Origin of the sequence: Oxalobacteraceae sp. CFBP 8761 (assembly GCA_014841595.1) — a bacterium.
In the GTDB taxonomy this organism is placed as follows: domain Bacteria; phylum Pseudomonadota; class Gammaproteobacteria; order Burkholderiales; family Burkholderiaceae_D; genus Telluria.
In genome coordinates, this window is the sequence record JACYUE010000001.1 from 1,032,596 (window position 1) to 1,147,938 (window position 115,343).

92 protein-coding genes (2 of these 92 running past the window's edge) are annotated in these 115,343 nt (G+C 64.2%); 54 read left to right on the forward strand and 38 right to left on the reverse strand.

From position 1 onward, the window contains the following. Positions 1-1,675 carry the 5' portion of a beta-lactamase family protein gene (locus IFU00_04580; protein ID MBD8541559.1) on the reverse strand. Its footprint begins 359 nt before the window's first position, so only the first 1,675 of its 2,034 coding nucleotides appear in the window; the start codon lies at positions 1,673-1,675; its stop codon lies off the left edge, out of view. A 152-nt stretch (positions 1,676-1,827) separates the two neighbouring features. On the opposite strand from IFU00_04580, the gene IFU00_04585 reads away from it, so the two are divergent. After that, entirely contained in the window at positions 1,828-2,544 is a 717-nt protein-coding gene (locus IFU00_04585; protein MBD8541560.1) for a helix-turn-helix transcriptional regulator, read from the forward strand. 15 nt (positions 2,545-2,559) lie between these two features. Here IFU00_04585 and IFU00_04590 read toward each other — a convergent pair whose 3' ends face one another. Genes IFU00_04590 through IFU00_04600 form a run of 3 tightly spaced genes read right to left on the reverse strand, consistent with a single transcriptional unit; the run spans position 2,560 to position 5,716 of the window. Next, complete coding sequence (locus tag IFU00_04590) at positions 2,560-3,744, reverse strand: ABC transporter permease (protein ID MBD8541561.1); 1,185 nt, start codon at positions 3,742-3,744, stop codon at positions 2,560-2,562. A gap of 35 nt (positions 3,745-3,779) precedes the next feature. Then, positions 3,780-4,514 carry an ABC transporter ATP-binding protein gene (locus IFU00_04595; GenBank protein MBD8541562.1) on the reverse strand — a complete coding sequence of 245 codons (735 nt, stop codon included), beginning with the start codon at positions 4,512-4,514 and terminating at the stop codon, positions 3,780-3,782. Continuing rightward, positions 4,511-5,716, reverse strand: a complete 1,206-nt coding sequence (locus tag IFU00_04600) for an efflux RND transporter periplasmic adaptor subunit (protein ID MBD8541563.1) — start codon at positions 5,714-5,716, stop codon at positions 4,511-4,513. The genes IFU00_04595 and IFU00_04600 overlap by 4 nt, the downstream gene beginning before the upstream one ends. A 172-nt stretch (positions 5,717-5,888) precedes the next feature. Here IFU00_04600 and rpiA point away from each other — a divergent pair, with 172 nt between their 5' ends. Both rpiA and IFU00_04610 read left to right on the forward strand, forming a co-directional pair. Further along, positions 5,889-6,566 carry a ribose-5-phosphate isomerase RpiA gene (rpiA, locus tag IFU00_04605; GenBank protein MBD8541564.1) on the forward strand — a complete coding sequence of 226 codons (678 nt, stop codon included), beginning with the start codon at positions 5,889-5,891 and terminating at the stop codon, positions 6,564-6,566. 14 nt (positions 6,567-6,580) lie between these two features. Beyond that, positions 6,581-6,907 carry a hypothetical protein gene (locus tag IFU00_04610; protein MBD8541565.1) on the forward strand — a complete coding sequence of 109 codons (327 nt, stop codon included), beginning with the start codon at positions 6,581-6,583 and terminating at the stop codon, positions 6,905-6,907. 76 nt (positions 6,908-6,983) lie between these two features. On the opposite strand, the gene IFU00_04615 is transcribed toward IFU00_04610, so the two are convergent. Together IFU00_04615 and argA are read right to left on the reverse strand one after the other, a co-directional pair. Then, on the reverse strand, positions 6,984-7,256 hold the full coding sequence (locus IFU00_04615) for an oxidative damage protection protein (GenBank protein MBD8541566.1): 273 nt from the start codon (positions 7,254-7,256) through the stop codon (positions 6,984-6,986). 47 nt (positions 7,257-7,303) lie between these two features. Next, positions 7,304-8,617 (reverse strand): amino-acid N-acetyltransferase, encoded by a 1,314-nt coding sequence (gene argA, locus IFU00_04620; GenBank protein MBD8541567.1) that lies wholly within the window; start codon positions 8,615-8,617, stop codon positions 7,304-7,306. 54 nt (positions 8,618-8,671) lie between these two features. On the opposite strand from argA, the gene hrpA reads away from it, so the two are divergent. Beyond that, positions 8,672-12,787 carry an ATP-dependent RNA helicase HrpA gene (hrpA, locus tag IFU00_04625; GenBank protein ID MBD8541568.1) on the forward strand — a complete coding sequence of 1,372 codons (4,116 nt, stop codon included), beginning with the start codon at positions 8,672-8,674 and terminating at the stop codon, positions 12,785-12,787. Between the two features lie 75 nt (positions 12,788-12,862). On the opposite strand, the gene IFU00_04630 is transcribed toward hrpA, so the two are convergent. Continuing rightward, positions 12,863-13,525, reverse strand: coding sequence for a PRC-barrel domain-containing protein (locus IFU00_04630; GenBank protein ID MBD8541569.1), 663 nt, complete (start codon positions 13,523-13,525; stop codon positions 12,863-12,865). Between the two features lie 284 nt (positions 13,526-13,809). Here IFU00_04630 and IFU00_04635 point away from each other — a divergent pair, with 284 nt between their 5' ends. Continuing rightward, on the forward strand, positions 13,810-15,609 hold the full coding sequence (locus tag IFU00_04635) for an NERD domain-containing protein (GenBank protein MBD8541570.1): 1,800 nt from the start codon (positions 13,810-13,812) through the stop codon (positions 15,607-15,609). Between the two features lie 278 nt (positions 15,610-15,887). Here IFU00_04635 and IFU00_04640 read toward each other — a convergent pair whose 3' ends face one another. Further along, positions 15,888-16,928, reverse strand: a complete 1,041-nt coding sequence (locus IFU00_04640; GenBank protein MBD8541571.1) for an SDR family oxidoreductase — start codon at positions 16,926-16,928, stop codon at positions 15,888-15,890. Between the two features lie 227 nt (positions 16,929-17,155). Between IFU00_04640 and IFU00_04645 the strand changes: the two genes are divergently transcribed. Further along, the gene (locus IFU00_04645; protein MBD8541572.1) at positions 17,156-17,629 is read left to right on the forward strand and encodes an IS1 family transposase; all 474 of its coding nucleotides are present in this window, start codon (positions 17,156-17,158) and stop codon (positions 17,627-17,629) included. A gap of 37 nt (positions 17,630-17,666) precedes the next feature. On the opposite strand, the gene IFU00_04650 is transcribed toward IFU00_04645, so the two are convergent. The 3 genes from IFU00_04650 to IFU00_04660 form a co-directional block, all read right to left on the reverse strand. Beyond that, entirely contained in the window at positions 17,667-18,461 is a 795-nt protein-coding gene (locus IFU00_04650) for a hypothetical protein (GenBank protein MBD8541573.1), read from the reverse strand. A gap of 462 nt (positions 18,462-18,923) precedes the next feature. Beyond that, positions 18,924-19,901: a tripartite tricarboxylate transporter substrate binding protein gene (locus IFU00_04655; protein MBD8541574.1), complete on the reverse strand. Its 978-nt coding sequence runs from the start codon at positions 19,899-19,901 to the stop codon at positions 18,924-18,926. Between the two features lie 129 nt (positions 19,902-20,030). Next, the gene (locus tag IFU00_04660) at positions 20,031-20,687 is read right to left on the reverse strand and encodes a DUF4230 domain-containing protein (GenBank protein MBD8541575.1); all 657 of its coding nucleotides are present in this window, start codon (positions 20,685-20,687) and stop codon (positions 20,031-20,033) included. Between the two features lie 123 nt (positions 20,688-20,810). Between IFU00_04660 and IFU00_04665 the strand changes: the two genes are divergently transcribed. Beyond that, a complete protein-coding gene (locus IFU00_04665; protein ID MBD8541576.1) occupies positions 20,811-21,482 on the forward strand; it encodes a methyltransferase domain-containing protein in 672 nt (223 codons plus the stop codon). Positions 21,483-21,500: 18 nt separating this feature from the next. On the opposite strand, the gene IFU00_04670 is transcribed toward IFU00_04665, so the two are convergent. From IFU00_04670 to IFU00_04685, 4 genes are all read right to left on the reverse strand, one after another. Then, positions 21,501-24,338, reverse strand: a complete 2,838-nt coding sequence (locus IFU00_04670; protein ID MBD8541577.1) for a hsp70 family protein — start codon at positions 24,336-24,338, stop codon at positions 21,501-21,503. Beyond that, entirely contained in the window at positions 24,335-26,191 is a 1,857-nt protein-coding gene (locus IFU00_04675; protein ID MBD8541578.1) for an Hsp70 family protein, read from the reverse strand. The genes IFU00_04670 and IFU00_04675 overlap by 4 nt, the downstream gene beginning before the upstream one ends. 32 nt (positions 26,192-26,223) lie before the next feature. Further along, on the reverse strand, positions 26,224-26,814 hold the full coding sequence (locus tag IFU00_04680; GenBank protein ID MBD8541579.1) for a DUF2760 domain-containing protein: 591 nt from the start codon (positions 26,812-26,814) through the stop codon (positions 26,224-26,226). 121 nt (positions 26,815-26,935) lie between these two features. Beyond that, entirely contained in the window at positions 26,936-27,361 is a 426-nt protein-coding gene (locus tag IFU00_04685) for a DUF86 domain-containing protein (GenBank protein ID MBD8541580.1), read from the reverse strand. Positions 27,362-27,529: 168 nt separating this feature from the next. Between IFU00_04685 and imuA the strand changes: the two genes are divergently transcribed. The 3 genes from imuA (at position 27,530) to IFU00_04700 (ending at position 30,180) form a co-directional block, all read left to right on the forward strand. Continuing rightward, positions 27,530-28,237 carry a translesion DNA synthesis-associated protein ImuA gene (imuA, locus tag IFU00_04690; GenBank protein ID MBD8541581.1) on the forward strand — a complete coding sequence of 236 codons (708 nt, stop codon included), beginning with the start codon at positions 27,530-27,532 and terminating at the stop codon, positions 28,235-28,237. Continuing rightward, positions 28,167-29,720, forward strand: coding sequence for a DNA polymerase Y family protein (locus IFU00_04695; GenBank protein ID MBD8541582.1), 1,554 nt, complete (start codon positions 28,167-28,169; stop codon positions 29,718-29,720). Before imuA ends, IFU00_04695 begins: the two co-directional genes overlap by 71 nt. A 97-nt stretch (positions 29,721-29,817) precedes the next feature. After that, a complete protein-coding gene (locus IFU00_04700) occupies positions 29,818-30,180 on the forward strand; it encodes a hypothetical protein (protein ID MBD8541583.1) in 363 nt (120 codons plus the stop codon). Positions 30,181-30,235: 55 nt separating this feature from the next. Here the strand turns inward: IFU00_04700 and IFU00_04705 are convergent, their stop codons facing one another. From IFU00_04705 to IFU00_04715, 3 genes are all read right to left on the reverse strand, one after another. After that, positions 30,236-30,985 (reverse strand): AAA family ATPase, encoded by a 750-nt coding sequence (locus IFU00_04705; protein MBD8541584.1) that lies wholly within the window; start codon positions 30,983-30,985, stop codon positions 30,236-30,238. Between the two features lie 66 nt (positions 30,986-31,051). Continuing rightward, positions 31,052-32,272, reverse strand: a complete 1,221-nt coding sequence (locus tag IFU00_04710) for a tyrosine--tRNA ligase (protein MBD8541585.1) — start codon at positions 32,270-32,272, stop codon at positions 31,052-31,054. Positions 32,273-32,497: 225 nt separating this feature from the next. Next, complete coding sequence (locus IFU00_04715) at positions 32,498-34,420, reverse strand: M61 family metallopeptidase (protein ID MBD8541586.1); 1,923 nt, start codon at positions 34,418-34,420, stop codon at positions 32,498-32,500. 211 nt (positions 34,421-34,631) lie between these two features. Between IFU00_04715 and IFU00_04720 the strand changes: the two genes are divergently transcribed. From IFU00_04720 to IFU00_04735, 4 genes are all read left to right on the forward strand, one after another. Then, positions 34,632-35,102 (forward strand): Hsp20 family protein, encoded by a 471-nt coding sequence (locus tag IFU00_04720; GenBank protein MBD8541587.1) that lies wholly within the window; start codon positions 34,632-34,634, stop codon positions 35,100-35,102. Between the two features lie 227 nt (positions 35,103-35,329). Further along, positions 35,330-36,880, forward strand: a complete 1,551-nt coding sequence (locus IFU00_04725) for a Do family serine endopeptidase (protein MBD8541588.1) — start codon at positions 35,330-35,332, stop codon at positions 36,878-36,880. A 52-nt stretch (positions 36,881-36,932) separates the two neighbouring features. After that, positions 36,933-37,595 (forward strand): response regulator transcription factor, encoded by a 663-nt coding sequence (locus IFU00_04730; GenBank protein MBD8541589.1) that lies wholly within the window; start codon positions 36,933-36,935, stop codon positions 37,593-37,595. Then, on the forward strand, positions 37,592-38,944 hold the full coding sequence (locus IFU00_04735; GenBank protein MBD8541590.1) for a sensor histidine kinase N-terminal domain-containing protein: 1,353 nt from the start codon (positions 37,592-37,594) through the stop codon (positions 38,942-38,944). Before IFU00_04730 ends, IFU00_04735 begins: the two co-directional genes overlap by 4 nt. Here IFU00_04735 and IFU00_04740 read toward each other — a convergent pair. After that, complete coding sequence (locus IFU00_04740; protein MBD8541591.1) at positions 38,941-39,429, reverse strand: hypothetical protein; 489 nt, start codon at positions 39,427-39,429, stop codon at positions 38,941-38,943. The genes IFU00_04735 and IFU00_04740 overlap by 4 nt on opposite strands. Positions 39,430-39,584: 155 nt before the next feature. On the opposite strand from IFU00_04740, the gene IFU00_04745 reads away from it, so the two are divergent. Continuing rightward, positions 39,585-40,715 (forward strand): branched-chain amino acid ABC transporter substrate-binding protein, encoded by a 1,131-nt coding sequence (locus tag IFU00_04745; protein ID MBD8541592.1) that lies wholly within the window; start codon positions 39,585-39,587, stop codon positions 40,713-40,715. Positions 40,716-40,741: 26 nt separating this feature from the next. Here IFU00_04745 and IFU00_04750 read toward each other — a convergent pair whose 3' ends face one another. Then, positions 40,742-41,488 (reverse strand): hypothetical protein, encoded by a 747-nt coding sequence (locus IFU00_04750; protein ID MBD8541593.1) that lies wholly within the window; start codon positions 41,486-41,488, stop codon positions 40,742-40,744. A gap of 390 nt (positions 41,489-41,878) precedes the next feature. Between IFU00_04750 and IFU00_04755 the strand changes: the two genes are divergently transcribed. Together IFU00_04755 and IFU00_04760 are read left to right on the forward strand one after the other, a co-directional pair. After that, on the forward strand, positions 41,879-44,173 hold the full coding sequence (locus IFU00_04755) for a family 43 glycosylhydrolase (protein ID MBD8541594.1): 2,295 nt from the start codon (positions 41,879-41,881) through the stop codon (positions 44,171-44,173). Between the two features lie 31 nt (positions 44,174-44,204). Beyond that, positions 44,205-44,789 carry a PEP-CTERM sorting domain-containing protein gene (locus IFU00_04760; protein MBD8541595.1) on the forward strand — a complete coding sequence of 195 codons (585 nt, stop codon included), beginning with the start codon at positions 44,205-44,207 and terminating at the stop codon, positions 44,787-44,789. A 57-nt stretch (positions 44,790-44,846) separates the two neighbouring features. Here the strand turns inward: IFU00_04760 and IFU00_04765 are convergent, their stop codons facing one another. Further along, entirely contained in the window at positions 44,847-47,252 is a 2,406-nt protein-coding gene (locus IFU00_04765; protein MBD8541596.1) for a TonB-dependent receptor, read from the reverse strand. Between the two features lie 208 nt (positions 47,253-47,460). Here IFU00_04765 and IFU00_04770 point away from each other — a divergent pair, with 208 nt between their 5' ends. Continuing rightward, positions 47,461-50,652 carry an error-prone DNA polymerase gene (locus IFU00_04770; GenBank protein ID MBD8541597.1) on the forward strand — a complete coding sequence of 1,064 codons (3,192 nt, stop codon included), beginning with the start codon at positions 47,461-47,463 and terminating at the stop codon, positions 50,650-50,652. A 355-nt stretch (positions 50,653-51,007) separates the two neighbouring features. Next, positions 51,008-52,036: a LacI family DNA-binding transcriptional regulator gene (locus IFU00_04775; GenBank protein ID MBD8541598.1), complete on the forward strand. Its 1,029-nt coding sequence runs from the start codon at positions 51,008-51,010 to the stop codon at positions 52,034-52,036. 6 nt (positions 52,037-52,042) lie between these two features. Here the strand turns inward: IFU00_04775 and cynS are convergent, their stop codons facing one another. Next, positions 52,043-52,492 (reverse strand): cyanase, encoded by a 450-nt coding sequence (gene cynS, locus IFU00_04780; GenBank protein MBD8541599.1) that lies wholly within the window; start codon positions 52,490-52,492, stop codon positions 52,043-52,045. A gap of 247 nt (positions 52,493-52,739) precedes the next feature. Between cynS and IFU00_04785 the strand changes: the two genes are divergently transcribed. Continuing rightward, the gene (locus tag IFU00_04785; GenBank protein ID MBD8541600.1) at positions 52,740-53,252 is read left to right on the forward strand and encodes a gluconokinase; all 513 of its coding nucleotides are present in this window, start codon (positions 52,740-52,742) and stop codon (positions 53,250-53,252) included. On the opposite strand, the gene IFU00_04790 is transcribed toward IFU00_04785, so the two are convergent. Continuing rightward, the gene (locus tag IFU00_04790; GenBank protein ID MBD8541601.1) at positions 53,249-54,127 is read right to left on the reverse strand and encodes an AraC family transcriptional regulator; all 879 of its coding nucleotides are present in this window, start codon (positions 54,125-54,127) and stop codon (positions 53,249-53,251) included. The two genes, IFU00_04785 and IFU00_04790, sit on opposite strands and share 4 nt — an antisense overlap. 205 nt (positions 54,128-54,332) lie before the next feature. On the opposite strand from IFU00_04790, the gene IFU00_04795 reads away from it, so the two are divergent. Both IFU00_04795 and IFU00_04800 read left to right on the forward strand, forming a co-directional pair. Beyond that, entirely contained in the window at positions 54,333-55,082 is a 750-nt protein-coding gene (locus IFU00_04795) for a glucose 1-dehydrogenase (GenBank protein ID MBD8541602.1), read from the forward strand. A 238-nt stretch (positions 55,083-55,320) separates the two neighbouring features. Continuing rightward, positions 55,321-57,102, forward strand: a complete 1,782-nt coding sequence (locus tag IFU00_04800; GenBank protein MBD8541603.1) for a glycoside hydrolase family 16 protein — start codon at positions 55,321-55,323, stop codon at positions 57,100-57,102. 19 nt (positions 57,103-57,121) lie between these two features. On the opposite strand, the gene IFU00_04805 is transcribed toward IFU00_04800, so the two are convergent. Further along, complete coding sequence (locus IFU00_04805) at positions 57,122-59,467, reverse strand: NdvB protein (GenBank protein ID MBD8541604.1); 2,346 nt, start codon at positions 59,465-59,467, stop codon at positions 57,122-57,124. Between the two features lie 20 nt (positions 59,468-59,487). Next, a complete protein-coding gene (locus tag IFU00_04810) occupies positions 59,488-60,864 on the reverse strand; it encodes an MFS transporter (protein ID MBD8541605.1) in 1,377 nt (458 codons plus the stop codon). 211 nt (positions 60,865-61,075) lie between these two features. Here IFU00_04810 and IFU00_04815 point away from each other — a divergent pair, with 211 nt between their 5' ends. From IFU00_04815 to IFU00_04825, 3 genes are all read left to right on the forward strand, one after another. Then, a complete protein-coding gene (locus IFU00_04815) occupies positions 61,076-62,329 on the forward strand; it encodes a DUF2254 domain-containing protein (protein ID MBD8541606.1) in 1,254 nt (417 codons plus the stop codon). A gap of 62 nt (positions 62,330-62,391) precedes the next feature. Further along, positions 62,392-63,147 (forward strand): hypothetical protein, encoded by a 756-nt coding sequence (locus tag IFU00_04820; GenBank protein ID MBD8541607.1) that lies wholly within the window; start codon positions 62,392-62,394, stop codon positions 63,145-63,147. A 91-nt stretch (positions 63,148-63,238) separates the two neighbouring features. Continuing rightward, the gene (locus tag IFU00_04825) at positions 63,239-63,922 is read left to right on the forward strand and encodes a hypothetical protein (GenBank protein ID MBD8541608.1); all 684 of its coding nucleotides are present in this window, start codon (positions 63,239-63,241) and stop codon (positions 63,920-63,922) included. Positions 63,923-63,927: 5 nt separating this feature from the next. Here IFU00_04825 and IFU00_04830 read toward each other — a convergent pair whose 3' ends face one another. Together IFU00_04830 and IFU00_04835 are read right to left on the reverse strand one after the other, a co-directional pair. Continuing rightward, positions 63,928-65,178 carry an MFS transporter gene (locus IFU00_04830; GenBank protein ID MBD8541609.1) on the reverse strand — a complete coding sequence of 417 codons (1,251 nt, stop codon included), beginning with the start codon at positions 65,176-65,178 and terminating at the stop codon, positions 63,928-63,930. Positions 65,179-65,621: 443 nt separating this feature from the next. Next, positions 65,622-67,385 carry an MCP four helix bundle domain-containing protein gene (locus IFU00_04835; protein MBD8541610.1) on the reverse strand — a complete coding sequence of 588 codons (1,764 nt, stop codon included), beginning with the start codon at positions 67,383-67,385 and terminating at the stop codon, positions 65,622-65,624. A gap of 288 nt (positions 67,386-67,673) precedes the next feature. Here IFU00_04835 and IFU00_04840 point away from each other — a divergent pair, with 288 nt between their 5' ends. The 5 genes from IFU00_04840 to IFU00_04860 all read left to right on the forward strand — a co-directional run bounded on the left by IFU00_04840 (position 67,674) and on the right by IFU00_04860 (position 72,327). Further along, a complete protein-coding gene (locus IFU00_04840; GenBank protein MBD8541611.1) occupies positions 67,674-69,371 on the forward strand; it encodes a CTP synthase in 1,698 nt (565 codons plus the stop codon). After that, positions 69,368-70,222, forward strand: a complete 855-nt coding sequence (gene kdsA / locus IFU00_04845) for a 3-deoxy-8-phosphooctulonate synthase (protein MBD8541612.1) — start codon at positions 69,368-69,370, stop codon at positions 70,220-70,222. The genes IFU00_04840 and kdsA overlap by 4 nt, the downstream gene beginning before the upstream one ends. 98 nt (positions 70,223-70,320) lie before the next feature. Then, complete coding sequence (gene eno / locus IFU00_04850; GenBank protein MBD8541613.1) at positions 70,321-71,607, forward strand: phosphopyruvate hydratase; 1,287 nt, start codon at positions 70,321-70,323, stop codon at positions 71,605-71,607. A 74-nt stretch (positions 71,608-71,681) separates the two neighbouring features. Further along, the gene (gene ftsB / locus IFU00_04855; GenBank protein MBD8541614.1) at positions 71,682-72,041 is read left to right on the forward strand and encodes a cell division protein FtsB; all 360 of its coding nucleotides are present in this window, start codon (positions 71,682-71,684) and stop codon (positions 72,039-72,041) included. A gap of 10 nt (positions 72,042-72,051) precedes the next feature. Continuing rightward, a complete protein-coding gene (locus IFU00_04860; protein ID MBD8541615.1) occupies positions 72,052-72,327 on the forward strand; it encodes a hypothetical protein in 276 nt (91 codons plus the stop codon). A 73-nt stretch (positions 72,328-72,400) separates the two neighbouring features. On the opposite strand, the gene IFU00_04865 is transcribed toward IFU00_04860, so the two are convergent. After that, positions 72,401-72,906, reverse strand: a 506-nt coding sequence (locus IFU00_04865; GenBank protein MBD8541616.1) for a DNA starvation/stationary phase protection protein, incomplete at its 3' end; no start/stop codon positions are given. 189 nt (positions 72,907-73,095) lie between these two features. Between IFU00_04865 and IFU00_04870 the strand changes: the two genes are divergently transcribed. Further along, the gene (locus IFU00_04870) at positions 73,096-73,854 is read left to right on the forward strand and encodes a hypothetical protein (GenBank protein MBD8541617.1); all 759 of its coding nucleotides are present in this window, start codon (positions 73,096-73,098) and stop codon (positions 73,852-73,854) included. 91 nt (positions 73,855-73,945) lie between these two features. Here the strand turns inward: IFU00_04870 and hslO are convergent, their stop codons facing one another. Both hslO and IFU00_04880 read right to left on the reverse strand, forming a co-directional pair. Further along, complete coding sequence (hslO, locus tag IFU00_04875) at positions 73,946-74,926, reverse strand: Hsp33 family molecular chaperone HslO (GenBank protein ID MBD8541618.1); 981 nt, start codon at positions 74,924-74,926, stop codon at positions 73,946-73,948. Positions 74,927-74,929: 3 nt separating this feature from the next. Beyond that, positions 74,930-75,454: a gamma carbonic anhydrase family protein gene (locus tag IFU00_04880; GenBank protein MBD8541619.1), complete on the reverse strand. Its 525-nt coding sequence runs from the start codon at positions 75,452-75,454 to the stop codon at positions 74,930-74,932. Between the two features lie 162 nt (positions 75,455-75,616). On the opposite strand from IFU00_04880, the gene IFU00_04885 reads away from it, so the two are divergent. The 10 genes from IFU00_04885 (at position 75,617) to bamC (ending at position 84,232) form a co-directional block, all read left to right on the forward strand. Then, positions 75,617-76,504, forward strand: a complete 888-nt coding sequence (locus IFU00_04885; protein ID MBD8541620.1) for an alpha/beta hydrolase — start codon at positions 75,617-75,619, stop codon at positions 76,502-76,504. Positions 76,505-76,546: 42 nt separating this feature from the next. Beyond that, positions 76,547-77,380, forward strand: coding sequence for a PHP domain-containing protein (locus IFU00_04890; GenBank protein ID MBD8541621.1), 834 nt, complete (start codon positions 76,547-76,549; stop codon positions 77,378-77,380). Between the two features lie 139 nt (positions 77,381-77,519). Then, complete coding sequence (locus IFU00_04895) at positions 77,520-77,948, forward strand: CopG family transcriptional regulator (protein MBD8541622.1); 429 nt, start codon at positions 77,520-77,522, stop codon at positions 77,946-77,948. Between the two features lie 11 nt (positions 77,949-77,959). Beyond that, positions 77,960-79,123, forward strand: a complete 1,164-nt coding sequence (locus IFU00_04900; protein ID MBD8541623.1) for a PHB depolymerase family esterase — start codon at positions 77,960-77,962, stop codon at positions 79,121-79,123. 88 nt (positions 79,124-79,211) lie between these two features. Next, complete coding sequence (gene htpX / locus IFU00_04905) at positions 79,212-80,093, forward strand: protease HtpX (protein MBD8541624.1); 882 nt, start codon at positions 79,212-79,214, stop codon at positions 80,091-80,093. 14 nt (positions 80,094-80,107) lie between these two features. Next, positions 80,108-80,731, forward strand: coding sequence for a threonylcarbamoyl-AMP synthase (locus IFU00_04910; GenBank protein ID MBD8541625.1), 624 nt, complete (start codon positions 80,108-80,110; stop codon positions 80,729-80,731). Between the two features lie 81 nt (positions 80,732-80,812). After that, positions 80,813-81,466 (forward strand): site-2 protease family protein, encoded by a 654-nt coding sequence (locus tag IFU00_04915; GenBank protein ID MBD8541626.1) that lies wholly within the window; start codon positions 80,813-80,815, stop codon positions 81,464-81,466. Between the two features lie 22 nt (positions 81,467-81,488). Next, entirely contained in the window at positions 81,489-82,058 is a 570-nt protein-coding gene (locus IFU00_04920; GenBank protein ID MBD8541627.1) for a class I SAM-dependent methyltransferase, read from the forward strand. Positions 82,059-82,113: 55 nt separating this feature from the next. Continuing rightward, on the forward strand, positions 82,114-82,998 hold the full coding sequence (locus IFU00_04925) for a 4-hydroxy-tetrahydrodipicolinate synthase (protein ID MBD8541628.1): 885 nt from the start codon (positions 82,114-82,116) through the stop codon (positions 82,996-82,998). A gap of 40 nt (positions 82,999-83,038) precedes the next feature. Continuing rightward, the gene (gene bamC / locus IFU00_04930; protein MBD8541629.1) at positions 83,039-84,232 is read left to right on the forward strand and encodes an outer membrane protein assembly factor BamC; all 1,194 of its coding nucleotides are present in this window, start codon (positions 83,039-83,041) and stop codon (positions 84,230-84,232) included. Positions 84,233-84,391: 159 nt separating this feature from the next. On the opposite strand, the gene IFU00_04935 is transcribed toward bamC, so the two are convergent. The 3 genes from IFU00_04935 to IFU00_04945 form a co-directional block, all read right to left on the reverse strand. After that, the gene (locus IFU00_04935; protein MBD8541630.1) at positions 84,392-84,673 is read right to left on the reverse strand and encodes a hypothetical protein; all 282 of its coding nucleotides are present in this window, start codon (positions 84,671-84,673) and stop codon (positions 84,392-84,394) included. A 294-nt stretch (positions 84,674-84,967) separates the two neighbouring features. Next, entirely contained in the window at positions 84,968-85,444 is a 477-nt protein-coding gene (locus IFU00_04940) for a hypothetical protein (GenBank protein ID MBD8541631.1), read from the reverse strand. Between the two features lie 2 nt (positions 85,445-85,446). Next, positions 85,447-86,568 carry a cupin domain-containing protein gene (locus IFU00_04945; GenBank protein ID MBD8541632.1) on the reverse strand — a complete coding sequence of 374 codons (1,122 nt, stop codon included), beginning with the start codon at positions 86,566-86,568 and terminating at the stop codon, positions 85,447-85,449. Positions 86,569-86,645: 77 nt separating this feature from the next. Here IFU00_04945 and IFU00_04950 point away from each other — a divergent pair, with 77 nt between their 5' ends. Beyond that, on the forward strand, positions 86,646-87,179 hold the full coding sequence (locus tag IFU00_04950; GenBank protein ID MBD8541633.1) for a peptidylprolyl isomerase: 534 nt from the start codon (positions 86,646-86,648) through the stop codon (positions 87,177-87,179). A gap of 55 nt (positions 87,180-87,234) precedes the next feature. Here IFU00_04950 and IFU00_04955 read toward each other — a convergent pair whose 3' ends face one another. The 5 genes from IFU00_04955 to cphA (IFU00_04975) all read right to left on the reverse strand — a co-directional run bounded on the left by IFU00_04955 (position 87,235) and on the right by cphA (IFU00_04975) (position 96,983). Beyond that, positions 87,235-88,200 (reverse strand): hypothetical protein, encoded by a 966-nt coding sequence (locus tag IFU00_04955; GenBank protein ID MBD8541634.1) that lies wholly within the window; start codon positions 88,198-88,200, stop codon positions 87,235-87,237. Beyond that, the gene (gene mutS, locus IFU00_04960) at positions 88,200-90,869 is read right to left on the reverse strand and encodes a DNA mismatch repair protein MutS (GenBank protein MBD8541635.1); all 2,670 of its coding nucleotides are present in this window, start codon (positions 90,867-90,869) and stop codon (positions 88,200-88,202) included. Before mutS ends, IFU00_04955 begins: the two co-directional genes overlap by 1 nt. A gap of 372 nt (positions 90,870-91,241) precedes the next feature. Next, positions 91,242-92,093: a hypothetical protein gene (locus IFU00_04965; GenBank protein MBD8541636.1), complete on the reverse strand. Its 852-nt coding sequence runs from the start codon at positions 92,091-92,093 to the stop codon at positions 91,242-91,244. A gap of 51 nt (positions 92,094-92,144) precedes the next feature. Further along, complete coding sequence (cphA, locus tag IFU00_04970; protein MBD8541637.1) at positions 92,145-94,718, reverse strand: cyanophycin synthetase; 2,574 nt, start codon at positions 94,716-94,718, stop codon at positions 92,145-92,147. An 87-nt stretch (positions 94,719-94,805) separates the two neighbouring features. Continuing rightward, the gene (cphA, locus tag IFU00_04975) at positions 94,806-96,983 is read right to left on the reverse strand and encodes a cyanophycin synthetase (GenBank protein MBD8541638.1); all 2,178 of its coding nucleotides are present in this window, start codon (positions 96,981-96,983) and stop codon (positions 94,806-94,808) included. A 300-nt stretch (positions 96,984-97,283) separates the two neighbouring features. On the opposite strand from cphA (IFU00_04975), the gene IFU00_04980 reads away from it, so the two are divergent. The 12 genes from IFU00_04980 to IFU00_05035 form a co-directional block, all read left to right on the forward strand. Beyond that, complete coding sequence (locus tag IFU00_04980) at positions 97,284-99,563, forward strand: ATP-binding cassette domain-containing protein (protein ID MBD8541639.1); 2,280 nt, start codon at positions 97,284-97,286, stop codon at positions 99,561-99,563. Further along, positions 99,563-100,042 carry a DUF1854 domain-containing protein gene (locus IFU00_04985; protein ID MBD8541640.1) on the forward strand — a complete coding sequence of 160 codons (480 nt, stop codon included), beginning with the start codon at positions 99,563-99,565 and terminating at the stop codon, positions 100,040-100,042. The genes IFU00_04980 and IFU00_04985 overlap by 1 nt, the downstream gene beginning before the upstream one ends. Positions 100,043-100,177: 135 nt before the next feature. Beyond that, on the forward strand, positions 100,178-100,714 hold the full coding sequence (locus IFU00_04990; protein ID MBD8541641.1) for a pyridoxamine 5'-phosphate oxidase family protein: 537 nt from the start codon (positions 100,178-100,180) through the stop codon (positions 100,712-100,714). 18 nt (positions 100,715-100,732) lie between these two features. Further along, positions 100,733-101,974 carry a glycosyltransferase family 1 protein gene (locus IFU00_04995; GenBank protein ID MBD8541642.1) on the forward strand — a complete coding sequence of 414 codons (1,242 nt, stop codon included), beginning with the start codon at positions 100,733-100,735 and terminating at the stop codon, positions 101,972-101,974. Between the two features lie 77 nt (positions 101,975-102,051). After that, complete coding sequence (gene uvrA / locus IFU00_05000; protein ID MBD8541643.1) at positions 102,052-104,595, forward strand: excinuclease ABC subunit UvrA; 2,544 nt, start codon at positions 102,052-102,054, stop codon at positions 104,593-104,595. 154 nt (positions 104,596-104,749) lie between these two features. After that, positions 104,750-108,268: a response regulator gene (locus IFU00_05005; protein MBD8541644.1), complete on the forward strand. Its 3,519-nt coding sequence runs from the start codon at positions 104,750-104,752 to the stop codon at positions 108,266-108,268. A 35-nt stretch (positions 108,269-108,303) separates the two neighbouring features. Further along, positions 108,304-109,095: a protein-glutamate O-methyltransferase CheR gene (locus tag IFU00_05010; protein MBD8541645.1), complete on the forward strand. Its 792-nt coding sequence runs from the start codon at positions 108,304-108,306 to the stop codon at positions 109,093-109,095. Then, positions 109,092-109,697: a chemotaxis protein CheB gene (locus IFU00_05015; protein ID MBD8541646.1), complete on the forward strand. Its 606-nt coding sequence runs from the start codon at positions 109,092-109,094 to the stop codon at positions 109,695-109,697. Before IFU00_05010 ends, IFU00_05015 begins: the two co-directional genes overlap by 4 nt. Beyond that, the gene (locus IFU00_05020) at positions 109,694-110,896 is read left to right on the forward strand and encodes a hybrid sensor histidine kinase/response regulator (GenBank protein ID MBD8541647.1); all 1,203 of its coding nucleotides are present in this window, start codon (positions 109,694-109,696) and stop codon (positions 110,894-110,896) included. Before IFU00_05015 ends, IFU00_05020 begins: the two co-directional genes overlap by 4 nt. A 146-nt stretch (positions 110,897-111,042) precedes the next feature. Continuing rightward, positions 111,043-111,606 (forward strand): peroxiredoxin, encoded by a 564-nt coding sequence (ahpC, locus tag IFU00_05025; protein ID MBD8541648.1) that lies wholly within the window; start codon positions 111,043-111,045, stop codon positions 111,604-111,606. A 100-nt stretch (positions 111,607-111,706) separates the two neighbouring features. Then, entirely contained in the window at positions 111,707-113,281 is a 1,575-nt protein-coding gene (gene ahpF, locus IFU00_05030; GenBank protein ID MBD8541649.1) for an alkyl hydroperoxide reductase subunit F, read from the forward strand. Between the two features lie 461 nt (positions 113,282-113,742). After that, a protein-coding gene (locus tag IFU00_05035; GenBank protein ID MBD8541650.1) for an ATP-dependent DNA helicase RecQ crosses the window boundary here: on the forward strand, positions 113,743-115,343 show its 5' portion. It continues 106 nt past the right edge of the window; only the first 1,601 of its 1,707 coding nucleotides appear in the window; it begins with the start codon at positions 113,743-113,745; the stop codon falls past the right edge of the window.

Here is a 115,343-nt window from a genome sequence, read left to right on the forward strand (position 1 = left end):
GGCGGCGCACGATCCAGCCGGCCGGCATGGCCAGCACCGCGAACACGAACACGGCCAGCGCCACGTACAGTGCAGGCAGCAGCCAGGCGCCGTTCTTCCCGGCCGGAACGGGTTCCATGACCATGAACGGCGACATGAAGTCCATGCTCCAGCGGACCACGCGATCGTTGACCACATGCGCCGCGAGACGGTCTTCGCCATTGCGGTCGCGCCAGACGAACGGCGCGATCTCGACCCATTCGCGGGGCCGGCCGTTGGTCCCCACCATGGCCGGGATGACGAGCGCGCCCTTGTCGTCAACGGTCACCTTGACCTGGCCGAGCAGGTCGAACACGGCGAAGAAGTTGGTCTCGGCGCGGCGGCTGCTTTCCCACGAGCCGGTCATCATCTGTGCGTGCTGCGCGGCGAGCTTGGCGTCGACGCGGCCATCGGGCGGCAGGGTAGAGGGGAAGTAACGGTCCGAGAAGTCCTGGAACACGGCGCTGCGCAGCGGGTTGGAGCCGCCTTCGCGCCCGCCGCTGTTGACCGACAGGTACAGGCCGACGCCATCGTCCATGTACAGGTGCAGTGACGTGTGGAACGCTTCGGTGTCGCCCAGGTGGGCGATCACGCTGCGGCCATTGACGTTGGTTTCGAAAAAGCCCAGTTCCATGCGGTTGAGCGGTGGCAGCAGGGACGCGGGGTTGACCTTGTCCAGCGAACTGCTGTGCATCGCGTTGGCAGTGGCCTCGGACAGGACGCGCGCGCCGTTGAACTGGCCTTTCTGCAGGTGCGCGATCATGAAGTTGGCCATGTCGGTGCCGCTGGCCGACAGTCCCCCGGCCGGCGCCGAGTTGACGACCTCGAAGCCCAGCGGCGGCTGGCCCGGCTTGCTGTAGCCGGTGGCCACCAATGGCGCCAGTGCGGGCGGCAGCGGCTGGCGGAAGCTCGCAGTGCGCATGTTCAGCGGCGCGAAGATGCGCTGCTCCACATAATCGTCGAACGACATGCCGGCGATGCGGCCGACGATGTAGCCGGCCAGCGACGTGGCGTAGTTGGAGTAAGCGGGCGTGGTGCCGGCGTCAAAGATGCGCGCCGGGACGCGTTCCTTGAGCAGTTCGCCGAGCGGGCGGATGTCCGCCTTGTCGTAGACGATCAGGTATTTCACCGACTCTTCGAAGCCGGCTGTGTGGGTCATGATCTGGCGCATCGTGACAGGCTTGCCGGCGCGCGGGGCGATCTTGAAATCGAGGTATCCGTTGATGTCGGCATCCAGATCGAGCTTGCCCTGTTCGACCAGTTGCATGACAGCGGTCCAGGTCACGAGCTTGGAGACCGAGCCGGGACGAAACAGCGTGCGATCCGGATCGACCGGTGTGCGCTTGTCGACATCGGCGTAACCGAAACCGCGCGCGGTGAGAATCTGGCCGTCCTTGACCACGACAACCACCGCGCCGGGGATGTCGCTCTTGTTCAGCGCAAACGGCATGTAGCCGTCGAGCCAGGTGTCGACGTCCGTCTTGTCGAGCGTTTTGCCATTGCCGGCACGCGGCGCCGCAACCAGCGTTGGCGGCGGCCCGGATGGCGGCGTCGCCACCGGCTTGGTGCCAGCAGGCGAGGGCGGCACGGCCGGGGCCTGGGGCGCTTGTTGCGCGGCGGCGCCGGCGCTCCAGCAGACAACGCTCATCAAGACCATCTTCAGAAATCTCATCAAGGCTCCCTATCCATACGGTTGATTGCGGTCGATCGGGCCAGCCTATAAAATAAAGCTTGATCCGAGTATTTTTCTCTGATTAGAGAAATATCTACCCAATCGGAAACCATGTCAACACTTTATGAATGCCGTCCATGACCTCTGAATCCCCGACCCTTGGCGCGTTGATCCGCGGCCTGCGCAGCCGCAAGGGGTGGACGCTGAAAGAAATGAGCACAAACAGCGGCATCCCGGTCTCCACGCTGTCGAAGGTGGAGCACGGCCAGCTGACGCTCAGCTACGACAAGCTGTATCAGCTGAGCCAAAAGCTCGGCATGCGCATGTCAGAGCTGTTTGCCGAAGAAGACAAGGGTGCAGACACACCGGTGACGGCGCGGCGCAGCATCGGCGACCTGGCCAGCGCAGTGCGGGTGGAGACGCCCAACTACGACTACCACTACCTGTGCGCGGAGCTGCGCCGCAAGCGGATGATTCCCGTGATCGCGCGCATCCGCGCCAAGTCGGTCAAGCAGTTCGGGCAGCTGGTGCATCACTCGGGCGAAGAATTCACCTACGTGCTCAAGGGCGCGGTCGTGCTGCACAGCGAGTTCTACGATCCGGTGGTGCTCAGGGAAGGGCAGTCGATCTACTTCGACTCGAGCATGGGGCACGCGTACCTGGCGCCGGAAGGGTGCGACGAGGCCGAGGTGCTGACCGTGATGTCGAGTGAGGATGAGGAGCAGATGCAGGCGATCATGTCGTCGCACGTGCACGAGAACACGCACACCCCGGCGCAGTCGACGACCGACAGCGCGCCAGCGGTGGCGGCAAAGCCGGTCAAGCCCCGCAAGCGCAGCAGGCAGGATGGGTAGCCTGCTGCGCTGCGGTCATTCGTAGCGCAGGCAATCCACCGGCAGCAGGCGCGAGGCGCGCCGGGCCGGATAAAAGCCGAAGAACACGCCCACCGCCGTGGCAAACCCGCACGCCACCATCACCGCGCTGATGGTGAGATAGACCTCAAAATCGGCAAACTTCGTGATCAGCGCCGCGCCGCCGGCCGCGATCGCGATGCCGACCAGGCCACCGGCCAGGCAGATCACCACTGCCTCGGCCAGGAACTGCATCAGCACGTCGTTGGGCCGCGCTCCGATCGCCATGCGGATGCCGATTTCGCGCGTGCGCTCGGTCACCGACACCAGCATGATGTTCATGATGCCGATGCCGCCGACCAGCAGTGAAATCGCGCCGATCAGGCCAAGCAGCAGCGCCACGCCGGCCGTGATCTTGTTGGCCGTTTCGGCGATCGTGTTCAGGTTCTGCACCCGGAAGTCGTCGGGATCGTCGACGCGGATCCGGTGCCGGCTGCGGATGACTTCCTTGATGTCCTCGATCGCGTCCGTCATCGCCACCCCGGGCCGCCCCTGCGCGTTGATGTAATGGACATTCTGCGGAAACGGCGACTTGACCAGGTTGGCGCTGGTCGCCGTGATCGGCACCAGGATCTGTTCGGCCAGGTCGGTGCCGTCGGTCTGGCGACCTTCGCCGGCCAGCACGCCCACCACCTGGAACGCGACGTTCTCGATGCGCAGAAACTGGCCGAGCGGGTCGGCGCGGTAAAAGAACTGGTCCGCGACCTTCTGGCCGATCACCACCAGGCGCGCGCTGGCGCGCACGTCGCTTTCGCCAAACAGCGTGCCCTGGTCGACCTTCCAGTTGCGGATCGTGAACATCGCCGGCGTCACGCCCATGACCATGCTGCTGGCGTTTTCGTTGCCGGCGGCGACCTTGAAGCTGCCCTGCAGCGCCGGCGCGGCGCCGGTCAGGCTGGGCAGCGCGTTGAGTGCCTCGGCATCGTCCAGCGTGAGCACCGCGACCTTGCCTTCACGGGCGCGCTGGGCGGCCGTGCGGTCGCCGCCCGGCATTACGTAGACCATGTTCGTGCCCAGCATCTGCAACTGCTTGCCGATGAAGCGCTGCATGCTGTCGCCCAGTGCCAGCAGCAGCACGACCGACGCGATACCGATCACGATGCCCAGCATCGTCAGGGCAGTGCGCAGCCGGTTGGCTGCCATCGAACGGAACGACTCGATCAGGACCTGGACCAGGTTCATCGCGCTACTCCGGCGTGGCTGCTTGCCAGTTGCAGGCCTTCGGCCGCCGGGCCGTCGTACAGCACGCGGCCATCCTTCAGGCGCACCAGACGCCGGCTGTAGGCAGCGACATCGGGTTCGTGCGTCACCAGCACGATCGTGATGCCGCGCTCGCGGTTCAGGGTGCCGAAGCTGGTCATGATGTCGTCGCTCGTGTGGGTGTCGAGGTTGCCGGTGGGTTCATCGGCCAGCAGCAGCGGCGGATCGGTCACCAGTGCGCGCGCGATGGCCACGCGCTGCTGCTGGCCGCCCGACAGCTGGCTTGGCGTGCGTTTGGCAAATTCGCCCAGGCCCACGCGCTCGAGTTCCTGCACCGCGCGCGCCTGCGCCTTGGCGCGGCCCATGCCACCATAGATCAGGGGCAGGGCGACGTTCTCGGCCACGCTCATGCGCTTGATGAGATTGAAGCTCTGGAACACGAAGCCGATCGTGCGGTTGCGGATGTCGGCCAGTTCGGCACGGCCCAGCGTGCGCGTGTCGACGCCATTGAGCAGGTAGGTGCCGCCGGTGGCCTGGTCGAGGCACCCGAGGATGTTCATGAGCGTCGATTTGCCGGAACCCGACTGGCCCATGACCGAGACGAAGTCGCCGTGCTCCACGCGCAGGTCGACGCCGTGCAGTACCGGGGTTTCGACTGCGCCGCTCAGGTAGGTCTTGACCACGCCGCGGATGTCGATCAGCGGCCCTGTCATGGATTCTCCGGTGTGACCAGCGAGCGGGTGACGACGCGGTCGCCCGCCTTCAGGTCGCCCGACACGACTTCGGTATAGCGGAAGTTCGAAAGGCCGGCGCGGATATCGACGGGCTGCGGGTGGTTCATCGCGTCCAGCTTGTAAATCTTGAACATGCGCGTGGTGTCGCTCGCGCTGCGGAATGCGACGTCGTCGTCCTTGACCGGCGCGGGAGTGGGTGCAACGGCGCCCGGTTTGGCATCCTTGTTGCGTTTTCGCTCGGCCTCCTGCTCTTCTTCCGACAGCCGGAAGCGCAGCGCGGTGGTCGGGATGCGCAGCACGTCCGGGCGGTTCGCTACCACCAGCCGCACCTGCGCCGTCATGCCGGGCTTGAGCAGTTCGTCGACGTTGTCGACGTCGAGCACCACGTTGTACGTGACGACGTTCTGCACGACGTTTGGCGCGAGGCGGAACTGGCGCATGGTGGCGGCGAATTCGCGGTCGGGATAGGCATCGACGACGAAGCGCGCCGGCAGGCCGTCCTTGAGCTGGCCGACGTCGGCTTCGGATACGCTGGTATCGATCTGCATCTTGGTCAGGTCTTGCGCGATCTGGAACAGGTTCGGCGTGTTGAACGACGCCGCCAGGGTCTGGCCCAGGTCGATCGTGCGCTTGATGACGACGCCGTCGATCGGCGAGCGGATCACGCTGTTGTTCAGGTCCGCCCTGGCGCGGTCGTGCTGCGCCTGCGCCAGCGTCAGGTTGGCCTGCGCGACCTGCATCTCGCGCTTGGACTGGTCGAGCGCGAGACCGGACAGGAAATTCTGCGCCACCAGCTGCTCGTTGCGCTCGAACGTGGCCTGGGCCAGGCGCAGGCTGGCGCGCGCCGACGCGATATTCGCTTCGGCCTGGCGCACCTGGGCATTGAAAATGGTCGGCTCGAGCTTGAGCAGCACCTGGCCTTTTTTCACGCGGTCGTTGAAGTCGGCATTCAGCTCAGCCACGGTGCCCGACACCTGCGAGCCGACATTGATCAGCGCGACCGGATTGATGGTGCCGGTGGCGGTGACGGTCTGGTTGATGGCGCCGCGATCGACGACGGTGCTGCGGTATTGGGATGGTGGTACGGCGTCGTCCTTGCGCTTGACCACGGCAACGGCGACGGCGACAGCGGCGAGGACGGCAACGGCGATGACAACGCGCTTCCTGGTGAAGATGTTCATTGTATGTATGCCAGATAAATACCAAGTAAAGGCCGAGTTTGATGCACCGGTGCGCGAATGGCAATGCATGGCGCATTGGCAGGCCTGAATTTGGCGGCGAAGCCCCGCCAATTTTGGAAAAAGGAGGGCGCCGATCCGCTAGAATGGCGTATTCCCTTTTTACCGAAGCATCATGACTCAAGACGAACTGAAACAAGCCGTAGCGCGCGCCGCCATCGATTACGTGGTCGAGGGTGAAATCATCGGTGTGGGCACCGGCTCGACCGCCAACTTCTTCATCGACGAACTGGCGAAGATCAAGGACCGCATCAAGGGCACCGTCGCGTCGTCCGAAGCCACGGCAAGCCGCCTGCGCGGCCACGGCATCCCCGTGTTCGACCTGAATGACGTCGAATCGATGGCGGTCTACATCGACGGCGCCGACGAAATCAACGCGCAGGGCGCGATGATCAAGGGCGGCGGCGCCGCGCTCACGCGCGAAAAAATCGTCGCGTCGGTGGCAAAGAAGTTCGTCTGCATCGCCGACGGCTCCAAGCTGGTCGAGACGCTCGGCGCATTCGCGCTGCCGGTCGAAGTGATCCCGATGGCGCGCGCGTCGGTGATGCGCCAGCTGGCGGCACTGGGTGGCCAGCCGAAGCTGCGCCTCAAGGCCGGTACCGATCAGGCGTTCATCACCGACAACGGCGGCGAACTGATCGATGTGGCGGGTCTGAAGATTACCGATCCGGTGGCGCTCGAAGAGAACATCAACCAGATCGTCGGCGTGATCGCCGTTGGCCTGTTCGCCAAAGCCGGCGCCGATGTCTGCCTGCTCGGCACGGCAGACGGCGTCAAGACCCTGTCGCTGTAACCGGAAACCCGACCATGAATCGTGCGCTGCTGCTGTCCGCTCCTTCGCTCGCTGCCTTGCTGGCGGGTTGCTCTGTCTTTGGCAGTTCGATCGATTTGTCCGAGCCTGCCGTTGTGGCGCCGGCGGCGTCGACCGACGTGACAGCGATCCAGCGTACGCCGTTCAAGGTCGGAGAATCGTCGCACACGGTCGAGAAGCTGGCCAAGGCGCAGGCCTGCACCAGCACGCAGGGCGCGGGGCTGGTGACCGAGCCCGGGCCGATCGAGGTCTACCGGATGCAGTGCCAGAATGGCCAGGTGTTCATGGCGCGCTGCGAGCTGCGCCAGTGCAAAAAGATGTAAGACACCAGGCGTAAAAAATCCCGCTCGCGGCCAATGCCCCGAGCGGGATTTTTTTCACGTACAGCGCGCGGCGTGCTTACACCGGTGGCGGCACGTAGCCCATCGCCTGGTCGGCGCCTTCGCCGAAGAAGTGCTTCTCCAGCTGCGTCGCCAGGTATTTGCGCGCGCGGTCGTCGGCCAGGTTCAGGCGGTTTTCATTGATCAGCATGGTCTGGTGCTTGAGCCATGCCTGCCAGGCTTCTTTCGAGACCTGCAGGTACAGCTTCTTGCCCATCTCGCCGGGGACCGGTGGGTAATCCAGGCCTTCGGCTTCCTTGTTCAGTTTGATGCAGTGGACGGTGCGGGCCATCGAGTACTCCTGTTATTCGTTCGGTGATTCGGTCGTTAAGACGCGTATTATAAAGTCTTGATCAAGACCTGTGAGCGGCGCTGCCAGTTGTACATGTGCTGCCGGTCTTTCGGCAGGTCGTCCACGGTGGCCGGCACGAAGCCGCGCTTCTTGAACCAGTGCGACGTGCGCGTGGTCAGCACGAACAGCTTGGTCAGGCCGGCCGCGCGGGCGCGGTTTTCCATGTGCTTGAGGATGCGCTCACCGTCGCCCTGCGTCTGCGCGTCCTGGCTCACGGTCAGGCAGGCCATCTCGCCCATCTTCGATTCGGGGAACGGATACAGCGCGGCGCAGCCGAAGATCACGCCATCGTGGTCGATGACCGAGAACTGGTCGATCTCGCGTTCGATCAGCTCGCGGCCGCGATAGACCAGCGTGCCGTCGGCTTCAAGTGGCTCGATAAGCTTGATAATTCCGCCAACGTCCTCAATTGTGGCCTGACGCAGGCTTTCGAGGTTCTCGTGGCTGATCATGGTCCCCACGCCATCGTGGGTGAACACCTCGAGCAGCGCCGAGCCGTCCATCTCGAACGGAATGATGTGGGCGCGATCGACGCCGGCATTGCAGGCCTTGATCGCATGCTCCATGTAGAACGCGGCCGAGTCGGACAGGAAGCCCGCCTGCAGCACGGCTTCGGCCATGTGCGACGACAGCTCGCGGATCTCGGTGCCGGCCGCATCGACGATCATCGGTGTTTCGGTAATGAAGATCAGCTTGTCGGCATGCAGCGCGATCGCTGCCGACGCGGCGACGTCTTCCAGCGTCAGGTTGAAGATTTCGCCGGTGGGCGAGAAACCCAGCGGCGAGAGCAGCACCAGGTTGTCTTCGGTCTGCAGGATCGGGTGGATTTTTTCAGCGGCGATCTTGCGCGTGACGCCCGTGAGTTCGAAGTCGACGCCGTCGATCACGCCAAGCGGGCGGGCCACGACGAAGTTGCCCGAGACGATGCTGATCTGGGCGTTGGACATCGGCGTGTTGGGCAGGCCCTGGCTGAAGGCGGCTTCGATATCGAGACGCAGTTCGCCGGCGGCTTCTTTCGCGCATTCGAGGGCGGCGGTGTCGGTGACGCGCACGCCGTTGTGAAAGCGCCCCTCGACGTTACGCAGTTCGAGCTGTTCGGCCACCTGCGGACGCGAGCCGTGCACCAGCACGATCCGGATGCCCAGGCCGACCAGCAGTGACAAGTCCTGCGCCAGTACTGGTAGTGCGCCGGCAGCAACGAGCTCGCCGGGGAAGGCGACCACGAAGGTCTTGCCGCCGAATGCGTGAATGTACGGCGCGACCGAGCGCAGCCACTGGACGAATTGGGTAGGAGTTTCCATTTGCCGCATTATAATTCGCTGCGCGATGTGCGCACCAAAACCTTGTAAAAATCAATGTCTGAACAGAGTAACAAGCCTTCGCAACGACCGGCGCGCGCCGTAGACGCCACTTCCAATGCCACCGCGGCCCCTGCACCTGCCCAGCCACGTCCACGCCGCGCGCGTGGCGACGGGCAGCCACGCCAGCAGCTGCCGCACCGCGAGGATGTGCCACGCGAGCGCAATCCGCTGCCGCCGATTACCTTTCCCGAAGACTTGCCGGTCTCGGGCCGGCGCGCTGAAATCGCCAGGGCGATCCAGGAAAACCAGGTCGTCATCGTCTCGGGCGAAACCGGGTCGGGCAAGACGACCCAGCTGCCGAAGATCTGCCTGGAACTGGGCCGCGGCAGCAAGGGCCTGATCGGCCACACGCAGCCACGCCGGATCGCCGCGTCGTCCACCGCCAAGCGCATCGCGCAGGAACTGGGGACGCCACTGGGCGAGCACGTGGGCTTCAAGGTGCGCTTCAACGACACGCTGCAAAAGGGCGCGTCGGTCAAGCTGATGACCGACGGTATCCTGCTGGCCGAAACGCAGACCGATCCGCTGCTGCGCAACTACGACACGATCATCATCGACGAGGCGCACGAGCGCAGTCTGAACATCGACTTCTTGCTCGGCTACCTGAAGCAGCTGATGCCGCGCCGGCCGGACCTGAAGATCATCATCACGTCGGCGACGATCGACGCCGAGCGCTTCGCGCGCCACTTCGGCAAGGGCGATGGCGCCGACTTGAAACCGGCGCCGGTGATCGAAGTATCTGGTCGCCTGTATGCTGTGGAGGTACGTTATCGCGCGGTCGATCGTGATCCGGTCGTGGGTGTTAATACGCCCAAGCCCGGCGAGACGCCGAATCTCGCGCCAAAGGCACAAGCCGCGCGCGACAAACGCGACCTGATGGATGCGGTGGTCGATGGCGTCGATGAAGTGTGCCGCCTGGGGCAGGGCGACGTGCTCGTGTTCTTGCCGGGCGAGCGCGAGATCCGCGATTGCGCCGAGGCGCTGCGCAAGCACCATCCGCCGCATGTCGAGATCCTGCCGCTGTTCGCGCGCCTGTCGGTCGAAGAGCAGGATCGCGTGTTCCGCACGACGAATGCGCGCCGCATCGTGTTGTCGACCAACGTGGCCGAGACGTCGCTGACCGTGCCGGGCATTCGCTATGTGGTCGACACGGGTCTGGCGCGTGTAAAGCGCTACAGCTTCAGGAACAAGGTCGAGCAGTTGCAGGTCGAGCCGATCGCGCAGTCGGCCGCCAACCAGCGCGCCGGCCGCTGCGGCCGTGTGGCCGATGGCGTCTGTATCCGCCTGTTCGAAGAAGACGATTTCCTCAAGCGTCCCAAATTTACCGAACCCGAAATCCTGCGCTCGTCGCTGGCCGCCGTCATCCTGCGCATGAAGGCGCTGCGCCTGACGGACGTGGAGACCTTCCCGTTCATCGAGGCGCCGCAGGGCCGCGCGATCGCTGACGGCTACCAGCTGCTGCAAGAGGTTGGTGCGGTCGACGACACCAATGAACTGACGCCACTGGGCCGCAAGCTGGCCAAGCTGCCGCTCGACCCGCGTGTGGGCCGCATGATTCTCGCCGCGCTCGACAACGGGTGCCTGACCGAGATGCTGATCGTGGCCTCGGCTTTGTCAACGCAGGACCCGCGCGACCGTCCCATCGAGTACCAGCAGCAGGCCGACGAGAAGCACAAGAAGTTCGCCGACGAGCGCTCGGAGTTTCTCAGCTACCTGAAGATCTGGGCCTGGTTCGAAGACGCGATCGAGCACAAGAAAACCAATCGCCAGCTGCAGGAAAACTGCCGCGCCAACTTCCTGTCGCAGGTGCGCCTGCGCGAGTGGCGCGATGTGCATTCACAGCTGCTGACCATCGTGCGCGAGCAGGGCTGGCGCCTGAACGAGTCACCGGCAACCTACGAGCAGCTGCACATCTCGCTGCTCACCGGCCTGCTGGGCAATATCGGTTTCAAGGCCGAGGACGAGCAGGCCGGCATCTATCTGGGCGCACGCGGCATCAAGTTCCACATCTGGCCCGGCTCGACGCTGGGCAAGAAGGCAGGGCGCTGGATCATGGCGGCCGAACTGGTCGAGACGACGCGCCTGTATGCGCGCACGATCGCGCAGATCCAGCCGGAGTGGGTCGAGAAGGTCGGCGCGCACCTCTTGAAAAAATCCTGGGGTGAGCCGCGCTGGGAGAAAAAGCAGGCGCAGGTCACGGCGCTCGAACGCGCGACGCTGCACGGCATCGTCATCTACGGCGCGCGCCGCATCAACTACGGCCAGCGCAATCCAACCGAAGCGCGCGAGATCTTCATCCGCGACGCGCTGGTCGCGGGCGACTACGAAACGCGCCTGCCGTTCTACATCCACAACCACAAGCTGGTGAAGGACATCGAGAACCTCGAGCACAAGTCGCGCCGCCAGGACGTGCTGGTGGACGACCAGCTGATCGTGGCCTTCTACGACAGCGAGATCCCGCGCGACATCGTCAATGGCGCCGGTTTCGAGAAGTGGTACAAGGACGTCGCGCGCGAGAACCCGAAGCTGCTGTACCTGAACCGCGAAGAACTGATGCGGCACGAAGCGGCCGGCATCACCACCGAGCTGTTCCCGAAGACGATGACCGTCACCGGCATCGAGATGGGGCTGTCGTACCACTTCGAGCCGGGCAGCGTGCGCGATGGCGTCACGCTCGCCGTGCCGCTGTTCGCGCTGAACCAGATTCCGCAGGAGCGCGCGGCGTGGCTGGTGCCGGGCATGATCAAGGAAAAGGTGCATCTGCTGCTCAAGTCACTGCCGCAAAAGCTGCGCCGTCACTGCGTGCCGCTGCCGGACTATGCGGCCAAGTTCGTCGAGCGCATCCACGCGGCCGGCACGTTCGGACGGGGCGACCTGATCGACGTGCTGATCGCCGACGTGCGCGCGCAGACCGGCACGCTGGTGCTGACGGCCGACTTCAAGATCGAGACGCTGCCAGCGCACATGTTCATGAACTTCAAGGTGATCGACGAGCATAGTCGCCAGCTGGACATGGGCCGCAACCTGGCCACGCTGCAGGCCGAACTGGGCGGGCAGGCGCGCGAGAGTTTCCAGAAGATGGCCGAGTCGGCGCCGGCATCGAGCAGTTCGCTCGCGCGGTTGGCGCGGCCTGGCGCAATTGGTTCCGGCGCAGCGGCTACTGCTTCTGCTGCACCCGCCGCGGCGCCAACGGCCAAGGGCAAGGGCGCCCAGCCGGCCGCGCCGGCGGTGGCCTCGGCCAAAGGTGCATCGACGAGCAGCCAGCACACGGGCCTGACCGCCTGGACGTTTGGCGACTTGCCCGAGCTCCTGGAGATCAACCAGGGCAAGCTGACGCTGATCGGCTTCCCGGCGCTGGTCGACAAGATCACGCACTGCGATCTGGAAGTCTTCGACGACCCGAACGTGGCGGCGCGTACGCACCGCGTGGGCCTGCGCCGTCTGTTCGCGCTGCAGTTCAAGGAGCAGCTCAAGTTCGCCGAGAAGAACATCCCCGGCCTGCAGGGCATGGGCATGCAGTTCATGAGCCTGGGTTCGCAGGAAGACTTGCGCGACCAGATCGTGGCCAAGGCGATCGACATCGCCTGCCTGCAGGATCCGCTGCCGCTCAATGCGGCGCAGTTCAACGCGCGCCGTGACCAGGGCAAGGGCCGCATTGGACTCTTGATCAACGAGGTGGCGCGCCTGGCGGGTCAGGTGCTGGCTGAATTCCACGGCATGCCCAAGCGCGTGCAGACCCTGCCGCAGGCGGTGTCGGCGGACATCATGGGGCAGTTGCAGGCGCTCGTGCACAAGCGCTTCATCGCGGACAACGAGTACAGCCAGCTGGCGCACTTCCCGCGCTACCTGAAGGGGATCAACGTGCGGCTGGAGAAGCTGCGCGGTAATCCGACGCGCGATGCGCAGCTGATGGCGGAGTGGCAGTCGGCAGCAGCGCAGTTCCAGCGCACACTGAAAAACATGGGGTCGAAGAACAACGATCCGCGCATGATCGAGTTCCGCTGGATGCTGGAAGAGTTGCGGGTGTCGCTGTTCGCGCAGGAGCTGAGAACGCCGATGCCGGTGTCGGCCAAGCGCTTGCAGAAGGTGTGGGAGTCGATGCAGCGGTAATGACGGTGCATGGTTGACAGCTTGGTTGACAGCTTGGTTGTCAGCCTGGCGCAGCCATGCAGCGTCGTCGTTCAGTTACCCGATATTGCTGCCCCGGATCCGGCTCAGATCATCGTCGTCGCCCAGGTTGCCGGCGCGTGGATCCAGACTCGCGCCCGAGCCCTGATTGAGCGACGAGTCGCTCATGCTGCTGCCCGATCCGGCAACACTCGCCGAACCGGCCGATCCTGCGCCCATGCTCGAGCCCATTGCGCCGCCGGCGTAGGTGCTGCTGCCGGTGGCCGCGCCGCCCATGCCAGCCGTTGGCACACCCGGGCCCATGGTCGGTGCGCCCGAACGCTGCGGGTCGGTGCCATAGAAATCGTGGACGTCGCCGGCCCAGATCGAGTCAGCCATGTCGGGCCACGCGTCCTTGTCGAAACCGGGCGCGGATTTCAGGCGGTCTTTTTCGATGCCCAGCACGAAACGTTTGTTGACCGTGTCGAGGTGCAGCGCCTGCCATGGCACGGCGAACAGTTTTTCGCCCATGCCCAAAAAGCCGCCGAAGGCCAGCACGGCGTAGGCGACCTGACCGGTCTGCATGTCGAGCATGATTTCCTTGATCTCGCCAAGGTCTTCTTCGTTGGCATTGACAACATTTTCGCCAATCAAGGTATCAGCCCCCATCAGCGATGGTCCCGGACCTGCGATGGAGCTGTCCTTGTACATGCCATATTTGTCGCGATCTGCGTAGCCCATATGTTCCTCCATGTGACGTTGTGAACAGTGCCCGCGGCCAACCCGATCTGGACTAACCGTCGCCCTGTCACGCCATGGTAGGACGCTATTGGATTGGGGCGCGCGCGCCAGCGCTTTGGACCGGGTGCGTTCTCTGGCGATGGCAAAATGCAACAAACAATACTAATGCGTTGCGGAAATACAATTTTACCGGTTTGCCTTGGAACGATCGGCTACATTGATGGATCGACAGGAATACGTTAATGGCAATTCTCATCCCATCACTCAGCGCCTGCACGGCGCGCATGACCTCTGGTGAACGGCGCTTCGCTGTGCGCCTCGAAGACAAACTCGAAGATGACTATCTGTGCTGGTATGACGTGAGCATCGGCGCGCGTAACCAGCATCCCGACTTCATCGTGTTTCATCCTGCACGCGGCTTGCTGGTGCTGGAAGTAAAGGACTGGCGCCTCGGCACCCTGGTCAGTATCGACAAGCAGCACGCCGTGATCGTTACCGATGCGGGTACCAAGCAAGTCTTGAATCCGCTGGAGCAGGCGCGCCAGTATCTGTACGCCGTCACCAACAAGCTGGAAGGCGATCCGATGCTGATCTGGCCATCGGGTAGCTTGAAAGGGAAATTCTTCTTTCCCTACGGTTGTGGGGTCGTGCTGAGCAATATCACGCGCAAGCAATTTGACGATGGCGCGTTGGGCGAGGTTCTTCCGGCGCACCTCGTTATTTGCCAGGACGAGATGACGGAGAGTGTGGACGACGAAGCGTTCCAGGCGCGGTTATGGGGGATGTTCCCGATCAAGTTCAAGATGAAGCTGTCGTTGCCGCAAATTGACCGTGTGCGCTGGCATATGTTTCCTGAAGTGCGTATTGGCGTTCAGGCCGATCCGTGCGAAGAACACGGCCAGATCAGTACGGAAATCCCGGACCTCATCCGTGTCATGGACCTGCAGCAAGAGCAGCTGGCGCGCAGCCTGGGTGAAGGGCATCGCGTGATTCACGGCGTGGCGGGTTCGGGCAAAACGCTGATCCTGGGTTATCGCGCCGAGCACCTCGCAAAGCTGAGCCAGCGGCCGATTGCGATCCTTTGCTACAACAAGACCCTGGCAGCCAAGCTGGCCGCCATGATCGAGCAAAAAGGGTTGGGCGATAAAATCGTGGCCATCAATTTCCACGCGTGGTGCATGCGCCAGCTTGACACCTATCACGTCGACAAGCCCGCTAAATCAGCCGATCTGGATGCTTATTTCGAGGCGTGCATCGATAGCGTGATCCGGGGCGTGGACAGCGATCTGATTCCCCGGGGGCAGTACGACGCCGTACTGATCGACGAGGGGCATGACTTCAAACCGGCCTGGTTCAAGCTGATCGTTCAAATGGTCAATCCTGAAACCAAATCGCTGCTGGTCTTGTACGACGATGCACAGTCGATTTATCACACGGCAAAGAAGCTGAAATTCTCGTTCTCGAGTGTTGGCGTGCACGCAGCAGGGCGCACCACCATCCTGAAACTCAATTATCGGAACACGGCTGAAATCCTGGCGGTGGCGCGCGCCTTTGCCGCCGAGCTGCTCACCGCGCACAATACCGAGGATGATGAAGCGCCGACGGTCCAGCCGATGAGCACAGGCCGGCATGGTCCGAAGCCGATTCTGGTGCAACTGCCAAGTCTGCAGAAAGAAGCTGAATTCCTGGCCGATAAACTCGTTGCGGCCAGCAAGACCGGCACGCCATGGGGCGAGATGGCGCTGATCTATCGGCGTTATGGCGTCGGTAAAGTGCTGGCCGAGGTATTGCAGCGGCGCGACATTCCGTTTCAATGGCAGCAGGCAAAAGGCATGGCCTATTCGCCGGTACACGACAGCGTCAAGCTGATCACCATGCACAGCAGCAAGGGGCTGGAGTTTTCACTGGTGGGCATTCCCGGCCTTGGCGCCGAGTTGAAGGAAGAGGACATCGTCGAGGACGAGGCGCGCCTGCTGTATGTGGCGATGACCCGTGCCACACATGAGCTGGTAATGACGTGCGATGGCATCACACCCCACACAGACAAGCTCAAGCGCGCAATGACGGTGCTGGAAACAATGTAAGTGTTGCGTAATCGCACGCCATGGAGCAGCCTGATGCCAGCAGGTAAGACTATGCGAACCAGCGTACAGAAGAGCTAAACGGCAATGGTTAATCTGCAAAGCAATACTTTGGAGAACAATCATGACCGTCACCTCACGCTGCAACAACGCGGGGCCGCTGGGCCGCCGGATCCCGACCCGCCCGTTCGCGGCGTTGCTGGTGCGTCTGCTGCGCCGTCGCTGAGCACGCAGGTTGTCTAGTCCACCCGGCAAGACCGGGCGGACATGCTAGTGGGCGCTTACGGCTGCCCGCCGCCACCTGCCACGCCATACACATGGCCGGTGGTGTAGCTCGATTCATCCGACGCCAGCGTGACATAGGTCGCCGCCAGTTCGGCTGGCTGGCCTGGACGCTTCATCGGCGTGTCTTCCCCGAACTTTGCGCGGCCCTCCGGTGAATTGCCGCCCGCCAGTTGCAGCGGTGTCCATACCGGGCCCGGTGCTACCGCATTGACCCGAATCCCTTTTGAGGCCATCTGCTTGGCCAGCGACTTGGTGAATGCTACCTCGAACGCCTTGGTCGACGCATAGTCGAGCAGTTTTTCCGGCGGATCGTAGGCCGTCTGCGACGACGTGTTGATGATCACGCTGCCTGGCTTCATGTGCGGAATCGCTGCCTTGGTGATCCAGAACACCGCATACACATTGGTCTTGATCGTCCAGTCGAACTGTTCGCTGGTGATGTCGAGGATCGAGTCGTGGTTCTGCTGGCGCGCGGCATTGTTGACCAGGATGTCCAGGCCGCCGAGTTCGCGCACGGCGGTTTCCACCATCTTCTTGCAGAACGCTTCATCGCGGATATCGCCCGGTACAGCCACTGCCTTGCGGCCGGCGTCGCGGATCAGTTGCATCACTTCGCGTGCATCCGGCTCTTCGGCCGGCAGGTAGCCGATCGCCACGTCCGCGCCTTCGCGCGCGTACGCGATCGCGGCAGCGCGGCCGATGCCCGAGTCGCCACCCGTGATCAGTGCCTTGCGGCCAGCAAGGCGGCCACTGCCGCGATAGGTGGTTTCGCCATGGTCAGGGCGCGGTGTCATCTTGCTGGCCAGGGCAGGCCATGGCTGATCCTGATTCGGAAACGGTGGACGCGGATAGCGCTTGGCCGCTTCGCGCGCGGCGCCGGCGGCCGGCTGGTTGCCGCCCGCGGCTTGCTGGGCCAGGGCCGGTACGGCAGCGGCCGAGGCGGCGACGCCGGCGGCCACGGTGCCGACGAACCGGCGGCGCGATGGCGCCATGTCTTGCGTGGTCTGGTTCTCGACCTTCTTGTCTTCCGAATGCATGCTTGCTCCTTGAATGTGGTGGCAGGGTGCCGGTAGCGGTCACAATGTTGATAAAGATGTTAGTCGTTATCGAAAAGTCATGGTGTTCGGTAGCGGTGGAGCAATGTCTTGTGAGGGAAGTCAAAGACGCTTGAACGACAACAGGATGCGAGCTTCATCGCGGTGATGAAAACTGAACTGGCGGGCCAGGCAGGTGTCGAACTCCGACTGTAACAAGGGAGCCCACCGTGACATCGTTCAGATTCGTGAAATCAGGCCCGCGTCGCGCATTGCTCGACCATCCCCGGCCGGCAAGGGCGATGGCGGTCCCGCACCAGCAGGGCAGCCTTGAGCGGCTCGCGGCCCTCATCGCAGACAGCAGGTCGACGCAACGCTGCTGCCCGCATTGCGCTAGCCGGCAACTGAACCGGCATGGCCAGGCCAATAACCGCCAGCGCTTTCGCTGCCGCCAGTGCCGCCGGACATTCAACGACCTGACCGGCACCCCGCTGGCGCGGCTGAGATTGCGCGACAAGTGGCTCGATTACATTGTCATGCTGCGCGAAGCCAGATCAGTGCGCGCAGCGGCGGCCCAGGTTGGTGTGCACAGCAATACCGCGCTGCGCTGGCGTCACCGCTTTCTGGACGAGACTGATAAAGAACGGTTGTGGCCCACTGACAAAGTTCGCCGCACACTGAAAAAGGCCACCACGAAGCAATGACGTTCGCCGCGACAGCCAGGGAATCCCGGTGCGTGCGTCATGAGGACGTGGTTCGGGCAGCGGCGCCAGTGCACTGCGCCGGAGTCGCTTGCCGCACCGTTGCCGTGGTATCGGCATGCAGATTGACCTCGAGTCTGTCGCAGCTCGCAGCGATATGGCTGGTCATGGCATAAATCAGGGTTGCCATGCCGGTCATTTCGAGTCCTTCCTCGGTCATGACAAGCACGTTGTAGAGCAGACCGTCGCCCTGGCTTTCCATGACACTGCCATTGATCAGTTCCATGCCGAGACAGCCGCCGAGGAACAGGCTTGCTGCCAGGATCATCCGGCGGCGGGTGGCAACGGGCAACCGCAACATGAATTTGAGGAAGAACAGCGAAACCGTGAACGCGCCAATCAAGCCCGGCGCGACCCAACTGAAATACATCAGGCCAAGGTTTGTGCCATTTGCCGGATCGGAGCCCCCCAGCATGGCGCGCATCGGCACAGTCATTCTTTCATGCACCTGGAAGCATTCATCGTAAGACAGAAACAGGAAGCCAGCCGCCAGGACAGTCCAGTAGATAGCGTCCCGGTCACCACGACTTTTTGCGTCCAGCGCAATCACGGCAAACAGGGCAGCGCTGCACAGTCCGAGGCACACCGAGAAAAACGTCGGAATATTGCCTTCGACATTGACGTCGAACAGAGGAACCAGGCCATAGACTGTGTCGTGCCCCAACCCCAGACGCATGACAAGACCTGCTGCGTGCGCGCACAGAAGACAGACGATGATCGTGCCCAGAAAGTAGGCAACCGAGCGGGGGCTGCTGGACAGGCGATAGGCGGACATATTGTTTTCTCCAAGATGATCGCCAAGAAATTTCTGTTCGAATAACAGGAACTGTACAGTTCTGTGACAAGACGATGACAACCGTAAGGCGGAGATTACCTTATTAATAAGACATCGTAAATGGTCGATTTCTGGTATGTAAAGACATCGCGCGGGCAGATTCTGGCACGGGATGCCAGGCACGTAATGGCTGCGGCAAGCAATAATACGGACGTAAAAAGGCGCAGTCAGTGTTATCTGTTGATGACGCTGATAGCAATGCGGAGCAATTGTTCTGGAAAAATAATTCGCTCTCCATCCAACGCCCAGCGCCAGCCCAGGTAATTGGGCAGGTAGCGCGACGCCACGCCGCGAAACCCCTGTAGCCAGGTTTTGAATTTAACGCTGACTGCGCCCAAAAAAAACGGGTGACCCGGCAAAGCCGCGTCACCCGTTTTCAGGGCACTACCGAGTCGCTGACAATCAGTCGACGGTCGCGCCGCTGTCTTTCACGACTTTCGACCACTTGGTGGTTTCAGCCTGGACGAACTTGGCGAAGTTCTCAGGCGTGTCGCCCACGTACTCGGTGCCGGTGTCGGCCAGCACGCGCTGGAAGTCAGGCGACTTCATGACCTTCTGCGTTTCGGCGTTGATCTTGTCGACCACGGCCTTCGGCGTCTTGGCTGGCACGAACATGCCATACCACGCATACGATTCGATTGGCAGGCCGGCTTCGGCGAAGGTTGGTACATCCGGCAGCAGCGGCGAACGCTTGTTGCCCGAAATGGCGATTGGCTTGACCTTGCCGCTCTTGATGTGCGGCATGATCGCGATGGTGCTGTCGAACATGATCGGAATGTGGCCGCCCAGCAGGTCGGAAATCGCCGGCGCCGAACCCTTGTATGGGACGTGAACCATGTCGAGCTTGGTCACGCCGCGGAAGATTTCACCGGTCAGGTGTTGCGGGGTACCGTTACCGGCTGACGCATACGAGAACTGGCCGTTCTTCGACTTGATCAGGGCCAGCAGTTCCTTGACGTTCTTGGCCGGGACCGATGGGTGGGCAACCAGCACCAGCGGCGCGCGCAGCAGGTTGGTGACCGGGATCAGGTCGGTCGCCGGGTTGAACGCCATTTTCTTGTACAGGCTCGGGTTGATCACGATTGGTGCGCTCGAGGTGATCAGCATGGTCTGGCCATCGGCCTTGGCGCGGGTGACCGCTGCCGAACCGATATTGCCGCCGCCGCCGCCACGGTTATCGATGACGAACGACTTGCCCAGCGCGGTCGTCAAGCCTTTGGCCAGCGGGCGCGCCGCGATGTCCGACGGGCCACCTGCCGGCCATGGCACGACGACGGTCACGGTGTCGCTTGGCCAGGTTTGGGCGAAGACGCTGGTAGAAAGAACGGTTGCCGCGAGAGCAAAGACAAGGGTTTTTCCGCTGGATGGGAAGACGCGCATGGTGTTGTCACCTCTATATAGTTGATTTGTTCCGATAACCTGCTGAGGCGATTCTACACGAAGGGTCACGCCGGTTGCGTCATCGCAGGTGTAATCTTTTGTTTCTATGTGGGAATTTCTTACAACAGATTATGGCGTGGTGCCAGCCTTGGGCAGCCCGGTGCTGGCTTCCCACACGACGGTCGGCGTCCACCCGGTGGCCAGCAGCGTGGCCTGCATCACGGTGGCGGCGTTGTCCCTCGCGGTATTCAATATTGTTGGCTGGCTGCACGCGGCCTGCACCGCTTTCTGCGCCGTGGCCAGTACGTTGTTCATGGCCGTGGTGCGCGTTTGCGCCGATGGAATGAACGCCTGCAAGCCCTGGTCGGTGATCGCATAGAAGTACGAGCCACCCTTGGCGCGCGGTTCGTGGTTGATGCGCGCCTGCAGGGGCGAGGGCGCCGGCAGCACGACCGTCAGCGTGCGCGCCGTGTTGTCGATGTCTTCGTAGCGCGCCTGGCGCAGGTCGGTGGCCAGCGTGCAGTCGCCGCGCGCGACCAGCAGCACGCGGGTGCTGCCAAGCCGGACTTCCCATTGCGACCACGGGATGTCCACGGCATTCGGCTGCGTGAATTCGATCACGTCCGAATAGTTCATCTTGAGCGACACCAGATGCCCCATCTTCTCGAGCGACACCAGCGGCGGCGGTGCGGGCGCTTCGTCGGCCGGGCGCTTGATGAGCGCGAAGGTAATGGCGGCAGCGAGGACGGCGACGAGCAGGATGGGCAGGTGTTGCGATGGTTTCATGGGCGGCAGGGGCGGGTGCGTTGGCGGAGTCGGCGGCTAGTCTATCCGATCCTGTGGATGGCTGTCGTTCACCGGTGTGCCGTTGCCGCCTGCGGCATAATCACGTGATTACAGGAGGAACCCATGCCAGGTCTTACCGATGCCGCTGTTCTCGACGCGTGGTCGCGCAACGTCGACCCCTGGACCACCGCCGTGCGGGGAGGTGAGATCGAAACCCGCATGCTGGTCACCAATGCCGCCATCGTCGATGCGGTGCGCAGCCTTGATCCGGCCACCGGCGTCGATCTCGGTTGCGGCGAAGGCTGGCTGGTACGTGCGCTGCCGGGCGTGGCGATGGTCGGTGTCGATGCGATTGCCGCGCTGGTCGAGAAAGCCAATGCCGCTGGCGGCGGCGACTTTTGCGTGCTGTCGTTCGAGCAGATCGCGCAGGGCCAGCTGGCGCTGGCAGTCGATGTCGCAGTCTGCAATTTCTCGTTGATCGGCAACGAGGCGGTCGATGGCCTGCTGCGCGCAGCGCCAACCTATCTGCGCGAGGGTGGCTCGCTGGTCGTGCAGACCGTGCATCCGCTCATGGCGTGCGGCGATGCGCCGTATGCCGACGGCTGGCGCGCTGGCAGCTGGGCAGGCTTTTCCAGCGACTTCGCCGATGCGCCGCCGTGGTACTTCCGCACGATCGCGGGCTGGGTCGCGCTGTTCGCAGCAAACGGGTTGCGCGTCACTGCGATGCGCGAACCGCTGGATCCCCATACCGGCAAGCCGGTCTCACTGATCTTGATCGGGCAGCTGGAAGCGTGATGCGTCGATCGACCGCGCTCAGCGCAGCAGCTTGAGCCCCGGCGGCAGCGCATCGCCCAGCATGCGCGCTTCGCTGGCCTGATCCAGTTCCACGACCTCGCGCACCATCGCTGTCCATGCCGGCGGCGCGCCGCTGGCGGCCAGGCGGCGCAGCACGTCGCCGCGCACCGCATCATCGATGTCGCGCGAGCGGTCGCCCGTCATGCGCGCGATGTGGGCGGCGGCAAAGCCGGCTGGCTCCACCTTGCGCCAGTCGAGCAGCAGGAGCTGGCGCAGCCAGCCCTCGGCCACGTCGGGCGGCGCTACCTCGTGCGCGCTCGACTGGAACGACTGGCGCGCACCCACGCGGCCCAGCGCCCACAGGTAGCGGCCGTAGCGCGCGCTGGCGCGGGCATCGAGCTTGCCGCCGGCAGGGATGTCGGCGATCTGCTTGAACAGCCATTCCCCGATCTCGGCCTTGTAGGCCGATGGGATGCGTTCGAGCGACGCGCCCACGCGCAGCAGGTCTTCTTCGCTGCCGTCGACCAGCGTGACGGGACGCCGGCCACGCTCGGCGGCATCGGCCTGCAGGTTGAAGGCGAAATCGTCCAGCACGCGCAGTTGCGCATCGAGCGACAGGCCGCCGGCCACGCGGCGCCACAGCGTCCACCATTCGGCGCGCACCTGGCTGTCCTTGTGGTGCTGCACGCCCGCCTCGAACAGGGCCCACAGCCCCTCCATGCGCCACTCGTCGAGCGGGTGGCCGAAGCCGGGGCGCAGGCTGTAGCCGGCCAGGTTGAGCCACGCGCGCTCGTGCTCTACCGAGCGGCGCCGGCCTTTCGCTCGCGCCATCAAGGCGTCGAACAGGCGGCGCAGCAGCGGCGTGGTCCAACTTTCGCGCGGGCCGAGCAGATGTTCCAGGCCAGCACGCAGTTGCTTGACTTCTTTCGGCTCGATCTGTTTCGAGCGGGCGCCAAACACGCGCTCGATCTTGTCGATCGCCGCGTCGAGGTTCGCGGGCAGGGCCTCGTCCGGCGCGTCGATATCGCCGTCATCATCGCTATTGCCACGCAACTGGAACGCCAGCTGCCAGCGCCCGCCGCCGTCTTCGGCGACGCAATGCACTTCGAGTGAACCGACCTCGCTCAGCGTCGTCACCAGGTGCACCGGAATTTCGGCCGTGGCGCCGGATCCTGATTTGCGCAGCACTGTCGCGATTGGCGGCAGTCGCACCACGTCGGCCAGGTCGAGATCGACCAGGTCACCGGCCTGTGGCGCCGCGCCGGCATCGGCAATCGTCGAGACCAAGTGAAAGCGCACTGGCCGGCCGACGCGCAGCGCGAAGCTGCGGTTTGCCAGCGTGACTTCCGTGGCGGCCGGCGTGCCGCGTGGCAGCAGGCAGACGGCGCGCAGCAGGCCGGCGCGCGCTTCGCCGTCGAGTAGCAGGTAATAGTTGCGGGCCGCGCCGCTGTCAATGGCCGGCGCCAGACCCTGGCGCGCCAGCGCGTAGGCGACGCCGCCACGGGCGACGGCGATATCGGGATTCTCGTTGTGCAGCACGCGTACTGGGGCACCGCGCCAGCCGCTCAGCGTGTCGATCAGGCGCCTGGCCAGTGCGGCGCCCCTGAACACGCCGCCGTTGAGCAGCACCGTATCCGGAATCGGGATCGCGCCGTCTTCCAGGCCGAGCGCCTCGCGCGACGCCGCCGCATGCTGGCGCAAAAAGCTCGCCAGATGTCGCGTGATGGCGGGGTCGCTCGCGTACGGCAGGCCGAATTCGACGATGCCGGCGCGGGCGCGCGTCGGTTCTTCCTGCGCCGCGTTGAGCGGCAGGAAGCCATCGAGCACGATGCGCTCGATGTCGCTGCGCAGCAGGTCGGCCTTGCGAGCGGAGCCGATCAGGCGGCTGCCAGCGCCAAGCAGCGTGACGGCGACCGACTCGGGTGCATCGTCGGCCAGCAGTTGTTCCTTGGCGGCGCGGCAGCGTTCCGTGAGCTGGGCCAGGCGCGCGGCCGACAGACGTATGCGCGCGGCGTCATTGCCATTGTGGTCGCCGGATTGTTCCGCCATGCGCGCTTCGATCAGGTGGGCCAGCGCCAGGTCCATATTGTCGCCACCCAGGATCAGGTGGTTGCCCACGCCGATGCGTGTCAGGTGCGGCTCGCCATCTTTGGTATCGACCTTGACCAGGCTGAAGTCGGTGGTGCCACCGCCGACGTCGGCCACCAGCACCAGCCGCGCATCGCCCAGATCGTCGGCCAGGCTGGCGCGATGGCGGTACAGCCAGTCGTACAGCGCGGCTTGCGGTTCTTCCAGCAGCGCGACCTGTGGCAGGCCGGCCAGCCTGGCCGCTTCGAGCGTCAGCGCGCGGGCGCCTTCGTCGAACGACGCCGGCACCGTGAGCACGATCTGCTGGCGTTCGAGGGGTTGTTTGGGAAAGCGTGCATTCCATGCGGCGCGCAGGTGCGCAAGATAGCTGGCGCTGGCAGCCACCGGCGAGACCTTGGACACGTCGTTGTCGACACCCCACGGCAGGATCGGCGCCATGCGGTCGACGCCGTCGTGCGACAGCCAGCTCTTGGCGCTCGTGACGAGCCGGCCCGGCGTGGCCGCACCGAGCACGCGCGCCAGGCGCCCCAGCGCAACGCGCTCGACGCCGGCGACGTCCGCCTGCTGCCAGGGCAGTTGCAGGGCGCCGGGCGCCAGTTCGTCCGGCCCCGGGTGGTAGCGCATCGACGGCAGCAGCGGTGCGCCGGCCACTTCGCCGGGCGCCACCAACTGATCGATCTGGAATAACTCGATGCCGCCCGGGCCATTGCGGCCGTAGGCCAGCACCGTGTTCGTGGTGCCCAGATCGATGCCGACGAGCCAGGTCACTGGACCCCGGCCGCCGTACGCACGTCGAACTCGATCTTCCAGCGCTGGCCGTCACGCGCCACCGCCAGCAGTTCGAGCGTGCCGGCATCCGTCGCCAGCGCATGCAGTTTTACCTGCACAACATCACCTGCTGCGCGGCCATCGGCCGGCAGCGTGGCCTGGATCTCGTTCATTTCGTGCAGCTCGTCCGGACCCCAGAATTCGAGCACGTCGCCGATGCGGTCCTGGCGTCGCGTGGTGGAGCCGAAGAAGCGGAACGTGACCGGCTCTCCGATCACCAAGCCGAACTCCTGGCCCGGCAGTTCGAGTTCGCTGCCTTCTTCCATGCCGAACGGCGCCACGCACAGGGCTTCGAGTGGTGGTTCCATGCCCGGGATGGCCGGCATCGACGATTCGACGCCAACGTAGTACGAGCGCGCCGTGCCGCCGCGAATGCGCACGCCACCGCCACGCCGCGCGTAGCTGAAGTAGGCCGCGCCGCGCGCGACAGCCAGATCGAGGTCCGCGCCTTCGAGCATGCGCGCCGGTTCGGCGCCTTCCATGTACAGCCAGTCATTGATGGTGTCCATCACGCGCTGCGCCAGGATGCCGGACTTGAACACGCCGCCGTTGAACAGCACTGCGCTCGGATGCAGGAACGTGTGGTCGGCCGTGACGCGGCCACTGAAGCCTTCGAGTTCGGCGGTGGCGCCGGCCTGGCGCGCGAGGAACGCGGCCAGGTGGCGCGTGATCGCGGCGTCCTGCGCATACGGCAGGCCAAGCTGGGTCAGGCCGGCGCGGGCGCGCACGGTCGGCCGGGCCGAGGCTTCCACGCGCGGGAAGAAGCCGTCGGTGATGAAGGCGGTGACTTCGTCGCGCGTGAGTTCGGTGCGGATCGAGCCGCCGATGAGTTTCGAGCCGCGGCTTGGCACCACGATCGGGTGCGTCGTTGCGTTGGCGTCGGCCAGTAGCGCTTCCTTGGCGCTGCGGCAGCCGTAGGTGAGTGCGCGCATCTGCCAGGCGTCGAGCTGCGTGCCGTTGGCCGAGAGTTTGCGGGCCACGAAGTGAGCCAGCGCCAGGTCCATATTGTCGCCACCGAGCAGGATATGGTCACCCACGGCGACGCGGTGCGGTTCGAGCTTGCCGTCGCGTTCAAGGATCGCGATCAGCGAAAAGTCGCTGGTGCCGCCGCCGACGTCGACTACCAGGATGATGTCGCCGGGTGCGACCTGCTTGCGCCAGCGACCGCTGCTGCCCTGGATCCAGCTGTACAGCGCCGCTTGCGGCTCTTCGAGCAGGGTCGGCGTGAAGCCGGCAAGGCGCGCGGCGTCCAGCGTCAGCTCGCGCGCGCCCGGATCGAACGAGGCAGGGATGGTGACGGTGACCGATTGCTGGTCGAACGGCGCTTCGGGGTGCGCGGCGTTCCAGGCCTGGCGCAGATGGCGCAGGTAGTGGGTCGATGCATCCAGTGGCGAAACACGGGTGACTTCGTCCGGAGCGTCCGTCGGCAGGATCGCGGCGCGGCGATCCACGCCCGGGTGACACAGCCAGCTCTTGGCCGACGAGACCAGGCGGATCGGCGTGGTCGCGCCGCGGTTACGTGCCATCTCGCCGGCAATCGCGGTTTCTTCAGTGTCGCTCCATGGCAGCGCGCGTTCGCCGGCCGGCAGTTCGTCCGGGTGCGGCAGATACAGGAACGATGGCAGCAGCGGCAGCGCCTCGATCGTGCCGGGCGCAGTCAGTTGCGGGATCGGCAGCACGGCGTCGACGGCCTGTTCGCCATCGCTGGCCTGCAGGTCGACATACGACAGCGCGCTGTGGGTCGTGCCCAGGTCGATGCCGATGGCGTAGCGCGGTTCGGCCGCGTTGTTCAACGGGTCGTTGGAGGAGTTGTTCACGATGTCGTTCACAGTTCCACCTCCGCCGGGGCCAGCACGCGTGCATCGTGGCGCTCGGCCAGTTGCGGCAGCGTGACGCTGGCGGCGCGCCAGCCGCGATGGCTCAGGGTGCCGTTGAACGGCGCCGTGCCGACCACGTTGCCGGTCAGGCGCACGCTGGCGGCATCGAAGCCTTCATTCAGCGTGATGCGGGCGCCTTCAGCTTCGCTGCGCACCGGCTCGATCGTGAAGTGCTCACGCAGTACGCGCGCGCAGCCTTCGTGCACGACGCGCGCGGCGGCGCCGATGTCGGCATCCGAATAGCTGGTGAGATTTTCGTGGGCGAAGTCGATCAGGCGCGCTTCGCGCTGGAAGAGGCTCAGCAACTGCAGGGCCGAATCCGGCGTCGGCGCGCGCAGGGGCGTCGGTGCTGGCGCTGGCTTCACGACAGGTGCAGGTGCCGGTGCCGGGGCCGGCACTGGTGCCGGAGCGGCGGTCGGGCCGACGCCGTCATCGCGCACGCGCGCGGCGAATTCGGCGTCGCCGAGCGATTTGAACAGGGCGCCGAAGGCGATCGACAAGCGGCTGAAGAAGCCGGGCAAATTGGTCTGTTGGGTCATGGTTGTTTTGATTGGTCAGTGCGAAAGCGGCGACCCGGCGCATCCGGCGCCAGGGAATGCCGCTCCCAAAAGAGGCGCATGATACCAGCAGGCGCACCGTTGGCGCACTGACAAGACATGGTCAGGGTTGGCCGACAGCGCGCGCGCCGCTCGTCAGCGCTGCTGTGTAATCGGTGAAATCGCCAAGGCCGCGCTTGATGATCGTGACGAGGGCGGGCAGGGGCGCGGCCTGGTAATCCCATTCGGCGCGGCAGAATTCGCCGGTGCGCTTGAGGTTTTCGGCCACGACCGGGACGATCCAGCCATGCTCGGCCAGTAGCGTGATGACCTCGCGTTCGTCCTGCGCTGGCCCCAGGTGCGCGCAGCCGATCACGTAATCGCCCATCTCGATTGCCGCTTCCCAGGCGCGGATCACGTTGAGCGTGGCCGCATCCTGGCGCGTGATGTCGTCGGTGAACGTGGTGGGGTCGCGCTCGTATTCTTCGCGGGCGCGGTTGCAGCAGCGTTCGATGATGCCGGCTTTCTTCAGAAGAAGATCGGTACTCACTGCGTTGCTCATTAACAACTCCATGATCACTGGACACCAAACAGATATATGGCGCCAAAGCGCCGATCTACAAGGTGTCCACACGGTAGACAAAATGAAAAGCGCTTGCCAAGCCCCGTTTCAACGAGTACTGTACGTTTATACAGTACTTGCATTGTTATCACCATCATGAATCCTTCTTCCATCTTTGCTGCGCCAGAGGCATTGCACCCATCGCTGTGGCGTGCTTCGCAGCTGGCGCATGCCGACACGCGCTGCATCGACACGGGGCACGCCACCTTGTCGGGCCAGTTGCCGGGCGGTGGCTGGCCCGGCGGCACCCTGGTCGACCTGTTGCTGCAACAACCCGGCATCGGCGAAATGCGGCTTCTGCGTCCGGCGCTGGCCGCCTGCGCATCGCGCCGCATCGTGCTGCTGCAACCACCCCATCCACCCCAGGCGCTGGCACTGGCCGCGCTGGGCCTCGATCCATCCCAATTGCTGTGGCTTCGCTCGACGCGCAGCGCCGATGCCCTGTGGGCAGCCGAGCAGGTCTTGCGCAGCGGCAGTTGCGGTGCGCTGCTGTTCTGGGCCAACCACGTGCGCAGCGACAGCCTGCGCCGCCTGCACCTGGCGGCGCAGGGTGGCGAAACCCTGTTCTTCATGCTCCGCCCCTTGTCTGCCGCGCAGGATGCATCGCCCGCGCCGCTGCGCCTTGCGCTGCGCCCGGCCGCCGGCGGCATGACGGTCGACTTCATCAAACGCCGGGGACCGCAGCGCGACGCGCCGCTGTTCCTGCCCCTTGGTTCTTCACTACTGCAACGCCATGCGCCTCTGGATCGGCCTGTATTTGCCCCAGCTACCGCTCGAAGTCTTCAGCCCACGCTGGTGCAATAGCAGTAGCAATGGCGGCGGTGCCGATGGCGCCGATGCTGCCGACGCTGTTGTTGTAGCTGCTGCTGCGGGCGATCCCGGCATCGTGGTTCTGGAACAGGAGCGGGTCATGGCCTTGTCGAAAGCGGCGCACATCGAAGGCGTGCTGCCCGGCATGCGGCGTGGCGGCGTGCTGATGCTGATGCCCGACGCGCGCATCGTCCAGCGCAGCCACGAGCGTGAGGCCGAGGCCTTGCAGGCAGTGGCGATGGCGATGCTGCAGTACACGCCGCAAGTGGCGCTGGCCGAAGAATCCACGCTGCTGCTCGACATCGGGGCCAGCCTGCGCCTGTTCGGCGGCATCCGGCAGTTGTGCGAGCAGGTACGCGCCAACCTGCGCACGCTCGGCTTTACGGGTTGCATTGCCTGCGCGCCCACCGCGCGCGGCGCCTGGCTGCTGGCGCGCCGCAATGCGGGGCGCGCGGTCAAGATGGCGTCGCTCGTGCGGCGGCTCAATCGCCTGCCGGTGAGCCTGCTGCCACCGGCGCGGCCGTTCGCGACCTGGTTCGATGGCCTGGGCTGCCGCCGGCTGGACGAATTGCAGCGCCTGCCCCGGCCCGGTCTGCAGCGGCGCTGCGGGCGCGCGCTGCTCGACATGCTCGACGCCGCGTATGGCCACAGTCCCGAACTGTTGCAGTGGATCGAGCCGCCCGAACGTTTTCAGGCCCGGCTCGAACTGTTCGACCGGCTCGAACACGCCGACCTGCTGCTGGCCGGCGCCCACCACCTGGTGCTGCAGATGACGGGCTGGCTGTGTGCGCGCCAACTGGCGGTCGAACGCATCCTGCTGCTGCTCGAGCACGAACGGGGCAGGGTGGCATGTCCGCCCACGGCGGTCGAAGTCGCGCTGGCCGAACCCACGTGGCGCGACGAACACCTGATGCGGCTGCTGCGCGAACGCCTGGCCAAGCTCGAACTCGTCGCACCCGTGATCGGCATCCGGCTCGAAGCCCAGCAGTTGCAGGCGATGGCGCCGCCGACCGACTCGCTGTTTCCCGATCCCGGCGGCAGCGAAGAAGACCGCATGCGCATGATCGAACTCCTGGTCGCGCGCCTGGGTCCCGACAACGTGCTGCAGGCGCTGCCCCATGCCGATTACCGGCCCGAGATCGCCAACGCCTGGGTGCCGGTGCACGAGAAAGTGAGCACGGCGGCGCGCGCCGCCCAGATGCCGCCCGATGTGCAAAGCCTGCCCCGGCCAAGCTGGCTGCTGGCCAAGCCGCTTGCGCTGCTGATGCGCGACCACCGGCCGTTCTATGGCTCGCCGTTGCGGGTAGCGTCCAATCCCGAGCGCATCGAGGCTGGGTGGTGGAGCCAGACGCAGACGCGCGATTATTTCATCGCCGAAGGCAAGGACCACGCGCTGTACTGGATCTACCGCGAGCGCATCAACGGCTCGGGCGAGGATGCGGCGCCGCGCTGGTTCCTGCATGGCTTGTTCGGGTGAGGCGATGCCTGTCAACGTGTCGCCAGCGCGCGCCAGCGAACGGACCGTTTGCGCCGGTCAGGCATACTTCAGCGATCGACAGTCGACAGGAGAACCCATGAAATCATCCATTCATCTCGCCGCCCTGGCCGCTTTTACGTTCGCCGCTTCGGCCCACGCTGCCACGCAGCAGACGCTGGAAACGTCCGGCTTTACCGTCAAGATCGTGCAGCAGTGCGAAGAAGGCAACGTCACCTGCGACGACGTGCGCTACACCGGCACCAGCAAGAAGACCGGCAAGGCAATCAAGCTGCGCGGCAAGACCATGCACTCGATGGCAGCCGATGGCGTCACGCCCGGTGCCTTCCAGGGCTATGTGTTTCGCTCGGGCCGCGTGAACTACACCGTGTACGCCGATGGCCGGCTGGTGGTCACCGAGGGCAAGAAGACGCTTGTGAACCAGCGTGGCGAATGGAAGTAGTCCTGGCCCGCACTCGATGGGCGGCGAATGGTGTCGCCCGGTTAAATCACCATGCTCAATCCGGCGCCAGCAACTGTTCCAGCCGGCGCGGATAGTGATTTAAAAAATCGCGCGTCACGGCGTAATGTTCCGTGTCCTCATACCCGATCTCGGCAATGCCGTTGCCGTCGAATACCAGGATCTTCGCGCCAGGATAGGCAAGCAGAATCGGCGAGTGCGTCACGATGATGAACTGCGACTGATCCTGCACCAGTTGATGCATCGCCCGCAACGCTGCCAGCTGGCGGGTGGGCGAGAGCGCCGCCTCGGGTTCATCGAGCAGGTACAGGCCATTGCCTCGGAATTTGTCGAGCAGCACACTCATGAATGCTTCGCCATGCGAGCGCGCATGCAGCTGCTTGTTGCCATAGCCGCCGAAGACACTGGTCTCCGGCATCCGGTCGAGGTAGGTCGCGAGATTGTAGAAGCTCTCGGCCCGAAGAAAATAGCCGTCCTTGGGCCTGCGCGTGCTGCGCGACATCCGAATGTGATCCGCCAGCCGGGTGTGCTCGCCGGACGTGTTCAGCAAGCGGTTGTTCAGCGTGCCGCCTTCGATGCCAAAGCCCAGTGCCAGCGCGATCGCTTCCAGCATGGTCGACTTGCCGCTGCCATTCTCGCCAACGAAGAAGGTCACGTCGGCGTGGAACTCGATCGATTGCAGTTCGCGCACGGCAGGAATGTTGAACGGGAAGTCATCGAAGCCGACCTCGTTGCCGAAGTCGGCCCACACGCGTTGCAGGTAAGGCTTGGCGCTGAAACGATGCATGGCGAAGGCTCGGGAATCGGCAGTGCCGCCAGTGTGCCACACCCTGTGCCCGCCGGCCTCGCAGCGTTACCCATCGCGCTCCGCAAGCACGATGCGCACATGCTGCTTGCGCCCGGCCGACAGAAGCCATTCGCTACCGGCAGGAAGCGCCATATCGGCATCCATCACCGCCACGCCATCAAGCCGCAAGCCGCCGCCCGCCGCCAGGCGCCGCGCCGCACTGCGCGACGCCGCCAGGCCAGCATCGACGGCAAGTTCGGCCAGCGTGATCCCGGCCGCGAAGCGCGCCGCATCGAGCGCGAACGTTGGCATGTCGTCGCGCCGCGCGTCGCCAAAGGCCGCTGCTGCAGCGCGCAGCGCCGCATCGAGCGCGTCCTGCCCGTGCGCCAGCCGCGTCGCTTCATTGGCCAGCACGATCTTCGCATCGTTCAGCGCCGCGCCCTGCAATGCGCCCAGGCGCCGCACCTCGGTCATCGGCAGTTCGGTAAACAGTGCGAGGAAGCGCGCCACGTCGCGGTCGTCGACATTGCGCCAGAACTGCCAGAAGCCGTAGGGCGACAGGCGGTCGGCGTTGAGCCACACGGCGCCGCCCGCCGACTTGCCCATCTTCTTGCCGTCGCTCGTGGCCAGCAGCGGCATGGTCAGGCCATACAGGTCCAGGCCCGACTGGCGCCGGCCCAGATCGATGCCGTTGATGATGTTGGCCCACTGGTCGGCTCCGCCGATCTGCAGCGTGCAGCCGTGACGGCGCGCCAGTTCGGTGAAGTCGTACGCCTGCAACAGCGTGTAGCCGAATTCCAGGAATGACAGCGAGTGTTCGAGGCGCGAGCGGATCGCATCGAACGTCAGCATCCGGTTGACGCTGAAGTGGCGCCCCACCTGGCCCAAAAAGTCGAGGTAACCCAGGCCATCGAGCCATGCGGCATTGTCGACCACCGGCACGTCCGGGCCGAGGTAGCGTGCGAAGGCGCGGCCGATACCGGCAATGTTCGCGTCGATCGCCGGGCCGTCCAGTACCGGCCGCGTGGTGTCACGAAAACTCGGATCGCCAATGCGTGTGGTGGCCCCGCCAATGAGCAGCAGGGGGTGGTGGCCCGCGCGCTGCAGCCAGCGCATCAGCATGAAACCTTGCAGGTGGCCGACATGGAGGCTGTCGGCGGTTGCGTCAAAGCCCAGGTAGGCGGTGATGGGCGTGGCCATGGCGTGGCGCAGGCCAGCGACGTCGGTGCATTGGTGGATGAAGCCGCGTTCTTGCAGAACGTCGAGCAGGTCGATCGGGATGGACATAGAGTCTCCTGGAGTGGAACGCCCAGGAAGACCGGTTACCCGTACATGTCCGCCTGAAGCGGACCGGGTTGCGTGAAAGCCCCTACCGCTGCGAGGTGCGGTAGGCGTAATAGCTGGCTGGGGAAGTCACGATGAAAGTCATGGATCGATCTTAGCTGCATGCCGGCGCATGCGTCAAGCGTCGGGGCAGCGCCGCGACGCTTGCTTCAGTACTTACTTCAGTGCTTACTTCAGCGCCTTGAACAAGACCTCGAGGCGGTCCTTCGTGCCCGGAATGCGTTCCAGGCGCGGATAGCGCAGGCCGTCGCGGTAATCGAGCGAGATCGTGCGCAGGTTGTTCCCCTTGCGTACCAGGAGTTCAAGCGGCGCCTTGCCATCCTTGGCCGCGCGCACTGCTGCCTTGAGCACGTCGCCCTTGTAGACACGGTTGTTGACCGCGACGATCGTCGTGTTGGCCGCCAGGCCCGCGCGGAAGCCCACGCCGTCCCAGATCACGCCCGTGATGCCGCCATCGGCGCGCACCTGGAAGCCCAGCGAGTACGTGAAGTCGGCGGTCTTGTTGCGATCTTCCGCGCCGCGCGCTGCGTCGGTTGGCGTGTCGCCGTAAACCAGCTTCCAGCCGGCGCGCTTGAGACCATCGAGCGGGGCGCCCGGGCCGTGGCCGTCCAGGCGCGCGCGCAGGAACGGCGCCCAGTCGTATTTCTGCACCTTGTTCAAGGCGGCCACCACATCGTGGAACGTGTAGTAGGTGGTCTGCGTGCTGCCATTGTCGATGCCGAAGAAGGCGCGCGCGAAGTCCTGCAGGCCGCGCTGCTCGCCCGACATCTCGCGGATCATCGTGTCGACGTCGAGCCAGATCAGCATGCCCTCGGTGTAGTAATCCTCGCTGCGCTGCCAGTTGCCCCAGCCGATCGGACGGCGCCCGTTGATGATCGGGTCGTTGACGGTATCCTGGACTGCGCGCCAGTCGCGGCCCTGCGTGGCGTCGTAGCGCGCCGCGTCGGCCGCCAGCGCATCGCGCGCGTGGGTTTGCGAGACCAGGCCCGAACGCGCGGCGAGCACCTTGCCCCAGAACTGGGTCTGGCCTTCGTACAGCCACAGCAGCTCGTTCTGCAGCGGCGTGTTGAAGTTGGCGACATCCTGGCCTGCGGGCCGGCGGAACTTGCCGTTCCACGAGTGGACGAATTCGTGCGGCAGCAGCTCGCGCCCGGCCTCGTTGCGGTTCCACTCGGTGAAGTATCCGAGCTTGACGCCGTTCTCGCTCGATTGCTGGTGCTCGCGACCGATGCCGCCGAATTCGTCCGAGATCGCAAACAGGAAATCGTACTGGCGATAGTGGTGCGACCCGAACAGCTTGAGCGCCTGGTCGACCATCGCGCGGTGCAGCTTGATCTGGTCCGGCTTGGCCTCGAGGTTTTCGGGATTGTCGGCCACGACATTGAGCATCACCGGCTGCTGCGCGCCCGGCGCCAGGTCGATGCGCTTGAAGTAGCGGCCCGCGAACAGGGGCGAATCGACCAGCGTGTCGAGATCATGCGGCTTGAAGCGCACTTCGTCGCCGGTGCGTGCTTCGACCGCCAGCGAGCTGGCGAACTGCCAGCCGGCGGGCAGGCGCAGCGTCGGCTGCACGGTGATGCGGCGCGCCTGGTAGCCGGCCGGGTACAGCGCCACCGACTGCCACTGCACGCCGAGGATGTCGTCGGTCATCGTGATGCGGCCCTGCGTCGTATCGAGCGGCGACAGGAACTGGTATTCGGCTTCCAGCGTGGTGGCGCCTTCCGGCACGACGACGTGGAACGCATACACGTTGACCGGGTCGCGCTTCCATTCCACTGGCTTGCCGCCGGCGCGGAATTTCAGGCCGGCGAGCTGGGTCAGCGGAATGTTCGGGCCGTGGTTCCCCGGCGCCCACTGCGGATACAGCAGCGTCATCGGGCCAGCCTGCACGGGCATCGACAGGCGCATCCTGAAGACCTGCTGCGACAGATTGCTCGCGTCGACATGCAGCGCGATCGTGCCGGGATACGGCGCGTCGCCGACGGCGGGAAGCTGGGCCGAGGCAGGCAGGGCCAGCGCCAGGGCCAGAGTCAGGGCCAAAGCGCTCGCCGGACGGGCAGCGCGTGCGAAGAAGGTGCGGGATGCGGTCATGGGAAAAGGCAGGGAAGGGAAGCCGGGCAGTGTAGCACCGCCTGTCGGGCTGAATTTCCCTTGATACATCATGCAAACAAAATTTGGAAAAATATTTTGAATTCCGTATTTTGCTTGTCTTGATTTCGCGATGGATGGCATTAGATTGGTACCAGCGGATGCTCAACTGAGGTCCGCACCCTTATCGCTTAACTTTACAAGGATAACTATCATGCGTACTTACGACCTGACCCCCCTCTACCGTTCCGCCATCGGTTTCGATCGCCTGGCCAGCCTGCTCGAGCAACGCGCCGAGTCGCAGCCAAGCTACCCGCCGTACAACATCGAACTGGTGAGCGAAGACCAATACCGCATCGTGATGGCGCTGGCCGGCTTCACCCGCGACGAAGTCGAGATCATCACCGAGCGTGACAGCCTGCACGTTACTGGCCGCAAGCAGAAGGATGACGCCCAGCGCACCTTCCTGCACCGTGGCATCGCAGCACGCGATTTCGAGCAGCGCTTCCAGCTGGCCAACCACGTGAAGGTCACCACGGCGTCGTTCGACAACGGCATGCTCACCATCGAACTGGTGCGTGAAGTGCCCGAGGCGCTCAAGCCGCGCAAGATCGCCATCGGCGATGCTGCCGGTACCACCATCAGCGGCGACAACGTCCAGGCACTGGAACAGCGCGCTGCCTGAGTTGAGCAGATGATGCAGTAACGGTTTGAACGGAGGGCGCCTGCAGCATCGGGGCGCCCTTGTCCTATCTGGCGGGCCTCGTGTCTGCGCAGCCGCAAACCGTGTGCATTAAGGCGCGTCTAAGGGGTGTTGTCTGTCAACTTAAGTATGGTCTAAGACGGCTGCGCGACACTAGCCTCATCGAATCTCGATCACCGATTCACCGAATTTTCATCAGGAGCACATCCATGTCGAACCCAAGTGCCGTTACTGCCATCACTGCCAAACGCCTGACGCTGGCCCTGTGTGCCGCGGGCGTCATCGGCGGCGCGGTCGGTGCCATCGCTGTCAATCACAATAACGCTACTGCCAATGCTGCTCCGCCTAGCGTGCCCGCGGTCGTCGCGGCCGCCCCTGGTGCTGCGCCGGCTGCTGCCGTGGGCGCACCGTCGTCGACGGTGGCGCTGCCCGACTTCACGCGCATCGCCGCGCAACAGGGCAAGGCCGTGGTCAATATCCGCGTCGTTGGCGGCACCAAGACGGCCGCCCGCGGTGGCGGCGGTGCCGGCGGCATGCCGAGCCTCGACCCTGGCCATCCGTTGTATGAGTTCTTCAAGCAGTTTCAGGACCCGCGCTCCGGTGGTGAGCGCGGTGGTCGTGAAGCGCCCGTTTTCGGCGCTGGATCGGGCTTCATCGTAAGCCCGGACGGCGTCATCCTTACCAACGCACACGTCGTGCAGGGCGCTGACGAAGTCACGGTCAAGCTGCAGGATCGCCGCGAGTTTCGCGCCAAGGTCCTGGGCTCCGACCCGCGCACCGACGTGGCTGTGTTGAAAATCGACGCCAAGGGCTTGCCCGTGGCGCCGATCGGCAAATCGAAGTCGGTCCTGGTGGGTGAGTGGGTGCTGGCCATCGGTTCGCCGTATGGTCTCGAAAGCACCGTCACCGCCGGCGTGGTCAGCGCCACCGGTCGTTCCATCTCGGACGGCAGCGTGCCGTTCATCCAGACCGACGTTGCGGTCAACCCCGGCAACTCGGGTGGCCCGCTGTTCAACACGCGCGGTGAAGTGGTCGGCATCAATTCGCAGATCTACAGCCAGACCGGCGGCTACCAGGGCCTGTCGTTCTCGATCCCGATCGATCTTGCCGTGCGCATCAAGGACCAGATCGTCGCCACCGGCAAGGTGCAGCATGCCAAGCTCGGTGTGGGCGTGCAGGAAGTCGGCCAGAGCTTCGCCGATTCGTTCAAGCTCGAATCGGTTGAAGGCGCCCTGGTGAGTAACGTCGAACGTGGCAGCCCGGCCGAGCGTGCCGGCCTGAAATCCGGCGACGTGATTCGCACCGCCAACGGCACGCCGATCGTCTCGTCGGGCGACCTGCCGGCGATGATGACGATGGCCAAACCGGGCGACAAGATCGCCATGGACGTCTGGCGCGACGGCAAGCTGGTGCGTATCGATGCGACGCTGGCCGACGCAGCCGAGAAACCACGCCGCGGCCAGATGGAAGACGTGGCCGGCGTCGTCGACAACAGTGCGAAGCTGGGCCTGTCATTGCGGCCCCTGGAGCCGATCGAGCGTCGCCAGAGCGGCATCGCGGCTGGCCTGCTGATCGAAGACGCTTCGGGCGCCGCCGAAATGGCCGGCATCGAGCCGGGCGATGTGCTCATCTCGGTCAACGGCCGGCCCGTGACGTCGGTGGTCCAGGTGCGCGAGATGGTCGCCAAGGCCAGCAAGTCGGTGGCCCTGCTGATCCAGCGCGACGGTCAAAAAATCTTCATCCCGGTGCGGATCGGTTAATTGGTTAAGATAGCGTAGCGCCCTCGGGTCGCACTTTTACAACGGGGGATGTATGCGGCTGCTGCTGGTGGAAGACGATACGATGATCGGCGAAGTAGTGCTCGACCTGCTCAGGGCCGAGCACTACGCAGTCGACTGGGTCAAGGACGGCGAAATGGCCGACACGGCCCTGCTGCAGAACCAGAACTACGATCTGGTGCTGCTCGACCTGGGGCTGCCGCGCAAGGATGGCCTCGAAGTACTGCGCTCGATGCGCGCGCGCAAGGACCGCACCCCGGTGCTGGTCGCCACCGCGCGCGACTCGGTCGCCCAGCGCATCGCGGGCCTGGATGCCGGCGCCGACGATTACGTTCTCAAACCTTACGATCTCGACGAACTGCTCGCGCGCCTGCGCGCGCTGCTGCGGCGCGCTGCCGGGCGCGCCGAGCCGATTTTCGAATACCGTAACATCACGATCAATCCGGTCACGCGCGAAATCATGGTCGACGGCACCCAGGTATCGCTGTCGGCGCGTGAGTGGGCCGTGCTCGAAGCGCTGGTCGCCCGGCCCGGCGCCGTGCTGTCGCGCGCGCAGCTCGAAGAAAAGCTGTACAGCTGGCGCGATGAAGTCTCGAGCAATGCGGTGGAAGTGTATATCCACGGCCTGCGCAAGAAACTGGGCAGTGACCTGATCCAGAACGTGCGCGGCGTCGGCTACATGGTGCCGAAAGCATGAAAATGACGCACTCGCTGCGCGGGCGCCTGCTCTGGTTCCTGCTCGCGGCGATCACGATTGCAGCGGTGGCGCAGGCGACGATCGCCTACCGCACCGCGCTGCACGACGCCGACCAGATCTTCGACTACCACATGCAGCAGATGGCCCTGTCGCTGCGCTCGAGCACACCGCTGTCGAACGACGAAGCGCGCGCGCGGCAGGAAGCTGAAAGCGCCGGTGGCAACGACGACATGGTGGTGCAGATGTGGTCTCCCGATGGCGCCCAGATGTTCCACAGCGTCTCGCGTGCGCGCCTGCCGCAGCGCGCGGTGCTGGGCTTTTCGAACGTGCGCGCCAACAGCACGACCTACCGCGTGTTCTCGATCCAGACCTCAAATCAAACCGTGCAGGTCGCGCAGGACCTGGCCGTGCGCCGCAATATGGCGGGCAATCTGGCCCTGCGTACGCTGGGGCCCATCGCGGTCATGATGCCGATCCTGATGCTGGTCGTGTGGTGGGTCGTGAGCGGCTCGCTGCAACCGGTGGCGCGCGTGCGCTCGCAGGTGGCGTCGCGCCAGGCCGACGATCTGTCGCCCGTATCCGATACCGGCTTGCCCGACGAAGTGCGCCCGCTGGTGCAAGAACTGAACCTGCTGTTTGGCCGCGTGCGCACTGCGTTCGAGGCCCAGCAGAACTTCGTGGCCGACGCCGCGCACGAACTGCGCACGCCGCTCGCGGCGCTGCGCCTGCAGGCGCAAAGCCTCGACCGCGCCGATACGCCCGAAGCGCGCCAGGTCGCGGTGGGCCGCCTGACGGCCGGCATCGACCGCGCCACGCGCCTGGTCGAGCAGCTCCTGATCCTGGCGCGGCAGGAAGCCACCGCCGCCGAAGGCTCGGCGGCCAAGACCCGGCCGGTGGACCTGGCCGACCTGGCGCGTCGCACGGCCGCCGACCTGGCCGGCGTGGCCGCCGCCAAGGGCGTCGATCTGGGCCTGCAGCAGGCCGACCCGGCCAGCATCGACGGTCAGCCCGACGCGCTGCAGATCCTGCTGCGCAACCTGGTCGACAACGCCGTCAAGTACACCCCGGGTGGCGGCACCGTCGACATCTCTGTGCTCAGCGGCGCCGGTACGGTGGCCGTGCAAGTGGAAGACAGCGGCCCCGGCATCCCGCCGGAGGAACGCGAACGCGTGTTCGACCGCTTCTACCGCGTGGCCGGCAGCGAGGCCGCCGGCAGTGGCCTGGGCCTGGCCATCATCAAGGCGATCGCCGAGCGCCATGGCGCAGTGCTGACCCTGGGTTCCTCCGAGCGACTGGGTGGCTTGATGGCGACCGTCACGTTCAAGACGCCAGTACAGACAAGCCTCTAGCAGCGCAGCTCGTGATAACGCTGACGCAGGTTGAGGGTGTCATGCGCCAGCGTCTCCCTTGAATCGCGCGCGGGCCCGAGCTGCTCGATGCGTTCGTTGTCGACGATCGCCGCTTCGAGTGCGCGGCATTCGCGCTGTGCTCCAGCATCCAGCGCTTGACGTCGAACCGCTGTGGCGTACTGCTGCTCGTTCATGCCTAGAAGCGGTTTCAAGGCGCGGGCCATGCCCTCCTGTTGATATTCGCGCGCGACCGTCGCGCCCACGCGGGACGTGCCCGACAGCTTGTCGACACCGCGCGCGGGCACCACGTCGAGCCGCTTCGCGCCGAGGCACGGTACGTCGGTATAGGCGATCTTGCCAGCCACCTCACATTTGTAGATCGTGCGGCTGGGTGCCGGCAGCTGCGCATGCGCGGGCAGCGAGGCAAGTACCAACAACAGCTTGCCAGCTATGGCAGTCTTGATTCTGAATGGGATGGTGCACATGGTGTCTGCTGCCGCCTTGCTGTCAAGCCAGGCAGAATACCGCAGCAGGCAGGGGCAAAATAGCGTCAATTGTCACGCCGACGCGCTGTGCATACTCACGGTAAAATAACCGGTTTGGCGGCTTTTTGTCCGCCTGTCTGCATACCGGGAAACCCATGAACAAGAACATATTGGCTGCCAGCGTACTGGCGGCAACGGCCGGCCTGGCGTCAAGCCAGGACATCGTCAAGATCGGCCATGTGGCCGGGATCACCGGGCCCGTGGCCTACTTTGGCAAGGACACCGAGAACGCCACGCGCATGGCGATCGAACACCTCAACGCGCGCGGCACCACGATCGCTGGCCGCAAGGTGACGTTCCAGCTGGTGGCCGAAGACGACGCGGGCGACCCGAAACAGGCCACCAGCGTGGCGCAGAAACTGGTCGACGCAAAGGTGAATGGCGTGATCGGACACCAGACGTCGGGTACCACGATTCCGGCGTCGAAGATCTATCACACCGGCGGCATCCCGCAGATCTCGCCATCGAGCACCAGCCCGAAATACACGCAGCAGGGCTTCAATACGGCGTTTCGCACGATTGCCAACGATGTGCAGCTGGGCCAGGCCCTGGGCCGCTACGCGACCGGCGCCATGAAGGTGCGCCGCGTGGCCGTCGTCGATGACCGCACGGCCTACGGCCAGGGTCTGGTGATGGAATTTTCCAGAAGCCTGCAACAGCAGGGCGGCACGATCGTCGCGCGCGAATTCACCAACGACAAGGCGACCGACTTCAGCGCCATTGTCACCCGCATCCGCGCCACCAAGCCGGACATGGTCTTCTTCGGTGGCCTGAGCGCCACGGCCGGCCCGATGCTGCGCCAGATGAAGCAGCTGGGCATGAACGTGCGCATGATGGGCGGCGACGGCATCTGCTCGGACGAGATCTTCAAGCTCTCCGGCGGCACCATGGCCGACGGTCAGGTCGTGTGCGCGGAAGCGGGCGGCGTGCGCGGTGAAGGCAAGGCGGGCATGGACAAGTTCCGCGCCGACTACAAGAAGCGCTTCGGCATCGATGTGCAGATCAACGCACCGTATGCGTACGACGCGACGATGGTCATGGCCGATGCAATGGTCAAGGCCGGATCGGCCGCCCCGGCCAAGTACCTGCCATTCCTGGCCAAAGCCAACTACAAGGGCGTGACCGGGCCGGTGGCGTTCGATGCCCGCGGCGATGTGCGCGACGGAACGATCACCTTGTACGGGTTCAAGGGCGGCAAGCGCTCCTTGATCGCGGTGACCAAGTAGGGTGGACGGCTGCGCCGTCCACGCGTTCAAACAGTCATCAGGTGCCGGAAAGTCGGCTCGATATTCTTCGCGTGCAGGTGGCGCACGATGTCCTCCAGCGTCGCGTCTTTCAGCAGCAGGCCTGCCGGCGGCGCAGGCGCGGACGCAGATGCAGCCACGGACGCGGGCGCAGGCGCAGGCACCACTACCGGCGCCCTCACCGCGGCCGGTTCGAGCAGGCGCCATGCGTGCTCGAACTGCTCCGCATCGATACTCTCCAACCCTTCCAGAAACCCAGCCTGCCCGTTCGGCGGCGGCTGCATGTCCAGCCCCGGTTCGTCAGCAAACGACGCGCCCATTCCCGGGTGGATGAAGGCGGCCCATTTGCCGGTGCGCGGGTGCAGGCAGGGCGGCAGGGCGACCGGCGCGCGCACCGCGTCCGGCGCCAGCTCGACCTCGGGGAAGTACGCATCGCGCAGGCGTTCCAGAAAAGCCTGCGCGCGCTCGGCCGGCACCGGCGTGACGAGCGACAGCCACAAATAATAGGCGTCGCCGCCCGAGATGCTCACCGCCGGCGCGGGCAGTTTGAGCGTCGTCTGCAGTGCATTGGCCACTTCGCACAGCCGCGTCCAGTGCGCTTCACTGTCGGCGCCCTTCGTCTTGCGAAACGGGATCATCATGGCGCGCGTCTGGCCGTCGCCGCCCGTCAGGCTGACCGGCAGTGCAAGGATGTCGGACGGCAGTACATCGGCTGGAAGATACAGCCGCATCAATTCGGCAATCAGTTTGTGCATGGTGTTCTCGCTGGAAAGCGGGCATTTTGACACATCGCGTACGCCAATACCCTGTGGTACGGTGCCAACACCCATTCCTGCGTGAAAAGCCAGGCGATTACTTTTTTTTGGATTTAAAACGATTCCGGCGAAAAAAACATATCGCAGAAATGGCTGCGATATTCTTTCAATCACTTTTATAAGCAATTGCGTTATTTAAGTTATCGCAAATATTTACACCAAGAAACGCGCTGAACAAGCGTATGCAATCCGGTTGCAAACCATTTAAAAATATCGCATTCTCGTCTCCGGCATTCGATCATCAGAATGCACATTCAAATAAATATAACGGAGACCAGCGTGCATCACACCCTTTCCTCATTTGGAACATGGGCCGTATTGTCATCGGCCATGCTTCCTTCGTTCGTCGCTGCCCAGGCCGCGCCCACCCCGATCGTCTTCCAGAATGCAGCCGTGCACGACCCGTCGGTCATCAAGGTGGATGACATGTTTTATGTGTTTGGATCGCACCTGGCGGCTGCCAAATCGCGTGATTTGATGAAATGGCAGCAGGTCAGCGACGGCGTCACCGCGAGCAATCCATTATTTCTCAATGGCGCATCGAATGTATTCACCGAACTGGCCGAAACATTCAGCTGGGCGCAGTCGTCCACACTGTGGGCGGCCGATGTCAAGCGTATGCCGGACGGAAAATTCTACATGTATTACAACGCCTGCAAGGGCGATTCGCCACGCTCCGCATTGGGTATTGCGGTAGCGAATAATATCGAAGGTCCTTATGTCGACAAGGGCATTATTTTAAAATCCGGCATGTGGGGCCAGCCCAGCCATGACGGCACGATCTACGACGCACTGAAACACCCGAATGCCGTCGATCCGCACGTCTTCTCGGACCGTGCCGGCAAACTGTGGATGGTGTACGGCTCGTATTCGGGCGGGATTTTCATCCTGGCGCTCAATCCCTCGACCGGCATGCCATTGCCGGGGCAGGGCTACGGCAAGCGCCTGATGGGCGGCAACCACGCACGCATCGAAGGCGCTTACGTGATGTACAGCCCCGCAACGTCGCACTACTACCTGTTCACGTCCTTTGGCGGCCTGGATTCGACCGGTGGCTACAATATGCGCGTCGCGCGCTCGCTCAATCCGGACGGGCCCTATGTTGACGCCCAGGGCAACGACATGGCGGCTGTCAGATCCGACCCCACCAAGCCGCTGTTCGACGATGCATCGATCGCGCCCTACGGCGTCAAGCTGATGGGCAGCTTCCTGTTCGAGCGAAGCCTGGGCGACACCGGCACCGGCATCGGCACCGGCTATGTCTCGCCGGGCCACAACTCGGCGTATGTCGATCCGGCCAGCGGCAAGCACTTCCTGATCTTCCATGCGCGTTTCCCCGAGCGCGGCGAGCAGCATGAGATCCGCACGCACCAGTTGTTCATGAATGCGGACGGCTGGCCGGTCGTCGCGCCGCGCCGCTACACGGGCGAGACGCTGGGGGCCGTGCGGCGCGAATTCGTGCAGGGCGACTACATGCTGGTCAATCATGGCAAGGACATCTCGGCCGCCATCAAGAAGTCGCAGTCCATCGCACTCAACGCCGACGGCACGATCACGGGCGCCGTGAGCGGCAGCTGGCTGCTCACCGGCAGCAACGGGATCGAGATCCGCCTGCCCGGCGCCTCGCCGTACAAGGGTGTCTTCATCAACGGCTGGGATGAAACGGCCAAGAGCCCTGCGATGACCTTCTCGGCGGTCTCGCGCGAAGGCGTCTCACTGTTCGGTAGCCGGCTGCCGCCACGCACCGAGGCGCAGGTGGTCAATGCCGTCGCCGCAGAACTCAGCCTGGGCAACACGAGCGCCGTCACGGCCAATCTCGCGCTGCCCACGCGCGGCACGCGCGGCGCGGTGATTACCTGGACGTCGTCCAATCCGGCCGTCATCAGCAACACCGGGATGGTGACCAGTCCGGCCAGCGGGGACGTCAATGTCACGCTCACGGCGCGTATCGCCAAGGGCAATACGGTGGTTACCAAGACGTTCATCGTCACCGTGCGCAAGGCCGGCGGCCTGCTGGCCCACTACACCTTCGATGGCAACCTGGCCGACGCGAACGGCATCTTCGGTGCGGGCAGCGTGACCGGCAACCGGATCGACGCGCCAGGCGGCAGCATCGCCTTCGAGGCAGGTGTGAAGGGCAGGGCGGCCGTCTTCAACGGCGCGAGCGGCGTGCGGCTGCCCAATGGTCTCATCGCGAGCCAGAACTACAGCGTGGCGCTGTGGCTCAAGCCGGCGGCACTGACGGCGTTTTCGACCACCTTCTTTGGCGCGCGCACGACCGAATCCTGGGTCAGCCTGCTGCCGATGGGCCATGGGGGCGTGGGCGGCGCATCGATGCTCTGGTCGGGCACGGCCTGGTACGACGCCGGCCTTGGCATGACGATCCCTGTCGGCCGCTGGTCGCACGTGGCCTTCACCGTGCGAAACGGCGCGGTCAATGTGTATGTCGACGGCAGCAAGCGATTCAGCGGCGCGGGTTTCCCCAACGTGTTTACCGGCACCAGCGGCGTGTTTGCGCTGGGCGTGAACTGGTGGGACGCGCCATACCGGGGCGCGATGGACGATCTGCGCATCTACGGCTCGGCACTGAGCGACGCCGACATCGCGGCGCTCGTGCGCCAGTAACCCGCCACGTTTTCACATCGAGGAGCACCCTATGAAACACAGTATCCTTTCGTTCCTGCTGGCGGCATGCTGCGCGAGTGCGCACGCCGACGTCATTGGTTTTGACGACCTGGCCAGCAGCGAGACCGCGGTCATCGCCGACGGCTATGCGGGCTTCAACTGGACCGGCGTTGGCGTCATCGGCGCCGACGCCTATCCCGACAGCGGCTTTGCCAACGGCGTGGTCTCGGCGGCCAACGTCGCCTTCAACCACGGGGGTGGCACCGTCACGATCTCGAATGCAACCGGCTTCGACTTCATCGGCGCGTTCTTCACGTCGGCCTGGTATGAACAGGAACTCTCGTTCGAGGGCCGCCGTGCAGGCCAGCGGCTGTTCGCGACCGAGGTGTCGTACGGGATCGACACGTTCGCGCCGCAGTGGATCGAACTCGGTTGGCGCGGCATCGACACGCTCACGATCTACAACAGCAGCGGCACGCAGTGGGCCGTGGATGCTTTCACGGCATTCGCTACGGCGCCGAACACGGTGCCGGAACCGGGGACGCTGGCGCTGTGCGGCATTGCTGCTGCGGGGTGGCTGGCGGCGCGCAGGCGCAGGCCGCTGCAGCAGGCGTAAACGCCAACGGCCTGCAATCGCTTGCAGGCCGTTGTTTCACCGCGCGATCAAATCAGATCAGAAGCGGTGCGCCAGGCGTGCGAACAGCGCCGCGCCATTCAGGCCGAACTGCACACTCTCGTACTTGAAGCCGTTGTCGGTCTCGTTCGCATCCTGCACGGTCGGCTTGACGTCGAAGATGTTGGTGCCGCCCACCGTCAGGCGGGTCTTCTCGGTGAAGGCCCAGGTGAAGGCCAGGTCGGCCGACGTCTTGGCTTCGTACTTCTGGTTCGGCACCGGTGGACCCGAGAAGGTGCCCAGCGTCTGCGGACCGAAGTGGATCACGCGCAGCGCGGTTTCCAGCTTGCCCTGGACGTAGTCGAAGCCCAGCGTGGCCTTGCGGCGCGGCGCGCCTTCCTCGATGAACAGGCGCTCGCGCTCGGACAGCAGCACGTCTTCGAAGCCTGCCAGTGCGGCTGGCGCTTTCACGCGCTGCACTTCGGTCTTGCTGAAGTTTGCGGCCAGGAACGTCGTCAGGCGGCCGGCGGCCACGTTGGCGCGGTGCGAGACCGTCAGGTCCAGACCCTGCGTCTTGGTGTCGACCGAGTTGACGAAGAACTGCGCCTGGCCCACGCCCAGCTGCTGCAGCGTCGCGCCCAGCGCCGGGTAGTTGTCGGCGTCAAAGCGGCCCGACAGCACGATGCGGTCATCGATGTCGATGCGGTACAGGTCGGCCGTGACCGACAGTGCCTGCGTTGGCGACCAGGTCAGGCCCAGCGTGTAGCTCTTCGATTCTTCGTCCTTCAGTTGCGGGATGCCGGCGGCGGCCGCTACGCGCCCACCATTCGGCGCCAGCACGACGTCCAGCGGCTGGCCGCTGACGAAGTCGGTGAAGGTCGACGAGAAGTAGGCCTGCTGCAGCGACGGCGCGCGGAAGCCCGTGCTGGCCGACCCGCGCAGCAGCAGGTCCGGCGCCAGGCGATAGGCGGCGGCGAGCTTGCCGGTGGTGGTCGAGCCGAAGTCCGAATAGCGCTCGTAGCGCAGCGCGGTCTGGATCTTGAGGCGATCGGTGAGATCGGTTTCGATGTCGACGTAGGCCGCGTTGCTGTGACGGTCGGTGTCGGTTTCGTCGCCCGGCTGGAAGCCCGGGAAGCCCTGGCTGCCGGCGTTGCCGCCAATGCCCACGCCATCGGCGTCGATGTACGAACCGGCTTCGCCGGCGAAGATCTGGTAGTTCTCGCGGCGGTGCTCGAGGCCGAACGCGACATTCATGCCCTTGAACACATCGCTGTAGAAGCGGCTGATGTCGGCGTTGGTGGTCGCCTGGCGGAACGAGAACGCGCCCGCGTAGAAGCGGTCGGCGCTGCGGCCCTGGCCGCCGCCAAGCAGATCGAGGTTGGCGATCGAGGCGTTGAGCGTGTTGGCGATGTTGTACTTCAGGCGGTTGTAGCCGTAGGTCTGCGACAGATCGGCATTCCATTCGCCGGCCGTCCAGCGGTAGCCGACGGTGCCCCAGCGGTCATCGACCTTGCCGTTGATGAACGGGACGAAGCCGTCCGGGTACATTGCGGCCGAATTGCGCGATGGGATATCTTCCGAGCCCAGGCCTTCGCGGCCGAAGGCGGCCGACGAGGCATCGCGCTGCTGCACGCCGGCGGTGAAGTAGAACTTGCCGCCCGCGCCAGCCGGGAATTCGCCGTTCAGGTAAATGGTCTGGTTGTCGGCTTTGGTGTCGCCGATGATGCGCGGGTTGCCGGGCTCCGAACGGTTCGAGCGGCCGCGGTCCGAGTATTCGCCGGTGATGCCCAGAACGCCGCCACCGAGGGCCACGCCGCAGTAGGCCGATGCCTGCCAGTTCTCGCCATCGCCTTCGGTGTACTGGCCGTAGCCGGCCACCGATTCGCAGCCCAGGCTTTTCTTCAGGTCGATGTTGATCACGCCGGCAATCGCGTCCGAGCCGTATTGGGCGGCGGCGCCATCGCGCAGCACCTGCACTTCGCGGATCGCCATCACGGGGATGCCGTTCATGTCGGTGCCCGTGTTGCCGCGGTTGCGCGCACCGAACAGGTTCACCAGCGCGACCGTGTGGCGGCGCTTGCCGTTGACGAGCACCAGGGTCTGGTCCGAACCCAGGCCGCGCAGGGCGGCCGAGTCGATCAGGTCGGCGCCGTCGGCGCCCGTCTGGCGGGTCGAGTTGAACGACGGCGACAGGTTGCTCAGCACCTGCGCGAGGTCGAACTGGCCGCTTTGTTCGGCCGCTTTCGTCATCGGGATGAAGTCGATGGCCACCGGGGTGTCGGTGCTGGAAGCGGCACCAACGCGGCGCGAACCGACGACGCTCACGCTTGGCACGACGGCGTCGGTGGTGATGGCGGGTGCGGTTTGCGCCTGGACGGCGACTGGGGCGAGAGCAAGGGAAGCAAGGATGGTGCTGCCATACAGACTGGACAACACGGAACGGGGCATGATTTTGAGTTTGAGCACTGGTTTCTCCGAAGGATGTTCGGATACTATCAATGGATCCTTCGATTACCGTTGCAATGTGGCATTAACACAACGTTCTTGTTGTATAACTTTGTATTATCAACTCGGGTGCATAAGTAATTTCCTGGGGTAAATAATGCACGTGCGGTAAAAAAGGTCGGCTATACTGTGTTTTTATACAGTATTTGTCATTTGACATGAGCCCGGCGTGACACAGCCTCCGACCAACCAGCCCCCTGCAGCCACGACTCTGCCGCCCTATGCCGAGTTGTTCTGCCTGTCGAACTTCTCGTTCCTGCAAGGGGCGTCGCATGCCGAGGAGCTGGTCCTGCGCGCCGTGCAGCTCGGGTACTTCGCGCTGGGCATCACCGACGAATGCTCGCTGGCCGGCGTCGTGCGCGCGCATGCGGAAGCAAAAGAGGCCGGCCTGCCGCTCATCATCGGCGCCCACTTTCATTTGCAGAACCCCGATGGCAGCCCGGCGCCGTCACTGATCCTGCTGGCGCAGAACCGCGAGGGCTACGGCAACCTGTCTGAATTCATCACGCTCGGGCGCACGCGGGCCGGGAAGGGCACGTACCTCCTGACACCCGATGACCTGGCCGACCCGGCACCCGAGAACGCGCACCTGCGCCACATGCCCGATTGCCTGGCGATCCTGCTGCCGCCGTATCCGGGGCACGAGGCGCAGGATGTCGACCGCCTGCATGCGCAGGCAGCGTGGATGGCGACCACCTTTCCGGGCCGCGCCTGGCTCGGCCTGACGTCGCTGCACCGCGCGTTCGACGATGCGCACCGCGCCACGGTCGAGGAAGTCGGCTGGCAGCATGGCTTGCCGATCGTGGCACTGGGCCACGTGTGCATGCACGTGCGCTCGCGCAAACCGCTGCAGGACACGCTCACCGCCACGCGCCTGAACAAGGCGGTGGCCGACTGTGGCTACGGGCTGGCGCAGAACGCCGAGCAGCACCTGCGCTCGCGCCTGCGCCTGGCCAATCTGTACACGCCTCAAGTGCTGGCCGAGACGGTGCGCGTGGCGCGCCTGTGCACGTTCTCGCTCGACGAACTGCGCTACGAATACCCGGACGAAGTGGTCCCGCCCGGCCACACGGCCGCGAGTTTTTTGCGCGCCGAAACCTGGATCGGCGCGCACCGGCGTTTTCGCGACGGCATCCCGGCCAAGGTGCAGGCGCAGATCGAACACGAGCTGGCGCTGATTTCCGAGATGCGCTACGAGCATTACTTTTTGACGGTGTACGACATCGTGCGCTTCGCCCGCTCGCAGCACATCCTGTGTCAGGGCCGCGGTTCGGCGGCCAATTCGGCCGTCTGCTACTGCCTGGGCATCACCGAGGTCGATCCGGCCCGCGCCAGCCTGCTGTTCGAGCGCTTCATCTCGCGCGAGCGCAACGAGCCGCCCGACATCGACGTCGACTTCGAGCACCAGCGGCGCGAAGAAGTCATCCAGTACATCTATAACAAATACGGGCGCGATCGCGCGGCGCTGGCGGCGGTGGTGATCAGCTACCGCCCCAAGAGCGCCTTGCGGGACAGCGGTCGCGCGCTGGGCATCGACTTGGGCATCGTCGAGAAGGTGGCCAAGACCCACCACTGGTTCGACAGCCGCGCCGACCTGCTTGGCCGCCTGGCCGAGAGCGGGCTGGATCCCGAGGCGCCGCTGTCGCGCCAGTGGGCCACGCTCGCGCAGTCGCTGCTGAACTTCCCGCGTCACCTGTCGCAGCATCCGGGTGGCTTCGTCATCGCGCGCGGCAAGCTTTCGCGCCTGGTGCCGATCGAGAATGCCGCGATGGCGGACCGCAGCGTGATCCAGTGGGACAAGAACGACCTTGAGGAACTAGGGCTGATGAAGGTCGACGTCCTGGCGCTGGGCATGCTGTCGATGATGCGGCGCGGGCTGGAGCTGGTGGGCCAGCGCTACGGCAACGTGTTCGAGATGCAGGACATCCCGGCCGACGATACCGCCACCTACGACATGATCTGCCAGGCCGATACGGTGGGCGTGTTCCAGATCGAGTCGCGCGCACAAATGAGCATGCTGCCGCGGATGCGCCCACGTGTCTTCTACGACCTGGTGATCGAGGTGGCCGTGGTGCGCCCCGGCCCGATCCAGGGCGGCATGGTCCATCCCTATCTGCGGCGCCGTCAGGGCTTCGAGCCGGTCGTGTATCCAAGCGCCGAAATGAAGGTGGCGCTCGAGCGCACGCTGGGCGTGCCGATCTTCCAGGAGCAGGTGATGCAGGTGGCGATCCTGGGTGCGGGCTTCACGCCGGGCGAGGCCGACCAGCTGCGCCGTGCGATGGCGGCCTGGAAGCGCAAGGGCGGGCTGGAACACTATTACGAGCGCATCACGACGGGCATGCTCGAACGGGGCTACACGCTGGAATTCGCCGAAGCGATCTTCAGCCAGATCCAGGGCTTCGGCGAATACGGCTTTCCCGAGTCGCATGCGGCCAGCTTCGCGCTGCTGGCATACGCCAGTTCATGGCTCAAGTGTCACGAGCCGGCCGCCTTCCTGTGCGCGCTGCTCAACAGCCAGCCGATGGGCTTTTACAGTCCGTCGCAACTGGTGCAGGACGCGCGCCGCCATGGCATCGAGGTGCGGCCGGTCGATGTCGCCGTCAGCGGCTGGGATTCGGCGCTCGAAGAATACGATCCGCACGAGCGCACGCGCCAGCCGGCGGTGCGCCTCGGCCTGTCGCTGCAGCGGGGGATGAAGGTCGACGCGGCCGAGCGCATCGAGCAGGCGCGCGCCGTGCGGCCGTTTGCCGATGTGGCTGACCTGGCGCGCCGCGCGGGCCTGGACCGCAGCGACCTGCAGGTGCTGGCGGCGGCCGGCGCGCTGCAATCGCTGGCGGGGCACCGGCGCGAAGCGTTGTGGGAAGCGTCCGGCGCCGCGCCCGACAAGGACCTTCTGCGTCCGACGGTTCCGCGCGAAGAAGCACCGGTGCTTGCGGCGCCAAGCGAAGGCGAAGAAATCGTCGGCGACTACCGCGCACAGGGTCTCACGCTGGGCCGCCATCCGCTGGCGCTGCTGCGCGAACGCCTGCTGGCGCAGCGCTTCCTGCCCGCGTCGACGCTGATGGATTTCCAGAACGGCCAGCTGGCGCGCGGCTGCGGTCTGGTGACGGTGCGCCAGCGCCCGGGCACCGCCAAGGGCGTGCTGTTCCTGACGCTGGAAGACGAAACCGGCAACGTCAACGTGATCGTGTGGCCATCGCTGGTAGAGCAGCAGCGCCGCGAGGTCCTGAACGCACCGCTGCTCGGCGTCTACGGCATCTGGCAGCGCGAGGGCGAAGTGCGCCACCTGGTCGCCAAGCGGCTGGTGGATCTGTCGCACCTGCTCGGTGCTCTCGATACGCGCAGCAGGGATTTCTGCTGATGCACAGCCGGGGTCAGGTCTGACATTCGGACACGACCTCAGCCTTGGTCACTTCCAAAAGACTCCAAAGCCGGGGTCAGGTCTGACATTCGGACACGGCCTCAGCGTTAGTCACTTCCAAAAGTCTCTTGTCCAGTATGAGCATGGCTCTGTGCCAGCTAGTTCGGACTACTCGACTGTCGAGATCGTGTCCGAATGTCAGACCTGACCCCGGCTTTTCTGTCGAGGTCGTGTCCGAATGTCAGACCTGACCCCGGCTTTGGGAGCCCGGCTTTTCTTCTGGTCGCCAACTTTCCTGTAGCGGCAGGCCGCTGCGTTGATAGAATGGTCATTGCGTAAATATCACGGGAACAGCATGGACAAGACAAGCCGAAGCCGGGGCAGGGGGACGGGGCGCGCGACGCTCGAGCAGGTCGCGGGCATGGCTGGCGTGTCGATCATGACCGCTTCGCGCGCACTGAGCCAGCCGAAGCTGGTGTCCGACGCCACGCGCAGCAAGGTCGAGCATGCCGTGGCTGAACTGGGTTACGTGCCCAATCGCGCCGCGCGGGCGCTGGCCTCGTCGCAGTCGCACGTGATCGTGGTGCTGGTGCCGTCGCTGTCGAACGCCGTGTTCACTGCCGTCCTTGAGGGCATCCACGACGCCGTCGCGCCTGGCCAGTACCAGCTCCTGATCGGCAATACCTATTATTCGCAGCTCGAAGAAGAAAAACTGCTGCGCACCTATCTGCAGTCGAACCCTGACGGCATTCTGTTCTCGAGCCAGGTGCGCAGCCCCGCCGTGGCCAAGATGCTGGCGGCATCGCAGGTGCCGGCGGTGGCCATGATGGATTTGTCCGATGATCCGGCCGTGCTGTCGGTCGGCTTTTCGCAGTACGAGGCCGGCATGGCCATGACACGCCACCTGATCGGCAAGGGGTACACACGCATCGGCTTCATCGGCGCCCAACTCGACGAGCGCACGCTGCGCCGCGCTGATGGCTACCGCGCGGCGATGGCGGCGGCGGGCCTGGCCGATCCCGGCCTCGAGCTGATGGTGCCCGAACGCTCGACGATCGCGCTGGGCGCCGGCCTGATGGCGCAGATGCTGGCGCTGCGGCCCGACTGCGACGCCGTCTTTTGCTGCAACGACGACCTGGCCCACGGCGCCGTGTTCCACTGCCAGCGGCAAGGCATCCGCATCCCGCAGGACATCGCGGTATGCGGCTTTAATGACTTGCCCGCATCGGCCTGGATGATGCCGTCACTGACGACGGTCGACACGCCGCGCTACCAGATCGGCTTCGAAGCCGCCGGCCTGCTGCTGCAGGTGATCAGGGGCGAAGAACCGGCCGAGCGGCGCATCGACCTTGGCTTCACGCTGCGCGACCGCGAGAGCGCATAAGGGGCATCAGTAGGTTTTGTAGGGCAGGAATTTGCCCGACAAGACCACGTTCACGCGGTCCCCTTTCGGGTCTTCGGTACGCTGGATGTCCATCGAAAAATCGATGGCGCTCATGATGCCGTCGCCGAATTCTTCGTGGATCAGTTCCTTGATTGTCGTGCCGTACACATTCACCATCTCATACCAGCGATAGATTAGCGGATCGGTCGGCACGGCCGTCGGCAGCGAGCCTTTGTACGGCACGATCTGTAGCCAGGCGATCGCTTCATCGGACAGCTCGAACAGCTTGCCGACCGCTTCGGCCTGCGGCTTGGTCAGCGTCATCTGGCCCAGGCAGGCGGCGGTGGTCCATTCCTTCGACAGGCCCGTGGCCTCGGTCACGTCGCGCCACTTGATGCCCTTGCGGACTTTCGCGGATACGATCAGTTTGGTGACATCTTCACGGCATGAAATCATGTTGGCTGCTCCAGAAAGTGGGGAAGGTAGGTGCTCACGCCTTACCTCAGCAAGGGGCGTGCCATGCATGAAGTCACGACGAAGCAGACACACCGGGCCTGCCACGCCAGCAGGAAGCCAGCAGCATGTCAGCGAAATGCGCACTGCGCGGGCGCAGCCGCCCGAAATGGGTGCATGGCCTGTGGGTTTACATTTCCAGGCGGGACGCGCACAATCGCGGTATGTTTGTTAGCGGTAACATAAGGCAATGACGACAGAACCAACGAGCGATAACAAGGGAACGGCCTGGGTCATCATGGGCGTGAGCGGCTGCGGCAAGAGCCAGATCGGCGCGCGCCTGGGCAACCAGCTCGGCGTGGAATTCATCGAGGGCGATGCCTATCACTCCGACGTGAACATCGCACGGATGTCGGCTGGTACGCCGCTGACCGACGACGACCGCCACGACTGGCTCGTGACGCTGCGCGACCTGCTGGCCAGGCGCGAGGGCGGGGCGGTGCTGTCATGTTCGTCGCTCAAGCGCAGCTACCGCGACCTGCTGCGGGGTGCCGGCGGCGATGTGCGCTTCGTGCACCTGGCCGGCGAGCGCAGCCTGCTGGCCGAGCGTGTCAGCAATCGCCCCGGCCACTACATGCCGCCATCGCTGCTTGATAGTCAGCTGGCAACGCTCGAACCGCTGCAGCCGGACGAAGCGGGCATCACGCTCGATATCCGCGATACGCCGGCGCAGCTGGTGGCGCAGATTCTTGCCCGCGCCTAGGCGCTGCCTGCCGGCGCACTCTGTGCCGGCGTCCTGAAGCGGGCCACGTCGCGCATCGGCGGCAGGCCGAACATGCGTGCATACTCGCGGCTGAACTGCGATGCGCTTTCGTAGCCAACCGTGAATGCCACCGACGCCGCATCGAACGGCTCGAACAGCAGCAGCCGGCGCGCCTTCAACAGACGCAGGCTTTTCTGGTACTGGATCGGCGTCATCGCGGTGACTGCCCTGAAGTGGCGATAGAAGGCCGCGACGCTCATCCCGGCCAGCGCCGCCAGGGGGCCAACGCGCAGCGGCTGCGCCATGTGGTCGCGAATCCAGTCGATCGCGCGGCGCACCTGTGACAGGCGACTGTCGGCGTGCGCGATCTGGCGCAGCACATCGCCATGCGGCCCCTGGAGCACGCGAAACAGGATCTCGCGCTCGATCAGCGGCGCCATCATCGCCACGTCGTCAGGCCGCACGACCAGCTGCATCATGCGCAGCCAGGCATCGATCAGGTCAGGGCCTGCCTGCGCAACGCCGACGTCGGCACCATGCGCGACCTTGCCGGGAGCGGGCAGGTCGGCCAGCATGGCGGCAATGATGGCCGGGTCCAGCGCCAGACTCACGGCGAGATACGGCGCCGTGCCCGATTGCGCGGTGACCTGGCCAAGCGCCGGCAACGCCACTGGCACCACGAAGTAGCCGGGCGCCTCGATGTGCACGACCTGGCCGCCGATGGACAGGCTCTTTGACCCTTGCAGCACCAGATGCAGCATCGGGCCATAGACCTGGTTCGAACATGCTTCGGCGCGCACCATGGCCACCCGCGGCAGACCGGTCGCGGTCCAGGCGTCGCCCGCCGTCATCGCAATGGCGCGCAGCGCATCCATCGATACATTGCCTGCTTCGCCTGTCGCATCGGTGATCGCTTCATCCATGCCCGAATATAGCACCGGCCACGCCAGCGCAACGGGCTTTGAGAAGAATAGGCAAGCATGCGCGAAGAACCGGCATGTGGCGCACGCCGCGCCTGCGTAGCATCGTCCTGGTCGCCGGAGCCATTGGGCTTCGGGACACATCGACCAAGGACACACCATGAAACTGACCAATAAAATCGCCGTCGTCACCGGCGCATCGAGCGGCATCGGCGCCGGCATTGCCCGAGCATTCGGCGCCGAGGGCGCCACCGTCATCGTGAACTACGCCAGCAGCAAGGCGGGCGCCGATGCGGTGGTCGCCTCGATCGAGGCCGCCGGCGGCAAGGCAGTCGCGCTGCAGGCCGACATGAGCAAGGCAGCCGACGTGGCGGGCCTGTTCGAGCGCGTGAAGGCCGATTACGGCACGCTCGACATCCTCGTCAACAATGCCGGCGTGGCCGTCTTCGAGATGGTGGCCGAGATGACGGAAGACGCGTTCCACAAGCAGTTCAATGTCAACGTGCTTGGCTACTTCCTGGCGATTCGCGAAGCACTCAAGGTGTTCAAGGATGGCGGCAGCATCATCAACATCAGCTCGATCCTGAGCACCGACCCGTACCTGGCGTCGAGCGTGTACGCCGCCACCAAGGGCGCCGTCGATACGCTGACGTTCGCACTGGCGCGTGAACTGGGACCGCGCGGCATCCGCGTCAATGCGATCCTGCCGGGCCACACGAACACGCCCGCCACTGCCGGCAACTTCGACGGTGATTTCGGCAAGATGCTGATTGCCGGGACGCCGCTCGGCCGCTTCGGCGAGCCGGAAGACATCGCGCCGGTGGCCGTGTTCCTGGCATCGGGCGACGCGCACTGGGTTACCGGCGAATCGCTGCGCGCCGCTGGCGGCGTGCGCGGTGTGGGCTACTAGGCACTGCCTCGCCAGCGCAAGGTAAAGCGATATATGCGCATCGGATAAACCGGTGCGCGGCATGCAGATGTGTTTGACGCACCCCTAAAATCGGACTATATTTTTTAAAGCAAATTGGAAAGGTTTCCAGTCAAATATTCCCCACCAAAACCATTCGAGACCAACGCAAAGTTGGCGGCGTGTGGCACGGCAATCCGGCACGGCCACATTTTCTTGTCATGAGAAAAGAGGAGTCAACGTGAGTCATCTACATCAGCAACACCGCTCCAGATGGAAGCCGTTCCAGCTGCTTGCCGCCGGCCTCGCGCTGGCGTGGAGCGCGCAAGCCACCGCCAGCGTCACCAATCCCGTCATCGGCCAGCTGCTGTGGTCCGAAGAATTCAACGGCGCCAGCGTGAATACCGGCGTCTGGAACCTGCAGGACGGGAACGGTTGCCAGATTGGTCTGTGCGGCTACGGCAACGCCGAACTGCAGACCTACAGCCCGAACAACGCCAGCATTGCCAACGTGCCGTTCGAATCGGGCACGCGTGCGCTGGCGATCCAGGCGCGCAGCCAGACCGTGGGCAGCAATCTGTTTACGTCGGCGCGACTCGATACCCGCAACAAGGTGCAGGTGCAGTACGGGATGATCGAGGTGCGCATGGCCACGCCGAACCTGGGCACCGGCCTGTGGCCGGCCGCCTGGATGCTGGGCGTGAGTCCCCAGACCTGGCCGCGCAACGGCGAGATCGATATCATGGAGATGGGGCACAAGGCCGCGGTGCGGGCCGAGGGCGGGGCGCCGTCGTCCAACCATTTCGTCGGCGCGAACGTGATCACCTGGCAGCAGGCCGCCTGCGTGCCCGGCAACGAGAGCTGCGCCGCATCGACCGCGTGGCAGACCGATAACTGGCACGTGTCGGTCACGTCGCTGGCCAACCGCTTCGTCACCTACCGCTTCTACTGGACCGAGAGCGAAATGCGCTTCTCGGTCGTCGACAACGGCGTCGAGCACAATCTGTACAACGCGCCGCTGGCGGTCAATTCGAGCGCGCTGCAGGCGCCGTTCTACCTGTTGCTGAACATGGCCGTGGGCGGCAACTTCACCGATGCGGCCAATGCCAGCCAGGTCACGGCGCCGCTGCCGGGCACGATGTATGTCGACTATGTGCGCGTGTACCAACTCGATGGCAAGGGGCAGGTCAAGCTGGGCGACCAGACCGCGCCCGAAGTCGCCGGCAAGTTCGGCGTGTTCACCGACAACACGGCGGTCGACGCCAAGCTGGTGCCTGGCACGAACGCCGACATCTACCTGTGGAATACCGCGTCCACCGGCGCCGGCAACACTGCGCCATATGAAGGCAGCAACGTCATCGCCTGGAACTACACCTCGCCGGGCCAGTGGTTTGGCGGCGGCATCCAGGCGCGTCAGGCGCGCAACCTGAGTGCGTACCGGGCCAATGGCGTCGTCAACTTCCGCATCAAGATTCCGGCGAACGTGGGCTTCCGGATTGGCGTGGGCGACACCTATACCAACCAGAACTGGATCAACTTCCCGGCCAATACGACCGCGTATGGCCTGGTGCGCAACGGGCAATGGGCGCAAGCCTCGATCCCCGTCTCGACGCTGCTTGGCCCCCTGGTGGCGGCGCAGTCGCTCTTCGATGTCTTCATGATCTCGAGTATCGACGGCAGCCTGCCGGCATCTGGCTTCCAGTTCGCGATCGACGATATCGTGTGGAAGGCGGGCGGCAATGTGGCCACCAGGATGCTGACGCAAGTCGCAACCACGTCGGTAAGTCAGACGGGGCCCACGACGCTGGAATTTCGCACCATGACCAAAGGGTGGGCCGATGTGCATTACACCGTCAATGGCGGCGCGCAGGAGAACGTGCGCATGTTGCTGCGCAGCGGCGTGAATACCTTCACGGCCGGTGGACTCAAGGCGGGCGATGTCGTGCGTTATACCTTCACGTACTGGGACACCGCGCGTAACTTTGCAGTCGATACGGCGCCACAGACGTTCACCATGAAATAAACCTTGCCGGTCGGGCCGCCTAGCGGACCGTCACCTGCAAGCGATACGTGCGGCCCGCGTCGATGTTGTCGATGCGGGCCGCAGCCAGTTCAATACCGTCGCAGACCACCACCGTGCGCTCGACTGCACCGCGCCGGATGTCCACCTCGAACGTCGCGCCGCGAAAGCGCCGCGTGACCGTCATGCCGGGCCAGCCGGATGGCAGTTGCGGATTGACCGTCAAGCCATTCGCATCACCCTTCAACCCACACAGGCCTTCGATCAGGCAGCGATACACCCAGGCCACGGTGCCCGTGTTGAACAACTGGCTCGAGCGCCCGGCCGTGCGCGGGTACTCGTGGTACGCGCCGCGGTAGTAGTTCGGGATGAATACCGGCAGCTGGCCGCGCTGCAGGTAGTCGGCCAGGTCCGGACCGGGAATCATCTTGCGCAGCGCGTCGAAAGCGCGGTCTGCTTCGCCGATCGTGTACAGGCTGAAAATGTAGAACACGGCGGCGTGATTGTAGACCGCGCCGTTCTCGGCCGAGCCGGGATGCTTTTGCGTGACGCGCCCAATGTCTTCGCGCATGGCGCTGTAGGGCGGGGCGAACATCTGCACGCCGTAGGGTGTCTTCAGTTGCGCGTCGATCTCGGGCAGCATCTGCGCGCGCTGCGCGTCGTTTGCGGCGCCCGACAGGAACGCCCAGCTTTGCGGGTTCAGGTAGATCCGGCCCTCGGTATCGGCGGCCACGCCGAACTTGACGTCGTCGTCGGTGATGCCGCGTGCGAACCAGCTGCCATCCCACAGGTGCGCGTTGGCCGAGGTGTTCATGGCGGCCGCGCCGTCGCGGTAGCGCGCGTGCATCGCGTCGTCGCCGCGCGCGGCGCAGACATCGGCCCAGAGGTTCAGCGCGTACGCAGCCGCCACGGTCAGCCAGCCCGAGACGCCGCGGCCCTTGTAGCCGACCATGTTCATCGGATCGCACCAGTCGCCCTGTTCGATGTAGGAGAGGCCCCGTGCATCGCGGCGCAGCAAGAGCCAGTCCATCGCCAGGCAGATGCGCTCGAACGCGGATTTGACGTCGCCGCCATGCGCAGTGACCGGCACGTCGAGGATCGCGCTGTCACCCGTTTCATCGAGGTAGGCTTGCAGACACACGGGCAGCCAGACGCAGTGGTCGGTGTGCGGGATCTGGTTGATGTATTTGAGTTCGGCGCCTTCGAACAGCAGGATCCCGTCCGGCATGGCGCCGTTGGCCTCCTGCTGGCTGAGTGCGTGCAGGAAGGTAGCGCGGGCAGCGGCCGGCTTGACGAACACCATGCCCATATTGTCCTGCAGGTAGTTGCGGGTCTGCGGGTCGGTGCTGAGGCGATTGACGTCGCCGTGGTAATACACCTGGCGCGCCAGCCACGTGTTGACGAAGTTGTCCAGCTCGGGGTCGGGCGTGGCGATCTGCAGCACGCCGTCGCCCTCGGCGATGTAGGCAGCGTAGTCGCGGGCGGCAGCGGCAAAGCCTTCTTCGCTCAGGTAGCGCTGGCGCAGCAGGGCAATCTCGGCATCGTCGAACGCAGGGCCGAACAGCAGGCGGCGCGTGGCGGCCTCGCCGGGCGCCAGGGCCAGGCGGTACTGGACGACGGCGGCGGGCGTTTCGTAGCGCGCGTCGCCGCAGGGCAGCAGCGCGGGCGCCAGCGTCGATGGCGCATGCAGGCCGCCTTCGCCTTCGAAGACCTTTTGCCCGGTTTCCCAGGCGTCCGGCGCTTGCTCGCACAGCAGCACCGTGCGGTCTTTCAGCAGGCGATTCTTGAAGAAGTCGTCCAGCTTCTGGTACGGCGTGATGCAGGTTGCGACGATGCCGCCCAGGTCGTGCCGGTACTCTGCCGACTGGTTCATCCACGACATGTAGCCGACCGTGAAGTACGGGTAGATGCTGATGCGGCGCGGGCGCGCCGACAAATTGGTGACGGCCACCGTCCACAGTTCGGCCACGTCGTCGACCGGCAGCGCGAGCGTCAGGTCGATGCGGATGCCCAGCTTTTCAATCGTCCATTGCAGGTCGGTGCGCCCGACCGAGAACGCATAGCGGTCGAGCCCCCCGCGCACCGGTTCGTACGGCGCCGAGAACAGCTCGCCCGTGTCTTCGTCCTTCACGTAGACGAAGCGGCCCGGATGGTGGGCATAGTAATTCTGCTCCGGCTGCATGAACGATTTTGCTTCCATGTTCGGGCCGTGCGAGTATTTGCCGGGTTCGGGCTGCATGAACTGCGCAGTGGCGTAGCCGCGGCAGGTCGTCTGGATCATCATCCTGCGGTTCCACAGGAAGCCGCCCGCCTGCGGCATGGCGGTCGGGCTGGTAAGCACATAGCGGTCGTCTTGCGGGTACAGCATCGGGGCAATCTCCGTTGGATTCATGGCGCCGCCTTGCGCGCGGCCAGTTCGGCGCCCATGCGCGCCAGGGCCTTGGCGTCGAGGTTATACAAGCACATGACCAGCACGGCCACCAGCGCAAAGGCGGCCGGCACGAACGACATCAGCCAGACGATGCCGGCCTGCGAGCCGATGCTCTGCGCCGCGTTGGGCACGTAGCCGAGCCAGGTGAAGACCGCGCCGATGACGCTGACCGCCACCGCGGTGCCGAGCTTTTGCGAGAAGGTCGCGGCGGCGAAGGTCATCGCCGTGGCGCGCCGGCCGGTGCGCCATTCGTTGTAGTCGGCGGTGTCGGCATACATCGAGAACGCCAGCGGTGACTTGGGCCCCAGCACCAGGCCCAGGCCCGCCTGCAGCACGAACATCAGGTCGATCCGATCGGCCGGGATCAGGAAGAACAGCGACGACAACACGGCGGTGCAGCTCATCAACAGGATCATCAGGCGCTTCTTGTCGATGAAGCGCGTGAGCAGCGGCGTGCAGGCCGCGCCGACGGCGGCAAACACCATATAGGTCGGCACGAAGGTCGCCATCAGCTCGGGGCGGCCGACGACGTACTTGAAGTAGTAGGCCGAGGTCGTGGTGCGCAGCGTGATCGTCACCATGATGACCAGGGCCAGCACGAACAGCACGACCCAGGGCCGGTTGGACGCCAGGTCGCGGATATCGCGCCAGACGTCGCTCTTCTGGCCGGGCGGGGGCAGCACGCGTTCGCGCGTATTGAGGAAGGTGATGAGGAACATGACTGATGCGGCCACGCTCCACGCAAGCATCGTCAATTGCCAGCCGCGCACGTCGTCACCAGCGCCGAGCCACGCCACCATCGCCGGCGTGGCGGCCGTCACCAGCGTGCTGCCGGCGAAGGCGAAGATGAAGCGCAGGCCGTTGATCGTCGAGCGCTCCTGCGGATCGTTCGAGATCACGCCCGAGAGCGCGTTGTAGGGGATGTTCACGCAGGTGTAGCAGACCATCATCGCGAGATAGCTGCCGTAGGCCCACAGCAGCTTGCCGTTGGCGTCCAGGTCGGGCGTCGTGTAGGTGAGCACGGCAGCCGCGCCAAGGGGGATCGACATCCAGATCAGGTAGGGGCGGAACTTGCCGAAGCGGGTATTGGTGCGGTCGGCAAAGGCGCCGATCACGGGGTCGGTGAAGGCGTTGATCAGCTTGATCGACGCGAGCAGGGTGGCTGCCTGCGCCGCCGAGATGCCGAACGTGTCGGTGTAGAAGATCAGCAGGAAGGTGGCGATATTGGCCCAATAAAAATTGAAGCCCATGTCGGCCACGCCATAGCTGATCTTTTCTCGCCAGCCGAGGTTGCCGCCCGTCGCCACAGGTGTCTCAGGCCCGCGCTTGAACATTGATTGTCTCCAGATATTTTTATGGTGATGCCAGCATTGAGTGGTAACGCTAACATCGGGCAAGTATGGCGCTGCCGGGATGGCGTGTCAACACACCGCAGCGTGTCGGCGCGCCATACTGAAATATGGTTGTTTTGATCATTGCTCTACACTGCCGGGGCAGCTTGCCATCACACGCTTTGACTAGAGGAGTCGATTGACCACCATGATCCTGCCGGCCCGAATGCAATTCCTGATGAACCGTCTGCGCGAGCGCCTGTGGGTCAAGCCCATGATCGCCTGCGTCCTGTCTGTTGCCGGCGTGGCGCTGGCGCACTTGGTCGACAGCATCCCGATTGACTGGAAGGTGCCGGAAATCGCGCAAGGCTCGATCGTCGACCTGCTCAAGGTCATTGCCGCCAGCATGCTGGGCGTCGCGACGTTCGCCGTTGCCTCGATGGTGGCCGCGTATGCGTCGACCGGGCAGTCGGCCACCGAGCGCGCGTTTCCGCTCGTGATTGCCGATGACGTCTCGCAGAACGCGCTGTCGATCTTTGTCGGCGCCTTCATCTTTGCCATCATCGGCCTGAGCGCGACGACCAACGATTACTTTGGCAAGCCAGGCCGGCTCACCCTGTTCGTGCTGACCCTGCTGACGCTGGTGATCGTCGTGCTCGTGTTCGTGCGCTGGGTCGACAGCATCGCGCGCCTGGGGCGCCTGGGCGCCGTGATTACCCGCGTCGAACGTGCGGCTGCCGAAGCGATGGCGCGCCGCATCCGGTTGCCCTGCATGGGCGGCATGGTGGCCTTCGGGCCACCGGCCGGCCTGGCCTTTCACAGCCAGGCGAGCGGCTACCTGCAGCGGGTGGACATGGATGCCCTGCAGCGCATCGCTGCCGAGCGCAAGCTGCGCATCACGCTGGCCGTTGCGCCCGGCGCGCTGATCGTCTGCTCGCGCCCGATCGGGTACGTGCTGCCCGACGGCGAGGACGCCGGCACGATTGAACCGGACCTGATCGCCAAGGCATTTACCATTGGCCCACTGCGCCAGTTCGACGAAGACCCGGGCTTCGGGCTGGTCGTGCTGACCGAGATCGGCAGCCGCGCGCTGTCCCCGGGCATCAACGATCCCGGCACTGCCATTGTCGTGCTCAATGCGGTCTTCCGGATCTTCGATGCGTGGACCCATCCCGGTTTCAGCGCCGAGCCGGACCATGACCGCGTCGAAGTGCCGCCGCTGTCGCTGGACGACATGTTCAACGATGTCTTCCCCCCACTGGCCCGCGATGGCGCCGGGGTGCTGGAAATCGCGCTGCATCTGCAGTGGGTGTGCGGCGAGCTGGGCCGTTGCGGCGATCCGCACCTGCGCGCCATGGCGCAGTGCCAGGCCGACGAAGCCCTGGCACGCTCGGCAGCTGCACTGGATTTTGCGCCGGACCTGGCGCAACTGCGCCGCCGGCATGCCGATTACTGGGGGCCGGCATGAGGGCTTGTGCCAGCAGGCTGCGCAGCGTTCTCCTGCCCTGGTGTCTTGCGCCGGCGATGCTGATGCCGGCAACCGGCCTGTGCGCAGCAGAACCGGGCGGCATGCTGCCGTTTGCCGGTGAGCTGCACAGTTCGACCAAGGTGTTCCCTGCACGGCTGGCGGCGTTTGCCAGCTGCGCAGATCGCCCGCGCATCTTCGGCAAGGTCGAAGGCAGGCGCTATCGCATCGACCTGCCTGCGGGCACGCGCTGCATGGTCTTTGTCGGTGAACAAGAGTGGGAAGCCATGCCGCTTGTCGTCGAGGATGTCAACGTGACGGTCCCGCTGCCGCTGCTGGTGTACCCGAGGCAGGTGCCGCAACCAGAACTCGCGCGCGAACTGCTCGAACTGGGCAGGGACGACCAGGCATTGCGCGGCGAACATGCGCGCCCGAATGATCCGGACGCCCTCGAACGCCTGCGGGTAGGTGATGCGGCGCGACAGCAGCGGCTGGCGGCGATCATCGCCACCCATGGCTGGCCGACATTGTCGATGGTGGGCTGGGAAGCTGCCAATGCTGCCTGGCTCATCGCCCAGCACGCACCGCTGGCGCGCTTGAAACCGTGGCTCGCGCTGATGCAGGAGGCCGCCACCAGGCACGAGATCGCGCCGTACAACCTGGCGACGTCGATCGACCGTGTCCGCGTGTACGAAGGCAGGAAGCAAATCTACGGCACCCAATACCGTCCGGACGACAAGAAACAGGGGGCGCCGTACCCGATCGAAAACATCGAGCGCCTCGAGCAACGCCGCCTGCAAATGGGCTTGCCACGCAGGTAGCCGCGACAACTTGTTACCAAGTCATGCAATCCGCATGTTGCGACTGGCGGTTTCGGGCGTAAGCTTCGGGTCTGTCCATTGGAGCGATAAGATGACGATAATCCGGATCATGGCGCTGGCTGTTGGCGTGCTCGCCGCGTGTGCGGCGCAGGCGCAGGAACTGCTGCCGGTACAGACGCCGGCCGGCCCGGCGGTGCTCGAGGCCGATCAGCTGCACGAACCCGACCCGTTTGCCGGAACGCGCACGAGCGCGTCGCGCGTGTACAGCGCGAACGTTGCCGCACAACCCAATGACCACATCTTCAAGGGCTTCCGGCGCGATCCGCGGCTGATTGCCGGGGTCAAGGTCGCCCCGCATGTCGCGCTGGAGGCCGGTTACGTCAATCTGCCCGACCGCGGCCTGTACCGGGAAGAGCAGGGCAGGGCCGAGGGAGCGTCGCAGGGGCTCGGCGAGAAAGGCTCGAGCAACCATCTGGCCGTCAAGCTATCGACGCCCGAGGAGGCGCGCCTGTCTGCGTATGCCAAGGCGGGGATCGCGTACAGCGAAATCAAGCGCAGTATCAATGCCGGGCCCGATACATGGGTTCACAACGGCGCTGGTCCGGAAATCGATTCCGGGTCCGATACGGGGCTGTATACGGGCGCTGGTGCCAAACTCAAGCTCGACAAATCAACATCGGTCAACGCCGAGTTCTCGCGGCATGGCGACACGGCCAAGAAGCTTGGCCGTGTCATCCGGGACGGCATCAAGGGCAATATGCAGCTGGGCTTCTGATCCCGTCAGTGCGCCGCTGCGGGCGCCGCCGCGACCGGCGCCGAAGCACGCTTGGCCACCTTGTCGTCACGCAGTTCTTCCGGATCGCGCAGCGGAATCATCAGGAATGCACTGAGCGCATACAGGCCGGCAAAGATCCAGATGATGCCAGCCACGCCCAGCGATGCGCTGAAGATGGCAACAATGGCCGGCCCGACCCAGGTCGATGCACCCGCGCCCAGGCTCAGCACCGACAGTGCGGCAGCGCGGTTTTTCGGCACCAGCAGCGGCATCAGTGCCGACAGGGGCACGAAGCCGCCCAGCGTCATGCCGTACATCGCGCCGAACAGCGCGGCGATGTAGAAGTTACCGATGAACAGCTGCGGCATGTAGAAGAACAGCGGCGTCGTGATGGCGCTGCCGACGGCGCCCATCCAGATCACGGTGTTGCGCAGACCGAAGCGGGTGGCCAGGCGGCTCGAGATGATGTTGCCGGCGATATTGGCGACAAAAATCACCGTCACGAGGCGCAGCCACTGCTCCAGCGTGAAGCCGATGACGTCCATGAAGAAGCCCGGCAACACGATGAAGAAACCGAACATCGACGCGGTGTTGATGGTACGCACGACGCCGCTGAGCGAGGTCTTCGGCTCTTCCCACATGATCGAGACACTGCCCATCAGTGATGTCAGCGGCTTTTCACCAACTGGTGCCAGGCGCTTCGTCCCGGCGGCATCCTTCACGCACAGCAGGGCCAGCGCGGCGCCGGCAATTACCAGGATCAGCGACAGCCAGAACGTGGCCAGCGCACCGATCAATGGCACCGAGAAACTGGCCACCAGCGCGCCGAGAGTCGGCAGGCCGGCTGCATACGCCACCCAGAACCAGCCCATCGCCAGGCCCAGTTTCTTGGCCGGCGTGGCGGCGACAATCCAGACCAGGAAGCCGTAAGCGAACAGCGGATAGCCGAAGCCGCGCAGGGCGTAGCCGGCCAGCATCATCGGATAGCTCATCTGGCCGACGCCGAATGTCAGGAACACCACCTGGAACACGACCCAGATACCGGCGCCGATCAGCATGACTTTCTTCGGCCCCCAGATATTCGACAGCGCACCGGCACACCAGGAACCGATCGCCACTGTCACGCCATACACGGTGAACAGGACCGCAATGTCGGCTTCGACCATGTTTTTCTGGGCCAGGTAAGGCGCCAGATAACCGAGCTCGACGCCATCGCCGATCATGAAGACCAGCAGGCCGACGAAGCCCCACAGCAGTGAGCGGGGAATCCCGAGTTTTTCGCACAGCCTGTCAAGGATGCCCGGTTGGGAAGAGGGAAGATGTGGCGATGCCGTTGGCATGCGGTTTGTTGTTGGAGACAAATTAGCACCTGCAAAATCGTGGCGTTCGTGAACGCGATGGGCGACCCGGAAGGGGCGAAGTGCGCGCAGCGGGGGCGCGTAATAGGGCAGTTCCGGAGAGGAACTCAGGGCAAGGATGCCCGTGACATGCCGTGGGAACGGCAAGCAACGACACGTGACCGCGCCATTGCGTGAGACCGGAGTTGATCTTTCCAAATAGTATCACATTTGCACAAATGTGTTAACTTGTTAGTGAATTTCGTGCGGATGTGCGACGTTGTTGAAAGATACGCTCAGGATGTAAAAAACCGCCGTGCCCGGAGCGGGGACGGCGGTTTTTGCAGGCAGTGGCTGGAAGCTCAGAACTCTTCCCACTCCGCTTCATTCATCTTGGATGTGGCGACCGGCTTGCTGGCTGGCTTGGTTGCCGGCTTTTCTGCGGCCTTGCTCACTGGCTCCTCTGCAGGCGTAGCAGCAGGCTTGGCCGTCGCACGCGGCGCCGGCTTGCTCAGCGCCGGCCGTGCCGGTGGCGGACGCTTGACGGGTGCGCTGGCGACGACGGGCGTCGTGTGCGCGGCATCGAGCTTGAACACATCGACCACCTGCGCCAGGCGCTTGGCCTGATCCTGCAGCGATGCCGTGGCGGCGGTGGCTTCTTCGACCAGTGCGGCGTTCTGCTGGGTCGCGTTGTCCATCTGGCCCATGGCCTGATTCACCTGGTCGATGCCGGTGATCTGCTCCTGGCTGGCCGACGAGATCTCGCCCATGATGTCGGTCACGCGGCGGATCGAGTCCACCACTTCGCGCATCGTCGCGCCGGTCTGGTCGACCAGCTTGGTGCCGGTGTCGACCTTCTCGACCGAGTCGCCGATCAGGCCCTTGATTTCCTTGGCGGCGGCTGCCGAGCGCTGCGCCAGCGTGCGCACTTCGGACGCGACGACGGCAAAGCCGCGGCCCTGCTCGCCGGCGCGTGCTGCTTCCACGGCAGCGTTCAAGGCCAGGATATTGGTCTGGAACGCGATGCCGTCGATGACGCTGATGATGTCGACGATCTTGCGCGACGACTCGTTGATCGAGCCCATCGTGGCGACCACTTGGTCGACCGAGGCGCCGGCCTGCGTCGCGACGCTCGAGGCAGCAATCGCCAGCTGATTGGCCTGGCGCGCATTGTCGGCGTTCTGGCGCACGGTGCCCGTCAGTTCTTCCATCGAGGCAGCGGTTTCTTCCAGCGCTGCGGCCTGCTGTTCGGTGCGGCTCGACAGGTCGAAACTGCCGGCGGCGATTTCGCCCGAGGCGCCGCTGATGGTCTGGGTGCCGGTGCGCACTTCGTCGACGATCCTGGCCAGGCTGGCATTCATATTACCCAGCGCGCGCAGCAGGGCGCCCGTTTCATCGCTGGCGCTGCTGTCGATGCGCACGGTCAGGTCGCCGGCGGCGACTTGTTCGGCAGCTTGCACGGCGCGGCGCAGCGGCCCGGTGATCGAGCGGGTCAGCAGCCAGGCGAAGACGCCGCCCAGCAGCAGGGCGCCGGCTGCCAGCGAACCGATGACGACCTTGCCCCGAGCGGCGGTGCCGGCAATCATTGCGGCGCTGTCGCTGATGTGCTTTTGCTGCAGGTTGACCAGGTCGTGGACGCGCTCTTCATACGCCTTGGCGGCCGGCGTGAATTGCTGGTTCAGGATCTGTTCAGCCAGTTCGGTATTGCCCTCGCCCTTGGCCTTGACGGCGCCGTCGCGTGCCTTGCTGTAGGCGGCGCGGTGTTCCATCACCGACTTGAACAGGGCCGTTTCCTCGTCACCCGTAATCAACGGTTCGATCTTCTTGACCAGATCGGCCGACAGCTTGCCGGTGGCCGCCGCGTCTTCCTTGAAGTACGCGGTCAGCGAGCCATCGCTGCTCTTGACGATGGCGGCGGTGCGGCGCACGGCGGCGAAAATCTGCGTGTACCACTCGGCGATCATGCGTTCTTTCGCGAGTGGCTCGGCCAGGATGATCTGCGTTTCCTGCGCAACCTGGTTCAGTCGCCAGACGCCAACGGTCGCGATGATGACCGTCATCAAGAGGGTCACTAAGAACCCTGCTGCCAGTCGCGTTCCGATATTGAGTTTGATGAAGTTGCCCATGTTTTGATCTGCGTGAAGTAGGTGAATGCGGCGCGGTCAGGGACCGGGGATGAGTGACCCGCCGACTGTCTCGACCGGCGTTGTAATTTACTTAAAGTTTAAAGTTGCTTGTGACAATTATTGCCCAAGTGAAACGAAAATGCACCCAGAATGAGTGGTAATTTGTGGTTTTGTGACCGGCCAGCGACAGTACTGCCAGAGAAGTTAACGCCTTGATATGAGGCGATATTTGCCGCTATAAGGTATAATTTCTATTTCCCGCGTGTGCCGTTCGGCACCATCAGCACAATGACCAAATTCGTATTCGTCACTGGCGGCGTCGTCTCTTCCCTGGGCAAAGGGATTGCAGCCGCCTCCCTCGCCGCAATCCTCGAGAGCCGCGGTCTCAAAGTCACCATGCTCAAGCTCGATCCGTACATCAACGTCGATCCGGGCACCATGAGTCCAACCCAGCACGGCGAAGTCTTCGTCACCGACGACGGCGCCGAGACTGACCTCGACCTTGGCCACTACGAGCGTTTCATCAGCACCCGCATGAAAAAGGTGAATAATTTCACCACGGGCCAGATCTATGAATCGGTGATCCGCAAGGAACGTCGTGGCGAATACCTCGGCAAGACCGTGCAGGTGATCCCGCACATCACCAACGAGATCCAGGATTACATCCGTCGCGGCGCCGAAGGCGTCGACGTGGCGCTGGTCGAAATCGGCGGCACCGTCGGCGACATCGAGTCGCTGCCGTTTCTCGAAGCCGCGCGCCAGCTGTCGCTGCGTTCGGGCCGCAAGGGCGCCGCATTCGTGCACCTGACGCTCGTGCCGTTCATCGCCTCGGCCGGCGAACTCAAGACCAAGCCGACCCAGCATAGCGTGCAGAAGCTGCGCGAAATCGGCATCTCGCCCAACGCGCTGCTGTGCCGCGCCGACCGCCCGATCCCGGACGACGAGCGTGCCAAGATTTCGCTGTTCGCCAACGTCGAAGAGCAGGCCGTCATCTCGGTGTGGGACGTCGACACCATCTACAAGGTGCCGCAAGTGCTGTGCGACCAGGGCCTGGATGACATCATCCTCGAAGCCCTTGGCCTGGACGCACCAAAAGCCGACCTGTCGATGTGGACCAAGCTGATTCACACGCTCGAGAATCCAAAGCACGAAGTCACGATCGGCATGGTCGGCAAGTACGTCGACCTGATCGAGTCGTACAAGTCGCTGACCGAAGCGCTGCGCCACGCCGGCATCCATACCGAGAGCCGCGTCAACATCGAGTATCTCGATTCCGAAGAAATCGAGACCCGCGGCTGCGACCACCTGGCCAAGTACGATGCGATCCTGGTGCCGGGCGGCTTCGGCAAGCGCGGCGTCGAAGGCAAGATCGCTGCTGCCCGCTACGCCCGCGAAAACAAGATCCCGTACCTGGGCATCTGCCTGGGCATGCAGGTTGCGCTGATCGAGTACGCACGCAATATGGCGGGCCTGGCCAACGCCAACTCGACCGAATTCGATCCTGAAACCGACCAGCCGGTCGTGGCCCTGATCACCGAGTGGCAAAACCACGACGGCAAGGTCGAAAAGCGCGACACCAACTCGAACCTGGGCGGCACGATGCGCCTGGGCGCGCAGACCTGCGCCGTCAACCCGGGCACGCTGGCTGCTGAAATCTACGGCAACGTCGTCACCGAGCGTCACCGTCACCGCTACGAAGGCAACAACCACTACCTGCCAAAGGTCGAGGCTGCCGGCCTGACCGTGTCGGCGCGTACGCCGAACGAAGACCTGTGCGAAATCATGGAGTTGCCACGTACCGGCGCGAACTCGCACCCTTGGTATATGGGCGTGCAGTTCCACCCCGAGTTCAAGTCGACGCCGCGTAATGGCCACCCGCTGTTCACGTCGTTCATCAGGGCCGCCCTGGCGCACCAGGCATCGAACACCAACACTGCCGCCAACGTTGAACTGGCTGCACCAGCACTCCAAGGAGACGCAGCATGAAACTCGCCGGATTCGACGTCGGCCTCGAGCACCCGATCTTCCTGATCGCCGGCACCTGCGTGATCGAATCGCGCCAGATGGCGATGGACACGGCGGGTACGCTCAAGGAAATCACCGCGGCACTGGGTATCCCGTTCATCTACAAATCGTCGTTCGACAAGGCCAATCGCTCGTCGGGCAAATCGTTCCGCGGCCCTGGTATTGACAAGGGCCTCGAGATCCTGGCCGACGTGCGCCGCGAAATCGGTGTGCCGGTCTTGACCGACGTGCATGACGCCGAGATGATCCCGCATGTCGCGAGCATCGTCGACGTGCTGCAAACGCCGGCGTTCCTGTGCCGCCAGACCGATTTCATCAACGCCTGCGCGCGTTCGGGCAAGCCGGTCAATATCAAGAAGGGCCAGTTCCTGGCCCCGGGCGACATGAAGAACGTCATCGACAAGGCGCGCGCCGCTGCGCGCGACGCCGGCCTCGAAGAAGACAATTTCATGGCCTGCGAGCGCGGCGTCTCGTTCGGCTACAACAACCTGGTCTCGGACATGCGTGGCCTGGCCATCATGCGCGAATCGAACTGCCCGGTCGTGTTCGATGCGACCCACTCGGTGCAGCTGCCGGGCGGGCAGGGCACGTCGTCGGGCGGCCAGCGCGAGCACATTCCTGTGCTGTCGCGCGCCGCCGTGGCGTCGGGTATTGCCGGCCTGTTCATGGAAACGCACCCGGATCCGGCCAATGCGATGTCGGATGGTCCGAATGCGGTGCCGCTGGCGCGCATGAAGGAGCTCCTGACGACGCTGGTCGAGATCGACCGCGTCGTCAAGAAGTCGCCATTCCTGGAATTCGACTTCAAGTAACCGTTCAGGTTTGGATGCACCGTGTTGCGGGTATCCCTGGGGGGACCCGGAGCACGGTGGTCCCCCCAAGATTACCTACCTTCTGGAGACTGAGAAACATGAGTGCTATCGTTGATATCATCGGCCGCGAAATCCTGGATTCGCGCGGTAACCCTACCGTCGAATGTGACGTCCTGCTCGAATCGGGCGTGATGGGCCGTGCGGCAGTGCCGTCGGGCGCATCGACCGGCTCGCGCGAAGCGATCGAACTGCGTGACGGCGATCCGAAGCGCTACTTCGGCAAAGGCGTGCTGCAAGCCTGCGAAAATATCAACACCGAGATTTCCGAAGCGATCATGGGCCTGGACGCGAACGAGCAAGCGTTCCTGGACCGCACCCTGATCGATCTCGACGGCACCGAAAACAAGAGCCGCCTGGGCGCCAATGCCATGCTGGCCGTGTCGATGGCCGTGGCCAAGGCCGCCGCCGAAGAAGCAGGCCTGCCGCTGTACCGCTACTTCGGCGGTTCGGGCGCGATGCAGATGCCAGTGCCGATGATGAACGTCATCAACGGCGGCGCGCACGCCGACAACAACCTGGACATCCAGGAATTCATGATCATCCCGGTGGGCGCCCCATCGTTCAAGGAAGCCATCCGCTACGGCGCCGAGGTCTTCCACACGCTCAAGAAAATCCTGCACGCACGCGGCCTGAACACGGCAGTCGGCGACGAAGGCGGTTTCGCCCCGTCGGTGGCCAACCATGAAGAAGCCATCAAGCTGATCATGGAAGCGATCGAGCAGGCTGGCTACGTCGCCGGCAAGGACATCGCGCTGGGCCTGGATTGCGCCGCCAGCGAGTTCTACAAGGATGGCCGCTACGTGCTCGAAGGCGAAGGCGGCCTGAGCCTGTCGGCAGCCGACTTCACCAACATGCTCGCGACCTGGTGCGACAAGTACCCGATCATCTCGATCGAAGACGCAATGCACGAAGGCGACTGGGAAGGCTGGGCCACCCTGACCGCCGCACTGGGCAAGAAGGTCCAGCTGGTGGGCGACGACCTGTTCGTCACCAACACCAAGATCCTGAAAGAGGGCATCCAGAAGGGCATCGCCAACTCGATCCTCATCAAGATCAACCAGATTGGCACGCTGACTGAAACGTTTGCCGCCATCGAGATGGCCAAGCGCGCCGGATACACCGCTGTGATCTCGCACCGCTCGGGCGAAACCGAAGATTCGACCATTGCCGATATCGCGGTGGGCCTGAATGCGCTGCAGATCAAGACCGGTTCGCTGTCGCGTTCGGACCGCATGGCCAAGTACAACCAGTTGCTGCGCATCGAGGAAGACCTGGGCGACATCGCCAGCTACCCGGGCCGTGACGCGTTTTACAACCTGAAGTAATCCCCTGGGGCCGACGCGCGGGATGGGGTCATCCCACCCGCGCGTCGGCTTTTTCATCTCCTTCGTTTTTCACCATGCGCCTGATCACGATTGCCCTGGCTGTTCTGCTCGTGCTGATCCAGTATCCCCTCTGGCTTGGCAAGGGCGGCTGGCTGTCCGTGGCCGACATGCAGAACCAGGTCGAAACCACGCGCATCAAGACCGAGCAGCTCGCCGCGCGCAACAGCAAGCTCGATTCCGAAGTCGATGACCTGACCGAAGGCACCGGCGCCGTCGAAGAGCGTGCGCGCTACGACCTGGGCATGATCAAGCAGAACGAGATTTTCGTGCAGGTGCTGCGCAAGAATGAAATCCCGGTCGAATCGATGACCGTGCCGCCACCACCACCACCGCCGAAACCGGGCGCCAAGCCAACCGGCGCTGCCGCACACTGAGCCAACTATCATGCTTGATGAAACTACCCCGATCGACCCCGCCAGCCTCGATTCGCTCGACGCGATCGCAGACTGCCTGGCCGAAGCGTTCGAAGATGGCGATGGCGCCGTGATTACGGCAGCCCTGCAGGCAGTGGCGCAAGCGCCCGCCCTGGGCGAGCTGGCCGCCAGCGTGGGCATGCCGCGCGACGCGCTGCAGGCGGCGATGACGGCAGGGGAGTTCGATATGGACCTGACCCTCGAAATCATGAAGGTCGTCGACCTGCACATGAGTGGCGGGAAATAAGGCTGACGACGCGCTCTTCGTCTCTTCTCCACATATGCAAAAACGTCGTTCCAGCTGAGGCTGGAACGACGTNGACTGCGACGATGCGTCGCCCTGCTCGTGGCCTGCGCCCTGTTCCAGGAATGCGCGCAGCATCCATGCATTTTTCTCGTGCACTTCCATGCGGGTCGACAGCATGTCGGCGGTCGGGAAATCGTCGATTTCGTCAGCAATACGCACGGCAGCACGCGCGGTGCGGATCACGGCTTCCTGGCCTTCGACCAGTTGACGGATCATCTCTTTGGCCGACGGCACGTCGGTTTCTTCGGTGATGGTCGACAGTTCGACATAACGCTTGTAGGTGCCTGGTGCGAAGTGGCCCAGTGCGCGGATACGCTCGGCGATATCGTCCAGTGCGGTCCACAGTTCGGTGTACTGCTCCTGGAACATCACGTGCAGGGTCTGGAACATCGGACCGGTCACGTTCCAGTGGAAGTTGTGGGTCTTGAGGTACAGCATGTAGCTGTCGGCCAGCACGGTCGAGAGCGATTCGACGATTTTTGCGCGGTCTTCGGTGTTGATGCCAATATCGATGTTCATGTGTATTTCTCCATTAGTCAGTGATATTCATGTGGTGCCACTGTCTGAAAATGCAACAGTATCAAACAAGCATCAGCTTACCACCATGACCGAATCGCCGCAGGACGGTACGAGGTGTGTGACGAAGGGTGAGAATTGGCGCGCGCCGGTCGCGCAGACTGATTTGTTTCTGATAACAAAGGTCATCACATGACGTCGCAACGCGCGGTAGTGGCACTGGTTCTGGTACTTTCCGGCCCGGCATGGGCGCAGGTAACGCCACCCGAAGCCAGCATGGAAACGAAGGTCGAAGTCAGTGGCGTCAAGGATCCCGAGCTACGCCCCTACCGCATCATGTCGCGTGGGCTGGACGCGTTCGACAAGCACCATGGCCTCGCGCCAAGCGCCAGTCTGCGCTTTGAATTGAAGAACCAGGATGGCACGACCCAGTCGCCGGACGGCCTCGCGCTGCGCCTGTCCGGCGACACGGTGGACCTTCCGCTTGCGCTCGACAGCGATGCGACGTTCATTTTGCCGCGCAGCCAGGAAGCATTCGACGACAATGCCGACCTGGTTTTGAACCGTAAAAAATCGCGGATGCGCTGGCGTCCGCGCGTGCGCAGCCCCGGCGTGCCGGACAACGCGCGCCGGCTGGGCGACATGCGGCTCGAATGCGAAGTGGCGTGGGCAGTGATGAAGGACGAGATCGGCATTGTGATGCGCAGCGCCATGGCGGTCGTTGGCGGGATGTGTCATGCGCCGATGACGGCGCTGTACTATCGCGCGCCAAAGCGGCTCGAAGCGGCGCGCCTGACATCGGGCGAGCGCAGCAGGCTACTGACGCTGAGCGAAGATCATCACAGCTTTATCGTTCCGGTGCGCAGCAAGGAGTGGGACAACGACAGCCTGATTACCTACGAATTCGCAGCCGATGCGCAGCAGGCCGCGCCGCTGCAGGCCGCTCAATAAGAACAGGGCGCCGAAGCGCCCTGAATGGTCCGACAGTGCCGGCGCAAGGCCGGCCTGTCGACAATCTGGTGAGTTGTCTTAGTGCGTGCTATTAGTGCGTGCTGCCGCTCGGCGGGATCAAGGTCTGGGCTGCGGTATCGACGGCAAACAGCTGCGCGCAATCGACCTTGTCGAACGAGTAGTGCTTGCCGCAGAAATCGCAGTTGATGCCCAGTTCGCCCAGCTCTTCCAGCGCCGTTTCCACTTCTGGCTGGCCCAGCATCTTGAGCATGTTGCCGACCTTTTCACGGTTGCAGCTGCAGTGGAACTGTGGGTGCATCGGATCGAACACGCGGATCGTCTCTTCCCAGAACAGGCGGTGCAGCAGCGTCGAGATGTCGGTCGACAGCAGCTCTTCGTGCTTGAGCGTGCCGCCCAGCGCTGCGGCGCGGTTCCACGTTTCCAGGTCTTCCGCTTCGGATGCCTGCTTGGTCTGGTCTTCGCCACCGCTGTGACGCGGCAGCTTTTGCAGCAGCATGCCGCGCGCGACCTTGTCGTCGGCGGCGACCCACAGGCGCGTGTCGAGCTGCTCCGAACGCAGCATGTAGTTTTCGATGACCGTGGCGACGTCGTCGCCGTCCAGCGGCACGATGCCCTGGTACGGCTGCTGGCCCGGCATCTTTTCAAGCGGGTCGAGCGTGATCACGAAACGGCCCGTGCCCTGCACATTGACCAGCTGGCCGAGCATGGCGTCGTCGGTGACATCGACGTCCGGCGCCAGCTTGGCTGTGGCGCGCATGCGCAGGTCGGCGTCGCATTCGACGACAAGCAGGCGCACCGGGCCGTCGCCATGGATCTGCATCACGATCGAGCCGTTGAACTTGAGGTTGGCCGACAGCAGGGCGCAGGCGGCGACCATCTCGCCCAGCACCGAGCGCACCGCTTTCGGGTAGCCGTGGCGCGCCTGGATCTCGCGCCAGGTGTCGGAAATCTCGACCAGCTCGCCGCGCACGGCGGCGTTGTCGAAGATGAATTTTTGCAGCGTGTCGCCGGTAGTGCTCGTGATGTCAATCGTGGTATCTGGTGTCGTCATTCTTTATCCGATTCTCTTTAGCTGTGTATTGAATAGCTGGCCTCGCGCGACATAGCTCGCGGCACTGCGCTGCAGGCGCAGCAAGTCTTCTTGTGTCAGGGTCCGCACCACTTTCGCGGGCGAACCCAGGATTAGTGAGTGATCGGGAAATGTCTTGTTCTCCGTGACCAGCGCGCCGGCGCCGACCAGGCAGCCCTTGCCGATGCGGGCACCGTTCAGGATCACGGCGCCGATGCCGATCAGCGAGTCGTCGCCGACCGTACAACCATGCAGCATGGCCTGGTGGCCGATCGTCACGCCGCGGCCAATGTCGAGCGGATAGCCCATGTCGGTGTGCATCACCGTGCCTTCCTGCACATTGCTGTTTTCGCCAATGGTGATGCGTTCGTTGTCGCCCCGCAGCGTGGCCCCGAACCACACCGACGTGTTGGCCGCCAGTGTGACCTTGCCGATCAGCGTGGCCGAATCGGCGACAAACGCCGACGGATCGATCTCGGGTGCATGTTCGCCCAGCTGGTAAATGGCCATGATGCGCTCGCAGAAGGTTGGAATGGGGCTATTTTACCGCTCCAGGCCTGGGTCAGCGCCGCCTTTGCCATCGCCCGAAGACCGGCAGATGGGGCCACGCTGCGCGAATTCAACGGGCCGGCGATATAATTGCCTGAACGATCGTACTTTTTTCGAGGCCTCATGAAACTTTCACGTTCAGAATTTGTCACCGTGCGCGGCTTGCGCCTTCACGTGCGCCATTGGGGAAACGAGGGCGCGCCCAAGCTGTTCATGCTGCACGGCTGGATGGACGTGGCGGCGTCGTTCCAGTTCGTCGTCGATGCCCTGGAGGGCGACTGGCACGTGATCGCGCCCGACTGGCGCGGCTTCGGTCACAGCGACCGTTCGGGCGCCGATACCTACTGGTTCCCGGATTACGTGGCCGACCTCGATGCGCTGCTCGACCGGTTTGCGCCCGACGAGGCCGTGAACCTGCTCGGCCACAGCATGGGCGGCAATATCGCCGGCCTGTACGCGGGCGTGCGGCCCCACCGCGTGGGCAAGCTGATCAACCTGGAAGGTTTCGGCCTGCCGGGCACGAAGGCGGCCCAGTATCCGAAACGGCTGGCCAACTGGCTCGACGAATTGCGCGCGCCACCCGAGATGCGTGGCTATGCCAGCCTGGACGAAGTAGCAGCGCGCCTGCGCAAGACTAATCCGCGCCTGTCGTATGAGCGCTCGAGCTTTCTCGCTGCCCACTGGTCCGAGCAGGATCGCGATGGCCAGTGGCGCATCCTGGGCGACCCTGCGCACAAGATGACGGGTCCGCTGCTGTACCACGTCGACGAGATGATGGCGGCGTGGTCGGCCATCACGGCGCCGGTGCTGTGGGTCGAGGCCGAGGACACGGATATGTGGCGCTGGATGGGCGCGAAGGAGCAGGCGCGCGCCGAGGTCGACCGCCGCATGGGCTATCTGAAGCACGTCACGGCGCGCATGGTGCCGCAGGCCGGCCACATGCTGCACCACGACCAGCCCGAATTGCTGGCGCGCATGATCGAAGAGTTCCTCGCTGCGCCGACAGATTGATGCGCGTACAATGGAGCGTCCATCCCGCCTGCTGAATATCCCATGCTGAAAGTCGACCTGCACTGCCATTCCAATGTCTCTGACGGCGTCCTCGCGCCAGCGGACGTGGCCGCTTACGCCGGCAAGAGCGGTGTGAATGTGTGGGCGCTGACCGACCACGATGAAATCAGCGGCGTGAAGGCTGCGCGGCAGGCGGCCACGGCGCTGGGCATGCGTTTCGTGGCGGGCGTCGAGATTTCGGTCACCTGGGCCAACGAGACGGTCCACGTCGTCGGCCTGCAGGTCGATGAAAACAACCCTGCGCTGATCGCAGGCCTGGCAGCAACCCGCAACGGGCGCGAAAAACGGGCCCGCGAAATGGCGGCGCAGCTCGAGCAGGCCGGCATTCCTACACCATATGAAGGTGCGCTGCGCTACGTCGCCAATCCCGACCTGATGTCGCGCACCCACTTTGCGCGCTACCTGTGCGAGATCGGCGTCTGCACGACCACCTCCGACGTGTTCCGCCGGTTCCTGACCGAAGGCAAGCCCGGTTATGTGCCGCATCGCTGGGCCACGCTCGGCGAAGCAATGGGCTGGATCCAAGGTGCGGGCGGCATTGCCGTCATCGCGCATCCAGGCCGCTACCGGTTCAGCGACACGGCCCAGGGTGTGTTGTTCGACGAGTTCCGCCAGCTGGGCGGTACCGCCATCGAGGTAGTCACCGGCAGCCACACGCCGGATCAATATGGCACCTACGCCGAAGTTGCGCGCCGCTATGGCTTTCTAGCCTCACGCGGCACCGACTTCCACGCACCTGGCGAATCGCGGGTCGAATTTGCCGAACTGCCACCATTGCCATCCGGTGTAACGCCGGTCTGGCACGACTGGTTCTAACCCTCCCGTCATTCTGACTGTCCGGCCGCCGCTCCTGCGGCTGGCCGCGTTGTGCCTGTTCTTTTCCTTTTTTTACAAGAATTTGCCCATCAGCTCTTGTAAAAGCCGTTTTATACTCCAATTGGAGTATATGCAGCGTATGGAGAACACGATGAAAGCAGTTTTACCCCAACAGAAACTCCCTGACAGCGACAAGGTCACGGTCAATGTCGGCCTCGTCGACCTGGCCCAGGTCGACCTGCTCGTCGAGGAAGGGTTCTATTCCAATCGTACCGACTTGGTGCGCACGGCCATTCGCAACCTGCTCACGCAGCATGCCGACGTGATCCGCCAGACCATCGTGCGCAAGCGCTATGTGATGGGCCTGTACCGCTACTCGGTGCAGGAACTCGAGCAATTGGTGGCAGAAGGTCAGCAACTGGATATCCATGTGCTGGGCCTGGCGGTCATCGAAGACAACGTATCACCTGAACTTGCCCGGAATGCGATCGCTTCGATCCAGGTCCTGGGCGCCTTTGTTGCATCACCTGCCGTGCGCGCCGCGCTGGCAGATCGCACCCTTACCTAGACTGGAACGCTATGAAATCGCTCGACCAATTCATGAACAAGATGATGACCTCTGCCCGCCTCGTGCAGAACAAGGATGTGGCCTCAGCCACCGCCACGATCCAGCAGGCGCTGGCGCAGGCCGGCCTGATGCCGGGGCAGGGGCATGGACAGGGGCAGAGCACCGCGCCTGCCAGCAAGGACGCCACGGCGTTTGTCGACATCAACCCGGCGCCGGATTGGCAAGCCCAGCTGCGCAAGGGTCAGGCGGCCATGCGCGCCGCTGGTGTCGGTGTCGGCATTGGCATGCCTCAAGATGACGATGTGGCGGTCATGGACGACGTCGCCGGTGGCACCTTCACCGCGGGCGTCTTTTCGAACGCCGCCGGCCGCCGCCGCTACAAGCTGTACATCCCGTCGCAGCCATCGACCGCGCCGCGTCCGCTGATCGTCATGCTGCACGGCTGCACGCAGAATCCGGATGATTTCGCGCTCGGCACCGGCATGAACCGCCTGGCCGAAGAAGCCAACTGCCTCGTGCTGTATCCGGAGCAGGACAGCGCGTCGAACCGCACGCAGTGCTGGAACTGGTTCGAGTCGGGCCACCAGGGGCGCGATGCGGGTGAGCCAGGCATCATCGCCGGACTGACGCGGCAGATCGTCAAGGAGCACGGCGCCGATCCGGCGCAGGTGTTTGTGGCCGGCATGTCGGCGGGCGGGGCGATGGCGGCCGTGCTGGGCGCCGAGTATCCGGACCTGTTCGCGGCAGTGGGCGTGCACTCCGGCTTGCCGGCCGGTAGCGGGCGCGACATGATCACCGGCCTGCAGGCCATGAAGAAGCCGGCCAAAGGCCGTACCTTGCGCGAGGCGGTGCCCGTCATCGTGTTCCATGGCAGTACCGATCACGTGGTGACGCCGGCTAATGGCGACGCCGTGCTGCAACAGTATGTGGGCGCTCACGCCGGCCTGCACGCCACGCCACTGAGCGTGCGTCACGACGATGTAGCCCATGGCGGGCGCCGTTGCCGCCGCAGTGTCTGGCGCGATGACGCGGGCCGGGCGATGGCGGAGCAGTGGGTCGTGCAGGGCGCAGGGCATGCCTGGGCTGGCGGCAATGCGGCCGGATCGCATACGGACGCGGCCGGGCCTTCGGCGTCGAAGGAGATGCTGCGCTTCTTCCTGGGTGCAAAACGCTGATACGGCAGGCACGCAGGGCTATGCCCTTGAATTTTCCGACAGGAAGCCCAATATTGGCATCCTGTCACTAATTAAGGAGTTGTCTGCCATGAAGCGCATTGTTCTTTTCCTCGCCACCAATCTCGCCGTCGTTCTGGTGCTGTCGATGGTCATGAACGTGCTCGGTCTCGGCCGCGCCGTTTCGGCGCAGGGCATCGACTTCGCTTCGCTGGCGGTGATGTCGCTCGTCATTGGCTTTACCGGTTCGTTCATCTCGCTCTTGATCAGCAAACCGATGGCCAAATGGTCGACCGGTGCGCGCGTGATCCAACAACCGGCCAACTCCACCGAGCAGTGGCTGGTGGACACCGTGCGCCGCCTGGCGGAACGCGCCGGCATCGGCATGCCCGAGGTTGCCGTCTACGATGGCGAGCCGAATGCGTTCGCCACTGGCGCCTTCAAGAATTCGGCGCTGGTCGCCGTCTCTACCGGCCTGCTGCAAAGCATGAATCAGGATGAAGTCGAAGCTGTCCTGGGCCACGAAGTCGCCCACATCGCCAATGGCGACATGGTCACGCTGACGCTGATCCAGGGTGTCGTCAATACCTTCGTCGTGTTCTCCGCGCGCGTGGTCGGCTTCTTTGTCGACAAGGTGCTGTTCCGTAAAGAGGGCGACGCGCCCGGCATCGGCTATTACGCCACCGTGATGGTCTGCGAAATCCTGTTCGGCCTGCTGGCCTCGATCATCGTGGCCTGGTTCTCGCGCCAGCGCGAATTCCGCGCCGACGCCGGCGCCGCCAAACTGATGGGCAGCCCGGTGCCGATGCAGCACGCGCTGGCCCGCCTGGGCGGCTTCGCGCCGGGCGCGCTGCCGAAAGCGATGTCGGCATCGGGCATTTCCGGCAGCGGCGGCGGCTGGGGCGCGCTGTTCTCGACCCACCCGCCGATGGAGCAGCGTATCGCCGCGCTTCAGTCGCTGCCTAACCAATAACAAGGACACCATCCATGGGCCAGTTTTTCCAGATCCACCCTGAAAACCCACAAGCGCGCCTGATCAAGCAGGCCGCGCAGATCGTCAGCGCCGGCGGCATCGTCGCGCTGCCAACCGATTCCGCATACGCACTCGTCTGCCGGCTGGACGACAAGAACGCGGTCGAGAAGTTGCGCCGCATCCGTGGTGTCGATGACAAGCACCACCTGACGCTGCTGGTGCGCGACTTGTCCGAAGTGGCGCAGTATGCGCGCGTGGACAATACGCAATACCGCCTACTCAAGGCCACGATGCCAGGCCCGTACACGGTGATTCTGGAAGCCACGCGCGAGCTGCCGCGGCGCCTGTCGCATCCGTCGCGCAAGACGATTGGCCTGCGCGTTCCTGAAAACCGCATCACGCTGGCGCTGCTCGAAGAACTGGGCGAGCCGCTGATCGGCACCACGCTGCAACTGCCGGGCGATGAGCACATGCTGTCCGATCCCGATGAAGTGCGCGAGCGCCTCGAAAAGCAGATCGAACTGATCATCGACGGCGGCGCCGGCATGCTGGAAGCCACCACCGTGATCGACCTGACCGGCCCCGAGCCGGTGCTGATCCGCGAGGGCAGGGGCGACCCGGCGGCGTTCGGCCTGTAATCAGCCAGGTTGCAGCCTGCAAGGCTGCCTTAAGTATTCCACCGGTCAAGTACGCGCCGCGCTCTGATAGAATCAGCCCCCATGGAAGAAACGATTCGCACCATCGCGGTGTATGCGCTGCCGGTCCTGTTTGCAATCACGCTGCACGAAGCCGCCCACGCCTACGCCGCCAAGTACTTTGGCGACAATACCGCCTATTCGCAGGGGCGCATGAGCCTCAACCCGCTGGTGCACATCGACATCTGGGGCACGATCGTGATCCCGGTTCTGATGTTCCTGTTCACGCCGTTCGTGTTCGGCTATGCCAAGCCGGTGCCCGTCGAATTCGGGCGCCTGCGCAATCCGAAGCGCGATATGGCATGGGTATCGCTGGCCGGCCCGTTTGCCAACTTCGTCATGGCCGTGCTGTGGCTGATCCTCGGCGTGCTGCTCGTGTTCTTCCAGGTCGGCGAAGAATTCCCGCACAAGATGGCGCAGGCCGGTATCGTCGTCAACCTCTTGATCATGGCCTTCAACCTGCTCCCGATCCCGCCGCTCGATGGTGGCCGGGTCGTGACGGCGATGTTGCCACATCGCGCGGCCTATGCGTTCGCCCGCATCGAGCCCTACGGCTTCTTCATCGTGCTGGCACTGGTCATGCTCCGGGTGGTCGGCTACTGGCTCACGCCAGTGATGGCGCTGGGTGGCTACCTGGTGCAGCTGGCAGCCACGCCATTCACGTTCTTCCTGCTCTGAGCCGATGACCACCGGCACACACATGGCGGCCTTGCCCGCGTCGCCCTGGGTAGCGCGCTTCGCACCGCTGGCCAAGTCAGGCGAAGCGCTTGACCTGGCCTGCGGCAACGGGCGCCACACGCGCCTGCTCGCGGCGCAAGGTTTGCAGGTGCTGGCCGTTGACCGCAATCCAGCAGCGCTGGCGGCCAGCGCGGGCGAGGGCGTGACGACACTGGCCTGCGATCTCGAGGCCGATGGCGCCAGCTGGCCATTCGAAGCGGAGCGCTTTGCCATCATTGTCGTCACCAATTACCTGCACCGGCCGCTGTTCGCGCAGATCGCGGCCAGCCTGCGGCCAGACGGTATCCTGATCTACGAAACCTTCGCGCAAGGCAACGAGGTCTATGGGAAGCCGTCGAATCCAGCGTTCCTGCTTGCGCCTGGCGAACTGCTGGCGCTGGCCCACGATGGCGGTCTGCAGGTGCTGGCATACGAGGATGGCCACGTTGAGCGGCCCCATCCGGCGCAGGTGCAGCGCCTGTGCGCCGCCGGCCATGCGTACCGCAAAACCGAGGCCTGGCTCGACCATATTGTGGTCAGGAATGAACCATAGGGGCGGGCTATCCGCTACAATCAGATTTTTAAATGAATGGCACGGTCCAAAGATTATGATTAAGGGCAGTATCGTAGCAATCGTCACCCCGATGTTCGAAGATGGCACCGTCGATCGTGATTCCCTGCGCGCGCTGATCGACTGGCACATCGCCGAAGGTACCGACGCGATCGTCATCGTGGGCACGACCGGCGAATCGGCGACCCTGTCGCCGGAAGAGCATTGCGAACTCGTCAAGCTGGCCGTCGACCATGTCGCCGGCCGCATCCCTGTCATCGCCGGTACTGGCGGCAATTCGACCGTGGAAGCCATCGCGCTGACCCGTCACGCGAAGAGCGTCGGCGCGGACGCGTCCCTGCAGGTCGTGCCGTACTACAACCGGCCGACGCAAGAGGGCATGTACCGCCACTTCCGCACGATCGCCGAAGCCGTCGACCTGCCGATCATCCTGTACAACGTGCCGGGCCGTACCGTGGCCGACATGGCCAACGAGACCGTCGCGCGCCTGGCACCGATCGAGAACATCGTCGGCATCAAGGACGCTACCGGCAATATCGGGCGCGGCATCGAGCTGCTCAAGATGGTCGATCAATCCTTCGCCGTGTACTCGGGCGACGATCCGACCGCAATGGCGCTGATGTTCTGCGGCGGCGCCGGCAATATTTCGGTCACCGCCAACGTGGCGCCGCGCGCGATGCACGAGCTGTGTGTGGCCGCCATGAGCGGCGACATCGCGCGCGCGCTCGAGATCAACAACCGCGTGCTCGGCCTGCACGCCAGGCTGTTCGTCGAACCGAATCCGGTGCCCGTCAAATGGGCGCTGGCCGAGATGGGCAAGATGCCGGCGGGCCTGCGCCTGCCGCTCGCGCCGCTGTCCTCCCAATACCACGAGATCGTACGTGCCGCCCTGGTGGAAGCCGGCGTTCATTCCCCATCCTGAATCCGCAAGGGTTCGGGTTACTGACCTGATATCGAACGACATGACTATTCGCAAGACTAAGAATTCAAACGGCGCATCCCTGATCAACGCTCCTGCCGCCGCCCGTGTGCTCTCGCTCACGGTCATCGCGTTCAGCCTGGCAGCCTGCACCACGATTTTCAGTGGCGACAAAGTCGACTACAAAGGCACCAAGAAGGCCGCACCGCTGGACGTGCCGCCCGACCTGACCAAGCTACAGCGCGATAACCGCTACGCGATCCCGGACGGCCGTGGTGTCGCCACCGCATCCGAATTCCAGCAAGGCCAGGCCGCAGCAGCTGCCGGCGGCGTGCCTGCAGTGGCCGGTGTCTCGGCGTCCGGCCAGCCGATCGGCCCGATCTCGACCGACGCCGTCAGCGTGCAGCGCAATGGCGACCAGCGCTGGCTGGTGGTCAAGCAAACGCCTGAACAGCTGTGGCCGCAATTGCGCCAGTTCTGGGAAGAGCAGGGCTTCGCGCTCGAGACCGAATCGGCCACCACCGGCACCATGGAAACCGCCTGGGTCGAGAACCGCTCGAAGATCCCGCAAGACTTCGTGCGCCGTGCCATCGGCCGCGTGTTCGACAGCGCCTATTCGACCGGCGAGCGCGACAAGTTCCGCACGCGCCTCGAGCGCCTGCCGGATGGCTCGACCGAGATCTGGGTCAGCCACCGCGGCGCCGAAGAAGTCCTGACCGGCCCACAAAGCGAAACCACGACCTGGACCGTGCGTCCGAACGATCCTGGCCTGGAATCGCAATACCTGAGCCGCATCGTCGCTCTGCTGACGGGCGCGAAAGAAGTCGCACCGGCCGAAGCCATGGTCGCCAACGCGCCACTGGCGCCGCAGCACGCCAAGCTGGTGGGTGACAAGGTCGAGGTCGATGAAGGCTTCGACCGCGCCTGGCGCCGTGTCGGCCTGGCACTGGATCGCGTCGGCTTCACCGTCGAAGACCGCGACCGCGTGCAGGGCATCTACTTCGTGCGCTATGTCGATCCGGATGCAGGCGAGACCAAGGATGGCTTCTTCAAGCGCCTGTTCACGTTCGGCAAGTCGGAAGACGACGCGAAAGAAGCCCAGCGCTACCGCGTGCTGGTCAAGGCCGCACAGGGTGCGAACGTGAGCGAAGTGTCGGTGCAGACCAACGACGGCAAGGCGGAAACGTCGCCGACGACGACCAAGATCCTGACGCTGCTGAACAACGAGCTGAAGTAATCCTCGTTGCAGCAACAAGAAACCGGCCAAGTGGCCGGTTTTTTTATGCTTGTTGTCATCGTATTCAGTAGGGTGGACGGGTTTCCCGTCTACGCGTTCGAAAGCGACAGACGTAAAAAAACCGGCCCGCAGGCCGGTTTCTTCATACCGAGTAACGAATTACTTGGTGGTAGCAGCAGCGTCAGCAGCTTGGGTAGCCGAGGTCTGAGCAGCGGCAGCAGCGTCGGTTGCGGTCGAAGCAGCAGCAGCTGCGTCGGTTGCAGCAGCGTCAGCAGCAGCAGCAGCTGGAGCGGTTGCGTCAGCAGCTGGCATGGTTGCGTCAGCAGGAGCGACGACAGCAGCTGGGGTTTCGGTCACTGGTGCGACTGGAGCTTCTTCTTTCTTAGCGCAAGCAGCCAGGGTAACAGCGAACAGGGAAGCGATCAGCAGGGATTTTTTCATGGTTTTTTCCTTAGTATTTACAAAAGTAGAACTACTTGATACGAATAATAATTACCGGTAATTATTTCTCGATGGAATTCTCGTGCCTTCACAAATAGCAAGACTGCCACGGGCGCAACGGAACCTTCCTGATTGATATTATAGACAATTTTACAGTTTCGCAATAGCTAACACATGCTCTGGTGTAAGAATTTTCCGCTTTGATAAGCTTCATATTGTTACAAGATGCTACGCAAATAGCGAAACACCTAAGAATTAACTCCTGGGCAACTAATTGTGCTTTTCGTAGCGTACTTACAACCCAGTGGTCGTCGGGTGCAGTGTCGGTCGGGAAGCTTCCCAGATCGCTTCGAACCGGTGGTGGGGAATATCCACGGCACGCGGATCGTCGAAGTTGGCTTCACCACGCATGTGGTCGCTATGAAAGCGGCGTACCACGTGCTGTTCGTCGGCGATGCAGAACGAATCGGTCAGTTGGCGCAGGTTTTTCGGGCTCTGGCGGCATTCACACGCGTGGCCGTAGTCGCGCAGCAGACGCAGAAAACGCGGGAAGTGGCGCTCGATGTGGCCCGGCTCGTGCAGCGCAAGGCGCAAGGTGCCGCCCCGTTGCAGGAAGGCGCGCAGCGCCGCATCCACCTGGACGGCGCCCAGCGCAAATACTGCACCATCCGGATCGAACACGCGCAGGCTGTGCTGCGCGGCCGCCACGACGGCGAGAAGTTGCGTCTCGCAGTCGCGCCGGGTGTCGAACGGGATGGCGCGCGCATCCATGGTCAGCCCAGCTCGACCCAGCCGTCCTGATACCAGGCGTACAGGGATTCGGTGACGTCGTCGGTGGCTTTACCGAGCGTGGCGCCATCGATGCGGCGGTCGTTGGCAAGCACGTCGAGCACCACCTTGTCGGCGCGGCCGGCGGCCAGCGATTCGCCATTGATGAACACGTTCTTGCCGCGGTACAGCATCAACGTCTTGCTCGACAATTTGATGCCGCGCTTGGCGGCCGTTTCCATGAAACGGCCGAAGGTCAGCGGCTTGGCGGGCGGCGTGAAGAACACATTGTGCTTCGGCTCGGACATGTGCTCGCCGAGGAAGATGGTGACGTCTTCTTCATCCCAGCGCACCTTGTTGAGCTCTTCGGTAACGGTGGCGAGCATGTGCTTCGGAATCTCGGCCGGGTTCTTTGCTTCTTGCAATTCCGGATCGGCGTAGCGGCCCGGCAGGTCGATCGAATCGGCCATGAATTGCAGGAACGCTTCGCCCAGTTCCTGGAACGACGGCGAACGGAAACCAATGGAATACGTCATGCATTCGCCTTCGGCGATGCCGTCGTGCGCGTACTGTGGTGGCAGGTACAGCATGTCGCCCGGCTCGAGCACGAACTCTTCTTCGGCCTCGAAATTGGCCAGGATCTTGAGCGGCAAGCCTTCGATGATCGTCAGGTCCTGCTGCGCGCCGATGCGCCAGCGGCGCTTGCCGTGCGCCTGCAGCAGGAACACGTCGTACGAATCGTAATGCGGGCCGACGCCGGCGCCGTCGGTGGCAAAGCTCACCATCAGGTCGTCCAGGCGGGCGTCCGGCACGAAGCGGAACTGGCGCAGCAGCTCGTCGGCGCGCTCGTCATGCAGGTTCACGCCCTGGACCAGCATCGTCCAGTTGGGCTCGCTGCGGGCCGGCAATTCGGTGAGGGGGCCGTGCTGCATGTCCCACTCGCCGTCGCGCAGCGAGACCAGGCGCGATTCGACATGGTTCAGTGCGGCCAGCTCGGCCAGCTTCTCGAACTTGAGCAGCGGCTTGAAGCCGGGGATGGCGCCACGGATCAGCAGCGGCTTCTTGTGCCAGTAGTCGCGCAAGAATTCAGCAGGGGAAAGATTCCCCAAAAGCGGTAATTTTTTCATGCGACATTATAACCAGCCGAAGCGGGACCTAGACCCATCGAGAGTATAATCCGCAGCTCACAATGAAAGGATGGACGATGAAGATTGCTAAAGACACAGTCGTGACGGTTAACTATAAACTGTCGGATGCCCAGAACAATCTGATCGAGGAGGGCTCCCAGCCGATGGTGTACCTGCATGGCGGCTACGAGAATACCCTGCCGAAGATCGAAGAAGAGCTGGACGGCAAAGAAACCGGCTACGCCTCGACGATCCAGGTGGAGCCAGACGACGCGTTCGGCGACTACGAGCCAGAGCTGGTCAAGGTCGAAGAGCGTTCGCGCCTGCCGGAACCGATCGAAGTCGGCATGCAGTTTGAAGGCGTGGCCGAAAACGGCGACGACGAGCCGGTGATTTTCACCGTCACCGAAATCGCTGACGACAAGGTCGTCCTGGATGGCAACCATCCACTGGCCGGCATGGCTCTGCGCTTTGACCTGTCCGTGGTCGACGTGCGCGCTGCGACCGCCGAAGAAATCCAGCACGGTCACGTGCACGGCGCTGGCGGTCATCATCACGAGATCGATGACAGCGATGATGGCGACCACTTCCGTACCCAGCCGCTGCAGTAATCCGGTTGGTGCGCGGCCACCGCATCACGCGGTGGCCGCGTTTGTAATTTCTGTTCTACTGCTTCGCGTCCACCACCGTAAACGCCGCATCTTTCCCCAGCATCACATTCACCTCGACCGCCTTGGTTCCCACTGACAGCTGTCCCAGATTGCCTTTCCATGCGATCTGCGGCTTGTGGCCACCTGGCGCGTCACTGTCGACCAGCAGCACCTTCCCATCGAACTTGACGGCCTGCGCCTGGATCTGACGCCGCGCTGCCTCGAACCCGTCACGCTCGACCGGTGCGCGCCGCAACAAGCCGCGCAGGCCCGCTGGCTGATCGAGATGGAACGGGCGCACGGCGCCTTCCGAGAACAGCACCAGCGCCTGCGCCTTGTCGCTGCGCGCCATCGCGAACAGGCGGTTCAGCCAGAAGCGGTTGGCCACCGCCCGGTCTTCGTATTCGCTGTTGCGACCCGCCGCCGGCAGGAAATGGTTGTTCGCGGCTGGCAGATTGATGGTGGCGTACAGCACCTTGTCCACCTTCCAGTGCGCGTTCTCGGCATAGCTGCGAAAACGCGGACTGGCTGATAGCTGCGTCAGGTGGATCTTGGTTGCGCCAAGCGATTCGGGCTCGCCGTACAGCAGTTCGCGCAGGCGGTTCAGGCGCTCGATCGCATTGGTGCGCTTGGCCGAGTTGCGGCAGCCGGTCCAGTCGCTACCCGACAGCGACACGATCACGGGCCGCTTCGCATGCTCGAACAGGTCGCGCCGCTGCAGGTACAGCTTGTCGCCGCAGCTTTCGTTCTCGCCCTTGATGCCCGTTAGGACGACGAACGACACGGATTTTTCGGACGAATCGGCCAGTGCCTGCTTCAGGCGCGCGTCACTGTCAGCGCGCGCGTCGTTGCCGACCACGGCGAAGCGGTGCGTGGGGCGCTCTTCCTTGTCCTTGTCCTTGGCTTGGCCCACCAGCGGCGCGCAGGCAAGCAGCGTCGCCAGCAGCGCAGCGCGGACAATGACCGGACGCGGGATCGACATCACGCAGCCAGCCGTTTCAGCTCGTAGAGCCGTTCGAGCGCTTCGCGCGGCGTCAGCGCGTCCGGATCGATGGCGTCCAGTGCATCGCGCAAGCCGTCATCCTGGACTTCCGCCACGACGGGCGCCGGGGTGTCGTCGAGATCGTGCTCGGGCAGGGGCGCGGCGAACAGGTCGCGCTGCGGCGTACCACCGGCGGCCTGCGCTTCCAGGCGCGCCAGGTGCTTGCGCGCGGCCTTGATCACCGGCTGCGGCACGCCGGCCAGCTGCGCCACCTGCAAGCCGTAGCTTTGCGACGCCGGACCATCCTGCACCGCATGCAGGAACACGATGCTGTCCTTGTGCTCGACTGCCGACAGGTGCACGTTGTAGGCGCTTGGGTACGACTCCGGCAACTGGGTCAGCTCGAAGTAGTGCGTCGCGAACAGCGTGAAGCTGCGGCTCGTGTCGATCAGGTGGCGCGCGATGGCCCACGCCAGCGCCAGGCCATCGAAGGTCGACGTGCCGCGCCCGACTTCATCCATCAGCACCAGCGAATGCTCGGTGGCGCCGTTGAGGATCGCGGCCGATTCGGTCATCTCGACCATGAAGGTCGAGCGGCCATTGGCCAGGTCGTCGCTGGCGCCGATGCGGGTGAAGATGCGGTCGATCGGGCCCAGCGTGGCTTCGGCCGCCGGTACGTAGCTGCCGACATACGCCAGCAGCGTGATCAGCGCGACCTGGCGCATGAAGGTCGATTTACCGCCCATGTTCGGACCGGTGATCAGGAGCAGGCGGCGCTCGTTGGAGAAGCGGCAATCGTTGGCGATGAAGCGCTCGATCTGATTCTCGACCACCGGATGGCGGCCTTCGACGATGTTCAGGCACGGCGCATCGACCAGCTGCGGTGCGCACCAGCCGTGGCGCAGCGCGTGGCTGGCCAGCGCGACCAGCACGTCGACCTGCGCGATCGCGCGCGCGATGGTTTGCAGGACGCCGATGTGCGGCGCGAGCTGGGCCAGCAAGTCGTCGTACAGGATCTTCTCGCGCGCCAGCGCGCGGTCCTGTGCCGACAGCGCCTTGTCTTCGTACGCCTTCAGTTCGGGCGTGATATAGCGTTCACAGTTCTTCAGCGTCTGGCGGCGGCGGTAATCGTCCGGCACCTTGGTCGCCTGGCCGTTGGTGACTTCGATGTAGAAGCCGTGCACGCGGTTGTACTCGACGCGCAGGTTGGCGATGCCGGTGCGGGCGCGCTCGCGTGTTTCAAGGTCGACGAGGAACTGGCCGGCATTCTCGGACAGCGCCTGCAGTTCATCGAGTTCGGCATCGTAGCCACGTGCGAACACGCCGCCATCGCGGATCATCGCGCTCGGCTCTTCGAGCACGGCGCGCACCAGCAGGTCGAGGCAATCGGCGGGCGTGGCCAGGTCGTCGTGCAGTTCGCGCAGCAGCGACGTATCGCCCGGCACGAAGCAGCGCGCCACCAGTTCGCGCAGCATCGGCAACGCCTTGAGGCCATCACGCAGGCTGGCCAGGTCGCGTGGTCGCGCGCTGAGCAGCGCCACGCGCGTGGTGATGCGTTCGATGTCCGGCACCTGCGCCAGCGTCGGCGACAGATTGTCGATGGCATCCGCCTGCAGCAGCGCGGCGATCGACTGATGACGGCTGCGCGCGATCGACTGGTCACGGCGTGCGTGATGCAGCCAGTGACGCAGCATGCGCGAGCCCATCGCCGTGCGGCAGCCGTCGAGCAGCGAGAACAATGTCGGCGACTCTTGCCCGCGAATGGTCTCGGCCAGCTCCAGGTTGCGGCGGGTGGCGGCATCTAGGCCGATGTATTCGTTCTCGTTTTCGCACGCCAGCCCGCGCACGTGCTGCAACCCGCGGCCTTGCGTGGCCTGGGCATAGCGCAGCAGCGCGCCGGCCGCGCCGAACGCAGCGCCCAGGCCATCGGCGCCAAAGCCGGTGAGCGTTGCAACCTTCAGTTGTTCGAGCAGCGCGCCGTGGCCCTTGACCACGTCGAAGTGCCATTCCGGCACGCGCTGGGTGTGCACGGTGGAAGCGCCATCGTCGAACATGTCGCCGCAGTCGGCGCGCAGGATTTCGGCCGGCGCGATGCGCTCGAGTTCATGCGCCAGACGCGCCTCGATGGCGCGCGCATCACCCGAAAATTCCATCAGGCGCAGATTGCCGCTGGCCAGCGACAGCCAGGCCAGACCCGCAGTGACAGTCTTGCGCTGGATTTGCAGGCACAGGGCGAGAAGAGGGCGCTCGGCTTTTTCGGGCAGCAGATCGGAATCGGTCAGCGTACCGGGCGTGACGACGCGCATGACCTTGCGTTCGACCGGGCCCTTGGACAGCGCCGGATCGCCGATCTGCTCGCAAATCGCGCACGATTCGCCCAGTTTCACCAGCTTGGCCAGATAGCCATCGAGCGAGTGGAACGGCACACCGGCCATCTTGATCGGATTGCCCTCGGACTTGCCGCGCGCAGTCAGCGTGATGCCCAGCACGCGCGAGGCTTTTTCGGCGTCGTCAAAGAACAGTTCGTAGAAGTCGCCCATGCGGTAGAACACCAGCATGTCGGGGTAGTCGGCCTTGATGCGCAGGTATTGCTGCATCATCGGGGTGTGCTTGTCGGTCGCGCTGTTCTTGACGGCTGCGGCGTTGATTTCAGTGGGAACGGTGGTCATTTCTTCGGATTGGGTTCGGCGAGGCAGAGGCTGGCCAGAGCTGCGTATTTTACCGCGATTGATGTTGCGCGCGCGGCACAGCCGGGGTCAGGTCTGACATTCGGACACGACCTCAGCTTTAGCACAGCCGGGGTCAAGCACAGCCGGGGTCAGGTCTGACATTTAGACACGACCTCAGCCTTGGCCAGTTCCAAGGGGCTCTTGTTCAGATTGGTATGGCATCGTGTCAGCTAGTTCCGACTACTTTACTGCCGAGATCGTGTCCGAATGTCAGACCTGACCCCGGCTTTCTCTCTACTGCCGAGATCGTGTCCGAATGTCAGACCTGACCCCGGCTTTTTTTGATGCCGGGTTTTTGCGGGTCGCGCGGCATCACGCGTAGCCAAGCGTGCCTTCGACGGCCACGCGACCGCTGCACAGCACGACAAAACTGCCGGGGACTTCGCAGGCCAGCAACGTTGCGGAAGCACCGAGCGGCACGGCGCGTTTGAAGCGGCATGCCAGACTGGTGACGCGACGATCGGTTGATTGCTCGAACGCCGCGCAGACGCGCGCCATCGTCTCCATGCCGTGGATGATTGGCGCGTGCATCCCCATCAATTGCGCGCTCCACGGCCACAGGTGAATGGGATTCCAGTCGCCGGACAAGGCTGCATAGCGCCGCCCCGCATCCGCAGTTACGACCCATTCTCCAACGAAGTCTCCCACCGGCGCGACTGACGGCGACGCGGTCGCGTGCTTGACGCGTTGCCCGCGTTTGATCAGGTACCGGCTGGTGCAAGTGAAGACCGTTTCCCCATCGGCACTTGCCACTGTCTCCAGCACGCATTCGACGGCCCCATTGGTCCCAGGTTCCGGCATCGATAATGTCGTCACGAGTGCTAGCGGCGCATCAGTGCGTACCTCGCACTGCATCGCGAGGTCGTTCGACACATGAATCAGTCCGACAATCCGAAACGGCAACGCCCGATCGAGCATCGTCGCCAGTTGCGCGCGCTGGGCCAGCAGGTAGACGTAGGTCAGCGGCACGGGGCCGGGCGGGAAACCGAATGCGTCGCAGTAGCGCCGCACGTGATCCGCATCGATCCGGTCCAGCCGGTAACTGGCCTGGACCGGTTGTGCCGACGGCCGCGCGGGCCGCTTGAACAATGCCCGCAGCAGCGGCCAGGCACTCGCCCTGGGCAGGGCAGGGAGGGATAACAAAAACGGGGACGGGCTATTCATCGACGCAGCATACCGCGTCGCCGCCCGTCCCCGGAAACACAGCACCGATACTCAGGCTGCCGCCTTGACCCGCGCCGTGATATGCGCCAGCGCCTCGTCAACCTGGTCGATCAGGATCAGGCACAAGTCCCCATCACCCAGGCGCGAGAGCGCCCGATCAATCGCCACGAACTCGCCATTGATTTCTTCGACGTGGCCGGTGCGGGTCGCATTGCTCAACCCTGCGCGCAGCAGCGCGATGACTTCGCCATCGGCGCGCCCGCGCTGGCACTGATCCTGATACAGCAGCACGTCGTCGAACGCCGCGCCCAGGATTTCGGTCTGCTGCGTGATGTCCTGGTCGCGCCGGTCGCCGGCGCCGCTGATCACCACCGAGCGGCGCTTGGCGGGCATGCTCTCGACCGCATTGACCAGCGCGGCGATCGCATCCGGGTTGTGGCCGTAGTCGGCGATCACGGTCGCGCCCTTGTAATCGAAGACGTTGAAGCGTCCTGGCGCATTGTCGCTTTCGCCGACAAAGGTTTTCAGGCCCAGGCGGATCGCATCCCACGACGTGCCCACGCCCCAGGCTGCGGCCACGGACGCCATCACGTTTTCGACCTGGAAGCCCACCACGCCACCGCGCGTGATCGGCACTTCCTTCAGGTCGATGCGTTCGACGAACGATTCCTGCGCCGCCACCAGATAGCCTTCTTCGACGAAGACGACACGGCGGCCCTGGGCGCGGTGCATCGCCATGACGGGATTGCCCACGTCCTGCGCGAAGAAGGTGACGTCGCCGCGCGTCCGTTCGGCCATTGCCGCCACGGTCGGATCGGCGGCGTTAAGTACCGCCATGCCGCCCACGGCCACGTTCTGCACGATCACGCGCTTGAGTACCGCCAGGTCTTCGAGCGTGGTGATGTAGTTCAGGCCCAGGTGGTCGCCCGAGCCGATATTGGTTACCACGGCGACCTGGCACTTGTCGTAGGCCAGGCCTTCGCGCAGCAGGCCGCCGCGCGCCGTTTCGAACACGGCGGCGTCGACGTCAGGGTGCAGCAGCACGTTGCGCGCGCTGCGCGGGCCGCTGCAGTCGCCGCTCTCGATGCGGCGACCTTCGATGTAGACGCCGTCGGTATTGGTCATGCCGGTGCGCAGGCCGGAAGCCGTGAGCAGGTGCGCGATCAGGCGCACGGTGGTCGTCTTGCCATTCGTGCCGGTGACGGCCACGATCGGGATGCGGCCGTCGTCGCCGTCCTTGAACAGCGTGTCGACGATCGCTTCGCCGATCGGGCGCGGTTTGCCGAACGACGGCGCCAGGTGCATGCGCAGGCCCGGCGCGGCGTTGACCTCGACGATGCCGCCGTTCTGGTCCTCAATCGGTTTGAGGACGCTGTCGCAGACCAGGTCGACGCCGCAGATATCCAGGCCGATCATGTGGGCGGCAGCGACGGCGCGCGCCGCGACTTCAGGGTGCACGTCGTCGGTGACGTCGGTGGCCGAGCCGCCGGTGGACAGGTTCGCGTTATTGCGCAGGACGACGCGCTGGCCGATGGCGGGCACCGAGTCCGGCGTCAGGCCGTTCTGGGCCAGCGTGCCGATGGCGATGTCATCGAAGCGGATCTTGGTCAGCGACGTGCCGTGGCCATCGCCGCGGCGCGGGTCCAGGTTGACCTGCTCGACCAGTTCGCGCACGCTGCGTTCGCCGTCACCCACCACCTGCGGCGGTTCGCGGCGCGCGGCGGCCACCAGCTTGTCGCCCACCACCAGCAGGCGGTAGTCGTGGCCCGGCAGGTAGCGTTCGACCAGGATGTCGTCGCGGAATTCGCTGGCGGCCTTGAAGCCGGCGTCGAGTTGTTCGCGCGTGGTGACGTTGACCGTCACGCCCTTGCCCTGGTTGCCGTCCTTCGGCTTGATCACCACGGGCAGGCCGATTTCCATGGCGGCGGCCCAGGCGTCGTCAGGGTCGGAGACGCCGCGGCCCTGGGGCACCGGCACGCCGGCTGCGTCGAGCAGCTTCTTGGTCAGTTCCTTGTCCTGCGCGATCGATTCGGCAATCGCGCCGGTGGCGTCGATCTCGGCGGCCTGGATACGGCGCGCGCGGCTGCCCCAGCCGAACATGACCATGCTGCCTTCGGTCAGGCGGCGGAACGGGATGTTGCGGGCCACTGCGGCCTGCACGATCGAGCCGGTCGATGGACCCAAACGCACGTCTTCGTCGGTCGCGCGCAGTTGCGCCAGCGCGGCGGGCACGTCGAACGGGGTATCGTTGCGGGCGGCTTCGATCAGCTGCTGCGCGAGTTCGAGGGCCTGGCGGCCGACGTCTTCTTCGCTGTATTCAACGACCACCTGGTAGGTGCCGGTTTCCAGCGTGGCGGTGGTGCGGCTGAACGTCACCGGGCAGCCGGCTTCGGCTTGCAGGTGCAGCGCGACCAGTTCGAGCACGTGGGCCAGCGGGATCGTTTCGTAGTGGCCGAACGGCTGCAGGCCGCCGATCTGCGGGAAGCGCACGCGCAGGCGCGATTCGAAACCGGGCAGTTCGCCGATCGATTCTTCCTCAGGCGTGCACGTCACAATCGCCTCGACCGAGGTGTGGTGGCTCCAGAGATTGGGGCCACGCAGGGCCCGTACGCGAGATACTTCCATAAACCGTCATTCCTTTCGCGGGCCGCGCACCGTGCGCACATGCGCGGGGGCGGGCGCCAGGCCCGGCAGATTGCCGGGCAGTGTCATTCAATGTGTCGTTTGTTTTGGTGTCGCGTCGAACGCGCGCAGGCCGCCGCACAGCAGGTCGCTCGGCACGCCAAGCGCCCACGCCGCCGCCACTGCCGCCAGCACGTTTTCGGGGTACTTCACGGTGGACGGCTTCATCGTGTCCAGCGTGTTCAGGCGCGTCTCCGCGTCGCCTTCGGCCAGCATGATGCGTCCGTCACGCACGAACACGATGCGCTCGCCCGCCGCGCGGTGCGCCGCCAGCACCGCATGGTGTTCGTCGAAGGCGTAGAAAATCACGCCGCCGTCGCACAGTTCGGCCAGCGCCGCGACCTGCTCGTTGGCGGCGTTGAGCACGGCCACGCCGTCCGGCAGGATCACGTCGACCTGGGTGCGGATCACGTTGCGCAGCGCGTCGTCGTCGTGGATATGGAACTCTGCCAGGTCGGCCAGGCCCGCCATGTCGGTCACGACGCCCACGGTGCAGCGGTCGTACGGCAGGCCGTCCTGCAGGATCGAGCGGGCGTTCGACTCGAACACCGCCGTCTGGACGTTACGGTTGATCAGGATGCGCTGGCCGGCTTCGACGGATGTACTGTCGCGGTTCGAGATCACGCGCGCGTTCAGGTACAGGCCTTCGCCGTTGGCCACGCCGACCTCTTTGCCGGTGATGTTGACCAGGCAGCCGATCAGGCGCGTGATCAGGCTGCAGCCGAGCGAGCCGGTCACGCCGACCACCGGGATGCGCGCCGTGTCGTCCGGCGCGAACAGGTGCTCGATGATGTCCTTGCCGACGTTGCGGGCGGTGCCGCTGGCCGGCTTGGTGTGGGCCAGCAGGCCAGGGCTGGCGTTCACTTCGATGATCGCGCCGCGTTGTTCGGCCAGTGGGCGGCTGATGTCTTCGCACACCAGATCGATGCCGGCGATGTCCAGGCCGACGATGCGGGCGGCCAGTGCCGCAGCGTGCGCGACCTCCGGGTGGAGCAGGTCGGTGACGTCATCGGCGACGTTGCCGTTCATCTGGATCAGCACCTTCTGGCCGGCAGGCGGCACTGTGTCGGGCGTGAGACCCTGGCGCTTGAGCTGCAACTGGTTTTCTTCGCTCTTGCGCGGCTCGACGGGGCTGAGCGGGAATTCTTCGCTTTCGCCGCGGCGCGGGTCGATATTGATCTGGCTGTCGCACAGCTCGGCCACGTTCTGGCGGCCGTCGCCCGTCACCCACAGCGATTCGCCGCGCGCGACGGCGACGACCTTGCGGCCGACCACCAGCAGGCGGTGCTCGCTGCCCGTGATGAAGCGCTCGACCAGCACCGAGCGGCTTTCGCCTTCTTCGGATGCGATCACATAGGCGGCGCGCACTTCTGCTTCGGTATTCAGGTTCAGCGAGACGCCGCGGCCGTGGTTCGCGTCGACCGGCTTGACGACCACGGGCAGGCCGATGTCGGCGGCTTCTTCCCAGGCCGCGTCGGCGCTGCGCGCGATGGCGCCTTCCGGCACCGGCACGCCGCACGAGGCGAGCAGGTTCTTGGTCATGTCCTTGTCGCTGGCGATGCCTTCGGCAATCGCGCTGGTGCGGTCGGTCTCGGCGGTCCAGATGCGGCGCTGCGCGGCGCCGTAACCCAGTTGCACCAGATTGCCGTCGGTCAGACGGATCGACGGGATGCGGCGGTCGGTGGCGGCGTCCACGATGTGCGCGGTCGACGGACCCAGGCACAGGCGGTCGACCATGTCGGTCAGGCGCACAAGCGCGGCAGGCAGGTCGAACGGCTCGTCGTTGATCGCGGCCATCATCAGGCGATGGCTGACGTCGAGCGCGGCGCGGCCGACGACATTGTCGCGCGTGCGGAACGCCATCTTGTAGACGCCATGCTCACCGGTGGAGCGGGTCTTGCCGAAGCCGGTCTTCATGCCGGCCAGGCTCTGCACTTCGAGCACGACGTGTTCGAGAATGTGGCCGGCCCAGGTGCCTTCGTTCAGGCGCTCGATGAAGCCGCCGTGGTAGCCGACGCCGCAGTGGTGCTCGATCAGGCCCGGCAGCCAGGTAATCAGGCGCGTCGTGAACCCGGGGAGCAGATTCGACGGATAGTCTTCCAGTTCGCCGATGTCGAGCCAGGCCTCGATCACGGGCCGATAGGTCCAGATGTTTGGTCCCGCCAGATAATTGATGCGCAGGAATTTGATGTCGTTCTTTTTCGTCATGTAAATACGTTGGTCACCTGGCGCTACTCCCACACCGGCGACTTTTCCTTGTATGCCTGAGGTGTCACTACGTTAGCGAAAGGCCGCCAATCGCAGCGCACATCACGCGCTGATCTGATCCAGTTGCGGCTTTTACTTAGCCGCAATATTTTCACCAAAACACATTTCGTGTCATCCAAACCGTGCCCAAAAACGTTCTAGCGCTCTGTAGAGCGTTTGATGCTTGGCATAAAAACAATAGCCACACGCTTTACCCATACCGAATCTTTGCCGAATTAAAGCCCGTTTCGGGCGCAAACCATGACAACACAACAACTTGCCAATCCGTCGTCGCTGGCAGCAGCCGCCAATTTCTTGCCTGATCACTGGCAAAATGACGTCGCGAAACAGCTTGCACCAGGGGAAAACGTTTTAAGCAGCGTGGAGGTTGACCTCGATGCGAAATTACATTTCTCAAAAGGATTAGTTCTGGTCACGGACCGGCGCTTGCTGGCGCGCGCCCCGGGCGAGACAGCGTGGCGCGACTGGCCGTACCGCGAAGGACTGGCGCTGCGCCACCACGACCACGCTGGCGTCGGGCATCTCGAACTGACCGATGCGCACGGGCTGCTGGCCAGCTGGCGCTTCACGCTGGGCCAGAACCTGCACGCCGTGCGCGTGGCCGATCAGTTCCAGGACCAGATGGAAAGCGCGCTGACGGGCGTGGCCATCCAGCCGCCGGAGCAGCACACTTGTCCAAGTTGCAAGGCGCCTCTTGATGCCGACCAGGACGATTGCCCGATCTGCGAAAAAGTGCTGCACACGCCGCCGTCGACGTGGACGCTGTTCCGCCTGTGGCGCTTCGCCAAGCCGTATCAGGGGCAATTGTTCCTGGGCTTCCTGCTGATGCTGGGTTCAACCGGCGCGCACATGATTCCGCCGTACCTGACGATGCCGCTGATGGACAACGTGCTGATCCCGTACCAGAACGGGCAGCAGATCGACACGAGCCTCGTGTATATGTATATGGGCGGCTTGCTGGCCTCGGCCGTGTTGGCCTGGGCACTGGGCTGGGCCAAGACCTATGTGCTGGCGCTGGCGTCCGAGCGGATCGGCGCCGACCTGCGCTCCACCACCTACGAACACCTGATGCGCCTGTCGCTCGAATTTTTCGGCGGCAAGCGCACGGGCGACCTGATGGCGCGTATCGGCAGCGGTTCCGACCGCATCTGCGTGTTCCTGTCGCTGCACCTGCTGGACTTCCTGTCCGATGTCCTGATGATCATCATGACCGGCGTGATCCTGTTCTCGATCAATCCGTGGCTGGCCCTCGTGACACTGGCGCCGCTGCCATTCATCGCCTGGATGATCCACCTGGTGCGTGACAAACTGCGCACCGGCTTCGAAAAGATCGACCGCGTGTGGGGCGAGGTGACCAATGTGCTGGCCGATACGATTCCGGGCATCCGCGTCGTGAAGGCATTTGCACAAGAGAAGCGCGAAGCGGCCCGTTTCCGCGAAGCCAACCGGCACAACCTGAACGTCAACGATAAGCTCAACCGCGTGTGGTCGCTGTTCTCGCCGAGCGTGTCGTTCCTGACCGAACTGGGCCTGCTCGTGATCTGGTGCTTCGGTATCTGGCAAGTCTCGCGCGGCGACATCACGGTCGGTACGCTGACCGCGTTCATCGCCTACAGCGGCCGCTTCTATGTGCGGCTCGATTCGATGAGCCGCATCGTGTCGGTCACGCAAAAGTCGGCCTCGGCCGCCAAGCGCATTTTCGACATTCTCGACCATGTCTCGAGCGTGCCGGATCCGGTCAACCCGGTGAAGGTGGCCAAGGTCGAAGGCAATATCGAGCTGCGCGAAGTCGGTTTCCGTTACGGCAACCGCGCCGTCAATCGCGGCATTTCGCTGAACATCAAGGCTGGCGAGATGGTGGGCCTGGTCGGCCACAGCGGGTCGGGCAAGAGCACGCTGGTCAACCTGATCTGCCGCTTCTACGATGTGTCCGAAGGCGCGATCCTGCTCGACGGCAAGGACATCCGCTCGTTTGCCGTCGCCGATTACCGCCGCAATATCGGCCTGGTGCTGCAGGAACCGTTCCTGTTCTTCGGCACCATTGCCGAGAACATCGCCTACGGCAAGCCGGATGCATCGCGCGAAGACATCATCGCGTCGGCCAGGGCCGCGCATGCGCACGAATTCATCCTGCGCCTGCCGCAAGGCTACGATTCGATGGTTGGTGAGCGCGGGCAGGGCCTGTCGGGTGGCGAGCGCCAGCGCATTTCGATTGCGCGCGCACTGCTGATCGATCCGCCGATCCTGATCATGGACGAGGCAACCTCGTCGGTGGACTCGGAAACCGAGAAAGAAATCCAGAAAGCACTCGACAATCTGGTACAAGGCCGCACGACCATTGCCATTGCTCACCGCCTGTCGACGCTGCACCGCGCCGATCGCCTGGTCGTGCTCGACCGTGGCGTGGTGGTGGAAGAGGGCAGCCACGATGACCTGATGGCGCGCGAAGGCGCGTATCACCGCCTGTACGAAGCGCAAGCGCGCAACGTGGACCAGGATCTGGACGACAAGGACGCATGATGAGTACTGTTTCGACAACCCCGTTCCAGCTGCGCCGCGACAGCTTCGGCAAGCTGGTGATCACCCTCGAGACCGGTGAAGAGTACGTGGGCGTCACGCCCGTGCGCGCCTTTCCGATCCAGGCGCCGACCAAGGGCATTTCGCTCGTGCGCGATGGCGGCAAAGAGGTCGCCTGGATCGATGACCTGGCCACGATGCCCGAGGATATCCGTACACTCGTCAGCGATGAAATCGGCGGGCGCGAGTTCATCCCCGAGATCATCAATATCAAGGATGTGTCGAGCTTTGCCACGCCGTGCACCTGGTACGTGACGACCGACCGGGGCGACACCGAGTTCGTGCTCAAGCTCGACGAGGATATTCGCCGCATCGGCGAGGCGTCGCTGCTGGTGGCGGACAGCCACGGCATCAACTTTTTGGTGCGCGACATGTTCAAGATTGACAAGCACAGCCGCAAGATCCTCGACCGTTTCCTGTAACGGGCTGGGCGTCCCCGCTTTGACCCGTCAGCGGCGGCATGTGCTTCCATCCGTTCGTCGGCCCACATACCGCCGCTCTAGATGACGTTACAGTTGTCTCATCGGCCACACGGCCTTCGCTTACAGGAGACGACCATGGATTCCATCAACCGCAACCAGCCCGAAGAAAACCGCCGCGATCTGGCAGGCGCTGAAGCCATCGAACGCATCAAGGACATCATCGACGATGCCGAGACCGGCTTCTTCATCACCGGCGGCGGTACGGGCGACAGCCGCGGCGTGCGCCCGATGAGCGTGCGCGAGACCGACGACAACGGCGCCATCTGGTACCTGGGCGCAATCGACAGCCACACGAATCAGGAACTGCAGGCCAACCCGACCGTCAAACTGTTCTTCCAGGCAGGCGAAAACGCCGGCTTCCTCGAACTCGACGGCCACGCCGAAGTCTCGCAGGACAAGGCCCGCATCAAGCAACTGTGGGAGCCGCTGCTGAAAACCTGGTTCACCGAAGGCGAGGATGACCCGCGCATCATCGTGATCAAGGTGACCCCGAAGTCCGGTTATTATTGGGACAACAAGCACGGCGGCATCGTCGCCGGTGCAAAGATGGCGATCGGCGCCGTGATCGGCAAGACGCTGGATGACTCCATTGAAGGCACGCTGACCTTCTAAACCAGGAAGGGCGGGCCCATGCATGTAATTCTGGTGACGATGGGCTCGGCCGGGGACCTGTTCCCGTTCCTGTGGATCGGGCGCGCCTTGCGCGAGCGCGGGCACCGGGTCGATTTTCTCGGGCCCGACCTGCATGCACTGTATGTCGATGCGGCTGGCCTCACCTTTCATGGGTTGCCCGCCGACCCGGCCGTGCTCGACCATCCCGACCTGTGGCATCCCACCCGCGGCCTGGCCGTCGTGTGGGACGCAACACGACCGGCGATGGCGCAACTGCCGGCCATGGTAGCGGCGCTCGACAGCGGCAAGGACACCTTGCTGCTCGTGCACCCGCTGGCATTACCCGAAGCGGACCTGTGCCGTCACAACCGGCCTGGCCTGCGGATCGCGGCGACCTGGCTGGCGCCATCAAACCTTCCTACTGTACACGATCCGCTGCTGCTGGGGCCCTGGCCCGTGCCGACCTGGGTGCCGCATGGCGTGCGCCGCTGGCTGTGGCGCACGCTCGCCGCACGCTTCATCGATCCGGTCGCGTTGCCCGGCCTGAACGCGGCGCGCGAACAGCGGGGATTACCCCGTGTGCGCAGCCTGATCGACTACATCCAGACCATTCCCGACCTGTCGCTGGCGCTGTTTCCCGACTGGTTTGCCGCGCCCGTGCCGGACTGGCCGCAGCCGCTCTATCAGGCCGGTTTTCCTCTCTACGATCCCGATCCGGATGCTGCACCGAGCGCCACACTGCGGACATTTCTCGCCGCCGGCGCGCCGCCAGTGGTGTTCACGCCAGGCACGGGCAACCGGCAGGCGGGGCGCTATTTTGAGGCGGCGGCGCAAGCCGTCGCGCAGTTGGGCCTGCGGGCGATTTTCCTGACACCGCACCGCGAGCAGCTGCCCGGCTCGCTGCCGCCGTCCATCTGCTGGCAAGACTACGTGCCGCTCAAGGCCTTGCTGCCCCATGTTGCGGCGCTGGTTCACCACGGCGGCATCGGCACGACTGCCGAAGCGCTGCGCGCCGGTACGCCGCAACTGGTGGTGCCGCTCGCGCACGATCAGTTCGATAATGCGGCAAGGGTGATGGCGCTGGGGGCGGGCGCCAGCCTGCACGCCAGGCGCGTCACACCGGCCAGGATGGCGACCGCGCTGCAGCAGGTTGTCACGGGCCCGGTAGCGTCGCAGGCAGCGGCGGTGGCTGCCCGATTCGACACGCCCGACAAGCTCGATGCGCTGTGTGGCCAACTGGAAGACCTGGCGCACGCTTGAGCCGATTGTTGGTAAGCGCACCGACACCGTTGCCGTAAAGGCGTCCAATGGCATATCTAGAATATGCCGGAGGGCAGATGCCCAGCAAGAAAACTACGCTCCAAAACGCTGCCGAAGACGGCTTCGTCCATGTCCGCGGCGCCCGCGAACACAATCTGAAAAACGTCAGCCTCGACATCCCGCGCGGACAACTCGTCGTATTTACCGGCGTCTCGGGTTCGGGCAAGTCGTCGCTCGCCTTCGGCACGCTGTACGCCGAGGCCCAGCGCCGCTACCTCGAATCGGTCTCGCCCTATGCGCGCCGCCTGTTCCACCAGATGCCGGTGCCCGAGGTCGACACGATCGAAGGCTTGCCGCCGGCCGTCGCCCTGCAGCAGCAGCGCGGCACGCCGACCGCCCGCTCGTCGGTCGGCAGCGTCAGCACGTTATCGAATTCGCTGCGCATGCTGTATTCGCGCGCCGGCGATTATCCGGCCGGGCAGGAGCTGCTGTACGCCGAATCGTTTTCGCCCAACACGCCGCAGGGCGCCTGCCCGCGCTGTTCGGGCATGGGGCGCGTGTTCGAGGTGACCGAGCAATCGATGGTCCCGGACGACAGCCTGACGATCCGCGAACGGGCGATTGCCGCCTGGCCGCCGGCCTGGCACGGCCAGAACCTGCGCGACATTCTGGTGACGCTGGGCTACGACGTCGACACCCCGTGGCGCGACCTGCCGAAGAAAGACCGCGACTGGATTCTGTATACCGATGAAAGCCCGAGCGTGCCCGTGTACGGCGGCCTGACGCCTGCAGAAACCCGCGCCGCACTCAAGCGCAAGGACACGCCCAGCTACCAGGGCACGTTCACCGGCGTGCGCCGTTATGTAATGCAGACCTTTGCCAATACCGAAAGCGCGTCGATGAAAAAGCGCGTGGCGCGCTACATGGTCAGCACCGCGTGTCCGGAATGCGAAGGCAAGCGCCTGCGGCGCGAGTCACTGTCGGTGACATTCGCCGGCCTGAATATCGCCGAACTCTCGCGCCTGCCGCTGGCGCGCCTGGCTGAACTGCTGGCGCCGTACACGCACGCGACGAGCAAGGTCGAGAAAGGTTTGCACGCCGAGCAGCTGATCGTGCGCCGGCGCATTGCCGACGACCTGTCGGCGCGCATCGAAGTGCTGCTGGCGTTGGGTCTGGGCTACCTGGCGCTCGATCGCAGCACGCCAAGCCTGTCGCCGGGCGAACTGCAGCGTCTGCGCCTGGCCACCCAAGTGCGCTCCAGCCTGTTCGGCGTCGTCTATGTGCTCGATGAACCGTCGGCAGGCCTGCATCCGGCCGATGCCGAAGCGCTGCTCGACGCACTGGCGCAACTCAAAGCCGCGGGCAATTCGCTGTTCGTCGTTGAACACGCGCTGGACGTGATCCGCCAGGCCGACTGGATCGTCGACGTCGGGCCGCTGGCCGGCGAGCGCGGTGGCCAGGTGCTCTACAGCGGTGTGCCGGACGGCTTGCGCGATGTGGAAGCATCGCAAACGCGGCGCTACCTGTTCGGCGAAGCAGCTTTGGCACCGCGCACACCGCGCGAACCGACCGGCTGGCTCAAGCTCGAGGGCGTACGCCGCAACAATCTGCAGGATCTCGCCGTCGCGTTCCCGCTGGGCGTGCTCACGAGCGTCACGGGCGTGTCGGGTTCCGGTAAATCGAGCCTGGTCAGCCAGGTGCTGGTCGAACTGGTCGGCGCGGCGCTGGGGCAGGGCAGTGCGGTGGCCGAAGAGCAGTCCGACGAACCGGACCTTGAACGCGACGAAGCCTTGCCGCTCGAGGGCCGCATCGTGGCCGGCATGGAGGGCGTGCGACGCCTGGTGCGGGTCGACCAGAAGCCGATCGGGCGCACGCCGCGCTCGAACCTGGCCACCTACACGGGCCTGTTCGACCAGGTGCGCAAGCTGTTTGCGGCCACGCCGGATGCGAAGAAACGGCGTTTCGATGCCGGCCGCTTCTCGTTCAACGTCGCCAAGGGCCGCTGCGAGCACTGCGCGGGCGAAGGCTTCGTGATGGTCGAGCTGCTGTTCCTGCCAAGCGTGTACGCGCCATGCCCGACCTGCGACGGCGCGCGCTACAACGCGCAGACGCTCGAAGTGACCTACCGCGGCAAGAACATCGCCGAAGTCCTGGGCATGACGGTGGGCGAGGCGATCACGTTCTTCAAGGATGAAGCGCTGGTTGAGCGCTCGCTGGAAGTGCTGAACGAGGTGGGGCTGGATTACCTGCGCCTGGGCCAGCCGGCCACCGAGCTGTCGGGCGGCGAGGCGCAGCGCATCAAGCTGGCGTCCGAACTGCAGCGCGCCACACGCGGCAATGCGCTGTACGTGCTGGACGAGCCGACCACCGGCCTGCACCCGGTCGATGCCGACCGCCTGATGGTGCAGCTGAACCGTCTGGTCGATGCCGGCAACACGGTGATCGTGGTCGAACACACGATGCGCGTGGTGGCTGGCAGCGACTGGGTGATCGATGTCGGCCCCGGTGCGGGTGATCTGGGCGGCAACATCGTGGTCGCCGGACCGCCGCACGATGTCGCGCGCAACAAGAAAAGCCGCACTGCGCAGTACCTGAAGCCGCATCTGGGCGAGGCCAGGTAGCACGCGAAGCGGTGCGCCCAACGCGTATCCATTTTGCTAAGATTACGGGTGTTGTGCACGGTCGCGCTTTGGCACGACCGTGCACATTTCGTGTGGGCGCAATGTCACGTTTGCGTTACACTTGGGATATTTTTTTTCTAACAGAACAACAGGCATGCCCGGTCCAAACATCGACAACAGCGCGTTTCGCCGCATTCTTTCCCGCAATGTCGCGCTGCCATTAGGCATGAGCATTGTCAGTGCGGTCGTTTTCGTTGGCATCATTGCGTACCTGATCAATAACCTGACCTGGGTCGAGCACTCCCAGAAGGTGATCGGCAATGCACATGAGATCCGCAAGCTGTCGGCCGAAATGGAAGCCGGCATGCGCGGCTATCTGCTGGCGGGCGACGAAGAGTTCCTGACGCCGTACCTGCTGTCGGCGCAGCGGATGGGCAGCAGCCTCGACACGCTGGAAGATCTGGTCAAGGACAATGGCGCGCAGGCCGAGCGCATCAAGCGCATTTCGCAGGTCCAGAAACAGTGGGAAACATTTGCCGATGAGATGATCGCGCGGCGCCGCGCCAACGATCTGACCTATATCGATGCGGTCAGGAGCGGGCGCGGCCGGTTGCTCACCGACGAGATGCGCCGCAACTTCGACCTCGTGCTGGCGGCCGAAGCCCGGCTGCTGCAAGAGCGCAGCGACAACGCGCGCAGCACGACCTTCTGGTCGGTGGCGCTGTTCCTGCTGCTCTCCGCGCTGGTGGGTGGCGGCCTGGCCATCTTCGGCCGGCGCCAGCTGATGACGCTGTCCAATACCTATAACGAAGTGCTGGGCCACGAAGCCGAGCACAATGAAAAACTGCGCCACCAGGAGTGGCTCCGTACCGGCCAGAACGAACTGACCGTGCGCAGCGCCGGCATCCACCACCTCGAGCCACTGGCCGAAGCGGTGCTGCCGTACGTCGTCAAGTATCTCGACGGCGTCGTGGGTGCGATGTACGTGCGCAGCGAAGACGGCGTGCTGCGCCGCATCGGCGCGTATGGCTTCAACCACACCCCGTCCGAACGCGCCGAATTCATCCAGCCTGGCGCCTCGCTGGCCAGCCAGGCGGCGCAGGAAAACCGCCTCATGGTGCTGGACGAACTGCCGCCCGGCTACATGAAGGTCGGCTCGAGCCTGGGCGAGACCCCCCCGCGCGCGCTGATCATCGCGCCGTTCTACAACCATGGCAAGGTCAAGGGCGTGTTCGAGATCGCCTTCCTGCGTCCGGTGGAACTGCGCGACCGCGAATTCCTCGGCTTCATCGCGCAGGCGGTGGGCGCGGCCATGGCGGCCGTGCTGTATCGCCAGCGCCTGCAGGATTCGCTCGAAGAAAGCCAGACGCTCAACGAAGAACTGCAAGTCCAGCAGGAAGAGCTGCGCACCGCCAACGAAGAGCTCGAAGAGCAGTCGCGCGCACTGGAAGAATCGCAGTCGGCGCTGGAAAACCAGCAGGCCGAGCTGCGCACCACCAACGACCAGCTGGCCGAGCAGGCCCTGAACCTGGACATGAAGAATTCGGCGCTGCAGTCGGCGCAGGAGCAGTTGCAGCAGCGCGCCGTGGAACTGGAAAGCGCCAGCCGCTACAAGTCCGAGTTCCTGGCTAATATGTCGCACGAGCTGCGCACGCCGCTGAACAGCTCGCTGATTCTGGCCAAGCTGCTGTCCGACAATACGCCGGGCAACCTGAGCGACGAGCAGGTGCGCTTCGCGCAAACCATCTATTCGGCCGGCAACGACCTGCTGCACCTGATCAACGACATTCTGGATATCTCGAAGGTCGAAGCGGGCAAGCTCGAACTGGTGCCCGAAGACGTGCCGGTGCGGCGCGTCGTCGAAGGCCTGGCGCGCACCTTCGAGCCGCTCGCGCGCCAGAAGTCGCTCGAGTTCCGCATCGACGTGGCGCCCGACGTGCCGGCAGCGATCAACACCGACCGCCAGCGCATGGAGCAGATCCTCAAGAACCTGCTGTCGAACGCCGTCAAGTTCACCGACGCGGGCGCTGTCACGTTGTCGGTGCTCACGACGTCCGATGGCGCCGTCGCGTTCCGCGTGCAGGACAGCGGGATCGGCATCGCACCCGACCAGCAGGACAAGATTTTCGACGCCTTCCACCAGGCCGACGGCACCACCAGCCGCCGCTTTGGCGGCACGGGCCTGGGCCTGTCGATTTCGCGTGACCTCACGCGTCTGCTGGGCGGCGGCATTTCCGTCTCGAGTGCGCCGAACGAGGGTAGTGTGTTTACGCTGACGTTGCCGCAGCGCCTGCCGGATTCCCAGCTCTCGTCTGCCTCGTCCATGTCGGCCCCCGTGGTGACCAGTGCACAGCCGTACCATGCGCCAGCCCCGGTGGTCCGCGCCGCCGTGCCCGCACCTGCACCTGCACCGGCGCCCGCGCCCGCACCGGTCGTGACCGACCACTACGAAAGCTTCCCGGATGACCGCGATCGCCCGGCCGATGGCCGCCGCAGCGTGCTGGTGGTCGAGGACGAAATGGCGTTCGCGCGCATCCTGTACGACCTGGCGCGCGAGCTCGATTACCGCTGCCTGGTGGCGATGAGCGCCGAAGAAGGCCTGGCGCTGGCCATCAGCCAGCGGCCCGACGCCGTGCTGCTCGACGTACGCCTGCCCGACCGCTCGGGCCTGACCGTGCTGCAGCAACTGAAGGACAATCCGGCCACGCGCCACATCCCGGTGCACATCATTTCCAGCATCGAGAACGGCGGCGAGGCACTGCACCTGGGCGCGATCGGCTATGCGCTCAAGCCTGCGAGCCGCGAAGAACTCGAAGAAGTGTTCCGCAAGCTGCAAGAGAAGTCGGCGCAGAAGATCAAGCGCGTGCTGCTGGTCGAGGACGACGAACGCCAGCGCGAGAGCGTCGTGGCGCTGATCGCCGACGACGACGTGCAGATCTCGGCGGTGGGCACGGCCAACGAAGCGCTCAATCTGCTGCGCGCCGAGATCTTCGACTGCATGGTCATCGACCTGAAGCTGCCCGACATGCAGGGTGGCGAGCTGCTCGAGCGCATGTCGCACGAAGAGCTATGTTCGTTCCCGCCCGTGATTGTCTACACGGGCCGCAACCTGACACGCGACGAAGAGGCGCAGCTGCTGCGCTACTCGCGCTCGATCATCATCAAGGGCGCCCGTTCGCCCGAGCGCCTGCTCGACGAAGTCACGCTGTTCCTGCACAAGGTCGAATCAGAACTGTCGACCGAGCGCCAGAGCATGCTCAAGGCCGTGCGCGGGCGCGATCGCGTGTTCGAAGGCCGTACGATCCTGCTGGTGGACGACGACGTGCGCAATGTGTTCGCACTGACCGCGGCGCTCGAGCAGCGCGGCGCAAAGGTCGAAGTGGGCCGCAACGGCTTCGAAGCGATTGCAAAACTCGATGAAGTGCCGGGCATCGACCTGGTGCTGATGGACATCATGATGCCGGGGATGGACGGCATGGAAGCGACGCGCCGCATCCGCGCCGACGGCCGCTTCGACCGCCTCCCGATCATCGCCATCACGGCCAAGGCGATGAAGGACGACCAGGAACAATGCCTGGCCGCCGGCGCCAACGATTACCTGGCCAAGCCGATTGACCTGTCCCGCCTGTACTCCCTGTTGCGGGTCTGGATGCCGACCCTGGAGCGCATTTGAGCCATACGCCGAGCGACTTCGACATCGAGCTGCGGATGCTCGTCGAAGCCGTCTACCTGAAATACAACTATGATTTCCGCGACTACACCGGTGCGTCGCAAAAGCGCCGCGTGCTGGTGGCCATGCGCGAGATGGGGTGCAATACCGTCTCGGAGCTGCAGTCGCGCGTGCTGCACGATCCGAACGGCTTTGCCCAGCTGCTGCAATACTTGACGATTCCCGTCACCGAGATGTTCCGCGACCCGGAGTATTTCAGGGCCGTGCGCGAGCAGGTCGCGCCGTTCCTCAAGACCTACCCGTCGCTCAAGATCTGGGTGGCCGGCTGCAGCACGGGCGAAGAAGTCTATTCGCTGGCGATCCTGCTGAAAGAAGAAGGGCTGCTCGAGCGCAGCATCATCTACGCGACCGACATCAATCCGAAGTCGCTCGAGACGGCCCGGCGCGGCGTGTACCCGATCGACCGCATGCGCCTGTACACCGAGAATTACCAGAAATCCGGCGGCAAGGCCGCGTTTTCGGACTATTACACGGCGGCCTACGGCGGCGCGCTGTTCGAGCGCAGCCTGATCGAGAACGTGACCTTTGCCGATCACAGCCTGTCGACCGACACCGTGTTTTCGGAAACGCACTTCGTCAGCTGCCGCAACGTGCTGATCTACTTTAACCGCACGCTGCAGGACCGTGTGTTCGGGCTGTTCCATGAATCACTGTGCTACCGGGGCTTTCTGGGCCTGGGCAGCAAGGAAAGCATCGACTTTTCCAGCTACGCCGGGCGTTTCGAGCCGCTGGCGCGGCGGGAACGGGTGTATCGCAAGGCCGTGCCATGAGCCTGAACGAACAGGTGGCAGCGGCGCTGGGCAAGCGGCGCATCGAGCTGGTGTTGATTGGCGGCTCGGCCGGCGGCGTCGATGCGCTGCTGAGCTTATTGCCCTCGCTTCAGCCGGGCTATACGCCGGCCGTGGTGTGCATTCTGCACGTGCCGGGCGACCGCGAGAGCCGGTTGGCCGAACTGTTCGATGCGCGCGTGATGCTCCCGGTGCGCGAAGCACGCGACAAGGCCCCGATCGAACCGGGTGTCGTGTATTTTGCCGGCTCGGGGTACCATCTGTCGATCGAGCAGGACCGCAGCTTTTCGCTCAGCTGCGAAGCGCCTGTCCAGTACGCCCGGCCGTCGATTGATGTCCTCATGGAATCGACCGCCAGCGTGTATGGACCGGCAATGACAGGTATACTATTGACCGGCGCCAACTTTGATGGCGCCGAAGGGATGTGCAGTATCCGCGAACACGGCGGCCTGACCATTGTCCAGGATCCTGAAGAAGCGCACGCCAGTACGATGCCGAGAGAAGCCATACGGCGCTGCGCACCACACCTGGTGCTGCCGCTGGCCGATATTCGCGCCGCGCTACCCCTGTTGGAGACCCCATGAGCGCCCATGAATTAAGCAAAATCCTGATCGTCGACGACTTGCCCGAGAACCTGCAGGCCCTCGAGGCGCTACTGCGCCACGACCAGCGCGTGATTCACCAGGCCAATTCCGGCGACGCCGCGCTGGCCTTGCTGCTCGAGCACGAATTCGCGCTGGCCATCCTCGACGTGCAGATGCCGGGCATGAACGGCTTTGAACTGGCCGAAGTAATGCGCTCGACGTCGCGCACGCGCCATATCCCGATCGTCTTTGTTTCGGCGGCCGGGCGCGAGCTCGACTACGCCTTCAAGGGCTATGAGAACGGCGCGGTCGACTTTCTCTACAAGCCGATCGATCCGGGCGCGGTGCGCAGCAAGGTCGCCGTGTTCGTCGCGCTCGACCAGCAGCGCCGTGAGACGCGGCGCCAGATGCTGGCGCTCGAGCGCAGCCGGCAAGAGCAAGAGACGTTGCTGCGCGAGCTGAACCAAACCCAGCAGGAGCTACAACGCTCGCTCAAGATGCGCGACGAATTCATGTCGCTCGTCGCGCACGAATTGCGCACGCCGCTCAATACACTGTTTTTGGAAACCCAGATGCGCAGCCTGCAGATCAAGCGCGGCAATGCGGCCGCGTTCGCGCCGCAGCAGATGGAAGCGATGGTCCAGCGCGACGAGCGCCAGATCAAGTCGATGATCCGCCTGATCGATGACATGCTGGATGTCTCGCGCATGCGTAGCGGCAAGCTGTCGATCCGGCCAACTCAGGTTCAGTTGATGACGCTGCTGGAACGCGTCGTCAGCGATCTGTCGCTGCAGGCAGCCACGACGGGTAGTTCGCTGACTTTGCGCCCGCATGATCCGGTCAGTGGCTGCTGGGACGAGTTCCGCGTCGAGCAGGTGATCGTCAACCTGCTCACCAATGCGCTGCGCTATGGCGGCGGCCAGCCGGTGGAAGTCAGTGTCGAGCAGGTCGGCGAGTGCGTGCGGATCGATGTGCGTGACAGCGGCAAGGGCATTGCCCCAGGCGACCTGGAGCGCATCTTCGAGCCTTACGAACGCGGCGCCCGCAACGGCGAGCCGAAGGGCCTGGGGCTGGGCCTGTACATTTCGCGCCAGCTGGCGATCTCGCACAGTGGCGAGTTGCGGGTCACGAGCGTTACCGGCGAAGGCTCGACCTTCAGCCTGATGTTGCCGTGCACCGCGGTGCCGGTCTGTGCCTGACAGCATCGCCATGGGAAAACCGGCATGCTGTCGTCTGTGTGATAGCCAAAATCAATCAACAGTATCCAATCAATCAATTTCCCAAAAGACGAGCTGAGCGGTACACTGCTTGTCATACGTTTCATCCACCACAAACAGGAGAATACATGTCCCTTATCAATACCCAGATCAAACCGTTCAAAGCCACCGCCTACGCGAATGGTAAATTCATCGACCTGACCGAAGAAAACTTCAAGGGCACCTGGTCGGTGGTGATGTTCTACCCGGCCGACTTTACCTTCGTCTGCCCAACCGAACTGGAAGATCTGGCCTCGTTCCAGCCTGAATTCGAAAAGCTGGGCGTGAACGTGTACGGCGTCTCGACCGACAGCCACTTCGCTCACAAGGCATGGCACGACACCTCGGACGCCATCAAGAAAGTGAACTACCCGCTGATCGGCGACCCGACCGGCACCCTGTCGCGCAACTTTGAAGTCATGATCGAAGAAGAAGGCATGGCACTGCGCGGTACTTTCGTCATCAATCCAGAAGGCCAGATCAAGGTCATGGAAGTGCATGACAACGGCATCGGCCGCGACGCATCGGAACTGATGCGCAAAGTCAAAGCTGCCCAGTACGTCGCTGCTCACCCAGGCGAAGTCTGCCCAGCCAAGTGGACCGAAGGCGCTGAGACCCTGACCCCATCGCTGGACCTGGTCGGCAAGATCTAAGTAACGCGGTAGTCTGGTAGCCCCCTGACCGGGCCGCTGCGGCGGCCCGGTGCTTTTATCGCCCTCCATTTATTGATTCAAAGAGTTTAAGGAAACCATCATGCTTGACGCGACCCTCAAGAAACAGTTGCAAGCCTATCTGGAAAAAGTGGTGCAGCCGATCGAGCTGGTTGCATCCTTGGATGATTCGCCGAAAGCGCGCGAAATGGATGAGCTGCTGCGTGAAATCGCAGAGCTGAGCAACAAGATTACCGTGCGCCAGGAAGCCAACGAGCGCACCCCGTCGTTCGCGATCAACCGCGTCGGCACCGATATCGGCGTGCGTTTCGCCGGCATCCCGTTGGGCCATGAATTTACCTCCCTCGTGCTGGCACTGCTGCACGTGGGTGGCCACACCATCAAGCTGGAGCAGGCGGTCATCGACCAGATCGCTGCCCTGGATGGTGATTATGTCTTTGAAACCTACATCTCGCTGTCGTGCCACAACTGCCCGGAAGTCGTGCAGGCACTGAACACGATGTCGGTGATCAACCCGCGCATCAAGGTCGTGACGATCGATGGCGGTGTCTTCAAGCAGGAAGTTGAAAGCAAGCAGATCCTTGCCGTGCCGATGATGTTCCTGAATGGCCAGCATTTCGGCCAGGGCCGCACCAGCGTCGAAGAGATCCTGTCGAAGATCGACGTGAGCGGCGGCGCGAAAAAAGCGGCGGCACTGAGCGAGAAAGAAGCGTTTGACGTGCTGATCGTCGGCGGCGGGCCTGCCGGCGCGGCTGCGGCAATCTACGCCGCTCGCAAGGGCATCCGTACCGGCGTGCTGGCCGACCGTTTCGGCGGCCAGGTGCTCGATACGCTGGCGATCGAAAACTATGTGTCGCTCAAGGCAACCGATGGCCCGAAGTTCGCCGTCGCGCTGGAAGAACACGTCAAGGATTACGACGTCGACATCATGAACACGCAGCGTGCCAGCAAAGTGGTGGGCGGCAGCTTGATCGAGGTGCACACCGAGAGCGGTGCGGTGCTGAAATCGAAGTCGGTGATCATTGCCACGGGCGCCCGCTGGCGCGAGATCAATGTGCCGGGCGAAAAAGAGTACAAGAACCACGGCGTGGCGTACTGCCCGCACTGCGACGGTCCGCTGTTCAAGGGCAAGCGCGTGTCGGTGATTGGCGGCGGTAACTCGGGTGTGGAAGCGGCGATCGACCTGGCTGGCCTGGTCAAGGAAGTTACGCTGATCGAATTCGGCAATGAGTTGCGCGCCGATGCGGTCCTGCAGCGCAAGTTGACCTCGCTGCCGAACGTGAAGGTGATCAAATCGGCGCAGACCACCGAGATCCACGGTGACGGCAAGATCGTCAACGGCCTGAGCTACAAGGATCGCAACACCGGCGCCATCCACCGGATCGACCTGGAAGGCGTGTTCGTCCAGATCGGCCTGATCCCGAACTCGGAATTCCTGAAGGGTTCGATCGATCTGTCGGCGCACGGCGAAATCGAAGTCGATGCCCGTGGCCATACCTCGATGCCAGGCGTGTTCGCCGCTGGCGACGTGACGACGGTGCCGTTCAAGCAGATCGTGATTGCGGTGGGTGAGGGTGCGAAAGCATCGCTGGCAGCGTTTGACTACCTGATCCGCCAGCCGGTGGAACTGGAAGAGGACGAGCAGAAAGCTGCTTGATGTGAGGGCGGGCCGAAAGGCCTGCCCTGGAAACAATTGGAGCGAGCCGACAGGCTTGCTCGCAATGAAAATGAACGCCGTCTTCCCAGTGGAAGATGGCGTTTTTTATTTAGTGCAGCGAGAACAGTACCGTCGAGGCGATGGCACCCGACTCCAGCAAGAACCAGGTGGCAGCGCTGGCGAGGGCCAGATGGACAGCAGTCCAGGTCATTGGGTGGCGGCGCATGGTGAATCTCCTGGGTGGTGGCAGTACTGTGAATGTGGATTACATCTTAAGTCGCCAAATTCGCCCTGGGCATCGGTAAATACTCCGTCGTTCTGTAGGACTAAACCTTCTTGAGAATTTGTGTCGCACAATTGAGATCTAATCGACAATATTTTTGGAAGGTGGGGCTCCTACGCCGCAAGTAGGTGGTGTCCTATAGTCGAGTCGGGGCGGCCAACCTACAGTCGATATCACCATGACACGACACGACCCCACCCTCATGCACCGCGGCCTCATGGCCGTGCGTCGCCACTCCATCCAGCGCCTTCTCGACGGTGTCTTCGGCATCGCCAAGCTGCGCGACGGCCAGCAACGCGTGATTGACAGCGTCCTTGATGGCAAGGACACGCTGGCGATCATGCCCACGGGTGGCGGCAAATCGCTGTGCTATCAGATACCGGCCAAGATGCTCGAAGGGATCACGGTCGTCGTCTCGCCACTGATCTCGCTGATGAAAGACCAGCTCGAGAAGCTCGAAGAGATCGGCGTGCGTGCGGTGCAGGTCAACAGCTGCCTGAACGCCGAAGAAGAACATGCGGCCATCGCGGCGATCGAGCAGGAAACCTGCGAGATCGTGTTCTGCACGCCAGAGCGCATGGTCTCGCCCGAGTTCATCGCGACGCTGCAGAAGGTCACGCTCGACATCGTCGTCATCGACGAGGCGCACTGCATCTCGCAGTGGGGCCACGATTTCCGCCCAGCCTATATCGGCCTGGGCGCTGCCATCGAAGCGATCGGCCGCCCACCGGTGCTGGCTTTGACGGCCACTGCCACTGACGAAGTCGTCGCCGACATCAACAAGCAGCTGGGCCGCAAGCTCAATGTCATCAACACCGGCGTGTACCGCCCGAACCTGCACTACGCCGTGCAGCAGGTCACGAGCGTGGCCGAGAAATACCAGGCCGCGCTGCGGCTGGTGCAGGCATCCGAAGGCGTCGGCATCGTCTACGCCGCTACCGTCAAGGCGGCGGAAGACATGCTGGCCGTGCTCGAAGAAGCGGGCGAATCGGTCACCATTTACCACGGCAAACTGCCTGCCGCCGAGCGCAAGCAAAACCAGGACCTGTTCATGGACGGCGAGCGCCGCGTGATGGTCGCGACCAATGCGTTCGGCATGGGCATCGACAAGTGCGACACGCGCTTCGTGATCCACCTGCAGATTCCGCCGAATCTCGAATCGTATTACCAGGAATCCGGCCGCGCAGGGCGTGACGGTCTGGACGCCACCTGCACGCTGCTCTACCTGCGGGACGACAAGCGCCTGCAGCAGTTCTTCCTGATGAAGCACTACCCGTGCGCGCAGGAGCTGCAACTGGTGCATTGCACCGTGCGTGGACTGGGCGATACCGGTCCGGTCACCCCGGCGCGCCTGGACGAAGCGCTGGCCGATCTGGCTGACTCGAGCATCAAGGTCTGCATCAAGCTGCTCAAGGATGCCAAGCTCATTCGCCAGAACCGCAAGCTCGAATACACCGCCGCCAGCGCCGAGCCAAAGCCCGGCATCTTCGACAAGCTCGCTGCCGTGTACGTTCAGAAGCAGGAACACGACAAGCACGCGCTCGAGCAAATGGTCAGCTACGCCGTCAGCGGTTTCTGCCGCTGGAAGCTGATCCTCGACTATTTCGATGACAAGGTGGCAGGCTTCCAACACTGCTGCAAGTGCGACAACTGCCTCAACCCGCCTGCGCTGTCGCTGACCGAAGGCATCGAGATTCGTGACGACGAGTTCGACCACGAGCCGGTGGCCGACGTGCCGGCGCCGAAGTTCGTCGTGGGTGCGCGCGCCTGCTCGGCCAA

What these genes read in the sequence shown, in the direction of transcription:
- IFU00_04585 (MBD8541560.1), top strand. Translation starts at nt 1,828, where the DNA reads ATGACCTCTGAATCCCCGACCCTTGGCGCGTTGATCCGCGGCCTGCGC.
- IFU00_04590 (MBD8541561.1), bottom strand. Translation starts at nt 3,744, where the DNA reads ATGGCAGCCAACCGGCTGCGCACTGCCCTGACGATGCTGGGCATCGTG.
- IFU00_04595 (MBD8541562.1), bottom strand. Translation starts at nt 4,514, where the DNA reads ATGACAGGGCCGCTGATCGACATCCGCGGCGTGGTCAAGACCTACCTG.
- IFU00_04600 (MBD8541563.1), bottom strand. Translation starts at nt 5,716, where the DNA reads ATGAACATCTTCACCAGGAAGCGCGTTGTCATCGCCGTTGCCGTCCTC.
- rpiA (MBD8541564.1), top strand. Translation starts at nt 5,889, where the DNA reads ATGACTCAAGACGAACTGAAACAAGCCGTAGCGCGCGCCGCCATCGAT.
- IFU00_04610 (MBD8541565.1), top strand. Translation starts at nt 6,581, where the DNA reads ATGAATCGTGCGCTGCTGCTGTCCGCTCCTTCGCTCGCTGCCTTGCTG.
- IFU00_04615 (MBD8541566.1), bottom strand. Translation starts at nt 7,256, where the DNA reads ATGGCCCGCACCGTCCACTGCATCAAACTGAACAAGGAAGCCGAAGGC.
- argA (MBD8541567.1), bottom strand. Translation starts at nt 8,617, where the DNA reads ATGGAAACTCCTACCCAATTCGTCCAGTGGCTGCGCTCGGTCGCGCCG.
- hrpA (MBD8541568.1), top strand. Translation starts at nt 8,672, where the DNA reads ATGTCTGAACAGAGTAACAAGCCTTCGCAACGACCGGCGCGCGCCGTA.
- IFU00_04630 (MBD8541569.1), bottom strand. Translation starts at nt 13,525, where the DNA reads ATGGGCTACGCAGATCGCGACAAATATGGCATGTACAAGGACAGCTCC.
- IFU00_04635 (MBD8541570.1), top strand. Translation starts at nt 13,810, where the DNA reads ATGACCTCTGGTGAACGGCGCTTCGCTGTGCGCCTCGAAGACAAACTC.
- IFU00_04640 (MBD8541571.1), bottom strand. Translation starts at nt 16,928, where the DNA reads ATGCATTCGGAAGACAAGAAGGTCGAGAACCAGACCACGCAAGACATG.
- IFU00_04650 (MBD8541573.1), bottom strand. Translation starts at nt 18,461, where the DNA reads ATGTCCGCCTATCGCCTGTCCAGCAGCCCCCGCTCGGTTGCCTACTTT.
- IFU00_04655 (MBD8541574.1), bottom strand. Translation starts at nt 19,901, where the DNA reads ATGCGCGTCTTCCCATCCAGCGGAAAAACCCTTGTCTTTGCTCTCGCG.
- IFU00_04660 (MBD8541575.1), bottom strand. Translation starts at nt 20,687, where the DNA reads ATGAAACCATCGCAACACCTGCCCATCCTGCTCGTCGCCGTCCTCGCT.
- IFU00_04665 (MBD8541576.1), top strand. Translation starts at nt 20,811, where the DNA reads ATGCCAGGTCTTACCGATGCCGCTGTTCTCGACGCGTGGTCGCGCAAC.
- IFU00_04680 (MBD8541579.1), bottom strand. Translation starts at nt 26,814, where the DNA reads ATGACCCAACAGACCAATTTGCCCGGCTTCTTCAGCCGCTTGTCGATC.
- imuA (MBD8541581.1), top strand. Translation starts at nt 27,530, where the DNA reads ATGAATCCTTCTTCCATCTTTGCTGCGCCAGAGGCATTGCACCCATCG.
- IFU00_04695 (MBD8541582.1), top strand. Translation starts at nt 28,167, where the DNA reads ATGCGCCTCTGGATCGGCCTGTATTTGCCCCAGCTACCGCTCGAAGTC.
- IFU00_04700 (MBD8541583.1), top strand. Translation starts at nt 29,818, where the DNA reads ATGAAATCATCCATTCATCTCGCCGCCCTGGCCGCTTTTACGTTCGCC.
- IFU00_04705 (MBD8541584.1), bottom strand. Translation starts at nt 30,985, where the DNA reads ATGCATCGTTTCAGCGCCAAGCCTTACCTGCAACGCGTGTGGGCCGAC.
- IFU00_04710 (MBD8541585.1), bottom strand. Translation starts at nt 32,272, where the DNA reads ATGTCCATCCCGATCGACCTGCTCGACGTTCTGCAAGAACGCGGCTTC.
- IFU00_04715 (MBD8541586.1), bottom strand. Translation starts at nt 34,420, where the DNA reads ATGACCGCATCCCGCACCTTCTTCGCACGCGCTGCCCGTCCGGCGAGC.
- IFU00_04720 (MBD8541587.1), top strand. Translation starts at nt 34,632, where the DNA reads ATGCGTACTTACGACCTGACCCCCCTCTACCGTTCCGCCATCGGTTTC.
- IFU00_04725 (MBD8541588.1), top strand. Translation starts at nt 35,330, where the DNA reads ATGTCGAACCCAAGTGCCGTTACTGCCATCACTGCCAAACGCCTGACG.
- IFU00_04730 (MBD8541589.1), top strand. Translation starts at nt 36,933, where the DNA reads ATGCGGCTGCTGCTGGTGGAAGACGATACGATGATCGGCGAAGTAGTG.
- IFU00_04735 (MBD8541590.1), top strand. Translation starts at nt 37,592, where the DNA reads ATGAAAATGACGCACTCGCTGCGCGGGCGCCTGCTCTGGTTCCTGCTC.
- IFU00_04740 (MBD8541591.1), bottom strand. Translation starts at nt 39,429, where the DNA reads ATGTGCACCATCCCATTCAGAATCAAGACTGCCATAGCTGGCAAGCTG.
- IFU00_04745 (MBD8541592.1), top strand. Translation starts at nt 39,585, where the DNA reads ATGAACAAGAACATATTGGCTGCCAGCGTACTGGCGGCAACGGCCGGC.
- IFU00_04750 (MBD8541593.1), bottom strand. Translation starts at nt 41,488, where the DNA reads ATGCACAAACTGATTGCCGAATTGATGCGGCTGTATCTTCCAGCCGAT.
- IFU00_04755 (MBD8541594.1), top strand. Translation starts at nt 41,879, where the DNA reads ATGCTTCCTTCGTTCGTCGCTGCCCAGGCCGCGCCCACCCCGATCGTC.
- IFU00_04760 (MBD8541595.1), top strand. Translation starts at nt 44,205, where the DNA reads ATGAAACACAGTATCCTTTCGTTCCTGCTGGCGGCATGCTGCGCGAGT.
- IFU00_04775 (MBD8541598.1), top strand. Translation starts at nt 51,008, where the DNA reads ATGGACAAGACAAGCCGAAGCCGGGGCAGGGGGACGGGGCGCGCGACG.
- cynS (MBD8541599.1), bottom strand. Translation starts at nt 52,492, where the DNA reads ATGATTTCATGCCGTGAAGATGTCACCAAACTGATCGTATCCGCGAAA.
- IFU00_04785 (MBD8541600.1), top strand. Translation starts at nt 52,740, where the DNA reads ATGACGACAGAACCAACGAGCGATAACAAGGGAACGGCCTGGGTCATC.
- IFU00_04790 (MBD8541601.1), bottom strand. Translation starts at nt 54,127, where the DNA reads ATGGATGCGCTGCGCGCCATTGCGATGACGGCGGGCGACGCCTGGACC.
- IFU00_04795 (MBD8541602.1), top strand. Translation starts at nt 54,333, where the DNA reads ATGAAACTGACCAATAAAATCGCCGTCGTCACCGGCGCATCGAGCGGC.
- IFU00_04805 (MBD8541604.1), bottom strand. Translation starts at nt 59,467, where the DNA reads ATGCTGTACCCGCAAGACGACCGCTATGTGCTTACCAGCCCGACCGCC.
- IFU00_04810 (MBD8541605.1), bottom strand. Translation starts at nt 60,864, where the DNA reads ATGTTCAAGCGCGGGCCTGAGACACCTGTGGCGACGGGCGGCAACCTC.
- IFU00_04820 (MBD8541607.1), top strand. Translation starts at nt 62,392, where the DNA reads ATGCCGGCAACCGGCCTGTGCGCAGCAGAACCGGGCGGCATGCTGCCG.
- IFU00_04825 (MBD8541608.1), top strand. Translation starts at nt 63,239, where the DNA reads ATGACGATAATCCGGATCATGGCGCTGGCTGTTGGCGTGCTCGCCGCG.
- IFU00_04835 (MBD8541610.1), bottom strand. Translation starts at nt 67,385, where the DNA reads ATGGGCAACTTCATCAAACTCAATATCGGAACGCGACTGGCAGCAGGG.
- IFU00_04840 (MBD8541611.1), top strand. Translation starts at nt 67,674, where the DNA reads ATGACCAAATTCGTATTCGTCACTGGCGGCGTCGTCTCTTCCCTGGGC.
- kdsA (MBD8541612.1), top strand. Translation starts at nt 69,368, where the DNA reads ATGAAACTCGCCGGATTCGACGTCGGCCTCGAGCACCCGATCTTCCTG.
- eno (MBD8541613.1), top strand. Translation starts at nt 70,321, where the DNA reads ATGAGTGCTATCGTTGATATCATCGGCCGCGAAATCCTGGATTCGCGC.
- ftsB (MBD8541614.1), top strand. Translation starts at nt 71,682, where the DNA reads ATGCGCCTGATCACGATTGCCCTGGCTGTTCTGCTCGTGCTGATCCAG.
- IFU00_04860 (MBD8541615.1), top strand. Translation starts at nt 72,052, where the DNA reads ATGCTTGATGAAACTACCCCGATCGACCCCGCCAGCCTCGATTCGCTC.
- IFU00_04870 (MBD8541617.1), top strand. Translation starts at nt 73,096, where the DNA reads ATGACGTCGCAACGCGCGGTAGTGGCACTGGTTCTGGTACTTTCCGGC.
- hslO (MBD8541618.1), bottom strand. Translation starts at nt 74,926, where the DNA reads ATGACGACACCAGATACCACGATTGACATCACGAGCACTACCGGCGAC.
- IFU00_04880 (MBD8541619.1), bottom strand. Translation starts at nt 75,454, where the DNA reads ATGGCCATTTACCAGCTGGGCGAACATGCACCCGAGATCGATCCGTCG.
- IFU00_04885 (MBD8541620.1), top strand. Translation starts at nt 75,617, where the DNA reads ATGAAACTTTCACGTTCAGAATTTGTCACCGTGCGCGGCTTGCGCCTT.
- IFU00_04890 (MBD8541621.1), top strand. Translation starts at nt 76,547, where the DNA reads ATGCTGAAAGTCGACCTGCACTGCCATTCCAATGTCTCTGACGGCGTC.
- IFU00_04895 (MBD8541622.1), top strand. Translation starts at nt 77,520, where the DNA reads ATGGAGAACACGATGAAAGCAGTTTTACCCCAACAGAAACTCCCTGAC.
- IFU00_04900 (MBD8541623.1), top strand. Translation starts at nt 77,960, where the DNA reads ATGAAATCGCTCGACCAATTCATGAACAAGATGATGACCTCTGCCCGC.
- htpX (MBD8541624.1), top strand. Translation starts at nt 79,212, where the DNA reads ATGAAGCGCATTGTTCTTTTCCTCGCCACCAATCTCGCCGTCGTTCTG.
- IFU00_04910 (MBD8541625.1), top strand. Translation starts at nt 80,108, where the DNA reads ATGGGCCAGTTTTTCCAGATCCACCCTGAAAACCCACAAGCGCGCCTG.
- IFU00_04915 (MBD8541626.1), top strand. Translation starts at nt 80,813, where the DNA reads ATGGAAGAAACGATTCGCACCATCGCGGTGTATGCGCTGCCGGTCCTG.
- IFU00_04920 (MBD8541627.1), top strand. Translation starts at nt 81,489, where the DNA reads ATGGCGGCCTTGCCCGCGTCGCCCTGGGTAGCGCGCTTCGCACCGCTG.
- IFU00_04925 (MBD8541628.1), top strand. Translation starts at nt 82,114, where the DNA reads ATGATTAAGGGCAGTATCGTAGCAATCGTCACCCCGATGTTCGAAGAT.
- bamC (MBD8541629.1), top strand. Translation starts at nt 83,039, where the DNA reads ATGACTATTCGCAAGACTAAGAATTCAAACGGCGCATCCCTGATCAAC.
- IFU00_04935 (MBD8541630.1), bottom strand. Translation starts at nt 84,673, where the DNA reads ATGAAAAAATCCCTGCTGATCGCTTCCCTGTTCGCTGTTACCCTGGCT.
- IFU00_04940 (MBD8541631.1), bottom strand. Translation starts at nt 85,444, where the DNA reads ATGGATGCGCGCGCCATCCCGTTCGACACCCGGCGCGACTGCGAGACG.
- IFU00_04945 (MBD8541632.1), bottom strand. Translation starts at nt 86,568, where the DNA reads ATGAAAAAATTACCGCTTTTGGGGAATCTTTCCCCTGCTGAATTCTTG.
- IFU00_04950 (MBD8541633.1), top strand. Translation starts at nt 86,646, where the DNA reads ATGAAGATTGCTAAAGACACAGTCGTGACGGTTAACTATAAACTGTCG.
- IFU00_04955 (MBD8541634.1), bottom strand. Translation starts at nt 88,200, where the DNA reads ATGTCGATCCCGCGTCCGGTCATTGTCCGCGCTGCGCTGCTGGCGACG.
- mutS (MBD8541635.1), bottom strand. Translation starts at nt 90,869, where the DNA reads ATGACCACCGTTCCCACTGAAATCAACGCCGCAGCCGTCAAGAACAGC.
- IFU00_04965 (MBD8541636.1), bottom strand. Translation starts at nt 92,093, where the DNA reads ATGAATAGCCCGTCCCCGTTTTTGTTATCCCTCCCTGCCCTGCCCAGG.
- cphA (MBD8541637.1), bottom strand. Translation starts at nt 94,718, where the DNA reads ATGGAAGTATCTCGCGTACGGGCCCTGCGTGGCCCCAATCTCTGGAGC.
- cphA (MBD8541638.1), bottom strand. Translation starts at nt 96,983, where the DNA reads ATGACGAAAAAGAACGACATCAAATTCCTGCGCATCAATTATCTGGCG.
- IFU00_04980 (MBD8541639.1), top strand. Translation starts at nt 97,284, where the DNA reads ATGACAACACAACAACTTGCCAATCCGTCGTCGCTGGCAGCAGCCGCC.
- IFU00_04985 (MBD8541640.1), top strand. Translation starts at nt 99,563, where the DNA reads ATGAGTACTGTTTCGACAACCCCGTTCCAGCTGCGCCGCGACAGCTTC.
- IFU00_04990 (MBD8541641.1), top strand. Translation starts at nt 100,178, where the DNA reads ATGGATTCCATCAACCGCAACCAGCCCGAAGAAAACCGCCGCGATCTG.
- IFU00_04995 (MBD8541642.1), top strand. Translation starts at nt 100,733, where the DNA reads ATGCATGTAATTCTGGTGACGATGGGCTCGGCCGGGGACCTGTTCCCG.
- uvrA (MBD8541643.1), top strand. Translation starts at nt 102,052, where the DNA reads ATGCCCAGCAAGAAAACTACGCTCCAAAACGCTGCCGAAGACGGCTTC.
- IFU00_05005 (MBD8541644.1), top strand. Translation starts at nt 104,750, where the DNA reads ATGCCCGGTCCAAACATCGACAACAGCGCGTTTCGCCGCATTCTTTCC.
- IFU00_05010 (MBD8541645.1), top strand. Translation starts at nt 108,304, where the DNA reads ATGCTCGTCGAAGCCGTCTACCTGAAATACAACTATGATTTCCGCGAC.
- IFU00_05015 (MBD8541646.1), top strand. Translation starts at nt 109,092, where the DNA reads ATGAGCCTGAACGAACAGGTGGCAGCGGCGCTGGGCAAGCGGCGCATC.
- IFU00_05020 (MBD8541647.1), top strand. Translation starts at nt 109,694, where the DNA reads ATGAGCGCCCATGAATTAAGCAAAATCCTGATCGTCGACGACTTGCCC.
- ahpC (MBD8541648.1), top strand. Translation starts at nt 111,043, where the DNA reads ATGTCCCTTATCAATACCCAGATCAAACCGTTCAAAGCCACCGCCTAC.
- ahpF (MBD8541649.1), top strand. Translation starts at nt 111,707, where the DNA reads ATGCTTGACGCGACCCTCAAGAAACAGTTGCAAGCCTATCTGGAAAAA.